103 protein-coding genes (2 of these 103 cut by a window edge) are annotated in these 115,343 nt (G+C 70.6%); 58 read left to right on the forward strand and 45 right to left on the reverse strand.

Features of this window, described 5'->3' with window-relative positions; translation table 11 throughout:
- Both IT355_00240 and IT355_00245 read left to right on the forward strand, forming a co-directional pair.
- Window positions 1-94, forward strand: the end of a protein-coding gene (locus IT355_00240; GenBank protein ID MCC7051659.1) for a cytochrome c-type biogenesis protein CcmH. Its footprint begins 524 nt before the window's first position; only the last 94 of its 618 coding nucleotides appear in the window; the start codon falls outside the window, past its left edge; the stop codon is at window positions 92-94.
- A gap of 7 nt (window positions 95-101) precedes the next feature.
- Window positions 102-653 carry a zinc ribbon domain-containing protein gene (locus IT355_00245; GenBank protein ID MCC7051660.1) on the forward strand — a complete coding sequence of 184 codons (552 nt, stop codon included), beginning with the start codon at window positions 102-104 and terminating at the stop codon, window positions 651-653.
- Window positions 654-863: 210 nt separating this feature from the next.
- On the opposite strand, the gene IT355_00250 is transcribed toward IT355_00245, so the two are convergent.
- From IT355_00250 to IT355_00275, 6 genes are all read right to left on the reverse strand, one after another.
- A complete protein-coding gene (locus IT355_00250) occupies window positions 864-1,349 on the reverse strand; it encodes a hypothetical protein (GenBank protein ID MCC7051661.1) in 486 nt (161 codons plus the stop codon).
- A 194-nt stretch (window positions 1,350-1,543) separates the two neighbouring features.
- Window positions 1,544-2,224, reverse strand: a complete 681-nt coding sequence (locus IT355_00255) for an ABC transporter ATP-binding protein (GenBank protein ID MCC7051662.1) — start codon at window positions 2,222-2,224, stop codon at window positions 1,544-1,546.
- Between the two features lie 10 nt (window positions 2,225-2,234).
- Window positions 2,235-3,452, reverse strand: a complete 1,218-nt coding sequence (locus tag IT355_00260) for an ABC transporter permease (GenBank protein MCC7051663.1) — start codon at window positions 3,450-3,452, stop codon at window positions 2,235-2,237.
- An 8-nt stretch (window positions 3,453-3,460) separates the two neighbouring features.
- Complete coding sequence (locus IT355_00265) at window positions 3,461-4,690, reverse strand: efflux RND transporter periplasmic adaptor subunit (GenBank protein ID MCC7051664.1); 1,230 nt, start codon at window positions 4,688-4,690, stop codon at window positions 3,461-3,463.
- A 138-nt stretch (window positions 4,691-4,828) separates the two neighbouring features.
- The gene (locus tag IT355_00270) at window positions 4,829-5,398 is read right to left on the reverse strand and encodes a DUF1269 domain-containing protein (GenBank protein ID MCC7051665.1); all 570 of its coding nucleotides are present in this window, start codon (window positions 5,396-5,398) and stop codon (window positions 4,829-4,831) included.
- Window positions 5,399-5,563: 165 nt separating this feature from the next.
- Complete coding sequence (locus IT355_00275) at window positions 5,564-8,506, reverse strand: sel1 repeat family protein (GenBank protein ID MCC7051666.1); 2,943 nt, start codon at window positions 8,504-8,506, stop codon at window positions 5,564-5,566.
- Between the two features lie 180 nt (window positions 8,507-8,686).
- On the opposite strand from IT355_00275, the gene IT355_00280 reads away from it, so the two are divergent.
- Window positions 8,687-10,594: a CocE/NonD family hydrolase gene (locus IT355_00280; GenBank protein MCC7051667.1), complete on the forward strand. Its 1,908-nt coding sequence runs from the start codon at window positions 8,687-8,689 to the stop codon at window positions 10,592-10,594.
- A 43-nt stretch (window positions 10,595-10,637) separates the two neighbouring features.
- Here IT355_00280 and IT355_00285 read toward each other — a convergent pair whose 3' ends face one another.
- On the reverse strand, window positions 10,638-11,189 hold the full coding sequence (locus IT355_00285; protein ID MCC7051668.1) for a DsrE family protein: 552 nt from the start codon (window positions 11,187-11,189) through the stop codon (window positions 10,638-10,640).
- A gap of 161 nt (window positions 11,190-11,350) precedes the next feature.
- On the opposite strand from IT355_00285, the gene IT355_00290 reads away from it, so the two are divergent.
- Together IT355_00290 and IT355_00295 are read left to right on the forward strand one after the other, a co-directional pair.
- On the forward strand, window positions 11,351-11,875 hold the full coding sequence (locus tag IT355_00290) for a MogA/MoaB family molybdenum cofactor biosynthesis protein (GenBank protein ID MCC7051669.1): 525 nt from the start codon (window positions 11,351-11,353) through the stop codon (window positions 11,873-11,875).
- A gap of 4 nt (window positions 11,876-11,879) precedes the next feature.
- Entirely contained in the window at window positions 11,880-13,685 is a 1,806-nt protein-coding gene (locus tag IT355_00295; GenBank protein MCC7051670.1) for a permease, read from the forward strand.
- Between the two features lie 140 nt (window positions 13,686-13,825).
- On the opposite strand, the gene IT355_00300 is transcribed toward IT355_00295, so the two are convergent.
- On the reverse strand, window positions 13,826-15,535 hold the full coding sequence (locus tag IT355_00300; GenBank protein MCC7051671.1) for a hypothetical protein: 1,710 nt from the start codon (window positions 15,533-15,535) through the stop codon (window positions 13,826-13,828).
- Window positions 15,528-16,286 carry an ABC transporter ATP-binding protein gene (locus tag IT355_00305; protein MCC7051672.1) on the reverse strand — a complete coding sequence of 253 codons (759 nt, stop codon included), beginning with the start codon at window positions 16,284-16,286 and terminating at the stop codon, window positions 15,528-15,530. Before IT355_00305 ends, IT355_00300 begins: the two co-directional genes overlap by 8 nt.
- A 211-nt stretch (window positions 16,287-16,497) precedes the next feature.
- Between IT355_00305 and uvrA the strand changes: the two genes are divergently transcribed.
- Entirely contained in the window at window positions 16,498-19,437 is a 2,940-nt protein-coding gene (gene uvrA, locus IT355_00310; GenBank protein ID MCC7051673.1) for an excinuclease ABC subunit UvrA, read from the forward strand.
- A 224-nt stretch (window positions 19,438-19,661) separates the two neighbouring features.
- On the opposite strand, the gene IT355_00315 is transcribed toward uvrA, so the two are convergent.
- Together IT355_00315 and IT355_00320 are read right to left on the reverse strand one after the other, a co-directional pair.
- Window positions 19,662-20,666: a MoxR family ATPase gene (locus tag IT355_00315; GenBank protein MCC7051674.1), complete on the reverse strand. Its 1,005-nt coding sequence runs from the start codon at window positions 20,664-20,666 to the stop codon at window positions 19,662-19,664.
- Between the two features lie 61 nt (window positions 20,667-20,727).
- On the reverse strand, window positions 20,728-21,264 hold the full coding sequence (locus tag IT355_00320) for a hypothetical protein (protein MCC7051675.1): 537 nt from the start codon (window positions 21,262-21,264) through the stop codon (window positions 20,728-20,730).
- 245 nt (window positions 21,265-21,509) lie between these two features.
- On the opposite strand from IT355_00320, the gene IT355_00325 reads away from it, so the two are divergent.
- The 9 genes from IT355_00325 (at window position 21,510) to IT355_00365 (ending at window position 28,600) form a co-directional block, all read left to right on the forward strand.
- Entirely contained in the window at window positions 21,510-21,740 is a 231-nt protein-coding gene (locus tag IT355_00325; GenBank protein MCC7051676.1) for an AtpZ/AtpI family protein, read from the forward strand.
- Window positions 21,737-22,087: a hypothetical protein gene (locus tag IT355_00330; GenBank protein ID MCC7051677.1), complete on the forward strand. Its 351-nt coding sequence runs from the start codon at window positions 21,737-21,739 to the stop codon at window positions 22,085-22,087. Before IT355_00325 ends, IT355_00330 begins: the two co-directional genes overlap by 4 nt.
- A 2-nt stretch (window positions 22,088-22,089) precedes the next feature.
- Window positions 22,090-23,010 carry a F0F1 ATP synthase subunit A gene (gene atpB, locus IT355_00335; protein ID MCC7051678.1) on the forward strand — a complete coding sequence of 307 codons (921 nt, stop codon included), beginning with the start codon at window positions 22,090-22,092 and terminating at the stop codon, window positions 23,008-23,010.
- A 167-nt stretch (window positions 23,011-23,177) separates the two neighbouring features.
- Window positions 23,178-23,459: an ATP synthase F0 subunit C gene (gene atpE, locus IT355_00340; protein ID MCC7051679.1), complete on the forward strand. Its 282-nt coding sequence runs from the start codon at window positions 23,178-23,180 to the stop codon at window positions 23,457-23,459.
- A 129-nt stretch (window positions 23,460-23,588) separates the two neighbouring features.
- Complete coding sequence (atpF, locus tag IT355_00345) at window positions 23,589-24,176, forward strand: F0F1 ATP synthase subunit B (protein ID MCC7051680.1); 588 nt, start codon at window positions 23,589-23,591, stop codon at window positions 24,174-24,176.
- Entirely contained in the window at window positions 24,176-24,721 is a 546-nt protein-coding gene (atpH, locus tag IT355_00350) for an ATP synthase F1 subunit delta (GenBank protein ID MCC7051681.1), read from the forward strand. The genes atpF and atpH overlap by 1 nt, the downstream gene beginning before the upstream one ends.
- Before the next feature lie 274 nt (window positions 24,722-24,995).
- Window positions 24,996-26,915 (forward strand): M1 family metallopeptidase, encoded by a 1,920-nt coding sequence (locus tag IT355_00355; protein MCC7051682.1) that lies wholly within the window; start codon window positions 24,996-24,998, stop codon window positions 26,913-26,915.
- 20 nt (window positions 26,916-26,935) lie between these two features.
- A complete protein-coding gene (locus IT355_00360) occupies window positions 26,936-27,307 on the forward strand; it encodes a cupin domain-containing protein (GenBank protein MCC7051683.1) in 372 nt (123 codons plus the stop codon).
- Between the two features lie 306 nt (window positions 27,308-27,613).
- Window positions 27,614-28,600, forward strand: a complete 987-nt coding sequence (locus IT355_00365; protein MCC7051684.1) for an NTP transferase domain-containing protein — start codon at window positions 27,614-27,616, stop codon at window positions 28,598-28,600.
- A 172-nt stretch (window positions 28,601-28,772) separates the two neighbouring features.
- Here the strand turns inward: IT355_00365 and IT355_00370 are convergent, their stop codons facing one another.
- Window positions 28,773-29,984, reverse strand: a complete 1,212-nt coding sequence (locus IT355_00370; GenBank protein MCC7051685.1) for a M20/M25/M40 family metallo-hydrolase — start codon at window positions 29,982-29,984, stop codon at window positions 28,773-28,775.
- A gap of 84 nt (window positions 29,985-30,068) precedes the next feature.
- Here IT355_00370 and IT355_00375 point away from each other — a divergent pair, with 84 nt between their 5' ends.
- Complete coding sequence (locus IT355_00375) at window positions 30,069-31,322, forward strand: hypothetical protein (GenBank protein ID MCC7051686.1); 1,254 nt, start codon at window positions 30,069-30,071, stop codon at window positions 31,320-31,322.
- Window positions 31,323-31,419: 97 nt separating this feature from the next.
- Here IT355_00375 and IT355_00380 read toward each other — a convergent pair whose 3' ends face one another.
- The 5 genes from IT355_00380 to IT355_00400 form a co-directional block, all read right to left on the reverse strand.
- Entirely contained in the window at window positions 31,420-31,920 is a 501-nt protein-coding gene (locus tag IT355_00380; protein ID MCC7051687.1) for a hypothetical protein, read from the reverse strand.
- Window positions 31,920-33,317: a hypothetical protein gene (locus tag IT355_00385; GenBank protein ID MCC7051688.1), complete on the reverse strand. Its 1,398-nt coding sequence runs from the start codon at window positions 33,315-33,317 to the stop codon at window positions 31,920-31,922. Before IT355_00385 ends, IT355_00380 begins: the two co-directional genes overlap by 1 nt.
- 19 nt (window positions 33,318-33,336) lie before the next feature.
- On the reverse strand, window positions 33,337-36,546 hold the full coding sequence (locus IT355_00390) for a SusC/RagA family TonB-linked outer membrane protein (protein MCC7051689.1): 3,210 nt from the start codon (window positions 36,544-36,546) through the stop codon (window positions 33,337-33,339).
- A gap of 340 nt (window positions 36,547-36,886) precedes the next feature.
- Window positions 36,887-37,072, reverse strand: a complete 186-nt coding sequence (locus IT355_00395; protein MCC7051690.1) for a YbdD/YjiX family protein — start codon at window positions 37,070-37,072, stop codon at window positions 36,887-36,889.
- Between the two features lie 5 nt (window positions 37,073-37,077).
- Window positions 37,078-39,144: a carbon starvation protein A gene (locus IT355_00400; GenBank protein ID MCC7051691.1), complete on the reverse strand. Its 2,067-nt coding sequence runs from the start codon at window positions 39,142-39,144 to the stop codon at window positions 37,078-37,080.
- Window positions 39,145-39,262: 118 nt separating this feature from the next.
- Here IT355_00400 and IT355_00405 point away from each other — a divergent pair, with 118 nt between their 5' ends.
- The 8 genes from IT355_00405 (at window position 39,263) to IT355_00440 (ending at window position 46,465) form a co-directional block, all read left to right on the forward strand.
- The gene (locus tag IT355_00405) at window positions 39,263-40,009 is read left to right on the forward strand and encodes a hypothetical protein (protein ID MCC7051692.1); all 747 of its coding nucleotides are present in this window, start codon (window positions 39,263-39,265) and stop codon (window positions 40,007-40,009) included.
- Between the two features lie 86 nt (window positions 40,010-40,095).
- On the forward strand, window positions 40,096-41,109 hold the full coding sequence (locus IT355_00410) for an NAD-dependent isocitrate dehydrogenase (protein ID MCC7051693.1): 1,014 nt from the start codon (window positions 40,096-40,098) through the stop codon (window positions 41,107-41,109).
- A 61-nt stretch (window positions 41,110-41,170) separates the two neighbouring features.
- Complete coding sequence (locus IT355_00415; GenBank protein MCC7051694.1) at window positions 41,171-41,992, forward strand: metallophosphoesterase; 822 nt, start codon at window positions 41,171-41,173, stop codon at window positions 41,990-41,992.
- Entirely contained in the window at window positions 41,989-42,798 is an 810-nt protein-coding gene (locus tag IT355_00420) for a SprT-like domain-containing protein (protein ID MCC7051695.1), read from the forward strand. The genes IT355_00415 and IT355_00420 overlap by 4 nt, the downstream gene beginning before the upstream one ends.
- Window positions 42,799-42,906: 108 nt before the next feature.
- Window positions 42,907-44,226, forward strand: coding sequence for an amidohydrolase (locus tag IT355_00425; GenBank protein ID MCC7051696.1), 1,320 nt, complete (start codon window positions 42,907-42,909; stop codon window positions 44,224-44,226).
- Window positions 44,227-44,400: 174 nt separating this feature from the next.
- Window positions 44,401-45,195, forward strand: a complete 795-nt coding sequence (locus IT355_00430) for an acyl-CoA dehydrogenase family protein (GenBank protein ID MCC7051697.1) — start codon at window positions 44,401-44,403, stop codon at window positions 45,193-45,195.
- Window positions 45,196-45,636 (forward strand): hypothetical protein, encoded by a 441-nt coding sequence (locus tag IT355_00435; GenBank protein MCC7051698.1) that lies wholly within the window; start codon window positions 45,196-45,198, stop codon window positions 45,634-45,636.
- 208 nt (window positions 45,637-45,844) lie between these two features.
- Window positions 45,845-46,465: a hypothetical protein gene (locus IT355_00440; GenBank protein MCC7051699.1), complete on the forward strand. Its 621-nt coding sequence runs from the start codon at window positions 45,845-45,847 to the stop codon at window positions 46,463-46,465.
- 19 nt (window positions 46,466-46,484) lie between these two features.
- On the opposite strand, the gene IT355_00445 is transcribed toward IT355_00440, so the two are convergent.
- On the reverse strand, window positions 46,485-47,267 hold the full coding sequence (locus tag IT355_00445) for an SDR family oxidoreductase (GenBank protein ID MCC7051700.1): 783 nt from the start codon (window positions 47,265-47,267) through the stop codon (window positions 46,485-46,487).
- A gap of 117 nt (window positions 47,268-47,384) precedes the next feature.
- Here IT355_00445 and IT355_00450 point away from each other — a divergent pair, with 117 nt between their 5' ends.
- The 4 genes from IT355_00450 to IT355_00465 all read left to right on the forward strand — a co-directional run bounded on the left by IT355_00450 (window position 47,385) and on the right by IT355_00465 (window position 52,110).
- Complete coding sequence (locus tag IT355_00450) at window positions 47,385-48,140, forward strand: electron transfer flavoprotein subunit beta/FixA family protein (GenBank protein ID MCC7051701.1); 756 nt, start codon at window positions 47,385-47,387, stop codon at window positions 48,138-48,140.
- 1 nt (window position 48,141) lies between these two features.
- Window positions 48,142-49,131, forward strand: coding sequence for an electron transfer flavoprotein subunit alpha/FixB family protein (locus tag IT355_00455; protein MCC7051702.1), 990 nt, complete (start codon window positions 48,142-48,144; stop codon window positions 49,129-49,131).
- Window positions 49,128-49,931 (forward strand): hypothetical protein, encoded by an 804-nt coding sequence (locus tag IT355_00460; GenBank protein MCC7051703.1) that lies wholly within the window; start codon window positions 49,128-49,130, stop codon window positions 49,929-49,931. Before IT355_00455 ends, IT355_00460 begins: the two co-directional genes overlap by 4 nt.
- A gap of 106 nt (window positions 49,932-50,037) precedes the next feature.
- The gene (locus tag IT355_00465; protein ID MCC7051704.1) at window positions 50,038-52,110 is read left to right on the forward strand and encodes a (Fe-S)-binding protein; all 2,073 of its coding nucleotides are present in this window, start codon (window positions 50,038-50,040) and stop codon (window positions 52,108-52,110) included.
- Between the two features lie 252 nt (window positions 52,111-52,362).
- Here IT355_00465 and IT355_00470 read toward each other — a convergent pair whose 3' ends face one another.
- The 7 genes from IT355_00470 to IT355_00500 are packed head-to-tail and all read right to left on the reverse strand — an operon-like array spanning window position 52,363 to window position 59,198.
- On the reverse strand, window positions 52,363-53,040 hold the full coding sequence (locus tag IT355_00470) for a methyltransferase domain-containing protein (GenBank protein ID MCC7051705.1): 678 nt from the start codon (window positions 53,038-53,040) through the stop codon (window positions 52,363-52,365).
- Entirely contained in the window at window positions 53,028-54,296 is a 1,269-nt protein-coding gene (locus IT355_00475) for a molybdopterin molybdotransferase MoeA (protein MCC7051706.1), read from the reverse strand. The genes IT355_00470 and IT355_00475 overlap by 13 nt, the downstream gene beginning before the upstream one ends.
- Window positions 54,293-55,849, reverse strand: coding sequence for a D-alanyl-D-alanine carboxypeptidase/D-alanyl-D-alanine-endopeptidase (dacB, locus tag IT355_00480; protein MCC7051707.1), 1,557 nt, complete (start codon window positions 55,847-55,849; stop codon window positions 54,293-54,295). Before dacB ends, IT355_00475 begins: the two co-directional genes overlap by 4 nt.
- Before the next feature lie 4 nt (window positions 55,850-55,853).
- Window positions 55,854-56,501, reverse strand: coding sequence for a molybdenum cofactor guanylyltransferase (locus tag IT355_00485; GenBank protein MCC7051708.1), 648 nt, complete (start codon window positions 56,499-56,501; stop codon window positions 55,854-55,856).
- Window positions 56,498-56,926 carry a 6-carboxytetrahydropterin synthase gene (locus IT355_00490; GenBank protein MCC7051709.1) on the reverse strand — a complete coding sequence of 143 codons (429 nt, stop codon included), beginning with the start codon at window positions 56,924-56,926 and terminating at the stop codon, window positions 56,498-56,500. The genes IT355_00485 and IT355_00490 overlap by 4 nt, the downstream gene beginning before the upstream one ends.
- On the reverse strand, window positions 56,923-57,633 hold the full coding sequence (locus IT355_00495; protein MCC7051710.1) for a hypothetical protein: 711 nt from the start codon (window positions 57,631-57,633) through the stop codon (window positions 56,923-56,925). The genes IT355_00490 and IT355_00495 overlap by 4 nt, the downstream gene beginning before the upstream one ends.
- Window positions 57,630-59,198 carry a 2,3-bisphosphoglycerate-independent phosphoglycerate mutase gene (locus IT355_00500; GenBank protein MCC7051711.1) on the reverse strand — a complete coding sequence of 523 codons (1,569 nt, stop codon included), beginning with the start codon at window positions 59,196-59,198 and terminating at the stop codon, window positions 57,630-57,632. The genes IT355_00495 and IT355_00500 overlap by 4 nt, the downstream gene beginning before the upstream one ends.
- Before the next feature lie 36 nt (window positions 59,199-59,234).
- On the opposite strand from IT355_00500, the gene IT355_00505 reads away from it, so the two are divergent.
- The 13 genes from IT355_00505 to IT355_00565 all read left to right on the forward strand — a co-directional run bounded on the left by IT355_00505 (window position 59,235) and on the right by IT355_00565 (window position 72,463).
- On the forward strand, window positions 59,235-59,915 hold the full coding sequence (locus IT355_00505; GenBank protein ID MCC7051712.1) for a hypothetical protein: 681 nt from the start codon (window positions 59,235-59,237) through the stop codon (window positions 59,913-59,915).
- The gene (locus tag IT355_00510) at window positions 59,912-60,553 is read left to right on the forward strand and encodes a hypothetical protein (GenBank protein MCC7051713.1); all 642 of its coding nucleotides are present in this window, start codon (window positions 59,912-59,914) and stop codon (window positions 60,551-60,553) included. Before IT355_00505 ends, IT355_00510 begins: the two co-directional genes overlap by 4 nt.
- A complete protein-coding gene (locus IT355_00515; protein ID MCC7051714.1) occupies window positions 60,553-61,407 on the forward strand; it encodes a L,D-transpeptidase in 855 nt (284 codons plus the stop codon). The genes IT355_00510 and IT355_00515 overlap by 1 nt, the downstream gene beginning before the upstream one ends.
- Entirely contained in the window at window positions 61,404-62,045 is a 642-nt protein-coding gene (locus tag IT355_00520) for a hypothetical protein (protein ID MCC7051715.1), read from the forward strand. Before IT355_00515 ends, IT355_00520 begins: the two co-directional genes overlap by 4 nt.
- Window positions 62,046-62,145: 100 nt before the next feature.
- The gene (locus tag IT355_00525) at window positions 62,146-63,042 is read left to right on the forward strand and encodes a hypothetical protein (GenBank protein MCC7051716.1); all 897 of its coding nucleotides are present in this window, start codon (window positions 62,146-62,148) and stop codon (window positions 63,040-63,042) included.
- On the forward strand, window positions 62,978-64,594 hold the full coding sequence (locus tag IT355_00530; GenBank protein MCC7051717.1) for a DUF882 domain-containing protein: 1,617 nt from the start codon (window positions 62,978-62,980) through the stop codon (window positions 64,592-64,594). Before IT355_00525 ends, IT355_00530 begins: the two co-directional genes overlap by 65 nt.
- Before the next feature lie 63 nt (window positions 64,595-64,657).
- Window positions 64,658-65,056 (forward strand): hypothetical protein, encoded by a 399-nt coding sequence (locus IT355_00535; protein ID MCC7051718.1) that lies wholly within the window; start codon window positions 64,658-64,660, stop codon window positions 65,054-65,056.
- Window positions 65,053-65,595: a DUF1232 domain-containing protein gene (locus IT355_00540; protein MCC7051719.1), complete on the forward strand. Its 543-nt coding sequence runs from the start codon at window positions 65,053-65,055 to the stop codon at window positions 65,593-65,595. The genes IT355_00535 and IT355_00540 overlap by 4 nt, the downstream gene beginning before the upstream one ends.
- A gap of 162 nt (window positions 65,596-65,757) precedes the next feature.
- The gene (gene guaB / locus IT355_00545; GenBank protein MCC7051720.1) at window positions 65,758-67,212 is read left to right on the forward strand and encodes an IMP dehydrogenase; all 1,455 of its coding nucleotides are present in this window, start codon (window positions 65,758-65,760) and stop codon (window positions 67,210-67,212) included.
- 122 nt (window positions 67,213-67,334) lie between these two features.
- Window positions 67,335-68,918, forward strand: coding sequence for an amino acid permease (locus IT355_00550; GenBank protein ID MCC7051721.1), 1,584 nt, complete (start codon window positions 67,335-67,337; stop codon window positions 68,916-68,918).
- Between the two features lie 71 nt (window positions 68,919-68,989).
- A complete protein-coding gene (locus tag IT355_00555; GenBank protein ID MCC7051722.1) occupies window positions 68,990-70,072 on the forward strand; it encodes a bifunctional oligoribonuclease/PAP phosphatase NrnA in 1,083 nt (360 codons plus the stop codon).
- A gap of 16 nt (window positions 70,073-70,088) precedes the next feature.
- Entirely contained in the window at window positions 70,089-71,831 is a 1,743-nt protein-coding gene (locus IT355_00560) for a hypothetical protein (GenBank protein ID MCC7051723.1), read from the forward strand.
- Window positions 71,828-72,463 carry a response regulator transcription factor gene (locus tag IT355_00565; GenBank protein MCC7051724.1) on the forward strand — a complete coding sequence of 212 codons (636 nt, stop codon included), beginning with the start codon at window positions 71,828-71,830 and terminating at the stop codon, window positions 72,461-72,463. Before IT355_00560 ends, IT355_00565 begins: the two co-directional genes overlap by 4 nt.
- A 27-nt stretch (window positions 72,464-72,490) precedes the next feature.
- On the opposite strand, the gene IT355_00570 is transcribed toward IT355_00565, so the two are convergent.
- Window positions 72,491-73,090, reverse strand: coding sequence for a hypothetical protein (locus tag IT355_00570; GenBank protein ID MCC7051725.1), 600 nt, complete (start codon window positions 73,088-73,090; stop codon window positions 72,491-72,493).
- A 313-nt stretch (window positions 73,091-73,403) separates the two neighbouring features.
- Here IT355_00570 and IT355_00575 point away from each other — a divergent pair, with 313 nt between their 5' ends.
- Together IT355_00575 and IT355_00580 are read left to right on the forward strand one after the other, a co-directional pair.
- Window positions 73,404-74,516, forward strand: coding sequence for an Mrp/NBP35 family ATP-binding protein (locus tag IT355_00575; protein ID MCC7051726.1), 1,113 nt, complete (start codon window positions 73,404-73,406; stop codon window positions 74,514-74,516).
- Window positions 74,517-74,524: 8 nt separating this feature from the next.
- Entirely contained in the window at window positions 74,525-75,859 is a 1,335-nt protein-coding gene (locus tag IT355_00580) for an MATE family efflux transporter (GenBank protein MCC7051727.1), read from the forward strand.
- Window positions 75,860-75,884: 25 nt separating this feature from the next.
- On the opposite strand, the gene IT355_00585 is transcribed toward IT355_00580, so the two are convergent.
- The 4 genes from IT355_00585 to IT355_00600 form a co-directional block, all read right to left on the reverse strand.
- A complete protein-coding gene (locus IT355_00585; GenBank protein ID MCC7051728.1) occupies window positions 75,885-76,748 on the reverse strand; it encodes a hypothetical protein in 864 nt (287 codons plus the stop codon).
- Window positions 76,745-77,902: a hypothetical protein gene (locus IT355_00590; protein ID MCC7051729.1), complete on the reverse strand. Its 1,158-nt coding sequence runs from the start codon at window positions 77,900-77,902 to the stop codon at window positions 76,745-76,747. Before IT355_00590 ends, IT355_00585 begins: the two co-directional genes overlap by 4 nt.
- Window positions 77,903-77,905: 3 nt before the next feature.
- Window positions 77,906-78,493: a hypothetical protein gene (locus IT355_00595; GenBank protein MCC7051730.1), complete on the reverse strand. Its 588-nt coding sequence runs from the start codon at window positions 78,491-78,493 to the stop codon at window positions 77,906-77,908.
- Between the two features lie 106 nt (window positions 78,494-78,599).
- Entirely contained in the window at window positions 78,600-79,199 is a 600-nt protein-coding gene (locus tag IT355_00600; GenBank protein ID MCC7051731.1) for a sigma-70 family RNA polymerase sigma factor, read from the reverse strand.
- Window positions 79,200-79,369: 170 nt separating this feature from the next.
- Here IT355_00600 and IT355_00605 point away from each other — a divergent pair, with 170 nt between their 5' ends.
- The 5 genes from IT355_00605 to IT355_00625 all read left to right on the forward strand — a co-directional run bounded on the left by IT355_00605 (window position 79,370) and on the right by IT355_00625 (window position 83,884).
- On the forward strand, window positions 79,370-80,119 hold the full coding sequence (locus IT355_00605) for a ubiquinone/menaquinone biosynthesis methyltransferase (protein MCC7051732.1): 750 nt from the start codon (window positions 79,370-79,372) through the stop codon (window positions 80,117-80,119).
- A 267-nt stretch (window positions 80,120-80,386) separates the two neighbouring features.
- Window positions 80,387-81,877: a menaquinone biosynthesis decarboxylase gene (locus IT355_00610; protein ID MCC7051733.1), complete on the forward strand. Its 1,491-nt coding sequence runs from the start codon at window positions 80,387-80,389 to the stop codon at window positions 81,875-81,877.
- Window positions 81,874-82,809, forward strand: coding sequence for a UbiA family prenyltransferase (locus IT355_00615; GenBank protein MCC7051734.1), 936 nt, complete (start codon window positions 81,874-81,876; stop codon window positions 82,807-82,809). Before IT355_00610 ends, IT355_00615 begins: the two co-directional genes overlap by 4 nt.
- Complete coding sequence (locus IT355_00620) at window positions 82,806-83,408, forward strand: UbiX family flavin prenyltransferase (GenBank protein MCC7051735.1); 603 nt, start codon at window positions 82,806-82,808, stop codon at window positions 83,406-83,408. Before IT355_00615 ends, IT355_00620 begins: the two co-directional genes overlap by 4 nt.
- Window positions 83,405-83,884, forward strand: a complete 480-nt coding sequence (locus IT355_00625; GenBank protein ID MCC7051736.1) for a metallophosphoesterase family protein — start codon at window positions 83,405-83,407, stop codon at window positions 83,882-83,884. The genes IT355_00620 and IT355_00625 overlap by 4 nt, the downstream gene beginning before the upstream one ends.
- A 278-nt stretch (window positions 83,885-84,162) precedes the next feature.
- Here the strand turns inward: IT355_00625 and IT355_00630 are convergent, their stop codons facing one another.
- The 7 genes from IT355_00630 to IT355_00660 form a co-directional block, all read right to left on the reverse strand.
- Window positions 84,163-85,536, reverse strand: a complete 1,374-nt coding sequence (locus IT355_00630; protein MCC7051737.1) for an MATE family efflux transporter — start codon at window positions 85,534-85,536, stop codon at window positions 84,163-84,165.
- A 307-nt stretch (window positions 85,537-85,843) separates the two neighbouring features.
- Window positions 85,844-87,265 (reverse strand): cardiolipin synthase, encoded by a 1,422-nt coding sequence (gene cls, locus IT355_00635; protein MCC7051738.1) that lies wholly within the window; start codon window positions 87,263-87,265, stop codon window positions 85,844-85,846.
- 10 nt (window positions 87,266-87,275) lie between these two features.
- Window positions 87,276-88,610, reverse strand: coding sequence for a GIY-YIG nuclease family protein (locus IT355_00640; GenBank protein ID MCC7051739.1), 1,335 nt, complete (start codon window positions 88,608-88,610; stop codon window positions 87,276-87,278).
- Window positions 88,607-89,440 (reverse strand): bifunctional DNA-formamidopyrimidine glycosylase/DNA-(apurinic or apyrimidinic site) lyase, encoded by an 834-nt coding sequence (gene mutM / locus IT355_00645; GenBank protein MCC7051740.1) that lies wholly within the window; start codon window positions 89,438-89,440, stop codon window positions 88,607-88,609. The genes IT355_00640 and mutM overlap by 4 nt, the downstream gene beginning before the upstream one ends.
- On the reverse strand, window positions 89,433-90,740 hold the full coding sequence (gene purD, locus IT355_00650) for a phosphoribosylamine--glycine ligase (protein ID MCC7051741.1): 1,308 nt from the start codon (window positions 90,738-90,740) through the stop codon (window positions 89,433-89,435). The genes mutM and purD overlap by 8 nt, the downstream gene beginning before the upstream one ends.
- A 116-nt stretch (window positions 90,741-90,856) precedes the next feature.
- Complete coding sequence (locus IT355_00655) at window positions 90,857-91,825, reverse strand: M48 family metallopeptidase (GenBank protein ID MCC7051742.1); 969 nt, start codon at window positions 91,823-91,825, stop codon at window positions 90,857-90,859.
- Between the two features lie 185 nt (window positions 91,826-92,010).
- Window positions 92,011-93,180, reverse strand: coding sequence for a PLP-dependent transferase (locus IT355_00660; protein MCC7051743.1), 1,170 nt, complete (start codon window positions 93,178-93,180; stop codon window positions 92,011-92,013).
- 74 nt (window positions 93,181-93,254) lie between these two features.
- On the opposite strand from IT355_00660, the gene IT355_00665 reads away from it, so the two are divergent.
- Window positions 93,255-94,358: a response regulator gene (locus IT355_00665; protein MCC7051744.1), complete on the forward strand. Its 1,104-nt coding sequence runs from the start codon at window positions 93,255-93,257 to the stop codon at window positions 94,356-94,358.
- 17 nt (window positions 94,359-94,375) lie between these two features.
- On the opposite strand, the gene IT355_00670 is transcribed toward IT355_00665, so the two are convergent.
- The gene (locus IT355_00670) at window positions 94,376-95,806 is read right to left on the reverse strand and encodes an AMP-binding protein (GenBank protein MCC7051745.1); all 1,431 of its coding nucleotides are present in this window, start codon (window positions 95,804-95,806) and stop codon (window positions 94,376-94,378) included.
- A gap of 206 nt (window positions 95,807-96,012) precedes the next feature.
- Between IT355_00670 and glmM the strand changes: the two genes are divergently transcribed.
- The 6 genes from glmM to IT355_00700 all read left to right on the forward strand — a co-directional run bounded on the left by glmM (window position 96,013) and on the right by IT355_00700 (window position 104,783).
- The gene (glmM, locus tag IT355_00675) at window positions 96,013-97,398 is read left to right on the forward strand and encodes a phosphoglucosamine mutase (GenBank protein ID MCC7051746.1); all 1,386 of its coding nucleotides are present in this window, start codon (window positions 96,013-96,015) and stop codon (window positions 97,396-97,398) included.
- 37 nt (window positions 97,399-97,435) lie between these two features.
- Entirely contained in the window at window positions 97,436-99,262 is a 1,827-nt protein-coding gene (gene glmS, locus IT355_00680) for a glutamine--fructose-6-phosphate transaminase (isomerizing) (GenBank protein ID MCC7051747.1), read from the forward strand.
- Between the two features lie 246 nt (window positions 99,263-99,508).
- Window positions 99,509-100,264 carry an ABC transporter ATP-binding protein gene (locus tag IT355_00685; GenBank protein ID MCC7051748.1) on the forward strand — a complete coding sequence of 252 codons (756 nt, stop codon included), beginning with the start codon at window positions 99,509-99,511 and terminating at the stop codon, window positions 100,262-100,264.
- Complete coding sequence (locus IT355_00690; protein MCC7051749.1) at window positions 100,240-102,636, forward strand: ABC transporter permease; 2,397 nt, start codon at window positions 100,240-100,242, stop codon at window positions 102,634-102,636. Before IT355_00685 ends, IT355_00690 begins: the two co-directional genes overlap by 25 nt.
- Window positions 102,633-104,510 carry a serine hydrolase gene (locus IT355_00695; GenBank protein MCC7051750.1) on the forward strand — a complete coding sequence of 626 codons (1,878 nt, stop codon included), beginning with the start codon at window positions 102,633-102,635 and terminating at the stop codon, window positions 104,508-104,510. The genes IT355_00690 and IT355_00695 overlap by 4 nt, the downstream gene beginning before the upstream one ends.
- Before the next feature lie 69 nt (window positions 104,511-104,579).
- Window positions 104,580-104,783, forward strand: coding sequence for a hypothetical protein (locus IT355_00700; protein MCC7051751.1), 204 nt, complete (start codon window positions 104,580-104,582; stop codon window positions 104,781-104,783).
- On the opposite strand, the gene IT355_00705 is transcribed toward IT355_00700, so the two are convergent.
- On the reverse strand, window positions 104,762-105,250 hold the full coding sequence (locus IT355_00705; protein ID MCC7051752.1) for a DoxX family protein: 489 nt from the start codon (window positions 105,248-105,250) through the stop codon (window positions 104,762-104,764). The genes IT355_00700 and IT355_00705 overlap by 22 nt on opposite strands.
- A 415-nt stretch (window positions 105,251-105,665) precedes the next feature.
- On the opposite strand from IT355_00705, the gene IT355_00710 reads away from it, so the two are divergent.
- On the forward strand, window positions 105,666-106,544 hold the full coding sequence (locus IT355_00710) for a hypothetical protein (protein MCC7051753.1): 879 nt from the start codon (window positions 105,666-105,668) through the stop codon (window positions 106,542-106,544).
- Between the two features lie 35 nt (window positions 106,545-106,579).
- On the opposite strand, the gene IT355_00715 is transcribed toward IT355_00710, so the two are convergent.
- From IT355_00715 to IT355_00725, 3 genes are all read right to left on the reverse strand, one after another.
- A complete protein-coding gene (locus IT355_00715) occupies window positions 106,580-108,193 on the reverse strand; it encodes a DUF1996 domain-containing protein (GenBank protein ID MCC7051754.1) in 1,614 nt (537 codons plus the stop codon).
- A 170-nt stretch (window positions 108,194-108,363) separates the two neighbouring features.
- Window positions 108,364-109,785, reverse strand: a complete 1,422-nt coding sequence (locus tag IT355_00720) for a M20/M25/M40 family metallo-hydrolase (GenBank protein MCC7051755.1) — start codon at window positions 109,783-109,785, stop codon at window positions 108,364-108,366.
- A complete protein-coding gene (locus tag IT355_00725; protein MCC7051756.1) occupies window positions 109,782-110,807 on the reverse strand; it encodes an ROK family protein in 1,026 nt (341 codons plus the stop codon). Before IT355_00725 ends, IT355_00720 begins: the two co-directional genes overlap by 4 nt.
- Window positions 110,808-110,935: 128 nt before the next feature.
- Between IT355_00725 and IT355_00730 the strand changes: the two genes are divergently transcribed.
- Together IT355_00730 and maf are read left to right on the forward strand one after the other, a co-directional pair.
- A complete protein-coding gene (locus IT355_00730) occupies window positions 110,936-111,373 on the forward strand; it encodes a D-tyrosyl-tRNA(Tyr) deacylase (GenBank protein MCC7051757.1) in 438 nt (145 codons plus the stop codon).
- Window positions 111,374-111,377: 4 nt separating this feature from the next.
- Window positions 111,378-111,965 (forward strand): septum formation inhibitor Maf, encoded by a 588-nt coding sequence (gene maf, locus IT355_00735; protein ID MCC7051758.1) that lies wholly within the window; start codon window positions 111,378-111,380, stop codon window positions 111,963-111,965.
- A 24-nt stretch (window positions 111,966-111,989) separates the two neighbouring features.
- On the opposite strand, the gene IT355_00740 is transcribed toward maf, so the two are convergent.
- The 3 genes in view from IT355_00740 to IT355_00750 are tightly spaced (each overlapping or abutting the next) and all read right to left on the reverse strand, a layout consistent with a single transcriptional unit that may run on beyond the window.
- Complete coding sequence (locus tag IT355_00740) at window positions 111,990-113,111, reverse strand: glycosyltransferase family 9 protein (protein MCC7051759.1); 1,122 nt, start codon at window positions 113,109-113,111, stop codon at window positions 111,990-111,992.
- Entirely contained in the window at window positions 113,104-114,147 is a 1,044-nt protein-coding gene (locus IT355_00745; protein ID MCC7051760.1) for a hypothetical protein, read from the reverse strand. Before IT355_00745 ends, IT355_00740 begins: the two co-directional genes overlap by 8 nt.
- Window positions 114,144-115,343, reverse strand: the 3' portion of a protein-coding gene (locus IT355_00750) for a chorismate-binding protein (protein MCC7051761.1). Its footprint extends 294 nt past the window's final position; 1,200 of the gene's 1,494 nt are visible here — the last part of the coding sequence; the start codon falls outside the window, past its right edge; the stop codon is at window positions 114,144-114,146. Before IT355_00750 ends, IT355_00745 begins: the two co-directional genes overlap by 4 nt.

Here is a 115,343-nt window from a genome sequence, read left to right on the forward strand (position 1 = left end):
GTCGGTGCTGCCGATCAGTGGCAGCGTCCCGGCCGCCACCGACGACGAGTTGCGCCGGCTGCAGGATGCCGTGCGCGGCAGCACCGACAGGTGACCGTGGAATGAACGCATTGCTCGGAAGTGACTCCGCCCCGTTCGTGATCGGCATCGCCCTCGCCCTCATGGCGCTGGCGGTGGTGCTCTGGCCCGTGTTCAGCGACGAGCTGCCGGTGGAGGTCCGCCCGGAGCACCGGCGCGCACCGAAGCTGGAGGTGGATGACGAGCCGGTGCCGGGGTCGGCGATCGAGGCGCTGCGCGAGATCGAGTTCGACCGCGCCACCGGCAAGTTGTCGGAGGACGACTACGACGGCATGAAGGCGCGCTACACCGTGCAGGCCCTGGTGGAACTGCGCGAGCAGGACGCCGCAGCGTCCCCCATGCCCGCAGCGGCCGGCGCACCGGAGTCGGCGGCTGCCGTCGCCGAGCGGCTGGTGCGCAAGTACCGTCCGGGTACGACCACCTGCCCGACGCACGGGCAGCGCCCCGAACCCGACGCGATGTTCTGCTCGGAGTGCGGCACCTTCCTGCCCGGCACCTGTGATCGCTGCGGGACGACGGTGACGGCTGCGGGCGCCCACTTCTGCACCGGCTGCGGGCACGTGCTGGCGGCGTAGTCGTGCCGGACTTCGCTGCGCATGCCCCGTCGCAGCGCGCGATCGACACCAACCCGGCCTGGTGACTGCTGCAGGACGCGGGGCTCGCCAGATGCGCGTCGCGCGTCAGCTGAACTCATCGCGTGGGGGCAGGCACGTGCCACCACACTGCAGCGACCCTGCCGCGGTGGCGAGTCCTTCCTCGACGACTGCGCCGGCAACGGCGCCGCGTCAGGTCCGGAGGAGGGCCAGCGCGGGGCCGGCCGGCTGGGCGACTGCCAGGTGCGCGAGCACCTCGGCGGCGTCGAAACCGCCGAGCAGGGCGAGCTGGGCGAGGGCCGGCACCGACGCGGCGCCGGTGCGCAGCATGATCGACGCGCGGTGATTCTCCACGGTGCGCTGGCTGATGCCGAGGACGGCCGCGATCCGCTTGCTGGGATGGCCGGCGATCACGAACGCCAGCACTTCGCGCTGCCGACCGGTGAGGGTGGCGAGATGCGCGCGGCTGGCGGCGCGCCGCGGATCGGGGGCGCCGGACACGCGTGCAGTGTCGAGCGCGTGCGCCACCGAGACCACGAACGCCTGGAGCGCATCCAGCGTGCTGTGCTGCTGCTCGAGCATGGCCAGGAGCAGCAGGTTGTGCGTGACGAGTGCCTCGTTGCAGGCCACGACCTGCTCGTGTGCGGTGCCGTGCGCACCGGTGGGGGTCGCACGCATGAACGCTGCCGGAGTGATGGAGTGCATTGGGCGTGCGGAGAGGGAAGTCGCGGGGCGGAGGGTCGACGTGGCCCGTGACGCACATGAGGGCGCTCGCGAGCGCGCAGCTGTGCACCGTTCGTTCACTGCAAGAATCGGGCGGCGCCGGCTCCGTGGCGCCGGGGTGGGTGCCAGTGGCGCTGCCGCCGTCCCGGTCATGCGACCGCTGCCGTGAGTCGTCCGTCGACCACTTCCACGATGCGGTCACAGCGCGCGGCCAGCGCCTCATTGTGTGTGACGATGAGGAATGTGGTCCGGCGCTCCTGGTTGACCGTGCGCATCAGTGCGAAGACGTTGTCGGCCGCACGGCTGTCGAGGTTGCCGGTGGGCTCGTCGGCGAGGATGAGCGTCGGGTCCATCGCCAGCGCGCGCGCGATCGCCACCCGCTGCTTCTGCCCGCCGGAGAGGTTGACCGACGGGTGGTCTGCCCATGCGGCGAGGCCCATCGTCTCCAGCAGCGTCGCCGCGTGCGCGCGCATGGCCGCGGTCGGGAACTCGTGCTTCAGCAGCATCGGCATCATCACGTTCTCGATCGCCGTGAAGGCCGAGAGCAGGTACGACTGCTGGAACACGAAGCCGATCTGCTCGTTGCGGAGCGTGGTCAGCGCGGCGTCGTCGAGGGTGCCCGTGTCGGCCCCGTGCAGCCACAGCCGCCCGCTGGTCGGCCGGTCGAGCAGGCCGATGATGTTGAGCAGCGTGCTCTTGCCCGATCCCGACGGCCCGATGAGCGCCACGAACTCACCCGCATGCAGCGTGAGGCTGATGTCGTGCAGCACCTCGATCGCGTTCGGCTTCCCGACGGCGTACGACTTGGTGACGTGGTCCAGGCGGAGCACGTCGGGGGCGTCAGGCACGGATGGCATCCACCGGATCGAGCCGCGCCGCGGAGATGGCCGGCAGCGCCGCAGCCAGGACCCCCGTCACCACCGCCAGTGCGATCGACCACCCGAAGAGTCCGGGCGTCACCGCGAGCGGGAACAGCTCGCTGCCATCACCGAGCCGCACCTGCGCGTGGAAGAACGCCAGCGCACCGACGCCCAGCACCGAGCCGACGACCGCCCCGGCACCGCCCAGCACGCCACCCTGCAGCAGGAAGACCCGCAGCATCTGGTGCTGCGTGGCCCCCATCGCCCGCAGGATCCCGATGTCCTGCGAGCGCTGGATCACCGACACGATCAGCACGCTCGCCACGCCGAAGGCCACCGACAGCGCCACGAAGCCGCGAATGGTGGTGAACGACATCTCCTGCGCACTGAGCGTGCTGAACATCTGCGCGTTGGTCGTGATCCAGCTCTCCGCCTTCACCCCTGTGCCGGCCGTCACCGCCGCCGCGATCGCCTCGGCCGCGTAGAGGTCGTGGACGCTGATCTCGATCGCGGTCACGCCCCCGTCGAGGTTGGCCAGCGATTGTGCGGTGCGCAGCGCCACGAAGGTCGAGCGCTCGTTCGCCCCCTTGTTGCCGAGGTCGAAGATGCCGCTGACGGTGAGCGTGCGCGTGAGCGCACTGGCGGCCACCACGTTCAGCTTGTCGCCGACGGAGACGCCCAGCTGGCGCGCCAGCTCACTGCCGATGAGGATGTCGCTGGCGGTGAGGTCCGGGACGCCGTGGATCACGTACGCCGGGATCTTCACGATCCGGAAGTACTCCGCCGCCTCGATGCCGGTGAGCGAGATGGAGCGACTGGCATCGCCGCGCACGGCGAGGGCGGCGGCCGAGACGGTCGGCGCGACGACGGCGATGTCGGCGCGGCGACGGAGCAGGGCGGTGATGCCCTGCCACTGGTCGATCGAGCGGAGGCGCTGCGTGGGACGCTGGATCATGCTGGCGAGGAGCACGCCGGCGGTTGCCTGCCGCAGCGGGCGCGCCTCCTCCTCGGGCGGGAGGATCTCGATGTGCGCCTGCGACATCAGCACGCGGGTGACGAAGTTGCCCTGCAGCGACGTGAGCATGGCGGACATGAACACGATCACGCCCACCCCGATGGCGACGCCGCTGACGATGGCGAGCGTCTGCATGCGTCCCTCGCGCAGGAACCGGATCGCGGTGACAGCCTCGAAGGGCACCCAGGTCCTCATGGCGTCGCGGCGCTCGTCGCCGGCGTGGCGAGGCGCAGACGGTCGCCGTCACTCACGGCCACCGCGGTGGCCGGCACCAGCACGTCCCCGGCCACCAGGCCGCCCAGGATCTCGGCGCGGCCACCGGTGATCATGCCGGTGGCGACGGCCTGGCGCCGCGCACGGCCGTCGCGCACCACCAGCACCCACGGCGCCGTGGTGCCGCCGTCGTGGATGTCGGCGGCCGCTGCCACCAGCACACCGGGATGGCGCGCGGTCTCGATGTCCACCGAAACCGTCATGTCCTGCCGCAGGTACGCTGGTGGTGTCGTGACGGCGAGTTGGACCTTCACCGAGGCACGCAGCAGGTCGACCCCCGGGTTGATGAAGGAGACGGTGGCCGCGAATCGCTCCGCCGGATAGGCGTCGGCCGACACCAAGGCCGCCTGGCCCACTGCCACCTGTGCCAGGTTCTTCTCGTCGACCTGCACCTCGATGCTCATCGCGCCGGAGGGTGACAAGGCCATCAGGGCCACCCCGACCTGCGCCACGTCGCCGACCTCGATGTTCCGCGCGATGAGCACGCCGGCGCGCGGTGCGAGGATGACCCGGTAGCCGACCCGGGTGCGTGCGGCCTCCAGGCTCGCGCGCGCCTGCGCGAGCTGCGTCGCGACGACGGTGAAGTTCCCGCCCCCGCGCTGGTTCGTGAACACCGTGAGTTCGGCCGCCCGCACGTCGGCCCGGGCGAGTGCGAGGTTCTTGCGCGCCGCGTCCATCGAGGACTGTGTGTCGAACCCCTCGGCCGCGAGGTTCCGGCCGACCTCCTGCTCGACGTTCAAGAGCGAGGCGCGCGCCTGCGCGAGCGCCTGCTGCGCCGCCGGGAGCGTCAGCTCACGCAACTGCCGGACCTGCGCCTCCGCCTGCCGCACCTGGCCATCCGCCTGCAGTGCCAATGCGCGGGTCTCGGTCGCATCGAGCACGATGAGCGTGTCGCCGGCGCGTACGGTCTGCCCCTCGCGCACGGGCACGCGCACCACCACGCCGCTGGCGAGTGTGCCGATCTCGGAGCGGAAGAGCGTGGCCACGTGACCACTGGCGACGAGCGTGCGCACCAGCGCCACCCGCACCACCGGGGACGGCACCACCACGGGACCGAGCAGCCACGGGCGCACCAGCACCACAGCCAGCACGCTCGCGCCGACCGCACCTGCCGCCCAGAGCCACCGCGACCGGTGTGACGCTGCCACTGCCACCGGTGGCCCCGGTCCTGGGGGTGGGGTCGTCGCTGGGTCCGGCGGGCGGCGTGGCGCGGGCGCCGGCGCCGGGCGTGGTGGAACTGGTGCTGGCGCTGGCTCTCGTGTGAGTGTCGGTGTCACCGTGCCGCGCTACGCCGCGACCGTCAGTTCCGGCCGGTACTGCTGGCTGCGCGGACCGAGTGTGTCGCGGATCGCCCCCAGTTCGTGCGCCGTGCCGTGTGCGATCACGACGAAGCGGCCCGCGGTGAGGTGTGCCTCGTACTCGATGATGCTGTCCTTCGGGATGCCGATGCTCACCAGTGCTGCGCCGATCACGCTCGCGCTGCCGAGCAGGACGGCGCCCTCGAGCGTGGCGATGATCCACGTGAGCAGCGGGCCCGCCACCAGCAGTGGTCCGACGCCGGGAATGACGAAGAAGGCGGAACCGAACAGCATGCCCCAGAGTCCGCCCCAGAATGCCCCGGACTTGCCCCATGCCTTCATCCGGCCGCCGGTGGAATAGTACCCCACCACCTCCTCCTCCGTCTGGTAGTCCTTCGCGACGATGGAGAGCTTCCGCATGTCGAATCCGGCCTTCTGCACGTCACGCACCGCCTTCTCGGCGGCCTCATGTGAGTCGTAGACGGCGACGACGGCCTCGATCACCCCGGTGTCCAGCTGCTTCAGCGGAGCGTGCGCCGCGACGGATGGTGCGTCCATGTGCATTCCTGTGGTCATGGGGGGCGGCGCGTGCGGCGGGCCGCTGCACCGGACCGGGGGTGCGGCGGACAGTGTCGCGCACGCCCGGACACCATGACGCTACGTCTTCGGTGCCCTGACGCGGAGGTTCGGAAACTACGTACGGACTGTCATCGCATCCCGGCGTCAGTGGCCTCCGGTCGCGCCGTCCACATCCGTGGCGAGGAAAGCAGCCGCCTGCGCGTCGCCGTCGGCCGCCGCCTGGCGCAGCAGTCGTTCCCCCCGCGCCCGGTCCTGCTTCACTCCCGTCCCATGCCAGTACAGGCGACCGAGCTCGCCGTTCGCCGCCGCGACGATGTCCGGTGCATCGCACCCGGTGGCGCGCTGCAGGTGATACACCGCCTGCTTCGTGGCACCGGCATCACCGCCGGCGAGCAGCACCCGCGCGATGTTGTACTCCGCGCTCAGGTCGCCGCCCTTCGCGGCGGCGGTGTAGTGCTTGGCCGCTGCCGCCAGGTCCACCGCCGTGCCGCGACCGAATTCATGGATGAGGCCGAGGTTGTAGCTGGCGGTCGTGTTCCCGAGCTTCACGGCCTGCAGGCTGAGTTGCCGCGCGCGCGCCTCGTCGATCGGGCCGCCGATGCCCTCGAGCAGCAGGAATCCCAGCAGCATGTGCGCATCGGCGCGGCCGCGCTCACGACCCGTTCCCCGGGTGATCGCGAGTTCCATCCACGCACGCGCCGCGGCATGATCGGTCTCGTCCTGCGAATTGGACGACAGGTCACGCGCGAGCTCCACCATCGCCGCCACGTCGCCCCGCGGATCCGGATCGGAGGGCAGAACGGGTGACGGCGGCCTCGCGCCGAGCAGGCGACGGAAGAGTCCCGGCGCCGGCGCCTCGAACACCGACTCCGGCTGGCCTGCCGCCAGCAGCATCCACCGCCGTGACAGCGCGGCATCCTGCGGAACACCGTCGCCGTCCCGGTACTGGCAGGCGATGGCGTACGCGGCGGTGAAGTCGCCCGCGCGGAATTGCGCGGTGCGCATGTCGAGGTCACTGTCGACACGCCCGTCGCGGTGCAGCCACACGTAGAAGTCCTCGGTGGACAGCGCCGCCTGCACCGGCGTTCCCTTCGACCATGCTGTCGAGATCGCACGCGCCACGAGCATCGCGTCCATGTACTCGGTGACATGATGGCGCTCGGCGATCCAGGCGTACCGCGGGTCGTGCAGGACGCTCCCGTCGGCGCGCAGCAGTCCCACGCGGAGTGGCTCGGTGTCACCGCGGCGGTCGCCCGGTGCGTGCATCACGGCGAGATACCCGGGCACCGCCTCCGTGCCGGAGCGGTGGAGGGTGATGGCGTAGAGGTGGTCGTACTCGCAGGGGATGATCTCCCGCTGCAGCGCCAGGCTCCACGCGCCGCAACGCCGGCCCGCCGGCGTGCCGCGCTGCACGAGCAGGGTACCACCGAAGGCCTGCGCGCTGGACTCGCTGTCCGTCGTGCCCGGGAAGCTCTCCACCGCATCGTACTGCGGCGGGATCAGTTCGCGCCCGCGACCATCCAGCAGTCCGAACCTTCCGTCCCGGCCGGCGATGACCTCGTCCAGATGGCCGGGAATCGGGGGCGACGATGGCTCGGTGCGGGGCGCGAGTGACGTCCACGTCGGTGGGATGCACTCGCGATCGTCACGGTCACGCACACCCGACAGCCCGTTGCGCTCCACGCGCACCAGCCACGGTTTCTCCTGCAGCAGTTCGATGCCGTCCCACTGTGCCGCAATGAGCACCGTCCCGTCGGCGCGCCACCAGCCGGTGCTGCCCGCGTCATCCTGTCGACCCTCGAACACCCCGGGCCAGACCAACCACTGGAGGTCGGCCTGCGGTGACGACACGACCTCGCCGCGGCGCACGTCCACCAGTTGCGCACGGTCGCCGTCACGCGCGATCGCGACGCCACTCTCCTGCAGTTCGTCGATCGAGTCGAAGGTCGGCAGCACGGTCCACGCGCCGTCGGCGCCGATCACACCCTGCCGGTCGCCGGACGCGGCGATCGCATGCGTGCCGGTGAACTGCCACACCTCCGTGAGCGGCGGCGAGACCGCGTCGGGTCGGGCGATCCACGACCCGTCATCCGCGAGCAGCCCGAGGGTCTCGCCGAGCTTCACGACGGCCACCTGCCGCGCGCCGGCACGCTCGAAGCTCCACGCGTCGTCGAGCTCGCAGTCGTGCAGCAGGACCGTGCCCGACGCATCGGCGCGCAGCAGCCCTGCGCGTCCGCCACGACGGACCCAGAACAGCGGCTGCTTGTTGTGGCCCGCAGTGTCGATCGCGTCCCATTCCGGCGGGATGAGCACGGTGCGCCGCGTTTCCTTCATGCGAAAGCCCACCACCTCGGCGGTCTTCACCACACCCGTCAGCCCGTTCTCGCGAACCCGTTCCAGCCCGCCGCCAAGATACGAGTCGCGCTCGCCGTCGTCGTCGTCATCATCGTCCTGGAAGTCCGCGAAGGGAATCGTCCGGGGCTCGTCCCGCATGGCGAAGTACGGATGGTCGATGCCCCCGAAGCCGAAGTTCCAGGCCCAGCTCGGCCAGTCGCCGAAGCCAGCGCCGAAGCTGTCGATCTCGAGCAGGTGATCGAGCGTCGGGAAGTCCTGCGCCTCGAGCGCCGCGGCCACGCCGGCGGCCAGGGCGTTGCAGGCGTCCCGCTCCCTGCTGATGAAGTCGTCGGGCTGGTCGCCGTCCAGCCAGCTCAACTCGTCGAGGTTGGCCGAGAACCAGGCCTCGTCGGGGGTCGGCGGGGCGAGGGCGGCGATCTGCGCTTCGCAGTGTGTCAGCAGCGCCTCGAAGTGGAGGTCGAGATACGGCTGCGAGCCGTGCAGCGGGTGGTTGCGGATGCCCTCGGCGAGGTGCCGGAGCCGGGCGATGCCCAGTGACGCGCGGCTGCCGAGGTTCCTGGTGCCTGCATCCCCGAAGACGCGCTGGTCCGTGTTCGGGGCCGTGGGCTCACCGTCGGCCAGCAGCAGGCGCCAGAGTGTCGGGAAGTTGTTATTGGCATCGGCGAACGGCTGGCCGTCACCGCCTTCGATCTGGTCGCGGGTGCCGAGGTAGAGAAAGGAGCGATTGCCCATGTGCCGCGCGTTCGGTGTGGAGGGAGCGGGCGGCGTCGCCGGCATGGCGTGCGGAGGTGCGCGTGGAACCCGTGACCCGCCGCCGCGCTGGCGGATGGCGTCGCGGTATCGTACGCTACTGAGAGCGCAATCGCATCCGGTTGCAAGAAGCGTCCCACCGTCCGTCAACCACCCGTCCAGATGAGCCTCCACCGTGTGATCGTGCGCCTGCTGGCCGTCAGCGCCGCGCTGTCGTCTTCACTCACGGCCCAGGTGCCCGGCCCTGATCCCACCCTCGCGGCGCGCATCCGCGAACGCTACGAGAAGCGCGAAGTGCGCATCACGGTCCGGGATGGCACGAAGCTGTTCACGTCGATCTACGTGCCGCGGGATACCAGCCGCCGGTATGCGATCCTGCTGTCGCGGACGCCGTATTCCGTGTCACCGTACGGCGCGGACTACAAGCCGGCGCTCGGGCCATCCGGCAACCCGAAGTGGGTGGACGACGGCTACATCTTCGTCTACCAGGACGTGCGGGGACGGCACTTCTCGGAGGGCAACTTCCGTGACATGACGCCGATCCTCGATCGCCACGACACCCCCGACCAGGTGGACGAGGGCACCGACACGTTCGACTCGATCGAATGGATGCTCAAGAACCTCCCCACCACCGGGAAGGTCGGGATCTACGGCACGTCGTATCCCGGCTTCTACGCCAGTGCGAGCTGCCTGTCGCGGCACCCGGCACTCGTCGCCTGCTCGCCGCAGGCGCCGATGACGGACATCTGGATGGGTGACGACAACTTCCATGGCGGCGGCTTCCTGCTGGCGCACAACTTCGGGTTCTACACGCGGTTCGGCCGCGGACCGCGCACCGAGCCGGGGTTCGACAAGGCTTATCCCTTCACGATGGGCACGCGTGACGCCTTCCAGTTCTACCTGAACCTCGGCCCGCTGGGACCGGGCACGCGACGCGTGCTCGACTCGGCCACCGCGCCCCTCTGGCAGTCCATCCTCACGCACCCCGCCTACGACGACTTCTGGAAGGCGCGCGACGTGCGCCCGCACCTGGTGAACGTGAAGGCCGCCGTGCTCACGGTGGGTGGCTTCTACGACACGGAGGACCTGCACGGACCGTGGTGGGTGTACGGCAGCATCGAGAAGCAGAGCCCCGGCACCAACAACCGGCTGGTGATGGGACCGTGGTCGCACGGGGGCTGGAGCCGCGGCGACGGCGATGTGCTCGGGACCCTGCGGTGGCAGTACAAGACCGGGCCGTTCTACCGCGACTCGGTGGAGTATCCCTTCTTCGCGCATCACCTCGCCGGTGCGGCGGATCCCCGGCTGCCCGATGTGCTGGTGTTCCGCACCGGTGCCGACCGGTGGGATCGTTACGATGCCTGGCCGGCGCCGGCCGCCGCGCCGGCGGCGCTGTACCTGCACCCCGGTGGCCGGCTGGCGTTCACTCCACCCGCCGCGACCGGCGGCTTCGACGCCTACGTGAGTGACCCGGCGAAGCCGGTGCCACTGGTGGAGCGGATCGAGTCGAACGGCATGCCGCGCGACTACATCACGGCCGACCAGCGGTTCGCCTCGCGTCGCACCGACGTGCTCACCTACCAGACCGAGGTGCTGACGGAGGGCGTGACACTCACCGGACCCGTGTCACCGCTGCTCCACGTGAGCACCTCAGGTACCGATGCCGACTTCATCGTGAAGCTGATCGACGTGTTCCCGGACACGTCCAGCAACTGGCCGGGTGACCAGAGCGGGTTCACGGTGGGTGGCTACCAGCAGCTGGTGCGCGGCGAACCCTTCCGCGCGCGCTACCGCCGTTCGTTCGAGCGGCCGCTGCCGATGGTGGCCAACCGTCCCGACTCGGTGCACTTCGAGATGCCGTCGATCCATCACACGTTCCGGGCCGGACACCGCATCATGGTGCAGGTGCAGAGCACCTGGTTCCCGCACATCGACCGCAACCCGCAGGTGTTCGTGCCGAACATCTTCGAGGCCAAGCCGGGTGACTTCCGGGCGGCGACGATGCGCGTGTACCACTCGGCGGCGAAGCCGACGCGACTCGAGCTCCGTCGACTGCCGGCAGGGCAGTAGGGGGCAGCGGGACGCTGGCGGCGTGGCGCGCGCCGCCAGCGCGTCAGAACGGGTTGAACGTGAACCCTTCGGCCGCGAGGCGGGCCTGCGCCATGGTGGCCGCGCGACTCACCAGCACGAACGGGGGGTAGCCCTCGCGCGGCAGCTTGCGGCCCACCATCGTCTGCCCGCAGATGATCAGGCGCACGCCCTGCGCGGACAGCAGGCGCAGGATCGGCAGGTTCGGGTTGTCGCGGCCCTTCAGGGCGCGGTACGCGTCGTTGTCGAGCATGTCCACGGCCGCCGGCCCGCGTGCCACGATGGCGAGCTGGATGTGATCCCGCGGGACGCCGTCGGCCACGAGGGTGTTGAGCACCCGCGCCGCAGCGAGGAAGCCCGGGGTGACGTGACCGGCCGAATCCGCGGACTCGGCGATCGCCCACGCGAATCGGTACGTCAGCGCGGCATCGCCGGCGAACGTGACGCCCGGCACCGGTCCGTAGGTCGTTCCCGGGTGCGTGATCACGGGCGCCGCACCGGGCGCCCCCTGGGCGTGGAGTGTGGCGGCGAGGCTGGCGGCAATCACCAGCAACGCCAGTCGGCGAGTGCGGGGCATGGTCGGCTCCGATGGATGTGTGTCGTACGGCCTGACGCGAACTTGCACCGCCGCCCGTCACCGTGCGATGGCGCGGGGGGCCGCCGAGCCCGTGTACAGCTGCCCGATCCCTTCCCGCGCTGGGAGTTCGAGACCGTGGCGGAGACCAGTAGCTTTCCGGGATGACGCTTCCCGCAGGCACCACCGAACACCGCGCCGCCGGCGCCACGCAGCGTCCGGCGCGGGTCGCGGTCACGGTGGTGAGCGATCGGCGCACGATCGACACCGACGAGTCCGGCCCGCTCGCCCGCCGTCTGCTGGAGCAGGCGGGCCACACGGTGGCAGCCTTCGCGCTGATTCCCAACGACGAGCAGGGCACGCGCACCCATGTCTCGGGGCTGGTCGGCCGCGACGACGTCGACGTGGTGCTGCTCTGCGGCGGCACGGGGCTGGGCACGAAGGACCGCACGATCGAGGCGATACGCCCGCTGCTGGAGAAGGAGCTGCCGGGATTCGGCGAGCTGTTCCGCCTCATCTCGTATCAGGAGCAGATCGGCACCGCGGCGATTCTGACCCGCGCGACGGCGGGCAGCGCGGACGGCACGCTGATCGTGTCATTGCCCGGCTCGACGGCGGCGGTGGAGCTCGCGCTGACGAAGGTGCTCCTGCCGGAACTGCAGCACCTGCTGCACGAACTGCGGCGCTGACGGCATGACCGCGATGCTCCTGCCTGCGGCGCTGCTCGCCCTCGCCGCCGGCCCGGTGTTGATGATGGCCGCCCGCACCCGCGAACGGATTCTGGGGCTGATGGATGGCTTCATGCTCGTCACCATCGGGGGCCTCGTGCTGCTCGAGGTGGTGCCGCACGCCCTGGCCGAACGGGACCTGCGGGCCGGGTTGTTCCTGCTGGCCGGCTTCGCGTTGCCGACGCTCGCGGAACGCCTGCTGCACTTCGGCATCCGGCAGACGCACGCGGTGGTGCTGGTGTTCGCGCTGGCCGGCCTGGTCGTGCATTCGATGCTCGACGGGAGCGCGCTGGCGCGATCCGCCGCCGGCGGCTCGCAGCTCGTCGGTATCGGGGTGCTGCTGCACCAGGTGCCCGTGAGCCTGATGATCTGGCAGCTGCTCAGCGACCGCGTGCGCGGCTGGTCGTGGGCGGTGCTCGCGCTGATGGCGATCTTCACCGTCGTCGGCTACGTGGGTGAACCGGCGATGCTTCGCCTGCTCCCGCCGCGGGCGGGGCTGTGGTTTGCCGCCGTCGTCGGCGGGTCGCTGCTGCACGTGATCGCGCATCCGGCCGGCGCACACGACCATGGTGCCCATGCGCACGATCACGATCACGATCACGACCACGCGCACGGCCACGGTCACGCCCATGGTGACGCGCCGCACGCGCCACCGGTGCCCGCGTGGTACAGCGGCGTAGGGGCGCTGCTCGGCCTCGCGCTGCTGTACCTGCTGCAGCAGTCACGCGGCGTCGGCGAGCGGGTCGCGGCGCTGACCCTGGCGGTGGACACCTTCACCGACCTCGCGCTCGAGAGTGCGCCGCCAATCCTGCTGGCCTTCCTGGTGGCGGGGCTCGTGTCGGCATACGCCTCACCCGCCAGCGTGGGCTGGATGGGGCGCGGCTCGCGGTTGCGGCAGGCGCTGTCGGGCATGGCGGTCGGCTTGCCGTTGCCGATCTGTTCGTGCGGTGTCGTCCCGCTCTATCAGAGCCTGGTCACGCGCGGCGCCTCCACCACCGCCGCCGTGGCGTTCCTCGTCGCCACCCCGGAACTGGGCATCGATGCGATCCTGCTGTCGGTGCCGTTGCTGGGCATGAAGTTCGCCGTCGTGCGCGTGGTCGCCGCCGCGCTGGTGGCGACGATCGTGGCGCTGGTCCTCGGCGCCATGACGGCGCAGTTGGCCACGAAGCGCGTGCTGCCACTCGCCGCCGAGGTGGCGCGCCCGCATCGTGACCGGCTCCGCGCGGCGCTGCAGACGGGATTGGGCGAGATGGTGGACCACACCGCACCGTGGATCCTGCTCGGCCTGGTCGTCGCCGCGCTGGCGGCCCCTGCGCTGCAGGGGTCGTGGGTGGCACGCATCGATCCGGTCGGCGGCGTGGTGATCTTCGCCCTGCTCGGCCTGCCGCTCTACATCTGCGCCTCCGCCAGCACGCCGCTGGTGGCGGTGCTGGTGGCGGCCGGGGTCTCGCCGGGGGCGGGGCTCGCGCTGCTGATCACCGGGCCGGCCACCAACGTCGCCACCCTCGGCATCCTGACCCGCATGCACGGTCGCCGCTTCGCGCTGGCGTTCGCGGTGACGATGTCCATCGCGGCCATCGCCGCGGGCCTCACCGCCAACGCCGTGATGCCGTCGCTGCCGCTGGCCGAGTCGGTGCGCGGCCACGCCGCCGAGGGCACGTCGCTGCAGCTGTTCTCGCTGGTGGTGCTGGCGCTCCTCTTCGCCGCCTCCGTGGTGCGCCGCGGGGCGCGGGCGTTCCTCTCGGAGCTGCGATTCGCCGAAGCGGGCTGATGGTGCGTGGGAGTGGTCGGGGCTCACGCACAGCTGCAGCGCGCCGCTGACGAATCGTTTTCGTGTGATCCTGACCCTGACCTTCCTGTCGGGCCACCGCACTGCGTGATCGGAGCCAGCGATACGAGCTGCCGACGCCGTCAGCCGTCCAGCGCCGTCACGCGCGTCTCGGCCTTGAGCAGCCAGAAGACCGTCAGCCCCGAACAGAGCACCAGCGCGAACACGGCGCCGCGCAGGAACCGGAACCAGTTCAGCGGCTCGTGATACGCCAGGCTGCGCGCGTACCAGTACATCGCGGGGGCCAGCGCCAGCGCCACGACCATCGTCAGCAGGCCGGCCGAGAGCAGGAAGAGGATGCCCTGCCACGACACCGTCTGGTTCACCGCCGTCTCGGCGTCGAAGCGCGGGTCGATGGCCCCGATGTAGAGCGCCAGCGCCGCCTGCGCGAACATGAGCGCCGCGACGGTCACCATCGACAGCAGCATGATCATCGGCGCGGTGCCGAGCAGCAGTGACGTGAGGCCCACGATGCCGACGGCCACCAGCGCCAGCGGGCCGGTCGCGGCCCAGTACTTCGCGAACAGGATGTCGCGGATCCGCACCGGCGCTGCCCGCAGCAGCCACCACATCGTCCCTTCGGCGGCGATCGTCGGCAGCACCAGGCGCGACGTCACCGCCGCGAGCACCATGCCCGCGAGGCCGACGTTCACCACCGGCAGGATGCTCGTCACCAATTGTGGCATCGCCCCCCCGCCGGTGGGCAGCACGCTCACGCCCACCACGTACACCAGCACCAGCGGGATCAGCAGCACGAACTGCGACCACTGTGCCGCATCGCGCCCGATCAGCCGCATCTCCTTCAGCAGCAGCTCGCGGCGGGCCGGAGAGAGGGGCGACAGCAGCAGGTGGAACGGTCGCGTGAGCAGCGACGGCGGATGGTCGCTGCGGCCGGCCGAGCGCACCGCCGAGATGCCGCGGGAGTAGAGCAGCCGGAAGCTGCCGTAGGCCACGCCGAGTGACGTGACCGCCAGCAGCCAGAGCCACGCCAGCGGCTCGGGATCCCAGAAGCCGTCCAGCCAGTTCTTGAGCACCCGGGCCGCCCACTCCGTCGGCAACCACGGCGACAGCGGCACGTCGAGCATCTTCACCACCTCGCCGATCGCCTTGGTGCCGAGCTGCGTGAGGTGCGCCGGCTCCATGCGCTGCATCACCCAGATCGCACCGACGCAGAGTCCGAGGCCGATGAGCCGGAAGGTGAACTGGGCGCGCTGCGGCGGCACCAGCGCCACCAGCAGGTACACCGCCACGCACCCCAGCGCCGTCGCCGTGATCCAGAGGGGCAGCCAGGCGGCGAAGGCCACCACCGGCCAGAGCACGCCGCCGCCGAACGCCAGGCCGTACCCCGCCAGCAGCGGCACCACCAGCAGCAGCGCGATCGCGCCACCCTCCGCCACCACCTGCACGAAGCGCGACGCGAAGAACACCCGCGGCGGGATCGGCGCGGCGGCCAGCATCTCCAGGTCGCGCGAGAGGAAGAACGCCGGCAGCGCCGTCACGATGCAGCTGAGCACCAGCACCGAGCCGATGCTGAGCAGCGAGAACGCCAGCACGCGGCCGGCGATGGCGGTGCCGATCGCATCCACGCCATTGAGGTAGTTGAGCACCAGCAGCACGATCGCCGTGCCGCCGGCCCAGGTCAGCAGCAGCGCGGTCAGGATCCCGATCGGCCCGATCGCGCCCTGCACCTGCCGCTGGCGCCAGAGCGGCTTGAGCAGTGCCCCGAGCGAGACGGCGTGGAACGACGGCAGCACCGGGGGGTCCGGCACCGGCACCGGCACGACGTCAGACACTCAGCACCTCGGCCACGTCGCGGGTGGCCGGTTCGCCGGTGAGGAGCAGGAAGATCTGTTCGAGCGGGGCATCCGGCATGCGCATCCAGGTGCGCAGCTCCGGCACCGTGCCGGACGCCACCAGCTTGCCGCGCTTCATGATGCCGATGCGGTCGCAGGTGCCCTCCACGGTCTCCAGCGTGTGGGTGGACATCAGCACCGAGTTGCCGCGGGCGGCGTAGGCGCGCAGCATGTCCTTCAGCACGCGGGCGCCGCGCGGATCGAGGCCGACCAGCGGCTCGTCCACCATCAGCACCTTCGGCCGGTGCAGCACCGCCGCCGAGAGCAGCAGCTTCTGCCGCATGCCGTGGCTGTACTGCTCCACCAGCTCGTGCTGCCAGGAGCTCAGCTCGAAGAGGTCGAGCAGTTCCCGCGCCCGTTCCTCGACGGCCTTCCACTGCAGCCCGTAGAGCGAGGCGGAGAAGCGCAGGAACTCGGTGCCGGTGAGCTTGTCGTAGACGTACGGCCGGTCGGGGACGAAGGCGAGGTGCCGCTTGGCGTCCACCGAGTGCGTCCGCATGTCGATCCCGGCCACGCGGACCAGGCCGGCGTCGGCCCGGAGGATTCCGGCCAGCATCTTGAGGGTCGTCGTCTTGCCGGCGCCGTTCGCACCGAGGAACCCGAAGACCTCACCGGCCTGCACGGTGAGGTCCAGGCCCTCGACCGCGGTGAAGTCGCCGTACCGCTTCGTGACGCCCTGCAGTTCGATCATGCGTCGCACTCGGGTAGATGGGTGGTGACCCGTTCCGGCCACCGGCTCCGGTGCCCCCGCCGCCGGAGCGAGGGACATCGCACAAGGACGGCCCAGCCGTCCCGGCGGTCACGGTCCCGCGCGACCGCGGGGGCTGCGCGACGGGCGTTCCCGGAACTGGATGACCGGGCGGGTTGAATGCGGTCCGCGGACCGGCGAGCTTCAGTGGCTTATGGCTGAAGATGCACTGATCATTCGCGGGGCCCGGGAGCACAACCTCCGGAACATCGACGTGACGATCCCCCGGAACAAGCTGACGGTCATCACTGGCCTGTCGGGTTCCGGGAAGTCGTCGCTCGCCTTCGACACGATCTACGCCGAGGGCCAGCGGCGCTACGTGGAGAGCCTCTCCGCCTACGCGCGGCAGTTCCTCGGGCTGATGGAGAAGCCCGACGTCGACTCGATCGAGGGGCTGAGCCCGGCCATCTCCATCGAGCAGAAGACGGCCGGCCACAACCCGCGCTCCACCGTGGGCACGGTCACGGAGGTGTACGACTACCTCCGGCTCCTCTGGGCCCGGGCCGGCGTGCCGCACTGCCCGAACTGCAGCCGGCCGGTGCAGCGGCAGAGTGCCGCGCAGATCACCGACGTGGTGCTCACCGGCACGTCCGGCACGAAGCTCGAGGTGCTCGCGCCGCTGGTGCGCGGGCGCAAGGGCGAGTTCCGCGAGCTGTTCGAGGCCGCCCGCAAGCAGGGCTTCGTGCGGGCCTGGGTGGACGGCGAGGTGATCGAGCTGGCCGATCCGCCGAAGCTCAACCGCCGCATGAACCATGACGTGAGCGTGATCGTCGACCGCCTGGTGCTCAAGGCCGACGATCGCGGTCGCCTCGCCGACTCGATCGAGACGGCGCTGAAGCTCGCCGACGGCATGGTCGAGGTGGTGTCGCTGGTGGGCGGCGTGCGCGAGAGCGCGATGTTCAGCGAGCGGTACGGCTGTCCGCACTGCGGCATCTCGCTGCCCGAAATGGAACCGCGCCACTTCTCGTTCAACTCGCCCTTCGGCGCCTGCCCCACTTGCAGCGGCCTTGGCGTGAAGCGCATGGTGAACGAGGAGCTGATCCTCGGCGACCCGTCGCTCACGCTGCTGGAAGGGGTGGTGCTGCCGTGGGGTGAGCCGGACGGGTACCTGCGCAAGGTGATCCTGCCCGGGCTGGCCGAGTCGCTGCAGTTCGAGCTGAAGACGCCGTGGGGCGAGCTGCCGCAGTACGTGCGCCATGCGCTGCTGCACGGGCTCGACGCGCTGACAGCCCCCGCCGAGGCGGTGAAGGCGGTGCGGAAGACGGTGGTGCGGAAGGCGGCCGCGAAGGCGGTGCCGAAGGCCGCCGTGAAGCCGGTGCTCAAGTGGGACGGCATCCTGGCCACGATCCAGCGACGCTTCGACGAGACCGACAGCGACGCGATCCGCGTGGAGCTGGAGGCGTTCATGCTGGCCACGCCCTGCCCGTCGTGCCACGGCACCCGCCTCAAGCCGGAGTCGCTGGCGGTCACCATCGAGCAGCGCAACCTGGGCGAGGTGGTGGCGATGTCGGTCGCCGAGTCGCTGGCGTTCTTCCGCGGCGTGCCGGTGCGCGGCCCGGGCCGCCCGCTCGGCCTGGATGCCGAGATCGCCGGCCCGATCCTCAAGGAGGTCACCGAACGGCTCGGCTTCCTGGTGGACGTGGGGCTGGACTACCTGACGATGAACCGCAGCGCGGAGAGCCTGAGCGGCGGCGAGGCGCAACGCATCCGGCTGGCGACGCCGATCGGCAGCAAGCTCTGTGGCGTGCTGTACATCCTGGACGAGCCGAGCATCGGGCTCCACTCGCGGGACAACGAGCGGCTGCTGCACACCCTCACGCAGCTGCGCGACCTGGGCAACACGGTGATCGTGGTGGAGCACGACGAGGAGACGATGCGCCTCGCCGACCACGTGCTGGACATGGGCCCCGGGGCGGGGAAGCACGGCGGGATGCTGATCGCCGAAGGTACGGTGGACGACATCCGGAAGACGAAGGGGTCGCTCACCGGCGACTACCTGTCCGGCCGGCGCAGCGTGCCGGTGCCGGCCTCGCGCCGCCCGGTGGATCCGGCGCGCGTGATCCACATCGCGAACGCGCGCGAGCACAACCTGCGCAACATCTCGGTGGACATCCCGCTCGGCGTGTTCGTGGCGGTGACGGGGGTGTCTGGCAGCGGCAAGTCCACGCTGGTGAGTGACATCCTGCAGCGCGCACTCTCGCGGCACTTCTTCCGTGCGCGCGTGATCCCGGGCATGCACGACCGCATCACCGGGCTGCAGCACCTCGACAAGCTGATCGACATCGACCAGAGCCCGATCGGCCGCACGCCGCGCAGCAACCCCGCGACGTACACAGGGCTGTTCACGCCGATCCGCGAGCTGTTCGCCGAGATGCCGGAGGCGAAGATCCGTGGCTACGGGCCGGGCCGCTTCAGCTTCAACGTGAAGGGCGGGCGCTGCGAGGCGTGCCAGGGCGACGGGCTGGTGAAGATCGAGATGCACTTCCTGCCCGACGTGTTCGTGCCCTGTGACGTGTGCAAGGGGAAGCGCTTCAACCGCGAGACGCTCGAGGTGCGCTTCCGCGGCATGAACATCGCCGACGTGCTGGACCTGACGGTCGAGGACGCGGTGACGGTGTTCGAGAACCAGCCGCGCATCGCGCAGAAACTGGTGACGCTGGCCGACGTGGGCCTGGGCTACGTGCACCTGGGCCAGAGCGCAACCACGCTGTCGGGCGGCGAGGCGCAGCGCGTGAAGCTCGCCACGGAGCTCAGCAAGCGCGACACCGGCCGCACCCTCTACATCCTCGACGAGCCCACCACGGGCCTGCACTTCGAGGACGTGCGGGTGCTGCTCGAGGTGCTGCACAAGCTGGTGGACAAGGGCAACACGGTGCTGGTGATCGAGCACAACCTCGACGTGATCAAGACCGCCGACTGGATCGTGGACCTCGGCCCCGACGGCGGCATCAACGGTGGCCAGCTCGTGGCCTCCGGCACCCCCGAAGCCGTCGCCGCCACCGCCGCCTCCTACACCGGCCAGTTTCTGGCGCCCATCCTTGCCGCGGCGCGCAAGCCGTCGCGTTCTGCGAAGTCCGGGCAAGGAACGGCATGACGCAAAGGCGCAAAGGGCGCTGAGGACGCAAAGGGGTCTGCGCCGACCTCAAACCTTTGCGCCCATCGCAACTGAAAATGCTGTAGGAACTGCGTGATCGTGCGCGCAGTTCCTACAGCACTCTTCGTTGCCGCAAAGGACGCAGAGGCCTGCCGTGTTCACCGACCCCTTTGCGTCCTCAGCGCCCTTTGCGCCTTTGCGTCATGCAGTTGCTCTTGAACGAGCTACTGAGTCTTCGCAAGCATCGGCGCCAGGATGCGCTCGAGTGACACACCCTCGGCTTCGCCCTGGAAGTTCAGCACCATGCGGTGACGCAGCACCGGGAGTGCCATGTCGCGCAGGTCGTCGAGGTCGGGGACGGCGCGGCCGGCGAGTGCGGCGCGGGCCTTGGCCCCGAGCACGAGGTATTGCGATGCGCGCGGACCGGCGCCCCAGCGGACGTACTTGTTGACGTCGGCCGAGGCCTCGTCGCTGCCGGGACGGGTGCCGCGCGCGAGGCGCACCGCGTGCTGGATCAGCGTCGGCGGGGCGGGGAGGCGACGGACGAGTTGCTGCATGGCGACGAGTTCCGCGGCGCCGAGCACGGCGCGCACGGGACCCTGCGCACCACCGGTGGTGGCGAGCACGATGCGCTCCTCCTCGTCCCGCGTCGGGTAGCCGATGCGCAGCTCCACCATGAAGCGGTCGAGCTGCGCTTCCGGCAGCGGATACGTGCCTTCCTGCTCGATCGGGTTCTGGGTCGCGAGCACGAAATACGGCTTCGGCAGCGGGTGCGTCTGGCCGGAGACCGTCACCTCGCGCTCCTGCATCGCCTGCAGCAGCGCGGCCTGCGTCTTGGGCGGGGCGCGGTTGATCTCGTCGGCGAGGACGATGTTGGCGAACACCGGGCCGGGCACGAACATGAAGTGCCGGCGCCCGGTCGCCTCGTCATCCTGCAGCAGCTCGGTGCCGGTGATGTCACTCGGCATCAGGTCGGGCGTGAACTGGATGCGGTTGAAGCTGAGGTCCAGTGCCTGCGCGACGGTCTGCACGAGCAGCGTCTTGGCGAGGCCCGGCACGCCGACGAGCAGCGCGTGGCCGCCGGCGAGCATGGTGGCCACGAGGTTCTCGACGATCGCCTCCTGGCCCACGATGCGCTGGCCGATCTGCGAGACGAGCGCGGTGCGCGCGACGCCGAGGCGCTCGAGGAGCGCGATGTCGTCGTGCGTTGCTGCCGGTTGTGCTGTCATTGCCTGCGGGTGACGCGCGGAGAAGGAAAGAACGACGGCGACAGCATCGCCGTCGCACGCGTCACGGAAGGGTGAAACTGACCTGCGTCGTCGCCGGGTGATTCTCGCTGCGGAAGCGGGCGATCGCCACAAAGGTGCCATGCGGCAGCGCCTCCTGCCACGTCGCGGCATAGTCGCGCGACTCATGCTCTTCCAGCAGATGTGTCCGCATCGGCTGCGTGAACAGCCGGCCATCGCTCCACGTCCACACGTCGCGGCCGCGGGCATCGCGCACGACGAAGTCCACTTCCTGCCCGTCGCTGAAGCGCAGCTCGTGCCGCTTCTCGCTGCCGTTGTTCGCGGTGAGCTCGAAGTTCACCGCGTCCGGACCGGGCGTCACGCGCAGGCTGAGCGTGATCGGCGCCCCGGCCGAGGCCCGCCGCGCCATCGCCTCGCCGCTGGGCGGGAGTGACGGCGCGTTCCGCTGTCCATCCACCCCCGCATAGGCCAGCACCTGACCCGAGGCACCCGTCCGCGTCAGCGGGGACGAGTGGTCGGAACAGGCGGCGCAGCTGAGGGCTGCGGCGACGATCGCGCCGAGGGCGCGGGGGCGGGGCATGCGAAAACGGCTCAGGAAACGGGAAGCGAACTGATATATGATGTCACTCTAACGCCGATCCATCCTCAACGTCAACACGATCAAGGTAGAGATTGGCAACGGGTAAGTGTTGGTCAATTCGTGAGTTAAGGCAAGCAAGCGGGGCCGTTGGGCCACCCCCAGCCGAGAGGCCATGCAAAGAGCGGTCCAGCCTGTCGGGATTTCGCTTGCGAAATTTTTCACAAGCCAATAGCCTTCCCCCCTGAATGACAGGCACAGCCGGCAAGAGCGGCCTCCGGTTGGCGGGGGCCGGCGTGCAGTTCGCCGCCACGCTGCTGGCGGGCCTGTTTGGCGGTCAATGGCTCGACCGGCGCGTCGGCTCTGCGCCGGTCTTCCTGTATCTCGGTGTCGCCGTCGGCGCCATCGTCGGCATGACGATGCTCTACCGGCAGCTCATGCAGCTCACCCGCGAGGAAGAGGAGGCACGCAAGTCATGATCCGCGCAGTGTTCCTCTACCTCGTCGTCGCCGCCCTCGTGACGGCCGCCGCGGGCTGGGTGCTTCTCCTCGTCTATCCCGGCACCGCCGGCCAGCAGGCGATCCTGACCAGTGCCGTCATCGCCCTTGCCGTCCAGCTGGTCGCCTTCATCGTGCTCCAGCTCTTCAAGGGGCGCAATGTCATCGCCGGCTGGGGCATCGGGGCCCTCCTGCGCTTCGCGGCCCTTGGCCTCTACGCCGCCTTCTCGCAGAAGGTCCTGGGCCTCGACATGAACACCGCCCTCGTCAGCCTGGCCTGCTTTCTCTTCCTCTCGATGCTGATCGAACCGCTGCTGGTCAACGTATGACGATGCGCCGACTCCTCCGCACCCTGGCCGCCGCTGCCGCCCTGCTGCTGTTCGCCCTCCCGGCGCAGGCGCAGGCCGCCGCCGCCGAGGTGGACATCATCACCCCGCACATCACCGACGCCCACGAGATCGAGATCCCGTGGCCGACGTGGCCCACGCTGCACAAGGTCGTGCACCTGCCGCGGTGGGAACCGTTCCACGTGGCCGGCATCGAGGTCGACATGTCGCCCACCAAGCACGTGGTGTGGATGCTGATCGCGGCGATGACCATCCTCGGGCTGCTGCTCTACGCCGCTGGCGCACAGGGCCGGCAGACGAAGGCGATCGGGCACTCGAAGGGCTTTGCCGGCGGCATCGAGGCGATGGTCCTCTACATCCGCAACGAAGTCATCATCCCGAACGTAGGCCACCACGGCAACGGGTTCGTGCCGTTCCTGCTCACGCTCTTCTTCTTCATCCTGGCCTGCAACCTCTGGGGCATCTTCCCCTGGGGCAGCACCGCCACCGGCAACATCGCCGTCACCGCGACGCTGGCGCTCTGCACGTTCTTCGTGGTGGAAGCGGCCGGCATGCGCGCGCAGGGCCTCGGCTACCTCGGCACGATCTTCTACTGGAACAAGGACCTGAACATCGTCCTGCGCGTGCTGCTGTTCCTGATCCTCTCGCCGATCGAGTTCATCGGCAAGCTGACCAAGCCCTTCGCACTGACCATCCGCCTGTTCGCGAACATGACGGCCGGCCACATCGTGGTCCTGGCACTCATCGGCATGATCTTCTCGTTCAAGAGCATTGCGTCCGGCGCGCCGTTCCTGATGGCGGTCGCGATCAACATGCTCGAGCTGTTCGTGGCGTTCCTGCAGGCCTTCATCTTCACGCTCCTCTCCAGCGTGTTCATCGGCCAGATCCGCGAGGCGCACCACTAGGACTGTCGTACGGCGCCGGTGGGCTCGCGTGCACCGGTGCCGGTTCGTAGCCGGTCGGATGACCGGCGAAGCCCGCTGAGCCCCGGCTCGCACGCGGGCCGTGATGTGGCCCCGGCCGCATGACCATGCGAGAACTTTCCCGACTTCCTTTCTCTGGGTTCACTGCAATGTCGATTCTTCCCCTCCTGCAGGATGCGGCCGTCGCCGCCGGTTCCAACGCCAAGGGCTACGCCGCCATCGGCGCCGGCCTGGCTGCTGGTCTCTCGATCATCGGCGCCGGCATCGGCATCGGCAACATCGGCGGTCGCGCCGTGGAAGGCATGGCCCGCCAGCCGGAAGCCGCGGGTCGCATCCAGACCGCCGCGCTGATCCTCGCCGCGCTCGTCGAGGGTGCCGCGTTGTTCGGCGCCGTGATCGGCTTCCAGCTCGCCGGCAAGATCACGTTCTGAGTGGGACAGGTGGTGCGGACCGGGGTCGCCGGTCCGCGCCACCGCACGACGCTGCACGTTCCCTGCAGGGCCACGGCGCCGGTTGGCGCCACGGCCCACGCAGGTTCCAACTCTATCGCTGCCTGACACATGCGCCGCATTCTCGCATCCCTGACCCTCTCGCTCCTCTCGGCCACCTCCCTGCTCGCGCAGGAGGAGCATGCTGCCGGCGGTGACGTGAACCTGCTCGACCCGAAGGCCGGCCTGATGGTCTGGACCCTGCTGATCTTCGTGTTCCTGCTGGTCGTGCTGTCGAAGTTCGCCTACAAGCCGCTGCTGGCCGCCGTCGAGGCGCGTGAGGCGGCGCTGGAGAAGGCGATCGGCGATGCGAAGCGCGATCGTGAGGAGGCCGCGAAGCTCCTCGCCGAGCAGCAGAAGGCGCTGGCCGAGGCGCGCACGGAGGTCCAGAAGGCGATGAACGACGGCCGCGCCGCCGCCGAGGCGCTGCGCAGCGAGATGCTCGAGAAGGTCAAGGCGGAAGGCGCCGACATGCTCGACCGCACCCGCCGCGAGATGCAGGCCGAGAAGGAGAAGGCGGTCGCCGAGCTGCGCCGCGAGGCCGTGGACCTGGCCATCACCGGCGCCAGCAAGGTGATCGGCCGCAACCTCGACAGCGCCACCGACCGCTCGCTCGTGGAGTCGTTTCTCGCCGGCATCGACGCCCCGAAGGGCCGCTGATGCGCGACACCACCATCGCCCGCAACTACGCCGAGGTCCTCGTCACCTTGGCGCAGCGCGCCGGTGACCTCGACGGCTGGGGCCGCATGATCGACGACGTCGGCCAGCTCGTCGAGAAGGACCTGCGCGTCCGCCGGTTCCTCGAGTCGCCCCGCGTGCCGGTGGCGGCGAAGAAGGAGATCCTCACCAAGGCGTTCCAGGACAAGCTGCCGCACCTGATGGTCCGGTTCCTCGAGGCGCTGCTGCAGAACCGCCGGCAGCTCCTGGTGCCGGTCATCGCCAGCGAGTACGCCAGCCTGGTGGACGAGTCGCTGGGACGCGTCCGCGCCGAGGTGACCCTCGCCCGCGAGCCGGAGCCTGGCGAAGTCGAGGCCATCGCGGCCTCGCTCAGCAAGACCCTCGGCCGCACGGCGGTGGCGCACGTGCGGGTGAACCCCGACATCATCGGTGGCGTGATCGTGCGCGTCGGTGACTTCGTGAAGGACGGCTCGGTGCGCCGGCGGCTGGGTGTGCTCAAATCCAAGCTCGTGCAGCAGGCCCGCTGACCCTCCAGTGGACTGGAACCGAAGTTCGGGATGCCGTCGGTCGCCGTGACAGCCCACCCCGCCGACGTTGGAAACCCTCGCAACAGCGCTGGTATTGCTGCGGTTTCCGCCCTGGCGGCTGGGCGCCACGATGCCCTGCATGCCATCCCAACGGCATTTCCGATCCACTAGAATCCGCATCGACGCGCGACGCCTGCCGGCACCGGGGGCCGGCGCCGCGGAGGGTCACCCCCCACCTCCCCACCCGTCGATGCCGTCGCGGCACTTCCGTCCCATGCCACTCCTCCGGCCCGCCACCCTTCTGGCCGCGGCAATGCTGGCGACAGCGGCCGCCAGCGCCCAGCGCATCGGCACCACGCCCGCCAGCGGTGACACCACCGGCTACTGGCAGCAGCGCGCGAACTACGACATCATCGCGCGCCTCGACGAGGCGAAGCAGGCCGTCGTCGCCACCGGCACGCTGAAGTACACGAACAACTCCGGTGACGTGCTCACCGAGCTGTACTTCCACCAGCACCTCAATGCGTTCCGGCCGTACTCCAAGTGGAGCGACCGCGACGACCGTGAAGGGCGCACGCGCTTCCAGAACCTGGAGGAGCCGGCGTTCGCCTACGAGCGCTTCACGGCGCGGCCCACCGTGGACGGCGTGTCTGTCACGGTGGACTACCCCGGCGCGCCGGACAGCACCGTCGCGCGCATCGCGCTCCCGACGCCGCTGCGGCCTGGCCAGACGGTGACGGTGGCCTTCGCCTGGGAGGCACGGCCCAGCACCACCTTCCGGCGGCAGGGGCGCCGCGGGCGCCATTACGACTTCGCCCAGTGGTACCCGAAGGTGGCCGTCTACGACCGCGGCGGCTGGCAGCCGAACGCGCTGGTGCCGGCGGGAGAGTTCTATGGCGAGTTCGGCGACTTCCGCGTCACGCTGGTGCTGGCGCAGGACCAGGTGGTCGGGGCCACCGGTGTGCCGGTGTCGGGTGATCCCGGGTGGGAACGCGCGCGCCGCGGTGGCCAGTCTTCCGTGAACCTGCAGCGCACCGCCTACGGCGTGGCGCCGACGACCGCCATCGTGCCCGAGGCGCCGCCGGCGATGAAGACGGTGGTGTTCGAGGCGCGGAACGTGCACCACTTCGCCTGGAGCACCGATCCCGACTTCCGCTACGAGGGCGCCAGCCATGTGCGCCCTGCGGCGGGCCGTGGCCGCGCGACGGATGCCCGCAGCCGTGACACCGTCGCCGTGCACGTGTTGTATCGTCCCGGCGCCGACAGCACGTGGGGCGGTGGCATCGTGGCCCAGCGCACCACCGATGCGCTCACCTGGCTCGAGCAGATGTACGGGCCGTACGCGTACCCGCAGGTCACGATCCTGCACCGCCTCGACAACAGCGGCACCGAGTTCCCGATGCTGGTGATGAACGGCAGCGCCTCGTACGAGCTGATCCTGCACGAGGTGGGGCACATCTACACGTATGGCATCCTCGCCAACAACGAGTGGCGCTCGGGATGGCTGGACGAGGGGCTCACCAGCTACCAGACGTCGTGGCGGCTGGGCGACACGCCGCAGGAGCGTGCCGCTGCGGCGCTCTCGCGCGACCCACGCTGGGTGGCCCCGCGACTGGACGGCGCGGCGTTGCAGCGGCGGGACCGCTTCATCCAGTCCGCCGAGCCGGTGAGCACCAATGCGGAGGTGTTCTCCTCGTTCAACGTGTACAACAACATGGTCTACGAGCGCGCGGAGCAGATGTACGGCGCGTTGCGCGACGTGGTGGGCGAGGATGGCTTCCGGCGCGTCTGGCCGGAGTACTACGGCCGGTGGGCGCTGCGGCACGTGGACCGCCTGGCGCTGCAGAAGAGCGTCGAGCGCGTGACCGGCACGTCGCTGGGCTGGTTCTTCGACCAGTGGCTGGACAGCGTGGGTGAGGTCCGGTACGAGTTGAAGGACGTGGCCACCACCCAGCGCCGCACCGAGTGGGTGACCACGGCCCGGCTGGTTCGTATAGGAGCATATCGGCATCCGATGCCGGTGGGGGTCCGCACGGCCACCGGCTGGACCTTCGTGCGCGGCGATGCCCTGAAGGACGACCAGCGGATCACGGTCACGACGCCGGAGCAGCCCGACCTCGTGCGCCTGGATCCGCTCGCGCTCACCGACGACGTGCGGGCCGGCAGCCAGCAGTGGCCGCCCCCGATTCCCTGACCCTGACCTCACGACTCATCATGAGTGGACCTTTCGACATCCGCACCGTCCCGAAGCCCTGGGGCCACGAGACGATCTGGGCGCTGACCGATCGTTATTGCGGGAAGATCCTGCACATCACGGCCGGCGAGGCGCTGAGCGTGCAGTACCACAACGTCAAGGATGAGACCGTCCACCTGCTCAGCGGCCACCTGCTGTACCGGGTCCAGATCGACGGCCAGCTCACCGACGTGCACCTGAAGCAGGGCGAGAGCTACCGCATCACGCCGGGCACCATCCACCAGATGGAGGCGGTGACCGACTGCGACGTGCTCGAGGTCTCGACCCCGGATCTCGACGACGTGGTCCGGCTCACGGACCGGTACGGCCGCGAAGGGACCAGCGCGGCGTAACCGGCCGGGGCATCCCCGGGGGGCGGCGTTGGACATCCTCGCCGTCGCGCTGGACCAGCGCCCCGTAACCAGCCGGGGCATCCCGGGGGGCGGCGTTGGACATCCTCGCCGTAGCGCTGCTACGGCTGCGGTGTCCGCCTTGCCCGCCGGGCGCCTCGGCCGGTTTCGGGGCACTTGTCACCTACAAGGAAGGTCCGCAGGCAGTTGTCGAGTAGGAACTGCGTGTGCAGAAGGTGATTTTTCCGCGTACCACCGGCGCGCTGCGCGCCATGAAGAAGCTGGCCACCCTCCAGTTCATAAAGACACATGAAGGTCATAATTCCGCTGGCCGGGAAGGGGACGCGGCTGCGTCCACACACGCACCGTGTGCCGAAGCCGATGCTCAAGGTCGCGGGACGCCCCGTCATGAGCTACGTGATGGATGACGTGATGAAGCTCGGTGGCGTGGAGCAGGTGGTCTACATCACCGGGCACCTCAAGGAGGCGGTCGAGGCCTACGCCCGCCGCAGCTACCCGGTGCCGAGCGTGTTCGTGGAGCAGGCGGTGCAGGACGGCACCGCCGGCGCCGTCAACCTCGCGCTGCCGTACGTCGACGCGCCGGTGCTGATCATCTTCGTGGACACGATCTTCGACACCGACCTGTCGATCATCAACACCACCGACGCCGACGGCATCATCTGGGTGAAGGAAGTCGAGGACTACCAGCGCTTCGGCGTGGTGGTGACCGATGCGGACGGCCACATGACGCGCATCGTCGAGAAGCCGAGCACGCCGATCTCGAAGCGCGCCAACATCGGCCTGTACTACATCCGCAACTGGCAGCTGCTGGCCGAGGGCATCGCACACACGCTGCAGCAGCCGGCGAACAAGGGCGAGTTCTACCTCACCGACGCGTTCCAGTACATGATCGAGCACGGCGCGAAGATCAGGGTCGTGGACGTCGAGGGCTGGTATGACGCGGGCAAGCTCGACACGCTGCTGGAGACGAACCAGGCGATGCTCGAGACGCGGCACCTCGCGCGCGTGCCCGAGGGCTTCGCCGGTGCGACCATCATCCCGCCGGTCTACATCGAGGATGGCGTCACCGCCGACAGCGCCACCATCGGGCCCAACGTCTCCATCGGCAAGGGCACGACCGTCACCGGCAGCACCATCCGGAACTCGGTGATCGGCGACGCCTGCATCATCACCAACAGCGCCCTGCACGACTCGATGCTCGGCGACACGGTGACGGTGCACGGATTCACCGGCGCGCTGTCACTCGGCGACAACTCCGAGCTCAGCGCGGACTAGGGTCGCGTAACCGAAGTCACGGAAGCAGTCGCCGGTCGGGGCATCCCGGCTGGCGTTGTGCTATCTGAACGTCGATTGCACGCCACTCGCAGCGCCGGCGCCGGCGCTGGCGTCGCTGTGGCCCGGGCATCGGGAACCCGCGTGCGACGTCCGAGACGTGCGTGACCCGGGATCAGCGCAGTCCAGCAGCCCCAGCGACGATCAACCACGCCCGCTGCAGCCCCCGGACACCGCCCTCGTCGTCGTACCACTCGGCCGGCGTGTGCGTGCCGCCGCCGCGGCCGCCGGCGCCGATGGCGATCGCGGGAATGCCCATCGCGATCGGGATGCTGGCGTCGGTGCTGCCGATCGAGAGGCGTGGCGTGACCCCGATCGCCGTCGTCGCCTGCCGCGCGATGCGCACCAGCGCCGACTCCTCACTCAGCGCCCCCGATGGCCGGCTGCCGAGGTGCTCGACGGTGGTGGTGAGCGGGGCGGTGTCGGTGAGGCGGCGGTTGTTCTCGCTGCGCTCCACCCGAGACACCGCCTGCCGCAGCGTGCGCTCGACGTCGGCCAGCACCTCGGCGCTGGTGCTGCGCAGGTCCAGGTCGAACCACGCCGCCAGCGGCACGCTGTTGATCCCCTCGCCGCCGCCGATGCGCGCCACCGTGAGCGTGGTGCGCGGGTCGCGCGGCAGGAGGATGGCCTGCAGGGCGCTCACCATCGCGGCGGCGGCGTGCACGGGATTCGCGACCCCGTAGTCGGCCCAGCTGTGCCCGCCCGGCCCCTGCACGGTCACGCGCAGCCGCGTGCTGCCGAGTGCGGCGTGCACGATGCGGTCGTCGCCGGCGCCATCGATCGCGATCACGGCGTGCGGCGCCGGTGAGGCCTCGCGCATCAGGGCGCGCATCCCGCGCAGGTCACCCAGGCCCTCTTCCCCCACCGTGCAGGCCAGCACCACCTCGTGCGGCGGCGAGAGCGCTGCGGCCTCCATCGCGGTGCCGATGGCCAGCAGCGCGGCGAGGCCGCGGCCGTTGTCTCCGATGCCAGGCCCCGAATAGCGCGTGCCCTGCACCTGCACCGCGGGGGCCGGCTCGTCGAAAACCGTGTCCAGGTGCGAGCAGCACCACACGGCAGCGCGCGAGCCGGCCGCCCCCGGGCGCCGCGCGATGACGTTGCCGGTGGCATCAACCCGCACGTCGCGCCAGCCGATCGCCGCGAAACGCTCCGCCATCCACGCCGCGCGCGCGCCCTCCGAACCGGTCGGCGCCGGCACGCGGGTCACGTCGCACTGCCAGGCCAGCACCTGCGCATTGATCGCCTCGAGGTGTGAACAGGCGGCCTGGAGCACCGGCGCGACGCTGCCACGCAGCGAGGTGGGGCGGGGGGCGAAACGGGACGGCATGGCGCAAGGAAGCGGGTCCGTGGGCAACTCGGCAAGCACGTGATGGCAAGCACGACAGGAGGTCGCGTTGTATGTTTGCGTTCTATGACTGTCCCGGGCGACTCGCCGTCCTCCCTCTACGACTGGAACACTCCCTCGCTGCGACGGAGTGTGATCGACGTGGCCGACTCCACTCTCAGCGACGGGCCGCAAAGCCCGTCGGTGGTGGATCCGGGCCAGCGGGAGAAGCGCCGCCTCCTGTCGCTGATGGCGGACCTCGGGCTGCGCACCGCGTCGCTCGGCACGCCCGGCTCGGGCCCGCGGCAGTATGCCGACACGCTGGACCTCGCGCGTGAGCTGATGCGGGCGCAGTGGCCCATCGATGCCTCGTGTGGCGCACGGGCCACCGTGAAGGACGTGGCCACGGGACTCGACGTGCGGGAGCGCAGCGGGCTGGATCTCGAGATCGCCATCGGGCTGCCGGTCTCGCCGATCCGGCTCGAGGCGGAGGGGATCAACGTCGAGCGGCTGCACGAGGTGGCCGAGACGTCGATCGGGTTCGCCGTCTGTGCCGGCGCACGAGCGGTGGCGGTGCTGGAGGATGCTTCGCGCACCCCGCCCGAGCTGCTGGCGGTGATCATCCGGCACGCCCTGTCGCTCGGCGTGAGCGCCATCCGCATCTGCGACAGTGTGGGGCACGCGACCCCCGAGGGCACCCGCACCCTGGTGCGATTCGCGATGGACCAGGTGCGGTCGCGCGGGGGACGGCAGGTGCGCGTGGAGTGGCACGGCCAGGATGACCGCGGCCTGGCGCTCGCGAACGCGCTCGCGGCCGTGGACGCCGGCGTGCATCGCGTGCTGGCGAGTGCGCTCGGGCTGGGCGAGCGGTGCGGGACGGTGTCGATGGAGCAGCTGCTGGTGAACCTGCGCCTGGCGGGCCGCTGGCCGCACACGCTCGGCTCACTGGCCGAGTACTGCGACTCGGCGGCGGTGTCGTTCGGCATGGCGATTCCCGCGTCGTCGCCGGTGGTGGGGCGTGATGCCTTCCGGACCGGCGCCGGCGCTCGCGCCACGGCGCTGGTGAAGGCGCTCCGGGCCGGTGACCGGGCGCTGGCCGACAACGTCGTCTCCGGCGTGCCGGCGAGCCTGATCGGTGCCGAGAACCGGATCGACGTGAGCCCGGTGTCGGGGCTGTCGAACGTGCGCTGGTGGCTGTCGCAGCACGGCTACGACGCCGGCGACCTGGTGCTGATGCGCGAGCTGCTGCTGGCGGTGAAGCAGACGCAGCGTGCCGCCACCGACGAGGAGTTGTGCGAGCTGGCCGATGGCCTGCTGGCGGCCCGCGCTGCGCGGACCTGAGCGCGGCGATCGATCGCGGTGGCCATACGCACGAAGGGCATCCTGACGACGGATGCCCTTCGTGGTTTTCCCGGGTGGTGCGGGTGAAACGCGGTTCCTACGGAGGCGTCGTGCCGCCGCCAGGAGGAGGGGCGTTCCCACCGCCGGCCGCGACGGATGCTGCACCGCCGATGCCCAGGGCGAGCGCGCCGAGCGCCGTCAGCACGGTGCGCTTCCGCGAGAAGGTGCGGACCTGCACCTCCTCGATCATGCCGCGCGGAATCGACGTGGTGGTGCCACTCGACTCGAATTGCTGCCTGGTGGTGGTGTACATCTTCGCCACCGAGACGACCAGCGAGTCGGGGGAGGACCGGAGCACGGCACCCTCGACCTCATTCACGTTCTGGCCCAGCGCGGACTGGAGCGCCACCGACCCTGCAGCGGTGAGGCGGACCGTGACCGGTGTCGCCTCGGGGAGTGCCGTGTTGGTGGTGGGCACGAAGGCATAGCAGGCCGTGGTGGCGAGTTGCCCCACGGCGAGCAGTGCCCCACAGGCCAGACGCCGGGCCGCGATGTTCCGCGGCCCGGCGCTGGAGGAGCGGTGAGGCTCCACGGTCATCACTTGCAGGCCGTGGGACGATCCTGTGCGGCCACGCCCGGGTTCGCATCCTTGAGCACCTGGTTCTGCGTGCGCTCGTCGAAGCTGATCGGGAAGAAGCAGGGCCGCTTGGTGGCTGCGTTGATCGGCAGCCAGCGATCGGCCGGCAGGTTGAAGCGGTAGTGATCATGCAGGCGACGGCCCTGCATGAAGAGCCCGACGCGGCGCTCGTGGATCAGGATCTCCTGCGCGGCCGGCGTGCCGGCCCATGCCGGCTTGCTGTCGATCGCACGGGCGAGGTTGATGTTCGTCGTGAAGTCCGGCGTGTTGCCGGCCGCCAGCGCCGCCTCGGCGAGGATGAGGTACATCTCGCGGGCCGAGGTGAGCGTGTAGCCGAGGAACTGCCCCGACGACTGGCGGCAGCACTCGTTGATCATCGTCGCCAGTGTGGCATCCGGCGCCCCGCCGACCGGATCGGTCAGCTTGATGCCCGCGATGCCGGCGTCGACGACCGTGGCGGTGCCGTTCACGTACGGCGCGCCGGCGCGCAGCTCGAGACGCTGGTTCATCTCGAAGCCGGTGTTGAAGTATCCACCGTTGTTCTGCGCGGTCGACGTGAGCTTGAAGCGGTACGAGCCCGCACCCATCGCGGTCAGCGCCGCCGCAGCGTCGGCGGAGGCGCCGGCGTCGTTGACGAGCGGGGCGGACGGGAACCCGCGCGGGGCGCGGAGCTTCGTCCAGACGGCCTTGCTGAACTTCGCCCGCGCCCGCATGCCGAGCGCCTGGCGCTGCAACTCGGCGTTCGAGAGCGTGGCGGCCAGCGTGGCCGCCTTGGTGAAGTACGCGACCGCCGAGTCCAGCGTGACCTGCATGTTCGCCTCACCGACCGACACCCCGGAATTCGTCCGGTCGGAGGCGATGATGAAGTCCTCGTAGTTCTCGCCGATCACCAGGTAGGCGGTCCCTGCGAAGATGTAGGCGCGTGCCAGGTCCTCGCGCTTCGGCAGTGCCGTGCCGAAGGCCTCGAGCTTCGCGACGGTGAAGTCACCCTGCCAGCGCGCCTGGCTGACGTACGGGTAGGTGCCGTTGCTGTACTCGTTGACCGGGTCGCCGATGTCACCACCGTCGAGCAGGTTCCAGTACTCGCGTGAGCCCGCCCACTGCAGTTCGTCGGAGGCGGCACCGGAGATGCCGACCAGGCCGTTGACCGCGTTCTGGAGCGCACCACCGAGGCCGTTCACCATCGAGGTGGCGGCCGCCGGATCGGCGAGCGCCTCCTCGGTGACCGCGTTGACGTTCGAGACGTCGGTGTTGAAGAGACCACATCCGGCCAGCGTGGCACTGGCGCCCAGGAGCAGGGCGCCGGCACGGAGCTGACGGGAGCGGTGCATCAGGTACTGCGCGATGCGTGTGTGCATGAGTCTGTCCGCTCTCCGATTAGAAGCCGAAGTTGACCGAGAAGGCAAAGCGACGATACACCGGCACGCCGAAGGCTTCGGTGCTCGTCAGGAAGTTCTGGTCGAGCGTCGAGGCGGAGCGGTCGATGGCGTTCACCTCCGGATCCACGCCCGGGTACTTGGTCCAGATGAGCAGGTTGCGGCCGGAGGCCGTGATGCTCATGGTGCGGGCACCGAGCTTCGAGGCGAGCGTCGGGCTCACGTCGTAGGTCATGGCCAGCTCGCGCAGGCGCAGGAAGGTGCCGTCCTGGCCCTGGTTCAGGCCCGGCTCCAGCAGGCGACGGTACTTCGTCACGTAGAGCTGGGCCGCTGCCAGGCGCTGTTCCGGCGTGGACGCCGGATTCAGCAGCGTGGAGTGGATCGCCGTGAACTCGGCCCGGTTGGAGCCGATCGACGGGTGCTGCGACAGGCGGAAGCCGTCGGTCAGGTTCTGGACCTGGAAGCCGGTGCGGTACTCGAACAGCGTCTGCACCTTCCAGTTCTTGCGGAAACGGTACGAGCCGCCGAGGGCGCCGGTCCAGTCGGGGAACACGTCACCGTTGCGCTGCTCGAACAGGATGCCCGTGCCCTGGTAGTCGGCCAGGAGCGGCTGCAGCGTGCTCTGGACACCCGAGTTGAGCAGGTCGCGCGGGGTGGCGAAGTAGGCGAGCAGTTCCGCCTGCGTCGCGGCGGTGCCGCGGCCGTTGAAGTTGATCGGGGCTTCGGTCGCCGGGTTGTAGCAGGCGATCGGCTTGTTGGCCGAGTTCGTGGCCGGGCCGCCCGCCGGGCAGGCGGTGGCCAGCAGCGGCTCATACAGCGAGCCGAGCGGATCGCCTTCCTTCAGGAAGCCACGGTAGCGGAAGTAACCGACCTTGATCGGCGGCGCACCGCCCAGGCTGGTGAGCGTCTGCTTCAGGTACGCCGCGTTCGCGAACAGCTCGAGTGCGCTGGTGGCGGTGCGGATCGGGAAGAAGCGGACGTTGAGTTCCAGGCCGTTGGCCGAGATCTCGCCGATGTTCGTCAGCTGCGTGTTGCGGAAGCCGCCGGACGTCGGGAACTGCCGGGAGACGAGGGCGTCGCGGACCTTGCGATCCCAGGCCGTGAACTCGAAGGCGAGGCGGTTGTCGAAGAAGCCGGCCTCGAAGCCACCCTCGATCTCGGTGGAGATCTCGGGCTTCAGGTCCTCGCTGCCGAGGTTCTGCGGTGCCAGGCCGGCGCCGAACTCCGACGTCAGCGGCTGGAACGTGGTGAACTTGTCGAAGGCGCCCGGCTGGCGGCCCGACTGGCCCCAGGCCGCGCGGAAGCGCAGGGTGGAGAGGCGGGTGCTGCTCCACGACTTGCGATCCGACGGCACGATGGAGAGCGAGGCCTTCGGGTAGAACACACCGGGCGAGTTCTCGCCGAACGCGCTCGAGAAGTCGTAGCGGCCGCCGACGGTGCCGAAGATCCAGTCGTTCCAGCCGATCTGGCTCTGGCCGAAATAGCCACCGTTGATGGTGGTCAGGAGCGACTCGCCGTTGGTGATGGCGGTGCCGCCGGCCCCGACGACCTCGATGCCCGGGCCCGGGAAGGCCTGGGAGTTGGCGCTGGTGGTCTTCTGGTTGGTGTTGAAGACCTGCACACCGCCGACGGTGGCGGTGCTCCAGCTGGAGCCGAAGTTGCGGTTGTACGCGACCTTGGCGTCGAGGGTGCCGACGCGGGTGTTGTCGTTGAACACGCTGCGGGCGCCGGTCACGGTCTGCGACGTGAACAGGTCCACGTTGTAGCCGAAGCGCGAGAACCCGATGTCACGGCCGGCCGTGTAGTCGTAGCCGAGCGTGGCGCTGTAGGTGAGGTTCGTGGTCTGGTTGTACGACATGTCCAGCGAGCCCACATAGCGCGACACGGCCGTCTCGTTGATCTGGCCCATCGACTCACGCACGGTCATGAACGCCTGGTTGCCGAACATGTTGCCGGGACCGGTGCAGGTGCCATCACCGACGTTGGCCGAGGCGTTGCAGTTCGCACGCTCCGGGCGGGCCATGTAGGCCAGCGAGTTCACGCCGTAGATGTTGTTGTTCGTTTCCGGCGACTTCTGCGCGATGTTGTAGTAGTTGTTGTTGAAGCGCATCCGGAAGTTCTTGAACGGCGTCAGCGTCAGGTTGGCCGACGTCTGGATGCGGCGGATCTCGTCCGACGCCACGCCGAGCTGCTTGCCGCCGAACGGGCCGTCCTCGCTGTACACGCGGCCGCTGGCGAAGTACGTCACGGCGTTGCCGCCGCCGGTGACGTTGGCGCCGACCGTCGTGCCCATGCCCGTCTCGGTGAGGTTGTCACGGAAGACGTTGGTGGAGATGGTCTCGAAGGGCCTGATGGTGCGGCCGTAGAACGCGGTCAGCGAGTCGGCCTGGCCCTGCGTCCGGGCGAAGCCGGTGTTGGCCGCCACGCGGTCCGGGAAGCGCATCGCCGACTGCTCGGCGTTGAACGACCAGCGCGGGGCGCCCTGCGAGCCGACCTTGGTGAAGATCTGGATCACGCCGTTGGACGCCTCGGTGCCGTAGAGCGTGGCCGCCGCGGCGCCCTTCAGGACCTCGACGCGCTCGATGGTGTTCGGGTCGATGTCGTCGAGACGGGTGGTGGCACCGCCACCGCCGCCGCCGCCGCTCGCCCCGTTGTTCATGCGGACGCCGTCGATGAAGATGATCGGCTCGTTCGACTGCGAGAGCGACGAGTTGCCGCGGATGCGGATCGAGGCGCCCTGGCCGGCGAGGCCGCCGCCGAGCACGCCCACCAGGCCCGGCTCTCGCGCCGTGAGCAGGTTGGAGATGTCGGCCACCGGCGCATTGGCCGGCGGGGCGATCACCGCCACGGTGTTGCCGAGGCGCTTGGTCTCGGTCTTCTGGCCAGACCCGGTCACGACGACCTGGTTGAGCTGGATCGCCGAGGTGCTGAGGGTGAAGTCCGCGCGGGCGGTCTGCCCTGCGGTGAGCGACACCGACTTGGACGCCGGGGTATAGCCGAGCGCACGCACCCGCACGAGCACTGTCCGTGACCCACCCGTCACGGGCACACCGACGATGCGGTAGGTGCCCTGCGCATTCGTGAGCGCGCCCAGACGCGTCTGGTCGATGAAGACCGAGACCGCCTCCAGGGCGCGCGTCGTTGCGCCGTCCGAGACCTTCCCTTCAATGATCGCTGTGGCGTTCTGCGCCTGTGCCGAGGTCGCCATCACGGCGAGTCCTCCGGCCAGACCAGCTGCCCACAACGCACGTCCTACCCACGCGACACGTCGCATCCTGACCTCCGCCTGCTGGGTGGGTAATGCCTGCGCGACACCGGCTTCGGTCCGCATGAACCTGAGGTTCTACGGTTGGTTTTACCTGACGCGGAAACATTTCGCAACTGCAGGGGTAAGCAACCGGCCGATCCCTTGAGTGCAGCAGCCGGGACGGCGCGGGGGCGTGGCCGCGGCAAGCGGGCCCGGCCGGGAATAATCCGCGGGAGTCGCATCGCGTGATCCCTGACATGCCACGCCACGATCCAGCGCGGCCGGCGTGTGGCCGGCGACGAACTCAGCAGCAGCGCGAGCCCGGCCGGCTGTACCTGGCCTCGAGTCGTGCCTTGGCGAACTCGGCCTGACACATGACGGGCTCGTCAGGATGCTGCGTGCGCATGTGCCGGACGTACCGATCGTAGTCCGGCACGCCGATCACGGTGCGCAGGACATGGATCCACTTCCGGACGATTGCGTGTGACATATGGATCAGTCTGCCGCAAACAACGTCGCCGACTGCGCGGGGACCTCGCTGCTCCCCGCCGGCACCCGCCCGCCCAGCACGCCGAGCCACATCCGCACCGACTCGAACACGATCACCAGCACCGAGACCAGGAAGAACGCCGCCACCGCCGCGTCGAGCCGGTCATTGAACACGATGCGCGGCAAAGCCTCCAGCGACTTCACCCCTGGGGGCAGCGTGCCCGCCGCGTGCAGGTCGGCGAACTTCGCCGCGTGCGACAGGAAGCCGATGCGCGGGTCGGGACTGAACAGCTTCTGCCATCCGGCGGTGAGCACCACCACCAGCAGCCACGCCAGTGGCAGCATGGTCACCCACGCATGCCGCGCCTTGCCCATGCGGATGATCACCGTGGTGCCGACGCAGAGCGCCACCGCCGCCAGCAACTGGTTCGCCATGCCGAACAGCGGCCAGAGGGAATTGATCCCGCCGAGCGGGTCGGTCACGCCCTGGTAGAGGAAATGTCCCCACATCGCGACGAACACCGCACTCGCGATCCACACCGCCGGCGTCCAGGTCACGTCACGGAACTTCGGCCACACCTGGCCCCCCAGGTCCTGCAGCATGAAGCGGCCCACGCGCGTGCCGGCATCGAGCGTGGTGAGGATGAAGAGCGCCTCGAACATGATCGCGAAGTGGTACCAGAGCGCCATGCCGCCGCCGCCGAGGGCGCGGTCGAAGAGGTGGGCCATCCCCACTGCCAGTGACGGCGCCCCGCCGGTGCGGCTCAGCAGCGAACTCTCGCCCACGCTCTTCGCCAGGGCATCCATCTCCCCCGGCTGCAGCACGAACCCCCACTGCTGCACCGCCAGGGCCGCACTCTCGGCGGTGGTCCCGAGCGCCGCCACCGGGGCATTGATCGCGAAGTAGACGCCCGGCGTGAGCACGCAGGCGGCGATGAGCGCCATGATCGCCACCAGCGATTCGGTGAGCATGGCGCCGTAGCCGACGAGCTTGGCATCCGGCTCGCGCGACAGCAGCTTCGGCGTCGTCCCGCTGGCGATCAGGGCGTGGAACCCGCTGATCGCCCCGCAGGCGATGGTGATGAAGACGAAGGGAAAGACCTTCCCGCTGAACACCGGGCCGGTGCCGTCCACGAACCGGGTCACCGCCGGCATCTGCAGCGGCGGCAGCACCAGCAGGATCCCCACCGCCAGGGCCACCACCACGCCGATCTTCACGAAGGCGCTCAGGTAGTCGCGCGGGGCCAGCAGCAACCACACCGGCAGCACGCTGGCGGCGAACCCGTATCCCATGATCAGCAGCGCCAGCGTGGGCCCGCTCAGCGTGAACATCGGGGCCAGCGCCGGATTCTCGGCCACCCACTGGCCGGCCCACAACGCACCCGCCAGCATCACCAGCCCGATCGCGCTCGCCTCCAGCACCTTGTCGGGGCGCACGTAGCGCAGGTACAGCCCCATGAACATCGCAATGGGAATGGTGAGGCTGATCGTCACCGTGCCCCACGGGCTGGACTTGAGGGCGTTCACCACCACCAGCGCCAGCACCGAGATCAGCACCACCATGATGCCGAGCACCGCGACCAGCGCCGTGATGCCGGCCACGGGGCCGATCTCGTCCTTCGCCATCTGGCCGAGCGAGCGCCCGTCACGCCGGACACTGGCGCAGAGAATGACGAAGTCCTGGACCGCGCCGCCGAGGACCACGCCGATGATGATCCAGAGGGCGCCGGGCAGGAACCCGAACTGCGCGGCGAGGGTGGGTCCGACCAGCGGGCCCGGGCCGGCGATGGCGGCGAAGTGATGCCCGAAGACGACCCATTTGTTCGTCGGCACGTAGTCGTGCCCGTCCGCCTTGCGCACCGCCGGCGTGGCGCGGTCGGGGTCGAGGGCGAAGATCGACGTGGCGATGAAGCGCGCGTAGAACCGGTAGCCGACGAGGTACGTGCAGATGGCGGCAGTGAGCAGCCAGGCGGCACTGATGGACTCTCCGCGCGAGAGCGCCACGCGGCCGAGCGCGAAGGCGCCGGCGGCGGCGATCAGGATCCAGAGCAGAATCGATCGGACGGAGCGCATGGGTCGGGAGGCGGGGAACCGGCGAGTGCGAGGCGCCGTGACGGTACCCGGCGGTGCAGCATCGGGGCAAGGCGTGCGGGCCGCGCGCGTGGCTCTCGCGCGCGACTATCTTGGGCGCATGTCCAAGTGCACAGACTTCCCGCGATGGCACGCCGCGGCGTGGCCGGCTGCCGCGCTGCTGGTCGCGGCCTGCGGTGGCACGCCGGCCCCCGCGCCCTCTCCGGCCCCGGCGCCGGCTGCCGCACCGTCCGCACCGGTGGCGGCCGAGCCTGCGCCGATGCCGACGCCGACGCCGACGCCGCCACCACCCGCAGCGGCACCGGTGTTCGGGGCGTTCGCGTCGCAGAAGGTCGTGGTCTTCCCGCTGCAGCGCTATGCGGTGAGTGATTCGGCCTGGATGCCGGCCTCCGGTGCCGTCGGGCGTGCCCGCGCCGCGGTCTTCGATTCCACGCTCACGGCGGCATTGCGCGACCGCGGCCTGGGGGCGTCCTGGTCGCTGCCGCCGAACACCTCGCGCGTGGCGCAGGGTGACGTGATGAACCGGACCGATCCCCGCGCGCTGCCCACGGTGGGCCTGGCACCGAGCCGCCGCCCCAACGATCTCGACCTGCGCGAGCCGCTGGCCACGCAGCTCCGCGCGATCGTGGCGCTGGTGCCCGACGGACGGATGGTGCTGGTGCCGCTCGAGGCGCGGGTGACCGGGGGCGCCGGCGCCCGGCAGGCGACGCTGCGCCTCGCCTTTCTCGACGCCCGTCAGTCGTCGGTGGTGTCGTTCCCCGACGTGACGGGACCGGCCGCGTCCGATGAACGGGCCGCGCTCCGCGCCGCCGTCGAGAAGTTCGCGGACATGGTCGTCGTCCCGTAGCCGCGGAGCCGACACTCTTCCCGGGTCCGCGCGGCCCCTCGCGCCGCCCGCCCGCGCCTTTCCTGACCACGTTCCCGACGTCTTCCATGTCCACCACAGTCACGCTCATCCCCGGCGACGGCATCGGCCCCGACATCACCGAGGCCACCATCCGGGTCCTGGCCGCCGCCGGTGCCGACCTGGTCTGGGACCGTCAGATGGCCGGCGCCTCGGCCGCGGCGCGCTACAACGACCCCATTCCCGAGGCCACGCTCGACTCGATCAAGAAGAACCACGTCGCGCTGAAGGGCCCGCTCGAGACGCCGGTGGGCGAGGGGTACCGCAGCGTGAACGTCGCGATGCGGAAGACGTTCGACCTGTATGCGAACGTCCGGCCGGCGCACGTGATCCTGCACGGCGGGCGCTTCGAGAAGGTGGACATCGTCATCATCCGCGAGAACCTCGAGGGGCTGTACTACGGGGCCGAGCACTACATCCGCATCGGTGACGACCCCAAGGCGGCGGCCGAGAGCGTCGCGCTGATCACGCGCTACGGCTCCGAGCGCGCGATCCGCTACGCGTTCGACTACGCGGTGAAGCACAAGCGGAAGAAGGTGACGCTCGTCCACAAGGCGAACATCCTGAAGTACACGCAGGGGCTGTTCCTGGACGTGGGGCGCGAGATCGCGAAGGAGTACGCCGGCCGCGTGCAGTTCGAGGACCGCATCATCGACGCCATGGCGATGCAACTGGTGCTGCGGCCCGAGAACTTCGACGTGATCGTGACCACGAACCTCTTCGGCGACATCCTCTCCGACCTCGTCTCGGGGCTGGTCGGTGGGCTGGGCCTGGCCCCGGGCGCGAACATCGGGCCCACGGCCGCGATCTTCGAGGCGGTGCACGGCACGGCACCGGACATCGCCGGCAAGGGCGTCGCGAATCCCGGCGCGCTCATCCTCGCGTCGTGCCTGATGCTGGACCACCTGGGGGACACGGTGCGTGCGGAGCGCATCCGCACCGCCCTGCACGCGGCGATCGACGCACGGGAATCCCTCACGCGCGACCTTGGCGGCAGCGGCACGACGCAGCAGTTTGCGGATGCGATCATCGCCCGGCTCTGAGTGATCGCGGTCCTGCGACGCATGGGGAAGCACGGCATTGGGACGGACTGAGGAGTCTCGCGTGACCCGGATCCTGCACGTCTCCGACCTGCACTTCGGCCGGCCCGCGGTGCCGCTGCAGATCGACGCCATCGAGGCGCTCATCCAGGATGAGCAGTTCGACGTGGTGGCGGTCAGCGGTGACGTGAGCCAGCGGTCGCGCTCCGGCGAGTTCCAGCGTGCGCAGGCCTTCCTGCGCGACGCCCGCAAGGTGAGCGAGACGATCGTGGTGCCCGGCAACCATGACGTGGCCTGGTGGAACGCCCCGCTCGGCCTCGGTGACACCGAGGCGCTCTACGCGGACTTCCGCCGCTACATCAGCCCGGAGATCGAGCCGGTGCTGGACGTGGCCGGTGCGCGGCTCTGCGGGCTGAACACCAGCCACGGCATCACGCGGCGCACCCTCACGTGGAACATGCGCGACCTGAGCGTGATGGGTGACGTGACCCGCACGCAGCTCGAACGCCTGCGCGGGCGGTTCGAGGCGGCGCCCGCCGATGCCGCGCGCGTGGTGGTGATGCACCACAACCCCGTGCGCGGCGAGTTGAGCCAGCGCCACGGACTGAAGCAAACGAAGAAGGTGCTCGGCGCCTTCGCCGAGATGGGGGTGGACCTCGTGCTCTGCGGCCACGATCACCAGGAAGCCGTGCACTTCGTCGAGCACACGAAGAAGGGCACGGTGATCTCGACCGCCGGCACCGTCAGCAGCCGGTCGCGGGGCGGGCGACCGTCGAGCGTGAACTGCATCGACATCAGCACCGACGAGATCCACATCGTGACCTGGATCTGGGAACCGGCGGCGCGCCGGTTCGGCCCGGGACCGGTGAAGGTGTTCCAGCGGTGATCCAGTGGCTGACGCGCCGGTTCTCGCGGGACCCGGGGCAGCTGGGGTTGTTCGAGGTGACGCAGCCGGTGGCAGGGCCGGGCGTGCGTCCCGTGCCGCCACGCGATGCGCCGACGTCCGTCCGCGCGCCCGATGCAGCCCCGGGGGCCCCGGGCAGCACCGCGCGCACCGTGGATCCGGTGGCGTTCCTGGCGCTGCTGCGCGCGCGCGGCATGCGCGGCGTGGAGCAGCTCGTGTTCACGCGCAACCGGCGCACGATGGTGAGCCTGGCAGGTGGTGTGATGCGCGTGCACGAGGGGTTCGCTGCCGCGCCGGCGCCGGTGCTCGATGCGATCGCGACCTTCGCCACCACCCGCAACCGCGCCCGCCGCAGTGCGGCGCGCGAGGTGATCGTGGCGTTCCCGGTGCCGATCCGGCCACCCACACGCCGGCCGGCGGCGGCCCACTACGCCGATGCACCGCTGGCGGCACGCCTCACCCACCTGCATCAGCAGCTCAACCGGCGGCACTTCGCAGGGGCGCTGGCACCGCTGGAGATCCAGGTGTCCCGCCGACTCGCACGCCGCCTCGGGCACTACACGCCGCGTGCGCAGACGGGCCTGCCGGCTGGCGAAATCGTGCTCTCGCAGCGGCACATCAAGCGCGACGGGTGGGTGGAGGCGGAGCACACGCTGCTGCACGAGATGGTGCACCAGTGGCAGGACGAGACCGGGCGGCCCGTGGATCACGGCACGGGGTTCAGGGTCAAGTGCCGCGAAGTCGGCATCGAACCGGCGGCCACGCGGTTGATCCGCCACTCGTCGTGATGCCAGCCCGGCGCGATTGACCGCGGCATCGCCAGGGCGCTGATTGCAGCTGCAGCAGCCGACAACAGCGATAAGGAGCGAGTGATGCGACGCATGGCCTGGGTGGGAATGGCCGCGTGCCTGGTGGCAACGGGCGCCGGGGCGCAGCGGGTGGTGAACACGGCCCCGCTGCGGGCCGAGATCGAGCGGCGGACGGCCGCGGTGACACCGAAGGTCGTGGCCTGGCGCCGCGACATCCACGAGCACCCGGAGCTCTCGGGCGAGGAGGTGCGCACGGCGGCGCTGGTGGCGGCGCACCTGCGTGCGCTCGGCATGCAGGTCACCACCGGCGTGGGCGGGCACGGCGTCGTCGGGGTGCTGCGCGGCGGGCGTCCCGGTCCGGTGGTCGGCCTGCGCGCGGACATGGACGCGTTGCCGGTGGCCGAGCAGGTGGACATCCCGTTCAAGTCACGCGTCACGAGCACCTACCGCGGGCAGACGGTTGGGGTGATGCACGCCTGCGGGCATGACAACCACGTGGCCATCCTGATGGGCGCCGCCGAGGTGCTGGCGGGCATGAAGGCGACGCTGCCCGGGACGGTGAAGTTCATCTTCCAGCCGGCCGAGGAAGGGAAGCCGAACGGCGAGGGCGGTGCGGCACCGATGATCGCGGCCGGCGCGCTCGAGAACCCGCACGTGGATGCGATGTTCGGGCTGCACGTCGGCCCCGGACCGCTCGGATCGCTGGGGTACCGGGTGGGGCCGATGCTCGCGGCGGCCAACTCGTGGTCGCTGGTCGTGCACGGGCGGCAGACGCACGGCGCGCTGCCGTGGGGTGGCGTGGACCCGATCGTGATCGGTTCGCAGATCGTGATGGGGCTGCAGACCGTCATCAGCCGGCAGACGGACATCACCGCGGTGCCCGCGATCGTGACGGTGGGCGCCATCAATGGCGGGGTGCGCAACAACATCATCCCGGACAGCGTGGTGATGGTCGGCACGATCCGCACCTTCGACCCGCGGCAGCGCACCGACATCTTCGCGCGGATGAAGCGGACGGCCGAGCAGATCGCGCTGTCGGCGGGGGCGACGGCGTCGTTCAGCGTGGACAGCGGCTATCCCGTGACCATCAACGACACCGCGCTCACCACCCGGATGGTGCCGACGCTCCGCTGGGCCGCCGGCGAGGCCGGCGCCGGCACGCGGCCGATGAGCACCGGGGCGGAGGACTTCTCGTATTTCCAGGAGAAGGTGCCGGGGCTGTTCGTGATGATGGGTGTGACGCCGAAGGACAAGGATCCGCGGACGGCGGCGCCGAACCACTCGCCGCTGTTCTTCGCCGACGAGGCCGCCCTGCCCACCGGGGTGAAGGCGATGGCTGGGCTGGCGGTGGACTGGCTGGCGGCGGGGAAGCCGACCGACGGGGCGACGGGGGCGGGGGGCCGCTGAGGCGTGCGCCGGGCCGGGCACGGTGCGCCGGCCCGGCTCGTTCGTCCCCGGCAGCGGGGCACGGGGTCGGGTGTCGCGTTCCGGCGCTGTGCCGGGTCCGTTAGCCTTATCAGCTCAGGACGCGCCGCTTGTGGCCGCGCCCCCCCGACGACCTTCCCTGGCGGAGACCGTGCCATGGCCGTGCATATGGATCCCGAAGCCTCGCTGCTGCCGTCAGGTCACCTGACGGCCCGCGACGGTGACCTGTTCAACATCGATGCCGCGCTGACCGAGGAGGAGCGTGCGATCCGCGACTCGGTCCGCCGCTTCGTGGACGAGAAGATCTTCCCCATCATCGGCGACTGCTACACCGAGGGCCGGTTCCCGAGGGAGCTGATCCCGGAGATGGCGGCGCTGGGGATGTTCGGCGCCAACCTGCCCGAGGAGTACGGCTGCGCGGGGCTCAGCAGCGTGGCGTACGGGCTGATCATGCAGGAGCTGGAGCGGGGCGACAGCGGCATCCGCAGCTTCGCCAGCGTGCAGGGGGCGCTGGTGATGTATCCCATCTTCGCGTTCGGCAGCGAGGCGCAGAAGCGCCAGTACCTGCCGAAGATGGCCACGGGCGAGATCATCGGCTGCTTCGGCCTGACCGAGCCCGATGCCGGCTCCAACCCGGGCGGGATGATCACGCGTGCGCGCCAGCAGGCCGACGGCAGCTGGGTCATCAACGGCGCCAAGATGTGGATCACCAACGGCTCGCAGGCCCACGTCTCGATCATCTGGGCCAAGACGGCCGACGGGGACGAGAACGGCAAGTCGATCCGCGGCTTCATCGTGCCGACGAACACGCCCGGCTTCACCGCGAAGGACCAGAAGGGGAAGCTCTCGCTGCGCGCCAGCGACACCAGTGAGCTGGTGCTGGTGGACGTGCACGTGCCGGCGGATGCGATGCTGCCCGAGGTCCAGGGACTGCGTGGTCCGCTGAGCTGACTGACGCATGCGCGCTACGGCATCTCGTGGGGCGCGATAGGTGCCGCGATGGCCTGCTACGAGGAGGCGCTCAGCTACTCGAAGGAGCGCATGATGTTCGACAAGCCGATCGGCGCCTTCCAGATCCAGCAGGTGCGCCTGGCCGACATGATCACGGAGATCATCAAGGGCCAGCTACTCTCGCTGCACCTGGGCCGGATGAAGGACCTCGGCACGTTCAACTCGCACCAGGTGTCGGTGGCGAAGCGCAACAACGTGAACATCGCCACCAACGTCGCGCGCGAGGCGCGGCGGCTGCTGGGCGCCAACGGCATCCTGGCGGAGTACCACAGCATGCGGCACATGGCGAACCTCGAGAGCGTGTACACGTACGAAGGCACGCACGACGTGCACTCGCTCATCATCGGCAACGCCGTCACGGGGCTCGCCGCCTTCAAGTGACGCGAGGCCGGTGACGGCGCGCGGTGCCGGTCTCGTCGGCACCGCGCGCCGTTCTGTTTTCACTGGTGCCATGCACGGCACCGGATGGCACAACCCCTGCACCATGCGGCACCCGCCGGCAGTCGCAGGGTATTCCCGCGCGGGACGTCCGCTGCTGCAGCGACGTCCCGCGTGCTGTCGTGCTCAGTTCGACCTTCCGGAGTCACCGATGGGTTCGCTCGTGCAGTTCGTCTGCTTCACCACCGCCCTGCCGCAGGACGAGTTCCTGCAGTCGTGGGAACCGTTCGCCTCGGCCTTCCTGGCGCGTGGCATCCACCGCATCGTGCTGTCGGAGAACGTCGCGCGGTCGGGTGAGCCGGGCTTCGACTACGTCTCGCGCAACCTGTGGGACGAGAGCCGCTTCGAGCGCGCGTTCCCGCACGGCGTGCGTGGCAGCGGCGGGCTGGGCGCGATCGGCGTGCTGCAGGCGGGGGCCTTCCGCCTGGTGGATCCCCCCACCTTCGACCTGCAGGCCGGCCCGCGCTCCGACAGCAAGCTGATGGTGTTCCTGATGACACGCGCCGGCCAGCGCGAGCGCACGCGCGCCGCGATCCGCGCCGCGCTGCAGGACCCTGCGATCACCGGCTGTGCGTTCTACCTGAAGGACGGGGATGCGCGCACCGACCGGTTCGATATGGTGGTGGAGGTGTTCGGCCGTGACGATGGTGCCTGCGAGGATGCCGTGGCACCGCTGCGTGCGGCAGTGGCGCCGTTCGTGACGGCGGCCGCGGTGATCGTCTCGACGTTCCACGAGGTGGCGGAGCTGGGCGTCGAGGCGCGCAAGGACTGAGCGGGCACACGGCGCCGCGTCAGTCCCGCCGGTACACCCGCCGCGTCGCCAGGGCCTTCACCCACGGCGGCAGGTGGCGCGCGAGGAACACTGCCACCTTGTAGTGCGCCCCAGGCACGCAGACCACCGGCCCGTCCCGTTCCAGCTGGCGCAGCGATGCCTCCACCACCTGCTCGGCGGTGAGCCACATCCACGCCGGCGCGCGCCCCTCCTGGTCGTCGGACATGCGCTGGTGGAACTCGGTGTGGGTGAAGCCGGGGCAGAGCGCCTGCACGCGGATCCCCGCCGGCCGGCACTCCAGCGCGAGCCCCTCGCTGAAGCTCCGCTGGTACGCCTTCGTCGCGCAGTAGTTCACGTTCCCGGTGCTGTTCACGAAGCTGGCGACGCTGGCCACCGTCACCACGGCCCCGCTGCCGGCCTGCGTCATGCGCAGGAGCGCCGCGCGGGTGATGCGGTTCACCGCGATCACGTGCAGGTGGAGCATCCGTTCCTGCTGCGCGAGCGGTGAGTCGGCAAGGAGCCCCCGGGTCCCGAAGCCGGCGTTGTTGACCAGCAGGTCCAGCCGGTCGGCCCCCTGGATCGCGGCCTCGGTGGCGGCGAGGCCGGCATCGGTGGCCAGGTCCGCCACCACCGGGCGCGCGGTCGCGCCCGTCGCCAGCAGCTCGGTGGCGAGCGTCTGCAGCCGGTCGCCGTCCCGCGCGACGAGCAGGAGGTCGTAGCCCCGGCGGGCGAGGGCGCGGGCATAGACCCTGCCGATACCTGAGGAGGCGCCGGTGACGAGGGCGAGGGGACGTGTGGGCATGCCTGTAAGATGATGTCCCGCCCGGGCCCCGTCGCCTGCAGACCGGGCCCCGGTTGGCTATTTTTCTGGTCTGCAACCTTTCCTCGTCTTTCCCCACAGTCTTCGGGAGTGCCAGCGGTGAAGATCGCCGTGTGCATCAAGCGCGTCGCCGACATGGGTGCGCGATTCCAGATCGGCGCCGACGGCGCCTCGGTGTCCGAAACGGGCATCAAGTACGACATGAGCGACTTCGACGAATGGGCCGTCGAGGCCGCCCTGCAGCTCAACGAGAAGCATGGCGGCGGCGAGGTCACCGTCATCTCGCTCGGTCCCGACGCGGCGCAGGAGACCATCCGCAAGGCGCTCGCGATGGGTGCCGACAAGGGCGTGCACCTGAAGGCCCCGGCGATCCCGTTCGACGGCTTCGCGATCGCCGAGGCGCTGGCGGCGGAGCTCCGGGATGGCGGCTACGACCTGATCCTCTTCGGCCGCATCGCGGTGGACAGCGCGGCGGGCGTGACCGGCACGATGGTGGCGGAACTCCTCGGGCTGCCGTGTGTGACCGCCGTCTCGAAGCTCGAGGTGACGGGCACCAGCGGCACCGGTGAGCGCCAGGTGGAAGGGGGCGTCGAGACGCTGTCGTTCCCGTTGCCGGCGCTGTGCACGATCGACCAGGGGCTGGTGACGCAGGCGCGCTACCCGAGCCTCAAGGGCATCATGGCGGCGAAGAAGAAGCCGCTCGAGAGCAAGCCGGCGCAGCTCGGCGCGATCTCGGTGAGCGTCTCGAAGATGGAACTGCCGCCCGAGCGGTCCGCCGGGCGCATCGTGGGTGAAGGTGCCGCTGCCGTGCCGGAGCTCATCCGGCTCCTCCAGACCGAAGCGAAGGTGCTCTGAGATGGCGAACAACATCCTCGTGGTCGCAGAGACCCGGAACGGTGACGTGCGGAAGGTCGCACTCGAAGTGGTGACGGCAGCGCGGGCGCTGGCGGATGGGCTGGGTGCCGAGGTGCACGCGATGGTGTTCGGTGCCGCCGGCATCGGCAGCGTCGCGGGGCGGCTTGGCGGCGCCGGCGCCGACGTGGTGCTGGTGGTGGAGCACGACGGGTTCGCGACCTACAACGCGGAGGCGGTGGCGGCGACGGTGGCCGCACAGGTCACCGCCGGCGGCTACCGCGCGGCGCTGTTCGGGGCCAGCGCGATGGGCCAGGATCTGGCGCCGCGCATCGGTGCCAAGCTGCGGGTGGGCGTGGCGGCCGACGTGGTGGCGGTGTCGGCCGACGGCGGCAGCATCACGGTCCGTCACCCGATGAACACGAACAAGGTGATCGCCACGATGGTGCTGTCGGCGACGCCGGCGCTGGTGAGCGTGCGGCCTGGCGCGGTGAGCGTGGGGGGCAGCGCGAAGGCCGGTGCGGTGCAGTCGCTGGCGCCGGCGATGGACCCGGCGGCCGGCCGCGTGAAGGTCACCGGCGTGACGCTCGGCGGCGGCGCGAAGCTCGACCTCGCGGAGGCCCCGGTGATCGTGAGTGGTGGTCGCGGCCTGAAGGCGGCCGAGCACTTCTCGCTGGTGGAGGACCTGGCGGCGGCGTTCGGGAACGCAGCCGTGGGGGCCACGCGCGCCGTGACCGACGATGGCTGGCGTCCGCACAGCGACCAGATCGGGCAGACGGGTCGCCAGGTGTCGCCGGACCTCTACGTCGCGGTGGGCATCAGCGGCGCGATCCAGCACATCGCCGGCATGCGCAACTCGAAGACGATCGTGGCCATCAACAAGGACAAGGATGCGCCGATCTTCAAGGTGGCCGACTACGGCATCGTGGGTGACGTGTTCGACGTCATGCCGGCGCTGACGGCGGCGGTGAAGGCCGCCCGCGCACAGCAGTGAAGTCGCGGGCACTGGGCGCGGTCGCCGCGACGATCGCGCTCAGCCTGCCCGTCGCCGCCCAGCGCGGCGACAGCACTGCGATCCTCCCCGAGATCCGGTCGGCGTCGTGGATTGCAGGCGCCCCCGGCGTGCTGCATCGCGCCTTCGTGGGTGACCTGCAGGTCGCGCTGGTGCTGCAGTCCGACGACGGCACCACCACGCCGCTGACCAAGGCCGACGTGACGCGCATGCGGCTGACCGAGGCGCGCGCGTTCGTGAACGCGATCCGCAACCTGCGCGCGAAGCTCACGCCGTACTCGGACGACATCCCCGATCCGTCCCCGGAACTCTCGGGCATGTATCCCACCGAAGGCGCGAGCATCGTCACCAGCCGCCTGCTGCTGCAGGATGACTGGCGTGCGATCGAGTCGCGACTCGGCGGGCCGATCGTCGCCGTGGCCCCGATGACGGGGTCACTGATCTTCGGTCGTGACACGATCGTGCCGCTGAGCCGCCGCAAGTCGGCACCGGCGGCGCAGTTCCTGGAACTCGCCGCCGGCGTGCTGATCCCGTACGGCAAGCGCGAGGATGCACTGGGCACCACGGTGCTGCGCTTCACGCCCACGGGCTGGCGTGTGGTGCCGCCCATGACCGAGGCCGAGCGCCGGGACCTCAATCGCCAGCCGGCCGAGGGGGCGGATGGTGCCGCCGACCAGACGGCCCGGACCAGCGTGACGCCACCCGCCGTCCTGCCGCCGTCGGCGGATCCGGTGCCGCCGCCCAGGCCATCGAAGCCGGTCACGAAACCCGCGAAGCCCTGACACACGCGCGGAACGCTGCCTCCGGACCGAGGGGGCGCGTATCTTCCGGCGATCCGGTCGGCGTGCCTGTGCGCCACCACACAGGATCCACTGAATCGGGCTTGCCATGTCAGGACAGAACGTCGCGTTCCTGATCGTCCTCGTGCTCGCGCTGGGCTTCTTCAGCTACAACATCCAGCGCCTGGTCAGCTACCTCCACCTCGGCCACGCCGAGGACCGGCTCGACCATCCGGGCACGCGATCGTGGAACCTGCTGACGATCGGCTTCGCGCAGACGAAGATCCTGCGTGAGCGCGGGGCGGGCCTCTCGCACGCCTCGGTGTTCTGGGGGTTCCTCGTCCTCTCGGCCGGCACGCTCGAGATGCTGCTGCATGGCGTGTGGCCGGGCTTCAGCCTCGACCGCATCCTGCCACGCCCGCTCTGGCAGCTGTTCATGCTGGCGCAGGAGGCGTTCGCGCTGCTGGTGCTGGTGGCGGTGTGCTGGCTGCTGTGGCGCCGCATCGTGGCCCCGCCGAAGCGGTTGCAGGGCAAGGAGATCCACAATGCCGAGGCGATCATCATCCTCTGCGTGATCGCGGGGCTGATGAAGTCGATGTACTGGACCGGCGCGTTCGAGTATGCCGCCGACGAGGCGCTCCGCGCGACGCAGTTCGGGTGGTTCCGGCCGATCTCCACCGCGCTGGGCGGCCTGCTCACGGGCTGGTCGGCGGGCGCGCTCAGCGTGGGCCACGCGGTCAGCTGGTGGCTGCACGCGCTGCTGATGCTCGGCTTCCTGAACTTCCTGCCGTATTCCAAGCACCTGCACGTGGTGAGCTCGCTGATCAACGTCTGGTTCAGCAACACCAGCGGGCCGGCGAAGATCGGCGTGATGCGCCCGATGGACCTCGAGGCGGAGGTGGAGCAGTTCGGCGCCAGCGACGTGGATCACCTGAGCTGGAAGAACCTGCTCGACGGCTACTCGTGCACGGAGTGCGGCCGGTGCACGGCGGCCTGCCCGGCGAACATCACCGGCAAGCCGCTCAGCCCGCGCAAGATCGTGGTGGACACGCGCCGGCGGCTGATGGAGAAGGCGCCGCTGCTGGTGGGGGAGCTGGACGTGCCGGGCAGCGCCGCGGCGCTGATGGCGGAGGAGGGGGCCGACACGCGCCTCGCGAACCAGCTCCTCGACAACTACATCACCGAGGACGAGCTCTGGGCCTGCACCAGCTGCCGCGCCTGCGTGACGGAGTGCCCGGTGAGCATCGACCAGCTCGACATCATCAACGAGCTGCGGCGAGGGCTGGTGCTGAACGAGGGGCGCTTCCCCGAGGAGGTACAGCCGACGTTCGAGTCGCTGGAGACGAACGCGTCCCCGTGGGCCTTCAGTCCGGCCGACCGTGCGCTGTGGGCGGAGGGGATGCACATCCCGACGATGGCCGAGGCGTTCGCCGAGGGGCGTCGCCCGGAGCTGCTGTTCTGGGTGGGGTGCATGGGCAGCTTCGACGACCGGGCGAAGAAGATCACGGTCGCCTTCGCGCGCATCCTGCAGGCGGCGAACGTGGACTTCGCGATCCTGGGCCAGGAGGAAACCTGCCACGGCGATCCTGCGCGCCGCCTGGGCAACGAGTACCTGTACCAGACGCTGGCCAAGGGCACCATCGAGACGCTGGACCGCTACGAAGTGAAGACGGTGGTGACGTTCTGTCCGCACTGCTTCCACCAGATCGGCAACGAGTTCCCGCAGCTCGGCGGCAACTACGAGGTGATCCACCACACCACGTACATCGAGCGGCTGCTGGACGCCGGCCAGGTGCCGCTGGACACGGAGCATGGCCAGCGCCTGAAGATGACGTACCACGACAGCTGCTACCTGGGCCGCTACAACGACGTGTACGACGCCCCGCGCAATGCGCTCAGGCGCGCGCTGCCGGTCATGACGCTGGTGGAACCGGCGCGCACCGAAAGCCGCGGCCTCTGCTGCGGCGCCGGCGGCGGCCGCATGTTCGTGGACGAGAAGGTCGGAAAGCGCATCAACGTCGAGCGCACCGAGGAACTCGTCGCGACGGGCGCGGACGTGATCGCGGTGGCGTGCCCGTTCTGCATGACCATGATGACCGATGGCGTCGCGAAGCTCGAATCATCCGCCGAGGTGCTGGACGTCTCCGAAGTCGTCGCGCGGCAGCTTTCTACACGCTCGTGAGATCCTGAACGGCGTGACGCAAAGGAGCCAAGGGCGCGAAGGACGCAAAGACAGCGGCCGTGCGCTTCAGGCGACGGTCGCTGCAGGCGAGGACGAACGTACTCGAGGGAAACTGCGGTGGCTGTTGCAGTTCCCATCAACCACTTGGACATTCGTGCGGGCCGAGCATCGCAGAGCGCGCAGGGCCGCCGTTCTTTGCGTCCTTCGCGCCCTTTGCGCCTTTGCGTCAAAGCTGTTCAAGATGCCCGAACATCACCGAGTGATGCGATACAAGGTGATCGTGTGAATGTGCGCGCCTGCCTCGATGGGCACCTTGGCCACGGTCTCGCAGCCGAGCGCGTGGGACGCACACCAGTCGGGGAGGGAGGCGGCGCCGACGCGGCCGGGGTCGGCGATCCAGCCTTCGCCCCTGGGGCCGAGTGACTGCGCCATCACGCGGGCGATGAGCGGCGCGTTGCGCTGCTCGTAGAGCACGTCGCTGGCGACGATCAGGTCGTAGCCGCGCAGGTCGGACGGCCAGGCGTTCCAGTCTGCACAGCGCACCGTGATGTCCACCTGCGCGTTGCGCCAGCAGTTGGCGCGGGCGAAGAGGGGACTGTCGGCGTAGTAGTCGGTGGCCGTGACCGTGAAGCCGGCGCGCACCGCCGCCGTGGCCACCGCGCCGCTGCCGCAGCCCAGCTCCAGCAGGGTTCGCCCCTCGCCGCGCAGGCCGCGGAGGAAACGCGCCAGCACCACCGCCGAGGGCCAGAGGTCGGCCCAGTAGGGCAGCCGGTCGTCGATCGCGAAGTCCTGCTCCGAGATCAGGTCGTCGGCGTTGGCGGGGTGCAGGATCTGCACGACCTCCTCGGCCGCGATCGTGACCGGCGACTCGATCGTGCGGAACCGCTCGCGCAGGTCGGTCTCGAGCTCGTTCACGGTCAATACGTCCACGGCACCGCCCGTTGCGGGAAGAATCCTGGCACGAGCAGCAGTGCGCGCACCGTGGCCCCGGCCGGAAGATACGACACATCGTGCGGCACGATCAGCAGCGCGGTCGCCGCGACCATCGAGGTCAGCATCCCCGACCCCTGCGGCCCGGTGAGGTGTGCCACGCCGTCCTCGTCCACCACCGCCCGCAGGAAGTGCGTGAGGCCGCCCGCGGTGGTCACCGGCGAGGCGAGTCGCACCGCCACCGCACTCCGCTCGGTCACCCCGTGGCGCCCCATGATGCGCAGCGCCGGCCGCACGAATACCTCGAACGTCACCAGCGCCGAGACCGGGTTGCCCGGCAGCCCGAACCAGGGCCGGCCGCCCAGCAGGCCGAAGCCGAAGGGCCCGCCGGGCCGCATCCGCACCCGCCAGAAGTCGAGCGTCGCGCCGAGCCGCTGCACCACGTCGCGCGTGTAGTCGAAGGCCCCGACGCTGATGCCGCCGCACGTCACCAGGGCATCGAACGGCGGCGCGCCCGTGATCCGCTCGGCGATGGCCGCCGGGTCGTCGCGGGCGATGCCAAGGTCCACCGGCTCGCCACCCGCCTCCTCGATCGCGGCCGCCAGCGCATAGCCGTTGGTGTCGATGATCCGCTGCCCTGCCAGCACCTCGTCGAAGCGGTCCACGTCCACCAGCTCGTTGCCCGACGTGAGGATCGCGATGCGGGGACGTCGTGCCACGCGCACCGCGCTGCGGCCCGCGGCAGCGGCGATGGCCACGTGTGGTGCCCGCAGCGTGTCTCCGGCCGAGAGCAGCGGCTGGCCCTGCATGAAGTCCTCGCCGCGCGGCCGGATGTTCGCACCGGCATCGCGGTCGCTGCGGATGGTGACCTGCAGCGCGCCGGCATCGGTGTCCTCCACCCGCACCACGCTGTCGATGCCGTCGGGCACCGGCGCACCGGTCATGATCCGCCACGCGGTGCCGCGCGGCACCGCGCCTGGCGCGCGGTCGCCGGCCGCGATCGTCCCCGCCACCGGTAGCGTGACCGGCGACTCCGCCGTCGCGCCGCGCACGTCGTCGGCGTGCACCGCATAGCCATCCATGGCACTGTTGCGCCACGCCGGGTGCGTGTGGCGTGCCTCGATCGTCTCCTGCAGCACGCGGCCGGCCGCCTCCCGCACCGGCACGGACTCCCACGCCACCGCGCAGTCCTCGGCCGTGCGCAGGATCCGCGCGACGGCCTCCTCCACCGGAAGGCGCGGCCCGCGCGCCGTCACGGGGCGCTGCGCCGCAGTGTCACCAGCCGCTCCAGCAGCAGGTCCTGGATCCGGTCGATCTCGCGATTGGGCACCGTGAAGTTGTTGGCGATGAGCGAGATGAGGAGGAGTTCGCCGTCGGCAGTGGTCACGTACCCCGACAGCGCACGGGCCTTGTCGATGGTGCCGGTCTTGGCCTGCACGCGCCCCTGCGCAACGCCGCGCATCCGGTTGCGCAGCGTGCCGTCCTGGCCCGCCACCGGCAGCGCATCGCGGTACACCGCGAACGTGCTGCTCCGCCGCATGGTATCGAGCACCTGCAGGATCGTGCGCGGCGTGACGTAGTCGTGACGCGAGAGCCCGCTGCCGTCACGCACCACCCGCCCGTCCGGACGGACGCCCCAGGCATCGAGCTGCCGCTCCACCACGCGTCGCGCGCTGTCCGGGGTGCCCGACCCGGTCACCTCGAGCCCCAGCGTGCGGTACAGCACCTCGGCGAGCTGGTTCTGCGAGAGTTTCTGCATGGCCGGCAGCACCGCGCTGAGCGGGAGTGACCGGAGCACCACCACGGTGTCGGGACCGACATCCTGGCGCCGCGCGGCGCCGCGCCCGCGCACCGTGATCCCGGCCCGGGTCAGCGCCTCGGTCACGGCCGCGACGTACGTCACGCGGTCGTCCGGCTGCGCCGCGGTGAACGCCAGGCTGTCGCCCGCGGCGATGCTGCCCCGCAACGCGATCCCCGGCACCGCCGCCGAGTCGCGCCACCACTCGACGTGCGGTGCGCCGCTGCCTGCCGCACGCACGGTGACGGTGGAACGCAGCACGGGTGTCGTGCGCGCCGGCGCCGTGACCACGCACGCCGCGCGCCCGGGCCGCGCACACCCGGTGACGTGCACCTCGGTGAAGCCCTCGTTGAACAGCAGCTCCGTCACGCCGGCGCCGTAGTCTTCGGCCAGGTCGTCCCAGTCCCAGCCGTAGCCGTGGGGGCTGCCCGGAAAGGCCTGCGTCGGCGAAGGACGCACACGGCCGGTGATGTGGCGCACACCGGCCGTGCGCAGTGCCGCGACCAGCGGGTCGAAGCCGCCCAGTGCGGCGCCGCGCAGCGCGGTCGAGATGCTCGGATCGCCGGTGCCGGTCACGACCAGGTCACCGCGCAGTTCGCCGCGCACGATCGGCCCCGTGCGCGTGAACGTGGTGCGCCACTGGTAGCCGGGGCCGAGCGTCGCGAGGGCGACGGCTGCCGTGAGCAGCTTCTGGTTCGACGCCGGCATCACCAGCCGGTCGGCGTGCACGCTGGCGAGCGTGTCACCACGCTGCGGCGCGACGACGAGGATCCCCCAGTGTGCATTGGCGAACTGCGGCAGCGCCACCAGCGAGTCGACGAACGGCTGCAGCAAGAACGGCGCGGACGGGGATGGCGGTGCGGCCGGTACCGGTGCGGCGGGTACCGGTGCGGCGACCGGCGACGGGATGGCCGCCGGCGCGGGCGCCGTCGCAGCCACGGGCACGCTGCGGCTGCTGCAGCCCGCCAGCAGCAGCACGGGTGCCGTGAGGAGGCAACGCAGTCGGGGCATCACGTCAGGGCGAAGTCCGGGGCAGCCAGGCCAGCGCGCGGCGCAGGTCGTCACGCGTGTTCACGTTGTGGAAGATGCGCTCCGCCTCGGCGTCGCGCAGGTGCTCCGCCACCGGCCAGCGCACGCCACGCACGGCGTGCAGGAGTGCGTGGCCGGCACGTTCGTTCGCCGCGAGCAGCGTGGCCGCGCTGGCGGCGCATGACGGCGCCCAGGCGGCGCAGAGCGGCTCGGCGGTGCCGTCGGGGTGCACGGGCACGCAGGCCGTGGCGCCGGCTTCCACCACCCGGGCCAGTGCCGCGAGGAGTGCGGTGGTCACGAACGGCAGGTCCCACGCGCAGACGATCACCGTCGCATCGCCGGCAGCCTGGAACGCAGCGGCGAGCGCGGCGAGCGCGCCACGCCCCGGCACCGCGTCCGGCACCGCGTCCGGCACCACCCGTAACGCGGGGAACCAGCCCACGGCGTCCGGATCGTTCGCCGCCACGATCACCTCGTCGCCGTTCCGGTCGCAGCAACCCTGCAGTGCGGCCAGGGCGCCGTCACACAGGCGGCCGTCGCCGAATGGCGCGAGGCCCTTTGGCGCGCCGCCGAACCGCGTGCCGGCACCGCCGGCGAGGAGGACACCGCACCGCCGGCGACGCCCGCTGGTCACGCCGGCTCGAAGGTCGCGCTGAGCGTGGAGTCCTCGGCCACCACCACGCGCGTCACCTGCACACCCTCCGGCAGTCGCGCCTGCACGCAGCCGGCGATGAAGCGCGCCAGTTCCTCCCCGGTCGGTACGAGCCCCTGCACCTCGTCGAACTCCGGGAGGTCGAGGTTGATGTTGCGGTGGTCGAAGCGCGCGCGGACCTCCTCCTGCAGCACCCGGTCGAGCAGGCCGAGGTCGACCAGCATGCCGGTGGAGGCATTCACCGCACCGGTCACGCTCACGTCGCAGGTGTAGCTGTGCCCGTGGTAGTTCGGGCGGGCGCAGAGGCCGAAGGCGGCCTCGTTGGTCGCCTCGTCCCACTGCGGTCGCCGGTAGCGGTGGGCGGCCGCGAACTGCACACGCCGCGTGAGCGTGGTGCGCCCGGTCATCGCCGCCCGATCTGCCGTGTGAGGCCGAGCGTGAGCAGGGTGTTGCGCGTCCAGCTGCTCTTCGCCGTGGTGATGCGCGGCACGCCGACGGTACTGTCGCGGAAGGTCTGCGGGTACGGCACGCTGTAGAAGTGGTTCGACAGGTCGGCCCGCAGCGTCCACCGCGACGTGAGCGGGGCGTACTTCACGCCGAATCCGAGCACGGGGCTGAAGCGGGTGCCGAACCGGAACTGCGACGAGTCGCTGACTTCGCGGTTGTCGGTCACGAGCCCGACACCGGCCGTCACGCTCGGGATCAGCGAGCGCCAGCTCCGGTTGCCGGTGAGCAGCAGCGTGAAGGCGGCATCCCACATCCACAGCGGCTGCGACACGTGCCCGCCGATGCGTTGTGCGGCCGGGAGGCCGGGTTGCAGGATGTCGCGGCCGGCCGACTGGCGCAGCACGGTGGAGGTGAAGGCGAGCGGGCTGGCGCCAAGGTTCACGTCGTAGCGGAGGCCGTACACCATGCCGCCACGCGGGGCGGCGCCGACCTTGTCCTTGCCGCCGAGCGACTGCCCGACGATGAGCGACACGTCCTGGCGCTTCTCGACGTCACGGAACGGGCTGTTCTCGGGCAGGTTGCCCACCTGTGCGCGCAGCGCCGGCGCGCAGGTGGCGAGGGCGACGAGGGCGCCGGCGACGAGGGTGCGACTGCGGCGAGCCGTCATGCCGGCACCGCGGCAGCGCGGAGGGAGCGCCCGGACATCTCGGGCGGCACGGCCAGGCCGAGCAGGTCGAGCACGGTGGGTCCGACATCACAGAGGGCACCACCCGCACGCAGCGGGACGGCACCGGCAGCATCGACGATGAGCAATGGAACGGGATTGGTGGTGTGTGCCGTGTGCGGGGCGCCCGTGAGCGGGTCCACCATCACGTCGGCGTTGCCGTGGTCGGCGGTGAAGATCACGATCGCATTGCCGGCGTCTGCCGCGACGAGGATGCGGCCGATGCACTCGTCCACGGCCTCCACCGCCGCGATCGCCGCGGGGAGCGAACCGGTGTGCCCGACCATGTCGCAGTTGGCGAAGTTGCAGAGCATGAAGTCGTAGGTCCGGTGCGCCAGCGCGTCGACGAGCCCGTCGCAGATGCCGCGCGCGCTCATCTCCGGCTGGAGGTCGTAGGTCGCGACCTTCGGACTCGGCACCATGCGGCGCTCCTCCCCGGCGAACGGCGTCTCGCGCCCGCCGTTGAAGAAGAACGTCACGTGCGGGTACTTCTCGGTCTCGGCGGTGCGGAGCTGCGACATGCCGGCGGCCGCGATCACCTCGCCCACCATGTTCGTGAGCTGGGCCGACGGGAACGCGACGGGGTACGTGAAGGTGGGGTCGTACTCCATCATCGTCGTGACCGAGAGTCGCGGCCGGCCGTCGATGGAGAAGCCGGTGAAGGCCGGCGATGTCAGCGCGTCGCAGAGCTGCCGCATGCGGTCGCTGCGGAAGTTGAAGCAGATCACCACGTCACCGTCGGCGAGACGGGGGGCGGCGGCACCGGAGGCATCGTGGAGCACGAAGGGTTCGATGAACTCGTCGGTGGTGCCGGCGGCATAGGCCGCCGCGAGCGCGGGGCCGACACCATCGGCGGTCACCGCGGTGCCGATCCCGGCCACCATGGCCTGGTACCACTTGCCGGTGCGCTCCCATCGGTGATCACGGTCCATGCCGAAGTACCGCCCGCCGAGCGTGGCGAGTACGGCGCGCCCCGGATACTTCGCGATCTCCGCCTGCGTGTCGGCCAGGAATCCCCGCCCCGAGGTGGGTGGCGTGTCTCGCCCGTCGAGCAGGCCGTGCACCGCCACGCGGCCCACCTGCTCCCGGCTGGCGAGGTCGAGCAGGGCGAAGAGGTGCTTGTCCAGCGCGTGCACCCCACCGTGACCAAGCAGCCCGATCAGGTGCAGGGTGACACCACGGGTGGCGGCGTCACGGCATGCGGCCACCAGGGCCGGGTTGTGGAAGAACGCCCCGGTCTCGATCGCGGCGCCGATGCGGACGAGGTCCTGCTCCACCACGCGGCCGGCGCCGAGGTTCATGTGGCCGACCTCGCTGTTCCCCATCTGCCCTTCCGGCAGTCCCACCCGGCGGCCGCTCGCTTCCAGCAGGGTGTGGGGCACCGATCCCATCAGCCGGTCCCAGTTCGGGGTGTCGGCGAGCGCGATGGCGTTGGCGGTGGTTTCGTCGCGGTACCCCCAGCCGTCGAGCACGACGAGGGCGACGGGGCGGGCGGAAGGCGAGGGCATGGATACTGGGTGGGGCGGGGTAGTAATGTCGTCACCATGACGTCTGCTGAATGTACCCCCCGCCGATGGGCGCTACCATCGACCGTCCGGCCACTCGTGGCTGGCTACACGCTGGCATGCCTGATGTTTCTTCCGGTGCGGGCGCAGGCACAGGTTCCGGCGCCGGTGGTCCGGCCGGCGGACTCGACGGCGGTGAAGTTCGTGAGCCCCGCGACCATTCCGCTCCGTCCCGCCACCCGCGCCGACATCCGCACGTCCCCGGACGGCGCGGTGATGGGGACCGTGGTGAATCCCGGCACGATCATCCCGCTGGCCCGGGAGCGCGGCTGGGTCCGGGTGCGGATGGAGGGGTGGGTGCGGGAGGCCGACCTCCTGCCCGTCGACTCGTCGCTCCGTACGGCCCTCAGCGCCGCCGACCTGCGCGCGGATCCGGAAGGGTCCCGCGGCAAGCTCGTGCGCTGGAAGGTGGAGGTGCTGGCGTTCCAGCGCGCCGACGCGCTCCGCCGCGAGCTGAGCGTGGGTGAGCCGTACCTGCTGGCGAGGGGTCCGGCGGGGGAGAACGCGATGCTCTACCTTGCCCTCCCCGCGGCCCTGGTGGAGGAGGCACGGAGCCTCGCCCCGCTCGCCGTCATCCAGGTCACGGCCCGCGTGCGGAGTGGCCGCTCCGCCCCCACGAACGTGCCGATCCTCGACGTCGAGTCGATCACCACGCCATGACGGACCTGCCCCGCACGCCCGCGACCCGCCCGGTGGCCGGCTTCGTCATCGCCGGCGTGCTGCTGCTGGGTGCCGGTGCCGCCGTGCCCGTGCTCCGGGCCCAGCGGGAGTCGCTGGCGGCCGAGGCGGCCGCGCTGCGCGCGGCGCAGGCAGGCGCCGTGCAGCTCCGCGACTCGCTGCAGGGGCTGACCGGCACGGCCCGCGCGACGCTCGCGCTGGAACGTGCCCGTGCCGGCGCCCGCGCGGAGCCGAAGCTCCATCTCGTGATCGCCGTGGACAGCGGCACGGTGGCCCTGGTGCGTGACGGCATCACACTGCGGTCCATGCCGGCACGCTTTCGCGGCGGCGCACCGGCCACCGGTTCCCAGACGATCGCCCGGATGATCGAGACGGCACCCGAGGTGGCGGCACCGACCGTGGATTCGCTCGGCAACCGGATCGCCGCGCCGCCGGCCGAGCGGAAGGTGCAGCGGGTGGCACTCTCCGATGGCACACACCTCGAGGGGGGCGATGCCGCCGCCGCGCTGCTCGGCGGCACCGAGCCTGGCTCCGGGCCGCGCACCATCATCATCTCGCGCCGCGACTTCAACGCGATCCGGCCGAACCTGGTGCGTGGGATGCCCGTGGTGCTGTTCTGATGCACGCCGTGTCCCGGTTCCTCACGCAGGGCGGATGGGCGGCGTGGTGCGTGAGTGCCCTCGCGCTCGGCGCCACCGGCGCCGCCGGCTTCGAGGGGGTGCGCACGGCGCAGGCGGCACAGGTGCGCAACGCCGCGCGCGACGATGGCGCGCGGGATGCCGCAGCGATCACCCGGATGCGCGCCGGCCTCACCGCGCTCGGGGACTCGGTGCGTGTGGCGCAGCGCAGCGGCCTGCCGTCCGATGGCCGGCCCGTCATCATCGTGAGCCTCACCGACAACCGGCTCTGGGTGCGCGACGCCGGCGTGGAGCTCTTCACCACGCGCGTGGCGAGCGGCAGCGGCCGCACGCTGATCGGGCAGGGGCGCAACCAGAAGTTCAAGTTCGACACGCCGCGCGGCATGCTCACGGTCAAGAGCAAGGAGACGGCACTGGCCTGGGTGCCACCGGACTGGCACTTCGTGGAACAGGCGGGCAAGCGGGGACTCGGCATCCTGCGCATGAAGCGCGGGCAGGTGATTCCGGTGTCGGATGGCGTGATCACCACGCGCGGCAGCGAGGTGGTCAAGCGGCATCGTGACGGGAGCGTCCGGGCGCTCACGGCCAGCGACGGGCGTGAGCTCGCCGCGGGCGGCCGCATCATCATCCCGCCGTTCGGCACCAACGCGCGCCGCTACAAGGAGATCCTCGGCACCCATCGCCTCAACCTCGGCGACGGCTACGCGCTGCACGGCACGAATGCCCCGAACACCATCGGGCGCAGCGTGAGCCACGGCTGCGTGCGACTGCGCAACGAGGACATCGAGACGCTGTACCGCATGATTCCCGTCGGCACCGCGGTGTACATCTATTGAGGTCGATCCACTGGTGCCGTGCCGTCGGGCTGGCTGCACTCGTCACCGCGGCGACCGCCTGCGTCTCGACCGGGCGTCGCAGCTGTGGTGACGTGAATGCCGGCATCGCCCTGCTGCATCTGCGCAGCGTGACCGATTCCGTGGCCGACGCCGTCGGGCGCGCCGGCGACTCGTCCGCTACCGTGCTGCGCTCGACGCTGCAGGATGCCGTGGACCGCACCGCCGCGCTCGATGCGTGCGGCAGGCTGTCGACGGCGGCGCTCCTCCGTGAGGCGGGGGCCATCGCACTCACCGCGTCGCGGGCCGGGACCGGATCGCTCGAGCAGGCCTACCGGTGGGCGCGCCGTGCGGTGGTGCTCGACGGGTCGGACCGCGGCTCGTGGCGCGTGCTCGCCGAGAGCTGGGATGAGCTGCAGGTCGCGGAGAACCGCCCCCAGTGGTTCGGCACCGTCATCGCCTGCGCGCCCGGCGCCACCGGCCGCTGCGAGCTGGCGCCGCTGGACAGCGCGCGGGTGAGCGAGGCGCAGCGGGTGGAACTCGGGTTGCGCACGGTGCAGCAGCAGCGTGAGCGCCTCGACGTGCTCAATCGCGAGCGCCGTGGCCCCGAACGGCGCCCGCCGTCACGCCGCGGGTCCTGATCGGGCGTTCAGGCTCCTGACCCCTCGCGCCACGGTTCAGGTCAGGACGTGACCCCGGCCGTCCGACACTCGTGTAGCAACTGCGACACGGGAGGCGCGGATGATGACACGGACATGGATGCTGGGAATCGCGGCGGCGGCACTCGTCGCCGGCCACGAGGCTGCCACGGCGCACGCGGCGGCACGGCCGGTGTTGCGCCTGCGCCGCCTGGTTCCACTGGTCGACGACTCCCTCCTCGGCCACAGCCGCAAGCTGCGCGCGCGATTCCTGCCCGCGCCCGCCGCCCGTGAGCTGACGGCGGCACTGGATGAGATCCGTGCCGATCTCGCGGCCGATGCGCCGCGTGATGGCGTCGCCTCGCTCCAGGTCCTGCCGATCGTCCCCTTCCACTCGAAGGTGGATGGGTGGATGGGGATGTACCGCATGGGCTTCTGGCCCGGCGAACAGGGCACCGTGCGTGGCGCGGCATACGGCAATCCGTCCGGCTTCATCGAGGTCACGCCGGCGAATCGCGACCTGCGCGTGTCGGAGCACTTCCGCCTGCGTGACTTCGTGACGAAGGACCAGGCCGCCGTGTGGCCGAAGTACCTCGTGCTCCGCGAACCGCTGCTGGACAAGCTGGAACTGGTGATCGACGAGCTCCAGTCGATGGGCTATCCCGCGCGTCGACTGCAGGTGATGAGCGGCTTCCGTCATCCGTTCTACAACGACCAGGGCGTGGGACGTGGCGGCCGGGCACGTGAGAGCAGGCACCAGTACGGCGACGCGTCCGACGTGTTCGTGGACGACGATGGCGACGGCCGGATGGACGACCTCGACGGAGATGGACGCATCACGGTACTCGATGCCGACCTGCTGGTCCTGGCGGTCGAACGCGTCGAAATGGCACATCCCGAGTTGACGGGCGGTATGGGGCGTTATCATGCAACACATGCGCACGGACCATTCGTCCACATCGACGTCCGCGGAAACCCGTCCCGATGGGGTGGGGCGTAAGCCCACGCAGATCGGCCTGATCGGGCTCACACACGCCGATCCGGTCCACGATGACAACCGCCCGCTGCAGGCCGCGCCACCGGGCAACGACCGGCGGCGCGTGGCGAAGCTGGCGGCGCTCGTGCTGGTGCCCTGTGCGATCGCGTTCGCGGTGCACCGCGGCAGCGAACCCGAGGGGCTCGAGATGGCCGAGGCACGGGCCTCGGGGTTCGGGCCGGCGCCGGTGAGCGGCGCCCCCGGCACCGCGCTGCCCGCGGGCCAGGGCCTCCCGCGCCGCGCCTTCGCCGCCGGCAGTTTCGGGCACAGCAACGCGGTCCGGATCCGGACCTCTCTGCCCGGCGAACTGATCGCGATGCCACTGTCGTTCGCCGGCGAGACCGACGGCGTCCAGAGCCAGTGGATCTCGTTCGACGGCAAGCCGAACGACGGGGTGGTGCCGTGGCGGCAGGATGGCGCCGTGCGCACACCAACGCGGCCGGGGGCGTACTGGCTCGTGCTCTCGCGTGGTGGCGCGAGTGACACGGTGGCCGACCTCGCGCTCTTCGTCGAGGTGCCGATGCCGAACAAGATGGCCACCGGCATCAACGGCTATCACCTGGGGCGCTGGCCGAAGGCGGCGGAGAACATCGTGCCGCCCGGCTTCATCGAGGTGAACCAGCGCATCGCCGACTTCCCGCTGTCGCCCCACCTGAAGATGAGCGACTTCGTGGTGCACGACGCGCAGGAAGGGTTCCCGAAGTACCTGCACGTGCGCGGCCGGCTGCTGGACAAGCTCGAGCTGACGATCGCGGAGATCGCGCAGATGCGCGGGCGTCCGGTCTCGGCGCTCACGCTGCACGTGGCCAGCGGGTTCCGCAGCCCGGCGCACAACGGCGGCCTCTCGGGCAGCGCGCAGGACAGTCGTCACATGTATGGTGACGCCGCCGACATCGCCATCGACGCCAACAGCGATGGCGCGCTGAGCGAGATCGATGCCCGCCTGGTGGCCGCTGCCGCCGAGGCGGTCGAGCGGAAGTATCCGGACCTGGTCGGCGGCATCGGGCTCTACATCACGCCGGATGGTGGTGGGTGGCCGTACGTGCACATCGACACCCGCGGGGTGCGCGCGCGGTGGCGCGGCGGCGCGCGGCGCGGAGCGCCGGTCGACTCGCTCCCGGCCGACGCCACCTTCGACTCGGTGCCGGTGGTCGTGCCGCCGGTGGCTGCGGTGCCCGCGCGCACCGATTCCGCAGGCCGGCCCGCCGGAGGCCTGCCCGCCGGGACGCCGCCGGCGCAGCGTGTGCCGGCCTCGACAGATCCGAAGGGAGTCGCGCCACCGTCCGGAGCCGCGACCCAGCCGACCCCCGTCGCAGCGGCGACACCGGCCGCGACACCGGCGTCGACACCAGCGGCACCCGCTGCGCGTAGGAAGGGGGCCAGCCCGACCGGTGCGGTGCGCAGCGGCAGCGCCGCCGCTCGCAACGGCCGCCGGAAGCCCTCGGCGTCGCCGCGACCGGCAGCCGACGACCCGTTCTCCAGCGCCGCGCGACGGTTCCGGGCCACGCGGCCCTGAACGGCGGCGCGCGGACGGGGTAGCATTCGTCGCACTGCCACGTACCTCCCGCCACCTGTCGTCATGCCGCTGAGTCCCTACCTGCGCGATCGCCTGCTCGCCCGCTTCGAGACCATGTCCGACGAGCGCGCCTTCCAGGTGCTCGACTACGTCGAGTTCCTCGAGTCGAAGTACAGCCGGATCGAGGCACCGACCGGCGCCGCCGGCCTGCTCGCCAAGCTTCAGGAGACCGTCGAGGACGGGCTGCGCGCCGGCAAGGTGTCCGCCACCAGCGTGGCCGACACTCTCGGCTTCATGCAGAAGGCCGTTGGCGTGCTGAGCGGTGTGGCGGCGGCCGGGCAGAGCGTCGCGACCGACCTCGCCGGCGCCGCCAGCCGGGCGGCCCGCGCCGCCAGTGGTGAGACGCCGCCGACGCCGCCCACGTCGCCCGCTTCCGGCGCCGGCGAGGGGCCGGCCCGATGACGCCATCGGGGCGGGGGCGCGACGTGCGCGGCGTCGGCTCGGCTGGCGATCGGCGCCTTGGCATTCCGGACGTGGGCCGCGGCGCACCGCCGGAGTCCGACGCCGGCCGGGCTGCCGGCTGGACGCCGCCGGCGAAGGACCGCCCGGAGGGTGGCCCGCGCACCGGCGCACGCCGGACGGTGACGTCGGCAATCCGTGAGATCCCGCACTACCTGCGGCTGCTGTGGGGGCTGGCGCGTGATTCCCGGGTGGCGGCGGTGGACAAGCTCCTGGTCGTGGCGGCGGCGCTGTACATCGTCAGCCCCATCGACGTGATCCCCGACTTCATCCCGTTCCTGGGGCAGGTGGACGATCTCTACCTGCTGATCCTGGCGCTGCAGCGGATGGTGAGCCGCGCGGGTCGCGGGGTGTTGCGTGATCACTGGACCGGGCATCCCGACGCGCTCGGCGCGCTGAACCTGTCGGCGACGCTGGCCGCGGCGGCCTTCTTCCTGCCGCCGAGCATCCGGCGCCGGGTGCGGCGCGCGCTGCGGGGCTGAGGCGACGGGGCAGCGGCGGGCCCGGGTGCGGCGGCTCCGATACCGGAGTCGGCGGTGCATCCACTAGTTTTCGAGATGGCAACCACGTCTCGCAGCTCCAGCCCGAGTCCCGTCCGCGGCAGCATCGCGCCCGACGGACAGTCCACGGCCCCGGTGGGCCGGATGCGCGTCCGCGAGGACGACGCCCTCACCTTCGACGATGTGCTGCTGGTGCCGGCGCACTCGCTGGTCCACCCGAAGGAAGTCGTCACGCAGAGCCGGTTCACCACCGGCATCACGCTGAACGTGCCGCTCATCGCCGCGGCGATGGACACGGTCACCGAGAGCGAGATGGCGATCGCGATGGCGCGGGCGGGCGGCATCGGGGTGGTGCACAAGAACATGTCGATCGACCGGCAGAGTGCCGAGATCGACCGCGTGAAGCGCAGCGAGAGCGGCATCATCCGCAACCCGATCACGCTCACGCCGGAGGCGTCGCTGCGCGAGGCGGTGAAGCTGATGCAGCGCTTCCGGATCAGCGGCGTGCCGATCGTGGACAACGAGGGCCGGCTGGTGGGGATCCTGACCAACCGCGACCTGCAGTTCGAGCGTGCGCTGGACCGGCCGGTGGGCGATGCGATGACGCGCGAGCGGCTGGTGACGGCGGCGCCCGGCACGACGCTGGACGAGGCGGAGCGGATCATGGGCGAGCGCCGCGTCGAGAAGCTGCCGGTGGTGGATGCCGACGGCCTGCTGCGCGGGTTGATCACGGTGAAGGACATCCACAAGCGCCGCCAGTTCCCGAATGCGAACAAGGATGCCGAGGGCAGCCTGCGGGTGGCGGCGGCAATCGGCGCAGGTGGCGACTATCTCGAGCGGGCCCGCGCGCTGATCGATGCCGGCGCCGACGTGCTCTGCATCGACACCGCGCATGGGCACAGCGATGCGGTGCTGCAGGCCACCTCGCGGGTGCGCAACGCCTTCCCCGGCACGCAGCTGGTGGTGGGCAACATCGCCACCCGCGAGGGGGCGGCGGCGCTGGTGGAGCGCGGCGTGAATGCGGTGAAGGTGGGGGTCGGCCCGGGGTCGATCTGCACCACGCGCGTGGTGACGGGCGTGGGCGTGCCGCAGCTCACCGCCATCTTCGACGCGATCGAGGGGGCGGGTGACGTGCCCGTGATCGCCGACGGCGGCATCAAGTACTCGGGGGACATCGTGAAGGCGCTGGCGGCGGGTGCGTCGAGCGTGATGATGGGCTCCATGCTGGCCGGCACCGAGGAGAGCCCGGGGGAGACGATCCTGCTGGAGGGGCGCCGCTTCAAGACCATCCGCGGGATGGGATCGCTCTCGGCGATGCAGGACGGCAGTGCCGACCGGTACTTCCAGGACGGCGAGATGAGCGCCCGGAAGCTGGTGCCGGAGGGGATCGAGGGCCGGGTGCCGTACAAGGGCCCGGTGGCGGACGTGCTGTTCCAGATGGTGGGCGGGCTGCGCAGCGGCATGGGCTACGTGGGGTGCGCGAGCATCGACGCCCTGCGGACGGAGAGCCAGTTCGTCCGGATCACGTCGGCCGGTCTCCGCGAGAGCCACCCGCACGACGTGACCATCACCCGCGAGTCCCCGAACTACACCAAGTGAAGCGTTGATGAGGGTTCACCGGCGCGATTGACATACCGGTTACTCGCGTGTGACCTTGCGGCGTCTTTGTGCCCCCCGCCCCCCGGCGGGGGGCATCCCTCACACCCTGACGTGCAGGCCTCATGGGACTCTGGTCCAAGAAGAGCATCACCGCGCTCCAGGCCGAAGCAGGCAATGAAGCCGATGGCCTCAAGCGCACGCTGGGGGCCCTGAACCTCACGCTGCTCGGCATCGGGGCGATCATCGGCGCCGGCATCTTCGTGCTGACGGGCAATGCGGCGGCGAACTATGCCGGCCCGGCCGTCACCATCTCGTTCGTGCTGGCCGGCCTGGGCTGCCTGTTCGCGGGCCTCTGCTACGCCGAGTTCGCGAGCATGATCCCGATCGCCGGCTCGGCGTACACGTACAGCTACGCCACGATGGGTGAGGGGGTCGCCTGGTTCATCGGCTGGAACCTGATCCTCGAGTACCTGTTCGCGGCATCGACCGTGGCGGTGGGCTGGTCGGGCTACTTCAGCGCCTTCCTGTCCGAGCTCGGCCTGCACATCCCGGCCTCCCTGGCGGCGGCGCCGCTGACGGTGCAGGGCAGCCACAACGTCGTGCGTGCCTTCACCTGTGTCGACCCGGTGACGGGGTCCACGGTGATCGACCCCGCGACGAAGGTCGCCCAGGTGTTCGCCGATCGCGCCGCCTGCGTGTCCGGCGGGTACAACGCCATCGACGGCCTGATCAACCTGCCGGCCGTGCTGCTCATCGTGGCCATCACGCTGCTGCTGGTGCGCGGCGTGCAGGAGTCGGCGTCGTTCAACAACCTGATGGTGATGATCAAGACCACCATCGTGGTGCTGGTCATCGGCTTCGGCTTCTTCTACGTGAAGAAGGAGAACTGGACGCCGTTCATCCCCGACAACACCGGTGAGTGGGGCAAGTTCGGCTGGTCGGGCGTGCTGCGCGGCGCCTCGGCGGTGTTCTTCGCCTACATCGGCTTCGATGCCGTGAGCACCGCGGCGCAGGAGGCCAAGAACCCGCAGCGTGACCTGCCCATCGGCATGATCGCCTCGCTGCTGATCTGCACCGTGCTCTACATCCTGATGGCACTGGTCATGACCGGGCTGGCCCCGTACACGGCCCTCAGCGTGCCGCACCCGGTGTCGGTGGCCATCAGCGCCGTGCCGTCGCTCCGCTGGCTCGAGTACCTCGTGAACATCGGCGCCATCGCCGGCCTCTCGAGCGTGGTGCTCGTGATGCTCATGGGCCAGCCGCGCATCTTCTTCACGATGTCGCGCGACGGCCTGCTGCCGCCGCTGTTCGGCCGCGTGCACCCGAAGTACCGCACCCCCGCCACCTCGACGGTGATCGTCGGCGTGGTGGCGATGCTGATCGCCGCCTTCTTCCCGGTCGGCCTGCTCGGCGACCTGGTCTCGGGCGGCACCCTGGCCGCCTTCGCGACGGTCTGCATCGGCGTGCTGGTCCTGCGGAAGCGCTCGCCGGAGCTCCCGCGCCCGTTCAAGACGCCGCTGGTGCCGCTGGTGCCGCTGCTCGGTGCCGGCGCCACCCTCGGCATGATGGCCACGCTGCCGGGCCTCACCTGGGCGCTCCTCACGGCGTGGACCACCGTCGGCGTGACCGTGTACCTCGTCTACGGCCGCAAGAACTCGACGCTGGGCAAGGCGGAAGATCGCGCCGCCATGGCAAGAGGCGACTGACCGCCCGGATTCCCACGCTGTCCCAGATCGGCGCCCGGGCTTCCGGGCGCCGCTCTCTTTTCACTCACGACATGCCGCACACCCACGACCTCCTCGCTGTCCCCGCTGATCGCGTCACTGCGATCCGCGAGCTTGCCGCCGGCCTGCACGAGGGCATGACGATCGCGCTCTCCACGCACGTCAATGCCGATGGGGACGGCTGCGGGTCGGAGGCGGCGCTCTCGCGCCTGCTGGCGCTGCGCGGCATCGCCACCCGCATCGTGAACCCCACGCCGTGGCCGACGATGTACCGGTTCCTGCTGGGCGGGCCGGTGCAGGACTGCTCGCCCCTTGGCGCGGCCGCGCTCCGCGACCCCGCCATCACCGGCCTCGGCGTGCTGGACATCAGCGACCTGCGCCGGCTCGGCAACCTCGCCGAGGCCGTGCGCGAGATGACGGTGCCGAAGTTCTGCATCGATCACCACATCCCCGGCGACGAACCGCCAGCGCCGGTGCTCGTGGCCGACACCCGCGCCTCGGCCACCGGGGAGCTGGTCTACGACGTGGCACAGGTGCTCGGGCTGCCGATCGACATGGAGACCGCCACCGCGCTCTACATCGCCATCCTCACCGACACCGGCGGGTTCCGCTTCAGCAACACCACCCCGCGGGTGCACGCGATCGCCGCCGAGCTGCTGGCCCGCGGCGTCGACCCGGAGCTGATGTATCGCCGCGTGTATGCCTCGCAGAGCCCGGGCCGCGTGCGGCTGCTGGCCGAGGCGCTGCAGTCGCTCGGGGTGGAGGAGAACATCGGGCTGAGCTGGCTCTCGCTCCCGGTGGGCGCCAAGGAGCGCTACCACGTGAGCAGCGAGGAGATGGACGGGATCGTCGAGCATCCCCGCTCCATCGCCGGCACGCGGCTGGCGATCTTCTTCCGCGACCTCGGGCATGGCCGCGTGAAGATCTCGTTCCGCAGCTCGGGGAACGTGGACGTGAACGCGCTCGCGAAGCAGTTCGACGGGGGCGGTCATGCCAAGGCGAGCGGGGCGCTGGTGCTCGGGTCGCTGAAGGAGGTCGAGGCGCGCGTGCTGCAGGCCGCGCGCGCCGTCCTGGCCGACACGCCGCACGACTTCACGCCCCCCGTGCCGCACGCCAGCGGCGCGGTGACGGAATAGCCCGCCGGCCCTGCCGATGACGGAGTTCGCCGCCGCGCTGCTGCTTGCCCTCATCGCGCTCGGCGGCGCGGGCTACTGCTCGTGGCTGTACTCGCGCTTCCGCAAGCCGTACTACGCCTGGTGGTGCGCGAGCTGGCTGCTGTACGCGGTGCGCGTGGGCGTGATCATCGGCTTCCTGCGCACGGAGCAGAGCGGGTGGCTGTTCTGGCACCAGGTGCTCACCGGCTGGACCGCGCTCGGCTTCCTGGCTGCCGGCCTGAGTTTCTCGCGCGGCCTCAAGGTCACGCCCTGGCTCGGGGTGCTCGCCCTGTTCCCGGTGGTCTGGAGCTACGTCGCGATCTTCGTGCTGGACAGCTTCACGCTGGCCGTGGTGCCGGCCATCGCGTTCCTCAGTGCGGCCACGCTGACGACCGGCGTGAGCTTCGCGCGACATGCGCGACGCACGGGATCCCCGGGGGCCTGGACTCTGGCGGTGGCCTTCACGCTCTGGGCGGTGCACCACCTCGACTACCCGATGCTGCGCGCGCGGGGGGCGTGGGTACCGTGGGGCTACTACCTGGACATCCTCTTCATCCTGGCGGTGGTGGCCGGGATCGGCCTGCTGGTGATCGACGACCTGCGACGCGGCCTGGAGGCGCTGTCACGGCTCTCGGCCGACGTGCAGGCCAGCGCCCGCGGTGATGCGGTGGTGGCCGCGCTGCTGGAGCGGCCGCTCCGGCTGCGCGGGGTGAGCGGCACGGCACTGTTCGAGGTGGCCACCGCGGCGGTGCTCGACGGCGCCGGTCGCGCGCAGGCGTGGCGTGGTGCGGCGCTGCCCGAGGCGGTGGGGCGCGTGGTGCAGCAGGCGGTGCGTGACGGCCGGAGCGTGAGCGCCGCGATCCTCCCGCGCCGTGGCACCGAGCGGTTCATCGCCGCGCTGCCGATCTACAACGACACCGGCGTGACCCACGTGCTGGTGCTCACCGGCGACGTGCGTGACCCGTTCAGCGCCCTCGACGAGGACTTCCTCCGCGCACTCGGCCAGCAGGTGGGATCGGCGCTGCAGCAGGCCGAGCTCACCTCGCAGCTCGAGGAACGCACCGGCGAGCTGGCGCGCTTGTCGACACGCCTGGTGGAGCAGCACGAGGGGGAACGGAAACGGCTGGCGCGGGAGCTCCACGACGAGACGGGACAGCTCTTCAGTGCGATGCGCATGGAAGTGGATGCGCTGCGCACCGTGCCGGCGGCGGAGGTGACGGCGCAGCGCCTGGATGCGCTGGTGACCGCCGGGTTGACCAGCCTGCGGCGCGTGACCGCTGCGCTCCGACCCTCGCTGCTGGACGATCTCGGCCTGCTCAGCGCCGTGCGGTCGCTGGTGGCGCAGGTCTCGCGGGAGGGGCAGGTGTTGGCCTCACTGCAGGCGCCGGCGGCGATGGTGCCGTTGCCGCGTGCCCACGAGCTGGTGCTGTTCCGTGCGGCGCAGGAGGGCATCACCAACGTGCTCCGCCACGCCGGTGCCAGCCGGCTGGAGGTGACGGTGGCGGTGGACGGGGACCTGGTGCGCCTGACGGTGGATGACGACGGCGTCGGGCCGCCATCGCGGGCACAACTCACGGAACGCGAGCGGGGAGGGCATGTGGGACTGGTGGGCATGCGCGAGCGGCTGGTGGCGCTGGGGGGACGGGTGCACCTCGAACCCTCGCCGCTGGCGGGCACGCGATTGGCGGTGGAACTGCCGCACGCGGCGGTGGGCGACGCGGCGCAGCCGGTGCCGGCGTGAACGCGCCGCCGCTGCGGGTGCTGGTGGTGGACGACCACCCGATCGTGCGGGAGGGGGTGCGTCGCATCCTGGAGGCCGCGCCCGACATGCAGGTGGTGGGTGAGGCGAGTGACGGGGCCAGCGCGCTGGCGCTCGCGGCCCGGCTGCAGCCCGATGCCGCGGTGGTGGACGTGGGGCTGCCCGACATGTCGGGCCTGGCGCTGGTGCGGCTGCTCAAGGCGCAGCGCGCGGAGCTCACGGTGGTGATGCTCAGCATGTACGACGATGCCGAGTATGCGCGCGAGAGTCGCGTGGCGGGTGCGGCCGCCTATGTCGTGAAGGACAGTGCGGCGACGATGCTCGCGACGGAGCTGCGGCTGGCGGCCGGCGCGCGGGTGGGGCCGGCGGACGTGGAGCCGGCGAGCCCGACGCCGTGGGAGCGCATTGCGCAGCTCACGCCGCGCGAGTGCGACGTGCTGCGCGGCATCGCGTCGGGGCAGACCAACAAGGCGATCGCGGCGGGGCTCGGGATCAGCCCGCGCACGGTCGAGACGCATCGCGAACGGCTGATGCGGAAGCTGGGTGTGGGCACGGTCGCGGGGCTGACGGCGCTGGCCCTCGAGACCGGCATGCTGACGACGCCGGACCGGTAGTCTCCCGGTCCGGCGTCGCGCACCGACTCACATGTCGATCGTGAGCCCGGTGGTGCCTTCCTTCGCGGCCTTCGCATCGGCGGTGTCGATCGCGCGCAGCGGCGTCCGTGCCGGCTCGCGGGTGCCGACCATCAGCATCTCGTCGCGGGCGCCGGCGCCGGTGCGGGTGGTGCCCTGGCTCTTCAGCACCTTGCCCATCGTGATGCTCACCCAGACGAAGAGCGTGGCGAGCAGCGTGCCGATGAGTGCGGCGCGGAGCGCCACCTTCATGAAGTTGCCCTTCACGTTCTGCGGCAGTGCGGCGCGGATCTGGACCGAGTCGAGCGCGAAGGCGAGCAGCAGCGCCGCGGTCACGAGGCCGACGATCATGCAGAGCCAGCGCAGCGCGCCGATCATCTTGCGGTCGTTGTTCATGAACGCCGCGAAGTACACCACCATCAGCGGCACCACGGTGGCCAGGAGGGCGTCCATGAACAGCCCCGCCGCACCGACCCGCCAGTTGAGCTCACTGACCTTGATCGGCCAGACCTGGATCGTGAGTTGCGCGAAGTAGTTGATAATCAGCGCCACAGCCGCGAAGTACATCACGCTGCCGAGCATGCGGAGCTGAGTGGTCGAAAGGTTCATGCAGGCCTCGAGATGGTGCCGGGCGCCAGACCCCAGCGGCGGGGAAAGACGGATATCGGCGGGCGGGAGTAGAATCGCGTACGCGGAGGGGTGGCGCAAGCGAGAGCCGATTTCCGGACGCCGACGCCCGCCGTCAAGCGCCCGACCTGCAACGGGTTGGCCCTGCGGCGGACTGCCGGATCCATGGGCAGGACGATGCCGCCGCGAACCTGCAACACTGGCCGTCGCGGCTAGATTCCGCCCATTCGGCAGGGCCGGCGCGGGACGCCTGGCCGCCCTCGCCCGCACTTCCCGCCCTTTCCCGGCTCGCCCCGTGTCGTTGACGCAGCAGATCACCACCGCCCTCGCCCGCGTCCGGAACGCGCGCCTCGACGCCGACGTGATGTCGGCCGAGATGGTTCAGGACATCGCCACCACCGTGGATGGCAAGGTCCAGCTCACCCTCCTGCTGGACAGCCGGGACGACGCCGCGCTGGTCCGCGACGTCCGGGAGGCGGTGGCCGGGGTGGCCGGCGTGACCGACGTGAAAATCAACGTGCGGGACCCCCGCCAGCAGGCCCCGACCCCGGCCCGGCCCGGCCGCCCGCTGCCGATGGCGCCGGAGGCCGCGCCGGCGCCCGCAGCACGGGTCGCGGCACCGACCCCGGTCACCCTGCCGAACCTGGGGCGGATCATCGCCGTCAGCTCCGGCAAGGGTGGGGTGGGCAAGAGCACGGTCAGCGTGAACCTCGCCATCGCGCTGGCGAAGCTCGGCCACCGGGTCGGACTGATGGACGCCGACATCTACGGCCCGAACATCCCGCGCATGATGGGCGTGGACCAGCAGCCCGAGGTGAACAAGCAGGCGAAGATCATCCCCCTCGAGGCCTGGGGCGTGAAGCTGATCTCCCTGGGGTTCCTGATCGAGAAGGACCAGCCGGCGATCTGGCGCGGCCCGATCGTGATGAAGCTGATCGGGCAGTTCCTGAAGGACGTGGACTGGGGGCAGCTCGACTACTTCATCGTGGACATGCCCCCGGGCACCGGTGACGCGCAGCTCTCGCTGGTCCAGACCACGCTGGTGAACGCCGCACTGATCGTGACCACGCCGCAGCTGGTCTCCACCGGCGATGCCCTGCGCGGCGTGAAGATGTTCGAGCGGGTGGCGGTGCCGGTGCTGGGCATCGTGGAGAACATGAGCTGGTTCGAGAACCCGGAGACGGGCAAGCCGATCGCGATGTTCGGCAGCGGCGGGGGCCAGCTCCTGGCCACCGAAGTGGGGCTCGACCTGCTGGCGCAGGTGCCGATCGACCCGCGGATCGCCGAGGGGGGTGACTCGGGCCGTCCGCTGGTGGCGGTGGAGCCCGATGCGCCGGCGTCCCGCGTGCTCTCGGCACTGGCGCAGCGCGTGGTGGACGGCATGGACGCGCTCTCGACCCGGAGTTGACCTCCGCGGTGCCGCGCACCGGCGACGTGACGCTCACGAGCGGTGCGCTGCTGCCGGTGGTGATCCGCGTGGGGGTGCCGGCGGTGGCCAGTGCGCTCCTGCTCACCGCCTTCGTCTCCCTCGACTCGGCCTGGGTGGGCCACTTCGTCGGTGGGGCAGGGCTCGCAGCGGTGAGCACCTCGATCTTCTGGATCTGGATGCTCGTCTCGATCGCCGAGATGGTCAGCGTGGGACTGACCGCCGTCGCGGCGCGCCGCCACGGGGAGCAGCGTGACGCCGAAGCCGCGCGGGCCGTGGGCGATGCGCTGGTCTTCGCGCTCGGTCTGGGCCTCGTGGCCGCGCTGCTGGGCCTCTGGATGCTGCCGCGCCTGTTCGCGCTGATGGAGACACCGCCGGAGGTCACGGCGCTCGGCATGCGGTACCTCGGCACCTACCTCGCGGGTTCACCGCTGATCTTCGGCTATTTCGTGGTGGATGCCGCGTTCCGCGCCGCCGGCAACACCAAGCTGCCGTTCGTGATGCTGCTCGGTGCCACGCTGGTCGCCGGCGTGCTCGACCCGCTGCTCATCACCGGGTGGGGCCCGTTCCCGGAACTCGGCATTCGCGGCGCGGCGCTGGCCACGGTCTCGGTGCGTGGCTCGCTGTGCGTGGTGGGGGTGGCGCTGCTCCGGCACCGCGGGCTGGTGTCCTTCGGCGTGCCGGTGTGGCGGCGGATCGGCACGATCGTGCGCGTGGGCCTGCCGACGGCCGCCACCGGCGTGGTGTTCTCGCTGATCTACGTGGTGATGACGCGCACGACGCAGCAGTTCGGCACACCGGCGCTGGCGGCGCTGGGGCTCGGCCATCGCATCGAGAGCTGGATGTTCAGGGTGGGGGTGGGATTCGGTGCAGCGGCGGCGGCGATCGTGGGGCAGAACCTCGGCGCACGCCAGCCCGACCGCGCCGCGCGCGCCGGCTGGCTCACGCTGGCGATGACGGGAGTGCCGGGGGTGATCGCGTGCGTGGCGCTGCTGCTGTTTCCGGCGGCGCTCGCCGGGCTCTTCTCCACCGATGCGGCGGTGGTGGCCGAGGCCACGCGCTACCTGCGCACGGCGGCGTTCGCGCAGCTCGTCGTCAGCGGCGAGACGGTGCTGGAAGGCGCCCTCGGTGGCGCCGGCTGGACGCTGCCACCCATGGTCACGTCCACCGCGATCACGCTGGCACGGGTACCGCTGGCGGCGTGGGCGGCGGCACGCTGGGGCACGACGGGGATCTGGTGGGTGATCTCGCTCACGGCCATCGCGCGGGCGCTGGCCATGATGGGGTTGTGGGCGTCCGGCGGGTGGCGGCGCTCGCGCGTCTGAGTGGAGGTCGCGCCGCGCGGCCGCATCACCGCTGGATGAGCGTCACCCGGCCGAGCAGGGACTTCACCAGGATGCGCACCTTCACGCCGGCGGTGTCGAAGCCGCTGCTGCGCCAGGTGTCGCCACGGCGCGTGAACGCGCCGTCCACGCTCTCGCGCGCGAACATGCCGCTGGAGGTGAGCTCGATGCCGATGGTGGGCGGGGCGGTGATGCTGATGCCCCCGATGGCGCTGCTCACCTGCACCTGCAGGTCGCGCTGCCAGCGGCCGCTGAGGTCCAGCGCCAGGTCGCCGACGTCCCCGTGGATGCGCAGCTCACTGGCGCCGGCGTTGCCAAGCCCGATGAGCTTCAGCCCGCCCGCACCGACGTCGGCGTCGAACACCGACATCGGTTCCGGGTTCGGTGCGTCGAAGCGCACGGTGGCCTCGGTGGCCCCGGTGTTGAGGGCGAAGCGCCGGAGTGGCAGGCCGGTGAGGTCGAGCATGGCGTCGGCCGTGGCGGCATCGATCGTCAGCTGCAGCGGCGCCTGCCGCGTGAGCTGCACCCGCCAGTCCTGCGCGACATCGTCGGGCTGGTCGCCATCGGTGCGCGCCGCACGCGTGGCGCCGCGGCGGCCGGCCGTGAGGTGGAGTGTGCGCTGGGCGGGATTCCAGGCGCTGGTGGGGGCCGTGTACGCATCGCCGAAGCGCGTGATGCTGCGGTAGAGGTACGGCGCATCCGACGCGCCCACGCTGAGCGTGCCGGTGCCGAGTTCGAGGCGCACGTTCACCGGTGCCGAGTCGCGCAGGAGCCGGGACGATTCCAGCGTGCGTACATGCTGCGCCTGCAGGCCGCTGGCCGCGGCAACGGCGAGTGCGGCGTGCAGCAGTGCGACGGTGCGGCGGGTCATCGCGCGCTCCCGGCGCCGGTGCCGCTGGTGGGGCGCTTCACGGCGACGACGCCGGTGAGCGGCGTGGGCGTGAGCCACTCGGCCTGCGGCGGCTCGATGGGGAGCGGCGTGCCGCTGGGCGCGGGACGCCGGATGCCCCAGGGGTCGGTGTGGGCCCGCGTGCCGGCGCGGGTGCGGAGTGCCGCCCCCAGTCCCGCCGTGACCGCCACCCAGGTGAGTCCGAGGGCGAAGGTGCGCACCCACGCCGACGCGATCGGTGACGCAGCCAGTGATGCGGCGGCGAGCCAGGGGAGGGAAAGCAGCAACATGCCGGTGACGAGCGCCTGCAGGCGTGCCGCGCGATCCGAGAGCCCCGGTCGGCGGCGCGCGATGCCCGTGCCGACCATCTGCACCGCACTCAGCCCCCCCAGCACCAGCAGGCCGAGCACCGCGATCACGTACGCGACGATCGCGAAGGGAATGAGCAGGATGCCAAGCAGGGTGAGGCCGAGCAGCAGGCAGATCACCAGCAGCACCGGCAGCAGTGCGAGCTGCGCCAGCCCGCCCACCATGACATTGCGCGCAAAGCCGGCCTGCAGCGTGGTCGTGATGCGCTGCATGGCGTCGCCGGCGTTCGTGAGCACGCCCACCGCGAGCAGGATCAGGATGCCGAACCAGGCGGCGGTCTGCTTCAGGCTCGAGAGGGTGCCGCCCACGGCTGACTGCGTCACGAGCACCTCCGCCGGCTGGACGCTGTCCAGCGTGCGCAACTCGCCGTCCACGCGTCCGAGCGCGGCGATGGCGGCGCCATGTTCGGCGGCGATGACGTCGCCGAGCACGTGGCCCGAGGTGTCGATGAGCACGGCGCCGTTGAGCGCGATGGCACTGCCGGTGACGGTGCCGGTGACGCGCAGGGTGCCGTCGAGCACCACGAGGTTGCCGCGGATGGTGTCGGCACGGCCGACGACGACGTCGCCGGTGCGATGGGTGGCGTCGAGTGCGGCGCAGCCGACGATGGGGTCGCGGGCGGCGCGGGTGAGGAGCGCGCGTGCCTGGCCGGTGAGCGACGCGGTGTCACGCGCGACACAGGGCGCGGTGGCCGCCTGGGCCTGGGCCGCCGCCGGCACCAGCATGAGGGCGGCGGTGAGGGTGAGGCCGCGGAGATGAGGGGTCACGGGCTACGCCTCCAGACGCCGGGCCCGCGCAGCAACGGCGCGGAGCCCGAGGAAGCCAAGACCGGCGCCGGTGAGCAGCGTCGCCCCGGCCACGCCGAGGAGCGGCAGGCCGCTCCCGAACGTGGCACCGAGCGGGCCCACCAGTGCCTGAGCCGTCGCCGTCAGCGACTCGAAGAGGCCCACCCGGGCCCGCTCCGTCACCAGGCTCCCCACGAAGATCGTGGTGTCCCGGTGTGCCCAGCCCCACGCCGCCGCGCCCGTGACCAGCGTCGCGGCGCTGGTGAAGGCGGTGCCGGCGGCGATACGCGCCACCGGACTCGACGGCACCCAGCCAGCCACGCTGGTCCGGATGGCCACATGCCAGGGCTCGAAGACGTGCACCTCGTGCATGACCCGGTCGGCGAAGCCGAGGGAGGGGGTCATCTCGGGGAGCGTCTCCAGTCCCAGGACGAACGCGCGAAGCGCAGCGAGCTCATCGCGGCACTGCGCACAATCGCGCAGGTGGGCGGAGAGCTGCTGCACCCCGAACCCTGTCTCCCCATCGAGGAGCAGGTCGAGTTCGTCCGGCAGGAGGTGGCGAGTGAGTGTCATTGGATTCCCTCCAGCGCCTACGGGCGGTGTGCGCGGGTGGTTTCAGGACGGGCGGGCGGGAGCCGGCGCGGGGCCGGGTGGGACGGCTGGGGCAGACGGCTGGCGGTCATCGGATGTCCTCGAGGGCCTCGCGCAGCTCGTGGCGGGCGCGATGGATGTAGGTCTTGACGGTGCCGAGGGGCAGGTCGAGGAGCTGGGCGATCTCCTCGTAGGACCGGCCGTCGACGTGCCGGAGCAGGATGCAGCTCCGGTAGAGCGGCCTGAGGCTCGAGATCGCGACCTCGATGGCGGCGCCGAGCTCCTTGTTGGCCAGCTCGTCGAGGGCGTTCTCGCTGCGGTCGCCGATCTCGAAGCTGGTGGCCTCGATCTCGGCCTGGGTGGCGGCCCCGGCGGCGCCGTCGATGCTGACGGTGTCCAGGCGGCGGCGGCGGAGCGAGTCGATCGCGAGGTTGTTGGCGATCTTGAACAGCCAGCTCGAGAATTTGAACTCCGGGGAGTACTTCTCGATGTTGTTCAGGACCTTGATGAAGGTCTCCTGCGCGAGGTCCTCGGCCGCCTCGCGGTCGCGCACCATGCGGTAGACGAGCGAGAAGACCGGGCGCTCGTAGCGACGGATCAGCTCCCGGTAGGCCTCGTCGCGGCCTTCCTGGGCCAGTGCGACCAGATCTGCGTCAGGGAGGTTGGAAGCGTCGAGGAGACGGGTCATGCGTCGGGGAGGCACTTGCGGGCGGCAGCCGATGTGCGGCGTCCGCAGTGCAGAGGCCGAAGCTAGTGGCAAGGCGCCGAAGTTCGGAGAGCACCGCGCCGGACGGGGCGCCCCCCGCGGCCGCGGCTGCCTTGTGGCACCCGCCGGTGTTCGACGAGCTTTGTATCCTGATGACCACGACCCTCGACGCCGACCGCCGGCGCGCGGCTGCGGCCGCCGCAGGTGGCGCCGAGAAGCGCGACTACGTGCAGCAGATCTTCTCGGAGATCGCGCCCCGCTACGACCTGCTGAACCATGTCCTGTCCATGAACGTGGACAAGGGCTGGCGCCGGCGGGCGCTCGAGGCGCTGGCGTGGACGGCCGCACCCGCCGGTCGCTATCTCGACCTCTGCGCCGGCACCCTGGACGTGGGGGCCCAACTGGTGCGGCAGGCGGGGTTCGCCGGCTACGTGATGGCGGCCGACTTCGCCGAGCCGATGCTGCGCATGGGGGCGGGGAAGGCGCCGCGCACCGCCCTCGGCCCGGTGGCCGCCGATGCGCTCCAGCTCCCGGTGGCCGACGGGGTGTTCGACGGGGCGATCGTGGCCTTCGGCATCCGCAACGTCGCGTCACTGGACGCGGGGCTGCGTGAGGTGCGCCGCGCGCTACGCCCCGGGGCGAAGTTCGTGATCCTCGAGTTCAGCACCCCGCGCAACGCGCTGGTGCGCGCAGGCTACCAGTTCTACTTCCACAGCGTGCTCCCCGCGATCGGCCGGCTCGTCAGCGGGCACAGGACGGCCTACACCTACCTCCCGAAGAGTGTCGCGCACTTCCCGGTCGAGGAGGAGCTGGCGTCGCGCATGACCGCCGCGGGGTTCCGCAACGTCACCTGGACGCCGCTCTCCTTCGGCATCGCGGCGATTCACTCGGGCGTCGCATGATGTTCGCGAGAGTCTTTCACAGCATGACGCAAAGGCGCAAGGGACGCAAAGGACGCAAAGGGGCACTAGACCAATGCGAACGTCGACCTGGATGGAAGGTGGAATCTGAGGGGAACTGCGGTGGCTGTTGCAGTTCCCAGAGCAATCCGATGCATCGTGTGACGCAGAAGCAGACGAAGGGCGGCATGGCGCGGCCGTTCTTTGCGTCCTTCGCGCCCTTTGCGTCTTTGCGTCATGCAGTTCAAACGATTTGTGAGATACACTGACGTGGCAATCGACTCGTTGCAGGACTTCATCGCAGAGATCGACCGGATCGGCGAGCTGGTTCGGATCTCGACGCCGGTGAAGGCGAAGCTGGAGCTGTGCGAGATCGCCGACCGCACCAGCAAGCTGCCGGGTGGCGGGCCGGCGCTGCTGTTCGAGCACGTGATCCTCGACACCGGTGCGCGGTCGCAGTTCCCGGTGGCGATCAACCTGTTCGGCTCGATGACGCGCATGGCGCTGGCGCTCGGGGTGACGGACCTCGACGAGCATGGCGCGCGCATCACGGCGCTGATGAACCTGAAGGTGCCCGATGGCTTCATGGGGAAGCTCGGGCTGCTGCCGCGGCTGCTGGAGGTGTCGAAATTCCCGCCGCGGGTGAAGGGTGGGTCGCCGGCGTGCCAGGAGGTGGTGTGGCGCGGCGACGAGGTCGATCTCGACAGGATTCCGGTCATCACCTGCTGGCCCGAGGATGGCGGGCCGTTCATCACGCTGTCGGCGGTGGTGAGCAAGGATCCGGCGCGCGGCATCCGCAACGTGGGCATGTACCGCGTGCAGAAGCTCGACAGGCGATCGGTCGCGATGCACTGGCAGCGGCACAAGACCGGTGCCGAGCACTTCCGCGAGATGGCCGAGCGTGGCGAGACGATGCCGGTGTGCATCGTGGTCGGCGCCGATCCGGCGAGTGTCTACAGCGCCAGCGCGCCGCTGCCGCCGGCGGTGGACGAGTTCATCTTCGCGGGCTTCCTGCGCCGCGAGCCGGTGACGCTGACGAAGGCGGTGACATGTGACCTGGAGGTGCCGGCCAACGCCGAGCTGGTGATCGAGGGCTACATCGACCCGCGCGAGGAACTGGTGGTGGAGGGGCCGTTCGGCGACCACACGGGCTTCTACTCCGAAGCAGACCTCTATCCGCGCGTCCACGTCACCGCGGTGACGATGCGGAAGAACATGGTCTACGGCACCACCATCGTGGGCAAGCCGCCGATGGAGGACTTCTACCTCGGCCACGCCACCGAACGCATCTTCCTGCCGCTGCTCAAGCTCACCACGCCGGAGATCGTCGACTACCACATGCCGGCCGAGGGAGTGTTCCACAACCTCGTGTTCGTGAGCATTGACAAGAAGTATCCCGGGCACGCCTACAAGGTCATGAACGCGCTCTGGGGCGCGGGACTGATGTCGCTGGCGAAGGTGCTGGTGGTGGTGGACAAGGAGGTCGACGTGCGCAACGTCTCCGAGACCTGGTGGGCGACGCTCAACAACATCGATCCCGAGCGCGACGTCCGCTTCACGATGGGACCGGTGGACGTGCTCGACCACTCGAGTCGCGCCTTCAGCTACGGGAGCAAGATGGGCATCGACGCGACACGGAAGCTCCCCGAGGAGGGGTTCACGCGGCAGTGGCCGCGCGTGATCGAGATGGATGCCGAAACGCGCCGCCGCGTGGATGCGGTCTTCCCGTCGCTCGGCATCGCCGAGGCGTGGAAGCGATGAACGCGCCGCGCGAGGGGCAGACGTTCGCCGGGGCGTCACCGGTCGCGAAGTGGGCCAGCTTCGTCAAGCTGCCGCACACGGTGTTCGCGCTGCCCTTCGCGCTGACGGGGGTCGTGCTGGCCAGCCGCGTCGTGACGCCGACGGTGGGGCAGGTGGGCTGGGTGGTGCTCGCGTTCACGGCAGCGCGGTTCGCGGCGATGGCGTTCAACCGCATCGTGGACCGCGACGTGGATGCCATCAACCCGCGGACGAAGGCGCGCGAGATCCCGAGTGGCGCGCTGCCGCTGGGGCAGGCGAAGCTGAGTGTCGTGCTGGCGGGCGTGCTGTTCATCGCCGCGAGCTGGATGCTCAACCCCCTCTGCGGGATGCTGTCGCCGGTGGCGCTGGCCTGGGTGCTGTTCTACAGCTACTGCAAGCGGTTCACGCGCTGGAGCCACCTCGTGCTCGGCCTCGGGCTCGGCATCGCCCCGGTCGGCGGCTACCTCGCCGTCACCGGCACGTGGGCGTCGCCGGCGTGGATGCTGCCGGTGCTGGCGTGTGCGGTGATGACGTGGTCGGGCGGGTTCGACATCCTGTACGCGCTGCAGGACGTGGCCTTCGACCGCGCCAACCGCCTGTTCTCGCTGCCGGCCGCGCTGGGGGCGCCTCGTGCCCTCACCGTGGCGCGGGTGCTGCACACCGGTACCGTGCTGCTGCTGGCCCTGGTGGGGTGGGCGACCGGCGGGGGCGTGCTGTACGCGGCCGGCGTGGCGGTGGTGGCGATCCTGCTCCTGTACGAGCACTCGCTGGTGAAGCCGGACGACCTCTCCAACCTGAACGCGGCGTTCTTCACCATGAATGGCGTGATCAGCATCTCGTTCTTCGTGTTCGTGCTGCTGGAGCGGCTGCTGCAGCTGCCCAGCCTGGCCACCCTCCTGGCGCGCGCGGCATGAGCGCGCGGCTGCCGATCGTGATGGCGATCACCGGTGCCTCGGGCGCGCCGTATGCGGTGCGCCTGCTGCAGGTGCTGGCGTCGGCGGGCCAGCCGGTCTGGGTGATCGTGTCGTCACACGGGTGGCGCCTGCTGCATTCCGAGTCCGGCATCAGTGACCTGCACGGGCTGCGCGAGCACGTGGGTGGCGACGCCTGGGATGCCAGCGTGACGGTGTTCGATGACAACGACCGCGGTGCCACGCCGGCCAGCGGATCGGCCCGCATGCAGGGCATGGTGATCGTGCCGTGCAGCATGGGCACGATCGCGGCCGTGGCCGCCGGCACCAGCCGCTCGCTGGTGGAGCGTGCCGCCGACGTGATGCTCAAGGAGCGGCGCCCGCTGCTGGTGGTGCCGCGCGAGACGCCGCTCTCGCGCATCCACCTGGAGAACATGCTGCGCATCACCGACGCCGGTGCGGTGGTGATGCCCGCCGCGCCCGGCTTCTACCATCAGCCGGAACGCATCGCCGAGCTGGTGGACTTCATCGTGCAGCGCATCCTCGACCACCTGCGGGTGGACATCGACATCGCACCGCGCTGGGGCGACCCCACGACGTGACCACCGGCACCCACGTGATCGGCCTGGTGTCGGACACGCACGGCATGGTGCGCGCCTCGCTGTTCACCGCGCTCGCCGGCGTGGACCGCATCCTGCACGCCGGCGACGTGGGCCCCGACGGCGTGCTGGCGGAGCTGGAGACCATCGCGCCGGTGCAGGCCGTGTACGGCAACACCGACCGCCCCGGCAACCCGCGACACTCGGCCGAGCTGGTGCTCGACATCGGCGGCGTGAGCGTCCACGTGAGCCACGGGCACGAACTCGGCAGCCCCACGCCCGAAAAGCTGCTCGCCGCCTATCCGCAGCAGGTGCTCGTCTACGGCCACACGCACCGGCAGCTGATCGTGGAATCGGGCGGGCGCCTGGTCGTGAACCCCGGCGCCGCCGGTGCCCGCCGCTTCGACCTGCTGCCGTCCGTTGCCGTGCTCACGATACAAGCGGGCGTGCCCTCCGTCGAGATCGTCGCGCTGGACTGAGATCGTTGGAACTGCACCGACGCAAGGGCGCAAGGCGGCCTTCAGCCGGCGCAAAACAGCACAGAAACTCTGCTTCACGCCTTGGCGTCGGTGTCGCGCCGAGATCATGCGCTGATGTAACTGCTCTGGCAGTTGCAGTTCGCCAAGCACCTACGATGCAACGCTCGTCGCAGGCAGCCGTGATGCGAGCCGACGACTGGCGGTCTTGCGGCGGCCGAAGGCCGCACTGCGTCCTTGCGTCCTGCTGTTTCTGAGCGAAACGGCACTGAACCGTCGCGTTATGCCGCGAGCGGTGGCGCGTCGCCGGGAGACAGGGCAGGCCCGAAGCGGCGATCGAGTTCCCGGCGGAGGAGCCAGACGCTGAAGAACATCTGGAGCGTGACGGTCACCACGCCCAGCCACCAGACGACCGTGGGCGAGAAGTTCGGCTGGCGCGAGAGCCAGAGCGCCGGGAGCACGAAGGTCACGAGGCGCGTGGCGCCGCTGATGAGTGACGGGATCGTGTTGCCGAGCGCCTGGAACATCCCGGAGCAGGTGAAGATCAGTCCCTGCGCGATGAAGTTGAAGCTGGCGATGTGCAGGAACGTCGCGCCCATCGCGATCACCGGCGCTTCCCTGGTGAACAGGGCCAGCACCCGGTCGGCCTGCCACTGGGCGAGGATCGTCGCGACCAGCATCACCGCGCTGCCGAGCAGCGCCGACTTGTGGAACGTCTCTCGCACGCGCTCGGGGTGGTGTGCGCCGACGTTCTGGCCTGCCACCGGTGAGGCGGCGAAGGCGACGGCCATGGCGGGGAGGAAGATCGACTGCATCACGCGCGCCCCCAGGCCGTACCCCGCCTGTGCGGTGGCCCCGAACTGGCGGATCATGAAGTACATGAGCCCCGTCAGCACGAACAGCAGCAGGAACTCCGCCCCCGCCGGCAGGCCGATGCGGAGGATGCGCAGGATGGTCTCGCGCCGCGGCGCGATCTGCGCCATGGCGAGCGTGGCGAAGCGATCACCGCGCAGGAAGTAGATCCACCCCGCCACCACGCCGGCGGCGATGCTGATGGCCGACGAGAGGCCCGCGCCAAGGGTGCCCAGCGGATGCCCCGTGCCCCAGCCGGCGATGAGCACCGGCGCCAGCAGCGCGTTCAGGATCACGGTGCCGATCTGGATCACCATGCCCGGCTTGGCGACACCGGTGCCACGCAGCGCCGAGCCGAGGGTGAGCATCGCGAACTGCAGCGCGAGCGCCGGGATGAAGGCGAGCAGGTAGCGGCGGCCCTGTTCCACCGTCGCGGCGTCGGCCGCCATCGCCTGCATGTACGGGCGCATGAGTGCAAAGCCGAGGACCAGCGTGACCACGCCGCCGATGCCGGACAGGAACAGGCTCTGGTTGAACACGAGCGTGGCATCGTCGCGGTCCTTCCGTCCGCTGGCCTGCGCGATCAGCGCCACCGTCCCCACGCCCAGCACCTGCGTGGCCGCCATCACGATGTACTGCAGCGTCCCCGCCGCGCTCACGCCAGCCAGCGCCGCATCGCCCAGCCCCGCCACGAAGTACAGGTCGATCAGCAGATAGGCCGTCTGGAACAGCATCCCGAACATCATCGGGATCGCCATCCTGATGATGTGCCGGAGGATGGGGCCCTGCGTCAGGTCGTTCATCATCGCTCCGGCGTCGGGACGTCGCAATCTATCCTTCGCTGGCACGCCGCTCCAGACCGTCCAGTGACGTGAGCGGGCGGGAACGGCATGACGCAAAGGCGCAAAGGGCGCGAGGGACGCAAAGGAGTTCGCTCGCAGGGCAACGGTCTTGTGCGTGACAAGAGAAGGAATTGAGGGGAACAGCGATGGCAGTTGCAGTTCTCCAAGCCGTCCCGATGCCCCGAGCTATGCCGACGTCCGCCGTACGCACCGACCTCTTTGCGTCCTTCACGCCCTTTGCGCCTTTGCGTCAAAGCTGTTCACGATCTCAGAGCATCGGCGAAAACAGCCGCGCGAGCCCTTCGAAGAGCCGTCGCGGCAGTGTCTCGCGCCTGAGCGTTGCGGGCGTGACCTCGGTGGACTGGCGCAGGTCGGCCTGAAACATCGCCGCGAGACGCGAGACGGCTGCCTCGCCGTAGCAGATCGCGACCACCTCGAAGTTCAGCCGCAGGCTGCGGTTGTCGAGGTTGGCCGAGCCGACGATCGCGGCGTCGCCGTCCACCACCATCGTCTTGGCGTGCAGTGCCGGCGGGCCGTAGGCGAAGATGCGCACGCCGGCACCGAGCAGTTCCGGGAAGTAGCTGCGCGCCGCGGCGTCCACCAGCTTCTGGTCGCTCTTCGCCGGCACCAGCACCCGCACGTCCACACCGCGCAGCGCGGCCCCGGTCAGCGCAGACTGCATCGACTCGTCGGGCACGAAGTACGGGGTCGAGATCCAGACGCGCTGCCGGGCGGTGGTGATCGCGGCGAAGTAGACGGCATGGATGCTCTGCGGGTGTGCATCCGGCCCCGACGCACAGACCTGCACGAGGTGGTCACCGTCGCCGGTCAGCGGTGGCAGGTACTCGGCACCGTCGATCGCGATGTCGGTGGCGTACTGCCAGTCCTCGAGGAAGGCGAGTGCCAGCGGCGCGACGGCGTCGCCCTCCAGCCGCAGGTGGGTGTCACGCCAGGCCTCGGCGCCCGTCACCGTCGCATCGTGGCAGTCATCGATGTTCATGCCGCCGGTGAAGCCGAGCCGCCCGTCGCAGACGACGATCTTGCGGTGCGTCCGGAAGTTGACGAAGCCGGGACGCATGCGGGGCCCGAACCGCGCGACCTCGATGCCCGCGTCGCGCATCGGCTGCAGGTAGTCCCCGAGTCGCGACGTGCCGAGTCCGTCGAGCAGCAGGCGCACCTGCACGCCGGCCGCCGCCCGCTCGATGAGGGCCGCGCGCAGGCGTCTCGCCACCACCCCGTCGGTGAGGATATAGTACTCGAGGTGCACGTGGTGCCGCGCCGACGCGATCGCGTCCATCATCGCGTCGTACGTGGTGGCACCGTCGTCGAAGATCGTGACGTCCACGCAGGGCAGCGGCGGCGCCTGCTCGGTGCCGGCCGCAATCGCCGCCAGCCGTGCCCCGGTGATGCCGAGCGTGTCGACCGCGCGGGCGCGGTCCGGGCGTGTGCCATGGGCGCGTTCCCGCGGCGCGGCGCGGGCGATCCCGCGCCGCCGCCGCTTGCGATCGAGCCGGCGGGGCCCGAGGAAGTAGTAGACCAGGAAGCCCAGGATCGGCAGCCACGCCATGCCCACGATCCACGCCAGCGTCGCCAGCGGGGGGCGCCGCTCGAGCAGGATGTACATCGACATCCCGATCACCCACACCACCTCGAGCGCGATGGCCCAGTTCGGCAACTCGACGAAGTTCATGCCGTGTGGCTCATGCGCCAAACTGCGCCATCGCCATCGCCGGGGGCAGGGTGCGCGCGAACTCGTCCGCATTCCGCTGGAACCAGCCCGAGAGCAGCAGCAGCTCGTCGATCTCGTGCGTGGGCACCTGGCGCGTGGGGCGCTCCGCGCCGTGGAACACGCGCCGGCACCATTCCGCGAACTCCAGCTGCTCGCGCCGGGTGACGGGCAGCTTCAGGTCGGCGCGCACCGTGCCGCGCTTCACCAGGTAGATGCGCGTCTCGTTGCCATGCCCCGTGACCGGATACGCGAACGTGAGCGTCTCGACGGCAAAGCGCAGCTTCTCGAGCTGGATGCGGAGGATCTCGAGGCGATGCAGCTTGTCGCGGGCCTGCGCCGCCCGCTCGAACTCGAGCGCATCGCTGTGCCGCTGCATGCGCGACGCCAGCGCCAGCAGCGGCCCGTCGCTGGAGCCATCGAGGAAGGCGCGCGCGAGGTCGAGCTGTGTCGCGTACTCGCGTTCCGTGACGGCGCCGACACAGGGGCCGACGCACTTCCCGATCTCGTGCCGGATGCACCCCGGGGTGCGCGGCGTGGCGATCACCGGCAGCTCCGCCTGGTCGCGGAAGTGCATCGGCACGTCGCTGGCGCAGTCGCGCAGGCCCAGCACGTCACTCAGCTCGCGCAGCGCCTCACCCACGCGGCCGGCGCTCAGGTACGGGCCGAAGTAGATGCCCCGCTCGTCGCCCGACGCGTCGCGCGTGACGGTGAACTTCGGCGCCTTGCCGGTGGTGAGCTTCACGAAGCAGTAGTGCCGCGCGTCGCGCTTCATCATCCAGTTGTAGCGCGGCCGGAGCTGCTTGATCAGCCGCAGCTCGCGCAGCAGCGACGCGAACTCGCTCGGCTGGTACTCCCACTCGATGCGCGCGGCACGCCACAGGATGCGGGCGCCCTTGTCGTGCGGCCATTCGGCGCGGAAGTAGCTCAGCAGCCGGGTGCGCAGCTGCTTCGACTTGCCCACGTACAGCACCTCGCCCTCGGCGCCGATGAAGCGGTAGGTGCCGGGACGGTCCTGCGTGCCGGCCTTCACCAGCTCGCGCAGCGCGTCGAGGTCGGTGACAGGCTTGCGCTTCCCCTTCCGCTTGCGCGTGGTGGCGGCGCCATCGGTGGTGTCGTCGAGCAGGAGGTCGACGCTCACGCCCATGTCGGCGGGCGGGAGGCTGGAGCCGGCGGCGGCCTTCGCGGCCTCGAGCTCGGCCAGCGTCACCGCCCGTTCCACGCTCAGCCGCTCGTCACTCCGGCCGCGCGCCGGTGCCACGCCGAAGAGCGCGAACAGGTCTCGCTGCCCGGCGATGGTCCCCTTCACGACTGGCACCGCCAGCAGAACACGGTGGTGCGGCCGTCGATGGCCGCGCTGTCCACCAGCAGCGTGCCGCAGCGGCGGCAGGGCAGGCTCCCGCGCCCGTAGGCCTGCAGGTGGGGCACGAACCCGCCGCGCCCGCCGGTGGCGTCCACGTAGTCGCGGAAGCTGGTGCCGCGCACCGCGATCGACGCCTCGAGCACCTCGCGCAGCGACGACAGCAGCGCGGCCCCCTCGCGATCGGTGAGCGAGGCGGCGGCACGCGACGGGTCGATCCCCGCCATCCAGCACGCCTCGTTCGCGTAGATGTTGCCGACCCCCGCCAGCACCCGCTGATCCATGAGCACCTTCTTGACGGCCTGGCGTGAGTTCCGAAGAGAAGCCGAAAATCGCCCGGCCGTCAGCGCCGGGTCAAGCGGCTCCGGGCCGAGCGGCCGGAGATGGGCGGCCAGTGCGTCCGGGGTGAAGAGCGACACCGTGCCCAGCCGACGGATGTCGCGGTAGTGGAGCCGGCGGCCGTCGGCGAGGCTCAGCGAGAGGGTGATGTACTCCCGGTCGCGGTCGCTGATGTCGGTGGGGACCGTCTCCACCAGCAGCGCGCCGGTGAAACGCGGCTGGACGACGATGGCGTCGCCGCTGGCGAGGTCGAGGATCACCAGCTTGGCCCGCCGGCGGGCGCCGGTGATCGTGGTGCCGGTGAGGCGTGCCCCGAACCCGGCGGCATCGACCCCGCGCAGCACGTCGGCCTTCCGCACCGCGACGCCGGTGATGCGCGCCCCCGTCACCATCGCGTGCAGGTCGCGCGCGATGGTCTCCGTCTCGGGGAGCTCAGGCACCGCGGGCGAGCGCGCGCCAGCCGATGTCGCGGCGGAAGAAGGCGCCGGTGAACTGCACGCCGGCGGCGAGCGCGCCGGAGCGCTGCTGCGCGCCGGCCAGCGTGGTGCCGGTGGCGGTGGCCGCGAGCACGCGACCGCCGCTGGTGACCAGTGTGCCGTCGCGGAGCGTGGTGCCGGCGTGGAAGAGCCAGGTGCCATCGCCCGCGACGGGGAGCGTGATGGCATCGCCGGATCGCGGCGTGCCCGGATAGCCGGCTGCGGCGAGCACCGTGGTGACCACCGCGCGCGCCGGCGCGAACACCGGCACCGGGTGGATCCGCTCACCGCGCGCCACCTGGAGCATCACGTCGATCATCCGGGCATCGTCGGCCAGGGCGGTCAGCACCGCCTGCGTCTCGGGATCGCCGAATCGGCAGTTGAACTCCACCACGCGCGGGCCGGTGGGCGTCAGCATCACGCCGCAGTAGAGCAGGCCGCGGAACGGCGTGCCGCGCTCGCGCATCGCGCGCAGCGTCGGCGTCACGATCGCGTCGAGCACGCGGCGGATGCCGTCCGGCAGGGTGCCGTCACGCCAGGTGTACGCGGCGTCCCCGGCATCGGCGGGACAGTACGCCCCCATGCCACCCGTGTTCGGCCCGGTGTCACCCTCCCCCACGCGCTTGTGATCCTGCGCGGCCGGCAACGGCACCGCCGTCTCGCCGTCGGTGATCACGAACAGCGAGAGTTCCTCGCCGGTCATGAACTCCTCCACCAGCACCTCGGCACCGGCGTCACCGAAGGCGTTGTCCTCGAGCATCGAACCGATGGCGGCGTCTGCCTCGGCGAGCGTCATCGCCACCACCACGCCCTTGCCGGCGGCGAGGCCGCTGGCCTTGATCACCACCGGTGCGCCGAACTGGCGTGCGGCCGCCTTCGCCGAGTCGACGCTGGTGTGCATCGAGGCGCGCGCGGTGGGCACGCCGGCATCTGCCATGATGGCCTTCGCGAAGACCTTCGAGGTCTCGAGCTGTGCCGCCTCACGCGTGGGCCCGAACACGGCGATGCCGTGCGCGACCAGCGCATCGGCGAGTCCGGCCGCCAGCGGCGCCTCGGGGCCGACGATCACGGCATCGACGCGTTCCTGCCAGGCGAGCGTCACCAGGCCCGTGACGTCGGCGGCCGCGGTGGGCACGCAGCGGGCGAGTGCGGCGATCCCGGGGTTGCCCGGTGCGGCCAGCAGGGTGGCGTCGGGATGTTCGTGCCGGATGCGCCAGGCGAGGGCATGTTCGCGGCCTCCGCCGCCGACGAGCAGGAGTTTCATGCGGCCAATCTACCCGGACCCCGCGTGGCGCGGCCGGTGCGGGCGACCGGTACACGAACGCCGGCCCGTCCCGTGGCGGGGACGGACCGGCGTGGCCTGCACCGCGCCGGCAGCCGTCAGCCGCCGGCCTTCCGGCGGAACGCGTCGGCCGCGCGGGCGAAGGAATCTCCGACCTTGCCGAAGGTTTCCCGCGCCTGCTGGCCGTAGTAGTCGGCGGCACCGCGCACGTCATCGGCGTACGTCTGCTGCGGGCCGGCACCGTCACGCCGCGGGTACTCACCACCCACGATCCGTGCATAGGTGCCACTCGCCACCCAGCGCTGCAGCTCGGCCGCACGCACGGTGTTGAACGGGTGCTCGCGGAGGGCCGTGTTGATCGCCTTGAGCAGCGCGTCCCAGGCGCTCCCCTCGCTTTCGTACTCCGCGGCCTGGCGCAGGAACGCGTCGAGGTCGCCCTCACCGGGCGTGATCGAGCCGCCGGCCAGCCGGAAGAAGGTGCGCATGGCCACCGTGGTGTCCTGCACCCCCAGCAGCGCGGCGCGGTCGCAGCTCAGCTCCGCCTTGCGGCTCCACTCCAGCAGCGCGAGCTGGAACGGCATCAGCGCCAGGCCGGCCAGGAACGGGAGTGCGCTGAAGCCGATGGTGCTCACGATCACCGCCAGCGTGCGGTAGGTCATGTGCCCGCTCGCGATGTGGCCCACCTCGTGGGCGATCACGAAGCGCACCTCGTCGTCGCTTAGCGCCGCGATGGTGCCGGTGTTGATCACGATGAATGGCCGCTCGAAGCCGATCGCGCCGGCGTTGACGAGCGGGGTCTGGGTGACGTAGAGGTCCGGGACGCTGGTGACGTCGAGCACCGCGCAGACCTCGCGCAGCATGTGGTAGAGCTTCGGGTGCTGCGTGGGGCCGGTGCGGACCGCGTTGGCCAGGAAGAGGTGGCGCAGGCCGCGCTCACCGAAGAAGCCGGCCACCTTCCGCACGACCTCGTCGAAGCCGGGGAGCTGGCGCAGCGTGTTGAGTGCCGCACGGTCGGCGGGATGCTCCCACGCGGTGGAGGCGATCTGGGGCAGGGGCGTCACGGACATGGCGATCCTCGTCGCTCGGGGAAGACGGTCGGCAGGAGACTCGTGCATGCGAATCGGACAGTGAAGCCGGGCCCCGGTCCCTCCGACACTCAGTCGGGCAAGGAACGGTCCGGCGCCACCCCGTGCCGCAGGGTAGGGACCCTACGGCGGGAGGCGCTGCCCGGTGTCAGCCGCGACGAGGCGGCCTACAGCCCATGGAGCGCCTGCTCCAGGTCACCCAGCAGGTCGTCGGCATCCTCCACGCCGCACGACAGGCGAACCAGCCCTTCCGTGATACCCAACCTCGCGCGCCGTTCCGGCTCCACCGACGCATGCGTCATGCTGGCCGGATGACTGACCAGACTCTCGACCCCACCGAGCGACTCGGCCAGGCTGAAGAGGCGCACGCGGTCCAGCATGGTCTTGACCCGCTCCCGCGTCCCGAGCTCGATCGAGATCATCCCGCCGAAGCCCGACATCTGTCGCGCCGCGAGCGCATGCTGTGGGTGCGATTCCAGTCCCGCGTAGAGCACCCGCTCGTGGCCCAGCCGCCCCGCCAGCCAGGCGGCGATGCGCCGGCCATTCGCGTCATGCGCCTGCATGCGGATCGCGAGCGTCTTGGTGCCGCGCAGGCAGAGCCAGGCGTCGAACGGCCCGGGCACCGCACCGGCCGCATTGAGGATGAACTGGAGCCGCGTCGCCAGCTCCTCGTCGGACGTGACGGCGATGCCGCCGATCATGTCGCTGTGCCCGTTGAGGTACTTGGTGCTGGAGTGCCAGACGACATCCGCGCCCAGTTCCAGCGGACGCTGGAAGATCGGTGTCGCGAAGGTGTTGTCCACGATGGTGAGCGCGCCCGCCCGCTTCGCGATGGCCGCGGCGGCCGCGAGGTCCGTCAGCCGCATCAGGGGATTCGTCGGCGTTTCCAGCATCAGCGCGCGGGTGGCCGGCGTGACGGCGTCGGCGATGCGCGCCGGATCACGCGTGTCGACATAGCTGAATGTGAGGCCAAACTGCTGCAGCAGCTTGTCGAACAGCCGGTACGTGCCGCCATACACGTTCTCGCCGACGACGATGTGGTCGCCCGACCTGAACAGCATCATCAGGCTGGTGAGGCACCCCATCCCGCTGCCGAAGGCAAAGCCGTGCGTCGCCCCTTCCAGCGCCGCGACGTTGCGCTCGAGCGCCTCACGGGTCGGGTTCTTGCCCCGGGCGTACTCGTAGCCGCGATGCACGCCGAACTCTTCATGCACGTACGTGCTGGTCAGGTAGAGGGGCGTCATGATCGCACCACAGGTGGGATCGGGACGCTGGCCGGCATGGATCGCGCGCGTGGACGGACCGTCGCGCAGGTCGGTGTCGAGGATGCGGGTCATCGGGATCGGAATGGGGTTGGGGCGAATCGTAACCCCGCGTCTGGCCCCTCGCACGGCGGCCCGCAGGACGCCGCGTGACCGGCGTCCTGGCCCTCGACCTGGCCTCCACCGCCGGCCTCGATCCGTTCGCCACCGCCACCGTGCCCCGCTGCCTGGTGGTGGATGACGAGCCGCGCCTCCGCCAGATCCTCGTGCGCGTGATGCGCGCCGACGGCTTCATCGTCGACGAGGCCAGCAATGGCGAGGAGGCGGTGCGCCGCATGGAGGAGTGCCCCTCCACCCTCATCCTCACCGACATCGAGATGCCGAAGATGGACGGCTTCTCACTGCTGCGTGAGCTGCGCCAGCGCTGGCCCGACGCCGCCGTCATGATGATCAGCGGCAACGGCGACGTGCAGACGGCCGTGAGCTGCCTCTCCGTCGGCGCCCTCGATTACCTCACCAAGCCCTTCCACCTGGAGGAGGTGCGCGCGCGCATCACCTCCGTGCTCGAACGGCGGCGCCTGGTGCTGGAGAACCGTGAGTACCAGACGCGGCTGGAGCAGAAGGTCCAGGCCCAGGCCCGCCGCATCGAGCAGCAGTTCCTGGGCGGCGTGCAGGCCCTCGCCGAGGCGCTCGAAGCCAAGGACCCGTACACCCATGGCCACAGCGTGCGCGTGAGCCAGTACGCCACCGCCATCGCCCGCCGGCTCGACCTGCCCCCCGCCGTGGTGCGCGCCGTCACCCTCGGCGGCCGCCTGCATGACATCGGCAAGATCGGCGTCCGCGAGGAGATCCTCACCAAGCCCGCCCGCCTCACACCGGAGGAGTACGCGCACGTCATGACGCACCCGATCGTGGGGTGGCGCATCCTCTCGGCCATGGTCGTGGACCAGCCGGAGCTGCTGAACATCGTGCGCTGGCACCACGAGCGCATGGACGGCGCCGGCCTCCCCGACGGGCTCACCGGCACCGAGATCCCGCTCGAGGCGCGCATCGTGTCGGTCGCCGACAGCTTCGATGCGATGACCAGTGGCCGCCGCTACCGCGACGACGGGGGCAAGGTGCTGCCCGATGCCCTCATGGAGCTGCGCCGCTGCGCCGGATCGCAGTTCGATGCGGATTGCGTCGGCGCCTTCATCGACGCCATCGACTCGGGCGAGATCGCGCTGCTGCCGCGCACCGACCTGCCGCAGTAGCGCCGCGACAGGCGCGGCTACGCCACGATCGTGATCCGCGTCGGCTGCTTGTACGACGCGAGGTGCGACTCGCACCAGTGGCGCACGGCCTCCGCCGTCACCGCCCCGTGCACGGTGACGTCGATCTCGTTCTCGCGGGTCGATTCCGGCGTGGCGGTGACCTCGACGCGCGTCACCCCAGGCAGCGCCCCGATCACGCCTTCCAGCTCGGTCGGGAAGATGTTGAACCCGTTGCGGGTGAACATCCGCTTGATCACGCCCTCGAAGGTGACGACGCCCTCGGCATCCATGCTGCCCAGGTCCCCGGTCTGCAGCCAGCCGTCGGTGCGTTGCAGGCCCTCCTCACCGCCGGAGACGTAGCCGGGCCCGACCAGCGGGCCGCGCACGCAGATCTCCCCGCTGCTGCCGACCGGCAGCTCGGCGGCGCTGACCGGCGCCCGCACGCTCACCTCAGCCCCCGGGTAAGGGATGCCGAGGGTGCCGATGCGGTTGGGGCGGTCCACGCGGTTGAACAGGCAGACCGGTCCGGCCTCGGTCAGCCCGTAGCCCTGGCGCAGTGGCGAACCGGTGGCCGTCTCCCACTTCCGCTGCACCCACACCGGCAGCGGGGCGCCGCCGCAGATGCAGAGACGGAGGGCGGGGACGTCGATGGTCCCGCCGCGACGCTCGATCGCCGAGAGCATCGCGATGAACACCGCAGGCACCCCCACCAGCATGGTGATCGACTGGTCGACCAGCAGCTCCACCGCCTTCAGGGGATTGAAGCGCGGCATCGTCGTCACGCGCGCGCCGGCCAGGAGTGGCGCGGTGAGGGTGACGGTCATGCCGAAGAGGTGGCTCCACGGCAGGAGCGCCAGCACGTGGTCCGCCAAACCGAGCTCGGCGGCATCGACCGTGGCGATGGCGTTGGCGAGGAGGTTCCGGTGCGTGAGGATCGCGCCCAGCGGCCGGCCGGCCATGGCCGAGGTGTAGACGACGGCAGCCTCCTCGTCGCTGCCCTCGGTTTCGGTGTCGCCTTCGAGCGACAGCCCGATGTGTGCCCCCAGGTCCACCACCGAGGCGTGGCCGTCGAGGATCACGGTCGCATGGCGCGGCGCGTCGTCGAGCAGCACCACCGGCAGGGTGTCGGGGAGACGGTCGGCGAACGGGGCGATGGTGAACACGGCGCCGACATCGGCGTCATGGCACTGGGCGGCGAGCTCGGCCCTGGAGCAGAGCGGGTTGAGCAGCACCGCACCCCGCCCCTCACTGGCGGCGAGGCCCACCAGGAACTGCGGCGAGGTGGGGAGGAGCAGGGCTGCGCGACGGCCGTACAGCCGCCTGGCGAGCGGGGCGCTGCGTTGCAGCAGCGTCAGTCCCGCCCCGACCAGCTGGGCCGCCGGATGCCCATCGATCGTCCCGCCGTGAGCGCCTGCGGCAAGGGGAAGCAGCGCTAATGGATTGCTCATGGTTCCGGATTGGGCGAAATTTCGCGGCAGGCTGCAGGTCGGGCGCGGAACGTAGCAGTCCATCGTGACGCGTCACAGCACACGGGCGTCCTTGCACGCATCCTCCCGGCCCGGGAGGGGCCTTGTCGCAGGCGTCCGGTATTGCAGCCGGTGGCACCGGGGACGACGGTCCCCGCCACTCGATCCACCCACCCAGAACGTGTTCAATGTCATCATTTGAAGGGTTGATGGTCTCGGTGTCTGGCATCCGCGGCCGCGTCGGAGCGGGGCTGACCCCGGAAGTGGTCGCCACCTACGCTGCCGGCTTCGGAGCCTGGGCGACCGGCAGGACGCCGGGCCGCCCCATCGTGGTCGGCCGTGACAGCCGCGTCTCGGGTCCGATGTTCCATCGCGTGGTGCTGTCCGCGCTGGAGTCGGTGGGGTGCCAGGTGATCGACATCGGCGTGGTGCCCACTCCAACGGTCCAGCTCGCCGTGGAGCACCATCATGCCGCCGGCGGCCTCGCGATCACCGCCAGCCACAACCCGGTGGAATGGAATGCGCTCAAGTTCATCGGACCCTCGGGGCTGTTCCTCGACCAGGCCGACAGCCTGAGCTTCCGCGCCGCAACCGACGCCGGCTTCGCCCGGGCAACCTGGGACAGGCTTGGCGCCACCACCCTGGACACCGGGGCCGTACAGCGGCACCTCGACCTGATCCTGGCGCTGGACTACCTCGACGTGCCGGCGTTGCGGGCCCGGAAGCTGAAGGTCGCGCTCGATTGCGTCCGCGGTGCCGGCTACCCGATCATGAGTGCGCTGCTGCACGCCCTCGGGTGCGAGGTGACGGCCATCCACACCGAGGCCGACGGTCGCTTCCCGCACGCCCCCGAGCCGATCGCCGAGAACCTCGGCGACCTCTCGGCGTTGGTCCGGCAGAGCGGAGCCGACATCGGCCTGGCGGTGGACCCGGATGTCGACCGCCTCGCCATCGTTGATGAGCTCGGTTCGCCGATCGGGGAGGACTACACGCTGGCCTTCGCCACCGCCCTCGTGCTCCGCAAGCGGCCGGGTGTGGTCGTGACGAATCTCTCGACCTCTCGTGTGGTCGAGGACGCCGCGATCGCCGCCGGCCAGCGCTGCGTGCTCTCGCCGGTGGGCGAGGCCAATGTCGCGGCCTGCATGAAGGCGGAACGGGCGGCCATCGGCGGGGAAGGGAACGGCGGCGTGATCCTGCCGGACCTCCATCTCGGCCGGGATGCCCCGGCCGGCGCCGCGCTGGTGCTGCAATTGCTGTGTAGTTCCGGCATGACGCCGTCGCAACTCAAGGCGGCGTCCCCGCGCTACGAGATCGTGAAGGACAAGCTGGACCGTCCGGATGCACCGCTGGGCGAGGTGTACGCCGCCCTGCGGGCCGCCTTCCCGGACGCGACGGTGGATGTGCAGGATGGGCTGCGGCTGTCGTGGCCGGACCGGTGGGTGCACGTGCGCCCGTCCGGCACGGAGCCGATCGTGCGGGTGATCGCCGAGGCGCCCACGCGGGCGGAGGCGGAAGCCCTGGTGTCGCAGTCGCGGGAACCGCTGGATGAACTCGTGCGCGCTCCTGCGCGCTGAGCGCCGGACTCAATAGTCACCTCGAAGGGCAACCAACATGTGTGGAATCGTCGGATACGTCGGGACCAGGGAATCGACCCCGCTGCTGCTGGAAGGGCTGCGTCGCCTCGAGTACCGCGGCTATGACTCGGCGGGTGTCGCGACCATGAACGGCAGTGGCGTGGAGATGCGCCGTGCCGCCGGCAAGATCGCGAAGCTCGAGAAGGCCATCCTCGACGAGCCGACGCACGGCTCGGTCGGCATCGCGCACACGCGCTGGGCCACCCACGGCCCGCCGACCGAGAAGAACGCCCATCCCCACATGGACGAGGACAAGACGATCGCCGTGGTCCACAACGGCATCATCGAGAACTCCTCCTCGCTCAAGCGCTCGCTCGAGGCCCGGGGCCACGTCTTCTCCTCCGACACCGACACCGAGGTGCTGTCACACCTGATCGAGGAGCTCTTCGACGGGAGCCTGGAGGATGCGGTGGTGCAGGCGCTCAAGCGCGTCGAGGGCACCTACGGCATCGCCGTGATCTCCAGCCGTGACAAGGACAAGATCGTGGCCGCCCGCAAGGGCAGCCCGCTGCTGATCGGCGTGGGCAAGGACGAGTGGTTCGTGGCCAGCGACGTCTCGGCCATCCTCTCGCACACCCGCGACGTGGTGTACCTCGAGGACGGCGACGTGGCGGTGCTCACCCGCACCGGGTTCCGCGTCATCGACCACTCGCAGAGCACCGTCACGAAGGTGATCAGCAAGATCGACTGGGACATCGACCAGATCGAGCGCGGCGGATACGCGCACTTCATGCTGAAGGAGATCTTCGAGCAGCCGGTGACGATCGAGAACACCATGCGCGGCCGCATGCTGCAGGAGGAGGGGACGGCCAAGCTGGGCGGCCTGAACCTGACCGACGAGCAGCTGCTGAAGATCGACAACATCGTCATCACGGCCTGCGGCACCTCGTGGCACTCGGCGCTGATCGGCGAGCAGCTCCTCGAGGAGTTCGCCCGCATCCCGGTGGAGGTCGAGTACGCCTCGGAATTCCGCTACAAGAACCCGATCATCACCGACCGCACGCTCTGCGTGGTGATCTCGCAGTCGGGTGAGACGGCCGACACGCTGGCGGCGCTGCGCGAGGCGAAGGCCCGCGGCGCCAAGACGCTCGGCCTGGTGAACGTGGTGGGCTCGACGATCGCCCGCGAGGCCGACGGCGGCATCTACCTGCACGCCGGCCCCGAGATCGGCGTCGCGAGCACGAAGGCGTTCACCAGCCAGGTGATCGCGCTCACGCTGCTGGCGCTCAAGCTCGGCCGCCTGCGCACCATGAGCATCCTGCAGGGCCGCCAGGTCATCGCCGCGCTGTCGGCACTGCCGGGCCAGATCAAGGAGATCCTCGAGCGCGCCAGCGACGTGGAGGCGGTGGCCGAGGAGTTCAAGCGGGCGCAGAACTTCCTGTACCTGGGCCGCGGCTACAACTTCCCGAGTGCGCTGGAAGGCGCGCTGAAGCTCAAGGAAATCAGCTACATCCACGCCGAGGGCTACCCCGCGGCCGAGATGAAGCACGGGCCGATCGCGCTCATCGACGAGATGATGCCGGTGGTGTTCATCGCCCCGCACGACGCCGTGTTCGACAAGGTCGTGAGCAACGTGCAGGAGGTGAAGGCACGCAAGGGCACCGTGGTCGCCATCACCACCCGCGAGGAGGAGTCGCTCGAGGGGCTGCTGGACTACGAGTTCCGCGTGCCGGAGACGATGGACATGCTGACGCCGATCCTGGCGTCGGTGCCGCTCCAGCTGCTCGCCTACTACATCGCGGTCAAGCGAGGCTGCAACGTCGACCAGCCGCGCAACCTGGCCAAGTCGGTGACGGTGGAGTAACGCACCGCTCCTGGTTCCTCACGAACGCACGCCCCGGTCACCGGGACGTGCGTTCGTGCGTTGCGGGCATCGGGACGGCGGCAGGCGCTGCCACGGCCGGCGCCGCCCGCGGCGCGAACACACCCGTTCACCACCGGGTACGCGCGCTTCGTCTCACCGCGATTGCCGCGCCCGCCACCGCGGCGTACCCTCGGTGCACGGGAACGGCACGCCGGCGAACGCCCCCCTCACCACAGCCCCGATCTCATGCCGGAGCCCCTCGTCCGGACGCGACACCTCTCGAAGCGCCACGTCACCGACGCCGCACCGGTGTTCGCACTGCGCGACGTCGACCTCGAGGTCCAGCCCGGTGAGCTGCTCGTGCTCATGGGCAGCTCCGGTTCAGGCAAGTCGACACTGCTCTACCTGATCTCGGGACTCGAACAGGCCAGCGCAGGCGAGATCCACTTCGCCGGCCAGCGCATCGACCAGATGGACGAGACCGCACTCTCGGTGCTCCGCCGCGAGGGAATCGGCTTCGTGTTCCAGGCCATCAACCTGATTCCGCATCTCACGCTGTTCGAGAACGTCGTGCTGCCCGGATACCTGGTGAACGGTGACCGCGACGCGGTGGATCGGCGAGCCACGGCGCTCTTCGACATGCTCGGCATCGGGGCGCTCGTGCAGCGCCTGCCGGCGCAGGTGTCCGGCGGCGAGCAGCAGCGTGCCGCGATCGCCCGGGCAATGATCAACGGGCCGCGCGCCCTGCTCGCGGATGAACCGACCGGCGCCCTCAACTCCGCAGCCGGCCGCGCGGTGCTCGACGGGTTCCGCGAGATCAACGCCCGTGGCCAGACGATCGTGATGGCCACGCACGACGTCAAGTCCGCCTGCATCGCCGATCGCGTGCTGTTCCTGCGCGACGGGCAGGTGCACGGCGAGTTCCAGTTCGCCGACCGGGGCGCGGCGATCGAGGATCGCGAGTCGCTGCTGGTGGCGTGGCTCGGCGCGCAGGGCTGGTGACCGGCATGCGCAGCCTGGCGCTGGTCGCGGCCGCGAACCTGCGGCGCCGCCGGGGGCAGGGTGTGCTGATCGGCACCATCCTGACACTCGCGGCGCTGATGCTCTGCACCGGCATCGGGCTGCTGCGGGAGATCCACACCCCGGTGCGGGCCATGCTCGATGCCCAGCGGGCGTCGCAGGTCACGATGTACCTCGACGCGCGCATTCACGAGCCGGACTCGGTGCGGGCGTGGTGGCGCGCACAGCCCGGCGTGCGCGCCGTCAGCGAGGCGATGGCGACCATGGACCTCTCCGAGAGCGCGTTCTTCCGCGGGCGTCAGCTGAGCCGGTTCCTGCAACTCGTCGAGCGGCCGGTGCACCGGTCGGACCAGGACTCGATCCGGATCATCGAGGGGCGCGCGGCCGCCGGCCCGGGGCCGGGCGAGATCTGGCTGCCGACCGGGCTTGCCGAGGAGATCGGCGCGCACGCGGGCGATACCCTGCAGCTCCCCGCCACCGACGGTCTCGTGCCCCTCGTCGTCGGCGCCGTCGTGGTCGATCCGCTCGCGAGCAGCGCGTTCGCGAATCCGGCGCGCGTCTGGGTGGGGGCCGGCGAACTGCCGATGCACTTCGCCAGCCCGCTGCTCACGCGCGTGATCGTCGCGGTCCGCCTGTCGCGTGGCGCCGACGTCGACGCGGCGTGGGACCGGTACATGCGCGCGCTCGGCGGCACCTACAGCGGCGGCCTGATGTCGGAGCGCGATGTGGTGTCGTCGTACACGGCGCCATACGAGTTGCTTGGCGCGGTGGTGGTCGCCTTCTCGGCGCTCGGCTTCCTGGTGGCGCTGCTGGCCGTGCAGGGGACGATCACCAGCGCCGTGATGACCGACTACCGGATCATCGGCATCCTGCGTGCCCAGGGGTTCCGGCCCGTCGACGTGGCGCGCGCCTACCTGCTGCAGTACCTGGTCCTCGCGCTGGTGGCGATTCCCATCGGCGTCCTGGCGGGCGTGGTGCTCGTGCGCCAGGCGGTGGCAATGCTCACCCGCACCGTGGCAACGCCGGTGCCGTTCGCCCCGGTGCTGGGGATGGCGATCGTGCTCGCGGTGGTGCTCCTCGCGATCGTGACGCTCGTGGTGGCGCGCGCCACGCGTGTTGCGGCGCGCGTGCGGCCGGTGGACGCCATCCGCTTCGGCGCGTCGGCAGGGCAGGCGGCGCCGTCGCCCGGGGTGCCGCTGCACCGGCTGCGCTGGGCCTCGGTGCCGCTGATCGTCGCCATCCGGAGCCTCGGGCAGCAGAAGCGGCGCGCGGCGGTGCTCGCGCTCGCCGTCGTGTTCGCCACGCTGGCCTCCGCGCTGGCGATCAACCTCGACTACACCTTCGGACGCATGACGCTGCATCTCGCGGCGTTCGGCTTCGATGCCGCCGACGTGCGCGTGACGCGTGCCGGCCGGCGCTTCGGCATGCGCCACGAGGCGATGATGGAGGTGCTGACGACGCGGGCCGGCGTGAAGGCCGTGGCGACCTGGAACTTCATGGACGGGAACTTCCCCGCCGGAACGCGCGGTGCGACACGCAACGTGAACGGACTGGTCATCGACGGTGACATGGCGGGCCTGGGCTACACCAACGTGCGCGGCCGCAATCCGGCCGGCGCGAGTGAGATGTCGATCGGCATCCGCACAGCGGAGGAGATGGGGCTCGACGTCGGCAGCACCCTCACGGTGCAGATGCTCGGTGCGCCGCTCACGCTGCGGGTGGTGGGGGTGTTCCAGTCGATGAACAACACCGGCCACGGCTTCCGTGTCCGCGCGGACGCGGTCCGGCGGGCCGACCCGCTCTGGACACCGAGTGAGTACGCGCTGGCGCTGGTCGCGGGCACCGACGTGGACCGCTTCATCGCGGCCCTCGAGCGCGAGTACGGCGAGGCCGTCGACGCGAAGCGCGGTGACTTCTTCATCCGGGACCAGCTGGCGCAGATCATGACGGGATTGCGCATGACGAACGGGTTCCTCGCGCTCGTGTTCCTCATCGCCGCAGCGGTGTTCATCGTGAACACGACGCTGCTCACGATCGCGGAGCACCGACGGGTCTTCGGGATCCTCAAGACCACCGGCATGACCCCCGGGCAGCTGCGATCCTCGATCATGGCCGCGGTGGGTGTGCAGGCGGTGGCGGGCGTCCTGGCCGCGCTGGTGCTCTGGTTCCTGCTGGCGCGCACCGTGCTGTCCGGCGTGTTCGGGACGGTGGGGCTGGTGACGTTCCCGCTCGAAAACTGGGCCCTCGGCATGGCCGTGATGGCGCCGGTGATCGTGTGCTGCTGCCTTGCCAGCGCCTGGTGGCCATCGCGACAGGTGCTCGCGATCGACCCGCGCACGCTGATCGTCGAATGAGGCCGACCCTCACGCTGCTGGCGGCCGCCCAGCTGCTGCTCTCGATGCCGATGTCGGCGCAGCCGCTGCCGCGTGGCGTCCGCGACTCGCTCGATCGCTTCCTCGTGCGCCATCTCCGCGAGATCCCCGTGCCCGGGTTCTCCGTCGTCGTGGTCAGGGGCGGCACCGTCGCCTACAGCAGGGGATTCGGGGTCGAGGTCGCCGGCGGCACGCGCCCGATGACCACACGGTCGCCGGTCGCGATCGGATCGCAGACCAAGTCCATCACCGCGATCGCGATGATGCGACTCGTCGAGCGCGGACTGGTCCGGCTCGATGCGCCGGTCGTCCGGTACCTGCCGTGGTTCCGGACCGCGGATCGCCGCGGCGGCGAGATCACGGTGCGCATGCTGCTGCACAACACGTCGGGGATTCCGAGCGCCGACAAGTGGCTGTACAGCCAGGACTCGGACGAAGGGGCGATGGAGCGCGAGGTGCGCGGCCTGTCGTCGGTGATACTCACGCGGACACCGGGAACATCGTTCGAGTACGCGAACGAGAACTGGAGCGTCGCCGGTGCGATCATCGAGGCCGTCTCGGGCATGCGCTATAGCGCCTTCCTCGAACAGGAGTTCTTCCACCCGCTCGGCATGACCCGGTCCAGCACCTCGCGGGCGCGGTTCGCGGACATCGGTGCGCTGTGGGGCCATCATGCGGAGCCCGACGGTGTCAGCCCCGCCGGCCCGCGGTTCATCTCCGGCGCCCTCGCGGCCGGAAGCGAGCTTCGCATGTCGGCGGACGACATGGGGAAGTACCTCGGGATGCTGCTCCGGAAAGGTGCCACGGGCGGCACGCGCTACCTGCGCGAGGAATCGGTGGCGCAACTCTTCGTGCCGGGGAGCATCACCACCGTCACCATGCCGGAGATGGGGGTGCGCGGGGGAAAGTCCGGCTATGGGATGGGGTGGGTGGTCGTGAGCGCGGACGGGCGCACGGTGATCAACCACGGCGGCAGCACCGTCGTGATGAGCTCATGGACGATCATCGACACCCTCACGAAGACCGCCGCAAGCGTGCTGTATGGCGGCCCGACGCTCGATGCGTATCGCTATCCCGGTCAGCTCTGGCTCGTGAACAACCTCCTCCACATCACGAACGGCGAGCCCCTCAGCACGCTCGGACGGCCCACCGAGGCCGATCCGACGCGCAACGCCTACGAGCTGCCGGGTGCACTGCGCGATCGCTACCTCGGCACCTACCTCTCGCCGGACGGCTTTCGCGCCGAAGTCGTGGGTGCGCCGCGGGGCGATCGCCTGCAGTTCCGCATGGATGCCGGCGCCTCTCGCTACCGCGCCGATCTCGACTTCGTGAGTCCGTCGAGTGCGGTGCTGCGCAACATCGCCGGTGCCGCGCCGATCACCTTCACGATCACACCCGCTGGTGTGGTCACCGGCCTCGCCGGCAGTGTGCCCGGGGGCGTGTTCCGCAGGCGCAGCGCCGCCGACGTTGCGCGCGTGCAGGAGCGGGAATCGCCGGGCGGCCGCGTCCGCATCCAGGTGCCGCGTGACTGGACGGTGTCGTTCGACGGGAACGCGTTCACTGCGGTGCGCACAGCCGACCCCACGACACGCCTCAGCGGTGTGCTCGCGCCCAGCCGGGGCGGCATGCCCGTCGCCCTCCGCCTGTCGACACGGTCGGAATCGATCGGACGCCACGAGTGGACGCGCCGGACCTGGATGGAGCGCACACCTGCGGGCGCGCGTCAGCGGACGCAGCTCGAGACGCAGGTGGGCACCGACTGGTTCCGCCTCGACGCCGACGTGGCGCCGGGGCGGCTGACGGCTGCGCTGCGCGATGTCATCGTGCCGCTGCTGTCGACGATCGAACTCCGCTAGGCGTCTGGCACGTGTCCCCAGGCCGTTGACACCCCGCACGAACGCCGGCCGATCTCCCGGCGTCGGTGGATGATGTGGCGGGGCGACTCCACCGTGTGGTGGCTGCCCGAAGCCGTCACGGTGCTCATCGCGGACGACGAGTCACCGTTCGCGGGGGAGTGCGTGCGGACACGGCCCACCGGCCGCCGGCTCACCGGCCGCCGGCTCACCGGCCGCCGGCTCACCAGCGGACGCACCTGTCGCGCCGCCATTCAGTCGGCACTGGGCCACTGAGTGCGTGACGCCGCTCCGGGCGGCGTGTCGGCGGCCGCCAGCACGAGCAGTGCCAGGATGAGCGCGACGCTGTACTCGCTGCCGCCGCTGCCATGCTCCCCGACGAACCAGCCGAGGTGCCGGTGGATGATCACGATGCCGGCCAGCAGCAGCAGCGTGAAGCCGGCCGCCATCACACGCGTGCGGATCCCGAGCAGCAGCAGCGTGCCGCCGATCAGTTCGAAGGCCGTCACGAGCCAGACCAGCAGCACGCCGAGCGGAAGGCCCGTGCGCTCGAGATAGGCGCCGAAGCTGGCCACCGAGCCATCGCGAAGGACGCGCACGACCGCATGCGCGAGAAAGAGGCCGGCGGTACCGATGCGCAGCAGGCGGATCGCGTGCGGGAGTGCGATGAAGGGGAACGGCGTGGACAGCGCTCCGGTGCGCCGGAGTGACGAAACGTGCCGGTCGTGCTCGGGCAGTGACATGAGCGGGCCCTCTGCAGGTGGGTGCGGTCGCGGGAGTGTTCCCCGCACGTTCCTCCACAATGCCGCGCGCACGCCGTCGGCGACATGTCGCTCATGGCACGAAATCCGCCGTTCGTCACGCGGGGCGCGAGTGAGGCCGTGATGGTACCCAGTTCCGCTCACGCGTCGGGGCGAGCTGGCGCAGGCGCGGCCGCCGTTCGTGCCGCCCGCGAGTCTGGCGTCCGCCGTGGCGCGCTGCCTGGCTCGTCATCGCGGATCTGCCGTTGGTCACCGCGAGTCCACGGCAGGTACCAGTCGCCGTGCGCAGGCCGGCCCGGTCACGTTCCGTGTGCGGTGTGACGCGAGGTGCGTCGCCGCCGATGCGTCGCGGTGCTGACGCGACAGCACGGAACCAACTGTCTCTCCCGATCCTGCCATGCGATCATCCACTTCCGTGACACACTGCAGCCGGCTCGGCCGGCCTGCGTGGACCTCCGCACTGCTCGTGCTGCTGGTGGGCGCCGCTCCGGCGGCGGCCCAGACCTGTGAGGCGACCTTCGCGAAGAGCGGGAACCCGATCACCGGCCTGCGCTACACGGCCATCCAGAGCGTGCCGGACCTGTCCACGCCGGACGCCGTGAACCAGTTGCGCGGGATCGTGCTCGCCCGCGGCTACGATGTGCTGGCGGCCGAGCCGGCAGCCGGCAACATGCTGCTCGAGGTGCCGCAGACCGCCGATCGGCGGTCGTTCCAGATCGTGGCGCAGGCGACGACCGAGGGGCAGCTGACCACGATGCAGCTGCGCGTCACGTTGCGCGGGGGGGTCTTCGCGAAGCAGGAGGCCGTGCGTGGCGAGGTGTGCGCCGTGCTGGCCGAGCTCAAGGGCGGCAGCGCCGGCGTCGCCGCTGCCGCGCGCGGGCGGACGGCCACGGCGGCGGCCGGCCCGCCCACCGCGCTGACGGCGCAGACACTGGCGGACCGGGTGTCGAAGGAGGCGGAACGGAACGTGAGCGAGATTCCCCTGCGCTACGCTGGTCGTTCGTTCACGCTGAGCGGGACGGTCGCGAGCGTCACGCGCGATGGCGAGTCGTACCGGGTGCGGTTCGCCATCCTCTCGTGGGAAGAGAAGGCCGTCAGGCTCCCCGGCTACCCGCAGTTCAAGACCGAGATCATGTGCGTGCTGGCACCCGGGCAGTCGGTGTATGCGCTCACGCTGCGCCCGAAGTCCTCTGTCCGACTGACCGGTACGTTCGCCGAGTACCGCGAGGTGCTGCCGTCGGCGATGTGGCTGTCGGACTGCCGGCCGGCGCAGTAGCCGCGCGGACGCCGACGGCATGACCGGTGCTGGCGCTAGTACAGCTCGCGGCCGTCGCCGAGGAGGCCGACGAGGCAGTCGCGACCGGGCTGGAGGCAGTTGGTGACGATCAGCCGGAAGAACTCCGGCGTCCACCCGTTCATCCAGTCGGCGTGCGCGGAATAGCCGCCGCGGGTCGCGGCGGGATACATGTCCGACGTCAGCCGCCAGTAGGCCGGGGTCATGCCGGTGGTGACCGGCCAGCGGAAAATCTCGGTGATGATCGGCAGCATCACCGGGTGCGACGGCGGGCAGGTCGAGCGCGCCGGCGGGTTGCGGTAGTCCGGGTACGCCATGTGGCCCTTGTGGTCGGGCGAGTCGAGGCGCACCCCGTCCCAGCACTGCGGGAAGTTGATGCTGAGCGTCACCATGTCGCCGACGGGACAGTCCGGAATCGCCCCGGTCACCGGCCGCGACGTCTTCAGGCAGCCCCACGTGGCCACGTCGAGCGCGTTGATCACCTGCGTCTTCCCCACGTTGCCGCGGTCGCCGGCGATCATCTGCAGGCCGGCCGGGATCTCGCGGATCGTGGCGGGATCGACATTGTAGCCGGTCTTGTAGTAGATGGTCGCGACATCGGGCGGGATCACCCGGCTGGTGCGCACGTCGAACACCGCCGGCACCCAGTAGCCGGTGCGGTTCACCGTCCCACCCTGGCAGGTACCCGCGCCGCTGGTGGTGAGGCTCGGCGACGTGGATCCGGGCGTGATGTCGGCGTTGCCGAAGAACATGTGCAGGTGCGACAGGTTCGCCCCGCCGGGATACACGATCGGGTCGAAGAAGTCCATCTTCGCGAGCGTGCAGGTCATGCGGAAACTGCCCTCGCCCTGCGGCGCCGAGGGCGCGACGCTGCCGGCTCGCACCAGCGGGCCCGGCACGCCGGCATCCCCGAGTGGCACCTGCAGCACCGCGGCATCGAGGCCGGCCATGCCGGGCATGGCGTTCGGCATCTCGACGGTCTGCTCCTCGCCGATGCGGCACTCCGTGTAGGCGGCCGGCGGCGCACCGCTGAACCCGCGGGCGTAGCCGCTCGCGGCGCACGGGACGCTGCCGTAGAACGCCTGCGTGTGCGTCACGCCGCTGGCCGCCACCAGCATCACGTCGCGGCGGCCGATGAACTCGCAGACCGCGCCGGTGGTGGAGCAGAAGGTGAACTGCTGCACGGGGGCCGGCTGCACCGCCAGCGTGCGCGTGGTGGTGAGCGGCGTGCCGCCGATCGTCGCGCGGACCGTGGCGGCCGTGCCGACGCCGGTGCCGGTGTACACGGCCCGGTAGCTCGAGTCGAAGGTGAAGAACGTCACGTCACCCACCCGGCCGGTGCTGGTGCCTCCGCTGACGGCGATCTCCACCGTCAGGCCGGGTCCGATCCGCGCGCCGGCGGCATCCCGCGGCACGACGCTGATCGTGGTCGTGCGGCCGAGGGGCACGCTCGCGGTCGCCACGCTGATGGTCGTCGTGCTGGTCGAGACCTCCCCGGGCGAGCCGCCCGGGCCGGGGGGCAGCGCTGCGTCGGACCTGCACGCGAACAGGGCCAGCGAAAGCGTCGCGCCGAGGACAACGCGGATCCTGTGCGTGGCGAGCCCGGCGTCGGGCACGGAACGAAGGGACATCTCGGAACGGTCCGCGGGCGAGGGGGGCCACGGGGGCGCGGACGCAGCCCCCGGAACCAGACCGCCGCTGCATGCGTCGCGTCACGACGCCGGGGTCTGCCCCCTCCAGTGCAAGCCCTGCGCCGTCTCCGCCCCGCCTGGCGCCGGGCCGTCGGCGGGGGCCGTTGCGCTCAGGGCAGAGGAGCCGGTGCCGCCGCCATGCGCTGCACGAGCTGCTCCCAGAAGGCCACCGAGACGTGGAACGCCTCGACGCCGATCCGCTCGTCGCGACCGTGGGCCCGCGACGGCTCACCCTGCTCGGAGGCCAGTCCCGAGACGCCGTAGGTCGGGATGCCGGCGTTCCGCGTGAAGAGGCCGTCGGTGGCCCCGGTGCTCATTTCGGGCACGACCGGTGCGCCGCCGAAGAATGCGGCCGACAGCGCCCGCATCGTGCCCATCACGTCAGGGCGCAGCGCCGACGGCGGGGATGGCACGACCTCGCGGGTGCGACTGACCTTCACCTTCGGCCCCACCACGCGCTGCAGCACGGCCATCACCGAGTCCACCGGCTCATCGGGCAGCATGCGGCAGTTCACGAGTGCGGTGGCACGCTGCGGCAGCGCGTTGTCCGCGTGGCCACCCGACAGGCGCGTGGCCACACACGTGGTCCGCAGCACGGAATTGAACCACGGGTTGCCTGCGGACAGTGCGGCCACGCTGGCAGAGTCGGTCGCACCCGCCGCCACACGGCGCATCAGCGCCGCCAGCTCGGGCGCCTGTGACGCCGCCGATTCACGGAAGTAGCCTGCCGAGATCTCCGTCAGTCGCGCCGGAAAGCTGAAGGCGCCCAGGCGCGAAAGGCCGGCGGCGAGTTCGTAGATCGCGTTGTCGGCGCGGGGCACCGAGCTGTGCCCGCCCGGGTTCGTCGACTCGAGGTGGAAGTCCGCATACACCTTCTCGGCGGCCTGCATCCCCACACCGACGGCCTTCCCCTGTTCGGTGGCGACACCGCCGGCATCGGTGTTCAGCGCCAGCTCCGCCTCGCGCAGCGGTGCATGGTGCTCCAGCAGCCACCGGATCGAGCGACCATCCGTTTCCTCGTCGGCACTGAGCACGGCGATGATGTCACGGTCGGGCACCCAGCCCGCGCGCTTCCAGCGCACGAAGGTCGCGACGATCGCGGCCAGGCCGGCCTTGTTGTCGTCCACGCCGCGGCCGTAGTACCAGCCGTCGGTCTCGCCGAAGGTGAACGGCGGCCGCGACCAGTCGCTCGCCAGCGCCGGCACCACGTCCATGTGCGCCATGACCAGGATCGGCTTCCGCCCCGACGCGCGGCCGCGGTACCGCACCACCAGCGAAGTGAGCTCGGCGCTTGGCCCCATGAGCTGCACGTCGGCCGCCGCGAAGCCGGCCGCGCGCAGGCGTCGTGCGACCAACCCGGCCAGCCGCGGCACCCCCGCCGTGTTGCTCGACGAATTCACGTTCACGAGTTCCGCGAGGATCGCACGTTCCTCGGCGCGATGGCGGGCAGCGGGCGTGGCGGACTGCGCGCAGAGCAGCGCCGTCGAGCACGCGAGCAGGGCGAGCGTGCGGGACGCGGCGGTGAGTGTCATGAGGATCGTCGCTTGGGTGACCCGGGGACCTTCCGCCGGGTGGCCTGCTTCACTGCCGTGGCCGGTGCCTGCTTCGCCGGTGCCTTCTTTTCAGCGCCTCTCTTCGTGGGCGCCTTCCTCACCGTCTTCCTCACTGCTTTCTTCGCCGCTGTCTTCGCCGCTGTCTTCGCCGCTTTCTTCGCTGCTTTCCTTGCCGCTTTCTTCGCCACTTTCTTCACCGCCTTCCTCGGTGACTGCGTCGATGCCGGCCGGGTGCGTGGCGACTTCGCGCGCCGCGCCGCCGCGGACTGCGCGGGTCCGGCCACACTCGCCGGCGCGCCGGCAATGGCGGCCGTGCCGGCATCGGTGAATTCCACCGGCGTCGATTCGGCGGTGCGCTCCCAGAGTCGCACGCCACCCTGGATGGCGTTCTCGTTCGAGCCGCGGGTGGCGGCATCGGGCAGGTGCACGAGCTTGCGTGCATTGCCGCCGCCCAGCACGATGCCATCGCAGAGCAGTGCGGCGCGGAACAGGTCGCAGATCTTGTGGACGTGCCGCTCCCACTTCTCGTCGCCGAGGCGCGCCAGGCCGGCATCACCGATGTACTCCTCGTAGCTCTTGCCCTTGCGGTACGGCAGGTGTGCCAGCTCCAGCGGCTCCACGTGCCAGTCCTCGACGATCGCATTCCCGAGTCCGGTGCCCAGCCCCAGGAAGAGCATGCGGCCGCCGGCGTAGCTGCCGAGTGCCTGCATGGCGGCGTCGTTGATGATCCGCACCGGCTTGCCGAAGGCCTTCTGGAAGTCGAAGGTGATCCAGCCACCGGCGATGTTGATCGGCTCGCGGTACGGGCGGTTGTCCTTCACCGGGCCGGGATAGCCGAGGGAGATGGCCTCGAAATCCCAGTCCTTCGTGAGCTGCAGGACCCCGCGCACCATGTCGGCCGCGGTCATGGTGGGGCCGGACGGGATGCGATGGGTGACGCGGTCCCACGATCCGGCAACCTTGATGTGGGTACCGCCGACATCGATGACGAGGATTCTCACAGCGGAAGTCTCCGGGCAGCGCAGCGACATCACCGTGCGACGAGCCGGGCTCACCACCTGCAGCGATGTGGGGGTTCTGGATGCGGGAGTCTGGTGCCTCGGGCGCGGCACGTCAACTTTGCAGGCAGATGCGAGTCCTCCTCCAGCGAGTCAGCCGCGCCGAAGTCCGGGTGGACGATCGGGTCACGGGTCGGATCGGGCGCGGCTACCTGCTGCTGCTCGGGCTGACCCATGCCGACGACGAGGGGCGGCTGGCCTGGATGGCCGAGAAGGTGGCTGGCCTGCGGCTCTTCGCCGATGCCGAGGGGAAGATGAACCTCGCGCTGGGCGACGTGGGGGGGGCCGTGCTCGTGGTGAGCCAGTTCACGCTGTACGGCGACGCCACCCGGGGCCGCCGGCCCAGCTTCATCGAGGCGGCACGGCCCGAGGTCGCCATCCCGCTCTACGAACGCTTCATCACGCTGCTCCGCGCGCAGGGCCTGACGGTGGAAACCGGCGAGTTCGGCGCAATGATGGACGTGGACCTCGTCAACGACGGTCCCGTCACCCTCTGGCTCGAACGCTGACCTCATGCGCGTGATCCTCGCCTCCCAGTCGCCGCGGCGGCGGGAACTGCTCTCGCTGGTCGGCATCGACCACGCCGTGCAGCCGGCCGACATCGACGAGACGCCGTGGCCCGACGAGGCGCCGGTGCCGCACACCGAGCGCCTGGCCCGCGCCAAGGCGGCGGTCGTCGCTGCCGGTGCCCCGGATGCCCTCGTCATCGCCGCCGACACCATCGTCGTCGTCGATGGCGCGATCCTCGGCAAGCCGGCCGACATCGCGGAGGCGCGGGCCATGCTGCACCGCCTCAGCGGGCGCACGCACGAGGTGTGCACCGCGATGGCCGTCGCACACGGCGGCCGCGTGGAGTCGGAGGTGGTGCGTGTGAGCGTGCGGTTCCGGCCGCTCGACGACGACACGATCGTGCGCTACGTGAACACCGGCGAACCGATGGACAAGGCCGGCGCCTACGGCATCCAGGGCTACGGCGCCACCATCGTCGAGCATATCGAGGGCGACTACTTCGCCGTCATGGGCCTCTCGCTGGTGACCGTGGTGACACTCGCCGCGCGGATGGGCGTGCACTATCGCTTCGGGCCGCTGCAGGCCGGTTGAGCGGCCACGGCCCCGCGCGACCGGTCAGCCGGTGAGTGCGTCGCCCGCACCGGCGCTGCGCTCACCGTACTGTCCGGCATACGCCACCTTCCAGCGCTGCACCCGCGACAGCACGTCCTCGACGGTGATCCGCGGCAGGCGATCGAGGCGGTTCTCCATGCTGATCGGGTAATCCTCGCCCGGTTCGCCGTAGGCGTCGATCATCAGGTCGTGGAACTTCCGGTAGGGCCCGACGCGCTTCGGGTTCGAGTAGCCGATGAGGCTCACCACGGGGCGGTCCAGCGCGACGGTGATGTGAAGCGGACCCGTGTCCGGGCTCAGCACCAGGGCGGCGCCATCGATGAGCTGCACGAGCCCGCGCAGGCCGCTGCCGAGCGCACTCACCACCGGCACGCGTGCGGCCTGCATGATGGTGCGCTCGGCCGCCAGCTCGCGGTCGGACCGGCCACCCACGAGCACCGGTTGCAGCCCGAAGTCGCTGTGCAGCACGTTGCACACCTCGGCCCATCGTGCCGGGAGCCAGTCCTTCTGTGTCTTGCTGGTGGCCACCACGATCGGCGCGATCGGCCGGTCGAACACGCGCAGCCGCTCGCGCTGCTGTCCCCGCTCGTGCGGCCAGGGCCCCAGGTTCCACACCGGCGCACCATGCGGCACGCCCAGCGCGTCGAGGAACTCGAGGTACTGGTCCTGCACGTGCTGCATCGGGTGCGGCGGCACCTGCGCGTTGGTGAACACCCAGTTCATGTCACGTGCCCGCGCCATGTCGAAGCCGAGCTTCACCGGCGCCTTCACCATGCGCGTGATCATGCCCGCCTTGAGGTACACCTGCAGCGCCAGTGCCACGTCGAATCGCCGGGTGGACAGCTGGCGCCGGATGTCGTTGAAGGCGCGCAGCCCGTTGCCACGCTCGAACAGCAGGATGTCGCTGATGTCGGGATGGCCGCGCACGAGCGTCGCCGGGCCGGGCTGCAGGATCCACGTGACACGCGCATCGGGCCGGTGGCGCCGGAGTGCCGTGAGCACGGGCAGGACATGCACCGCATCACCCACGGCACTCATCATCACGATGCAGATCCGGTCCAGCGACGCACGCACGGTGGCGGGCCGCGCGGCGGGGGCGACGGTGGTCGCCGCGCCGTCAGCCACCGAGGCGCTCGATGAGCCTGGCGAAGCCGGGACCGGGCGTCTTCTCCTGCCACTTGCGCGCCGAGCGCACCAGGCGCGCCACGTTCATCCACTCGGCCTTCTTCTCGGCGAACCTCAGCGTGTCCACGTCGAGCACGTAGGCCAGCTGCCGTCCCGATGGCATGGCCACCGCCGGTGCCACCGACGGCTCCGGCGTGACGGCCGTGGACTCGGTCACCTCGCCGTCCGGGGGCGGCGGCGGCGCATCGGCGTCGCCGGGCGCGCCGTCGGCACGCTCGCCCGCGTCCTCCCGCACCGCCTCCAGCGCTGCCGGAGTCGATCGCTGCGGTATCACATCCGCGGGAGGCGCATCGCCGGGCCCGTCGTCCGCGTCCGTCTCCGCCGCGTCGTCATCGGTCGCGATCAGGATGTTCTTGACGTTCAGGTCGGGGTGATACGCCCACGTGCGCGCCAGCTTCCGCAGCAGCACGATGGTGGTGTCGATCGCGCGCTCGTGCTCCGCCGGCGCGTCTTCCACCGAGAGGATCGTGGCCAGGTCTTTGGCGTTGGTGATCTCGCGCGTCACCACGTCGGCCCGCCAGAGCTGGCCGTACATCACCGGATAGAGCACGAAGCCGAGCACACGCGGGGTGGGGATGCCCACATGCCGCAGCGTCCAGCTGATGCGCAGCTCGTCGGCGGCGCGCGGGTCTCGGAAGACATCGGACGTCACCGAGGCCAGCAGCCCGCCGTGATGGCTGTGGCGCACCACCACGCTCACCTCCTCGTTCCCCGGCAGCGGCACGCTGTACGCCGTCTGGCGTCCCATCAACGCGCGGCGCTCGGGGTGCGCTGCCGCCCACTCGTACACACTCGCGTGGCCGAGCAGCATCAGCTCGAAGTACTCCATCGTGCTGCCGTGCGCGACCACCGTGGCATCGCGCACCAGCTTCATGGTGTACCCCGAGGGATACATGCCGTCGGGAATCAGGCCCCCGGGAGAGGCGATGGGCGAGCCGGCGAAGGGCGAGACGGCATCGTGCAGGCTCGACGTCATGCGCGCACCCGGCCGATCGCGGTGAGCAGCGCGCGGGACTTGTTCTCCGTCTCCAGCCACTCGTGCGCCGGCACCGAGTCGTAGACGATGCCCGCGCCGACCTGCACGCTGGCCTCGCCACCGGCGATCACGCAGGTGCGGATGGTGATGGCCAGGTCCATGCGCCGGTCGCCGGCGGCGAGGTAACCCACGGCGCCGGCATACGGGCCGCGGCGCTCGGGCTCGAGCTCGTCGATGATCTGCATCGCCCGCACCTTCGGCGCGCCCGTCATCGTGCCGGCCGGGAAGGTCGCACGCACGACGTCGAGGGCCGACATGCCGGCCCCCACCTCACCCGTCACCTCGCTCACGAGGTGCAGCACATGCGAGTATCGCTCCACGGTCATGAACTCCGTCACGCGCACCGTCCCGAAGCGCGCCAGTCGTCCCACGTCGTTACGTCCCAGGTCCACCAGCATCACGTGCTCCGCCCGCTCCTTCTCGTCCGACGCCAGCTCCGCCGCCAGCCGTGCGTCATCCGCCGCCGTCGTGCCGCGGCGGCGCGTGCCGGCGATCGGGCGGACGGTGACCGTGCCGCCCGCCAGCCGCACCAGCACCTCCGGCGAACTCCCCACCAGCTCCATGCCGTCGAGCACCAGGTGGTACATGTACGGCGAGGGGTTGAGCGCCCGCAGGGCCCGGTAGAGCGTGAGCCCGTCGAAGTCGTGCGGCACGGTGATCCGCCGCGCCAGCAGGCACTGGAAACAGTCGCCGGCCACGATGTACTCGCGGATCCGCTCCACCGCCGCGCTGAACGCCTCGCGCGTGAAATTACTGCGCCCCTCGGAAATTGGCGCGGTCTCATCCAGCACCAGCGGCGGGAGCGTCGCCGGCCCCTGCAGCCGTGCGATGGTGTCCTGCACCTCGCCCACGGCCGCCTCCCAGGCGGTCCGGAGCGAGGCGTCGTCCACCGAGTCCACCGGCACCGAGGTCACCACCCGCGCCTGCGACTTGAGGTTGTCCATGACCACCACCGTGCGGGTGGTGATCCAGAGTGCATCCGGGGTGTCGGTGCCACGCGGCGAGCGCACCGGCAGGTGCTCGATGTGGCGCACCATGTCGTAGGCGAAGAACCCCACGGCGCCCGCCCAGAAGTCGCCCAGCTCCGGCACCACCACCGGCTCGTAGCGTGAGACCTCCGCGCGCAGCGACTCGAA

Source organism: Gemmatimonadaceae bacterium (assembly GCA_020851035.1).
Lineage (GTDB): Bacteria > Gemmatimonadota > Gemmatimonadetes > Gemmatimonadales > Gemmatimonadaceae > JACMLX01.

Bases quoted from the DNA above. Each gene is read 5' to 3' on its own strand.
- IT355_00245 (MCC7051660.1), top strand. From the start codon at position 102: ATGAACGCATTGCTCGGAAGTGACTCCGCCCCGTTCGTGATCGGCATC.
- IT355_00250 (MCC7051661.1), bottom strand. From the start codon at position 1,349: ATGCGTGCGACCCCCACCGGTGCGCACGGCACCGCACACGAGCAGGTC.
- IT355_00270 (MCC7051665.1), bottom strand. From the start codon at position 5,398: ATGGACGCACCATCCGTCGCGGCGCACGCTCCGCTGAAGCAGCTGGAC.
- IT355_00275 (MCC7051666.1), bottom strand. From the start codon at position 8,506: ATGGGCAATCGCTCCTTTCTCTACCTCGGCACCCGCGACCAGATCGAA.
- IT355_00280 (MCC7051667.1), top strand. From the start codon at position 8,687: ATGAGCCTCCACCGTGTGATCGTGCGCCTGCTGGCCGTCAGCGCCGCG.
- IT355_00285 (MCC7051668.1), bottom strand. From the start codon at position 11,189: ATGCCCCGCACTCGCCGACTGGCGTTGCTGGTGATTGCCGCCAGCCTC.
- IT355_00290 (MCC7051669.1), top strand. From the start codon at position 11,351: ATGACGCTTCCCGCAGGCACCACCGAACACCGCGCCGCCGGCGCCACG.
- IT355_00295 (MCC7051670.1), top strand. From the start codon at position 11,880: ATGACCGCGATGCTCCTGCCTGCGGCGCTGCTCGCCCTCGCCGCCGGC.
- IT355_00305 (MCC7051672.1), bottom strand. From the start codon at position 16,286: ATGATCGAACTGCAGGGCGTCACGAAGCGGTACGGCGACTTCACCGCG.
- uvrA (MCC7051673.1), top strand. From the start codon at position 16,498: ATGGCTGAAGATGCACTGATCATTCGCGGGGCCCGGGAGCACAACCTC.
- IT355_00315 (MCC7051674.1), bottom strand. From the start codon at position 20,666: ATGACAGCACAACCGGCAGCAACGCACGACGACATCGCGCTCCTCGAG.
- IT355_00320 (MCC7051675.1), bottom strand. From the start codon at position 21,264: ATGCCCCGCCCCCGCGCCCTCGGCGCGATCGTCGCCGCAGCCCTCAGC.
- IT355_00325 (MCC7051676.1), top strand. From the start codon at position 21,510: ATGACAGGCACAGCCGGCAAGAGCGGCCTCCGGTTGGCGGGGGCCGGC.
- IT355_00330 (MCC7051677.1), top strand. From the start codon at position 21,737: ATGATCCGCGCAGTGTTCCTCTACCTCGTCGTCGCCGCCCTCGTGACG.
- atpB (MCC7051678.1), top strand. From the start codon at position 22,090: ATGCGCCGACTCCTCCGCACCCTGGCCGCCGCTGCCGCCCTGCTGCTG.
- atpE (MCC7051679.1), top strand. From the start codon at position 23,178: ATGTCGATTCTTCCCCTCCTGCAGGATGCGGCCGTCGCCGCCGGTTCC.
- atpF (MCC7051680.1), top strand. From the start codon at position 23,589: ATGCGCCGCATTCTCGCATCCCTGACCCTCTCGCTCCTCTCGGCCACC.
- atpH (MCC7051681.1), top strand. From the start codon at position 24,176: ATGCGCGACACCACCATCGCCCGCAACTACGCCGAGGTCCTCGTCACC.
- IT355_00355 (MCC7051682.1), top strand. From the start codon at position 24,996: ATGCCACTCCTCCGGCCCGCCACCCTTCTGGCCGCGGCAATGCTGGCG.
- IT355_00360 (MCC7051683.1), top strand. From the start codon at position 26,936: ATGAGTGGACCTTTCGACATCCGCACCGTCCCGAAGCCCTGGGGCCAC.
- IT355_00365 (MCC7051684.1), top strand. From the start codon at position 27,614: ATGAAGGTCATAATTCCGCTGGCCGGGAAGGGGACGCGGCTGCGTCCA.
- IT355_00370 (MCC7051685.1), bottom strand. From the start codon at position 29,984: ATGCCGTCCCGTTTCGCCCCCCGCCCCACCTCGCTGCGTGGCAGCGTC.
- IT355_00375 (MCC7051686.1), top strand. From the start codon at position 30,069: ATGACTGTCCCGGGCGACTCGCCGTCCTCCCTCTACGACTGGAACACT.
- IT355_00380 (MCC7051687.1), bottom strand. From the start codon at position 31,920: ATGACCGTGGAGCCTCACCGCTCCTCCAGCGCCGGGCCGCGGAACATC.
- IT355_00385 (MCC7051688.1), bottom strand. From the start codon at position 33,317: ATGCACACACGCATCGCGCAGTACCTGATGCACCGCTCCCGTCAGCTC.
- IT355_00395 (MCC7051690.1), bottom strand. From the start codon at position 37,072: ATGTCACACGCAATCGTCCGGAAGTGGATCCATGTCCTGCGCACCGTG.
- IT355_00400 (MCC7051691.1), bottom strand. From the start codon at position 39,144: ATGCGCTCCGTCCGATCGATTCTGCTCTGGATCCTGATCGCCGCCGCC.
- IT355_00405 (MCC7051692.1), top strand. From the start codon at position 39,263: ATGTCCAAGTGCACAGACTTCCCGCGATGGCACGCCGCGGCGTGGCCG.
- IT355_00410 (MCC7051693.1), top strand. From the start codon at position 40,096: ATGTCCACCACAGTCACGCTCATCCCCGGCGACGGCATCGGCCCCGAC.
- IT355_00425 (MCC7051696.1), top strand. From the start codon at position 42,907: ATGGCCGCGTGCCTGGTGGCAACGGGCGCCGGGGCGCAGCGGGTGGTG.
- IT355_00430 (MCC7051697.1), top strand. From the start codon at position 44,401: ATGGCCGTGCATATGGATCCCGAAGCCTCGCTGCTGCCGTCAGGTCAC.
- IT355_00440 (MCC7051699.1), top strand. From the start codon at position 45,845: ATGGGTTCGCTCGTGCAGTTCGTCTGCTTCACCACCGCCCTGCCGCAG.
- IT355_00445 (MCC7051700.1), bottom strand. From the start codon at position 47,267: ATGCCCACACGTCCCCTCGCCCTCGTCACCGGCGCCTCCTCAGGTATC.
- IT355_00455 (MCC7051702.1), top strand. From the start codon at position 48,142: ATGGCGAACAACATCCTCGTGGTCGCAGAGACCCGGAACGGTGACGTG.
- IT355_00465 (MCC7051704.1), top strand. From the start codon at position 50,038: ATGTCAGGACAGAACGTCGCGTTCCTGATCGTCCTCGTGCTCGCGCTG.
- dacB (MCC7051707.1), bottom strand. From the start codon at position 55,849: ATGCCCCGACTGCGTTGCCTCCTCACGGCACCCGTGCTGCTGCTGGCG.
- IT355_00490 (MCC7051709.1), bottom strand. From the start codon at position 56,926: ATGACCGGGCGCACCACGCTCACGCGGCGTGTGCAGTTCGCGGCCGCC.
- IT355_00495 (MCC7051710.1), bottom strand. From the start codon at position 57,633: ATGACGGCTCGCCGCAGTCGCACCCTCGTCGCCGGCGCCCTCGTCGCC.
- IT355_00500 (MCC7051711.1), bottom strand. From the start codon at position 59,198: ATGCCCTCGCCTTCCGCCCGCCCCGTCGCCCTCGTCGTGCTCGACGGC.
- IT355_00505 (MCC7051712.1), top strand. From the start codon at position 59,235: ATGACGTCTGCTGAATGTACCCCCCGCCGATGGGCGCTACCATCGACC.
- IT355_00510 (MCC7051713.1), top strand. From the start codon at position 59,912: ATGACGGACCTGCCCCGCACGCCCGCGACCCGCCCGGTGGCCGGCTTC.
- IT355_00515 (MCC7051714.1), top strand. From the start codon at position 60,553: ATGCACGCCGTGTCCCGGTTCCTCACGCAGGGCGGATGGGCGGCGTGG.
- IT355_00525 (MCC7051716.1), top strand. From the start codon at position 62,146: ATGATGACACGGACATGGATGCTGGGAATCGCGGCGGCGGCACTCGTC.
- IT355_00530 (MCC7051717.1), top strand. From the start codon at position 62,978: ATGCGCACGGACCATTCGTCCACATCGACGTCCGCGGAAACCCGTCCC.
- IT355_00535 (MCC7051718.1), top strand. From the start codon at position 64,658: ATGCCGCTGAGTCCCTACCTGCGCGATCGCCTGCTCGCCCGCTTCGAG.
- IT355_00540 (MCC7051719.1), top strand. From the start codon at position 65,053: ATGACGCCATCGGGGCGGGGGCGCGACGTGCGCGGCGTCGGCTCGGCT.
- guaB (MCC7051720.1), top strand. From the start codon at position 65,758: ATGCGCGTCCGCGAGGACGACGCCCTCACCTTCGACGATGTGCTGCTG.
- IT355_00550 (MCC7051721.1), top strand. From the start codon at position 67,335: ATGGGACTCTGGTCCAAGAAGAGCATCACCGCGCTCCAGGCCGAAGCA.
- IT355_00555 (MCC7051722.1), top strand. From the start codon at position 68,990: ATGCCGCACACCCACGACCTCCTCGCTGTCCCCGCTGATCGCGTCACT.
- IT355_00560 (MCC7051723.1), top strand. From the start codon at position 70,089: ATGACGGAGTTCGCCGCCGCGCTGCTGCTTGCCCTCATCGCGCTCGGC.
- IT355_00570 (MCC7051725.1), bottom strand. From the start codon at position 73,090: ATGAACCTTTCGACCACTCAGCTCCGCATGCTCGGCAGCGTGATGTAC.
- IT355_00585 (MCC7051728.1), bottom strand. From the start codon at position 76,748: ATGACCCGCCGCACCGTCGCACTGCTGCACGCCGCACTCGCCGTTGCC.
- IT355_00595 (MCC7051730.1), bottom strand. From the start codon at position 78,493: ATGACACTCACTCGCCACCTCCTGCCGGACGAACTCGACCTGCTCCTC.
- IT355_00600 (MCC7051731.1), bottom strand. From the start codon at position 79,199: ATGACCCGTCTCCTCGACGCTTCCAACCTCCCTGACGCAGATCTGGTC.
- IT355_00605 (MCC7051732.1), top strand. From the start codon at position 79,370: ATGACCACGACCCTCGACGCCGACCGCCGGCGCGCGGCTGCGGCCGCC.
- IT355_00615 (MCC7051734.1), top strand. From the start codon at position 81,874: ATGAACGCGCCGCGCGAGGGGCAGACGTTCGCCGGGGCGTCACCGGTC.
- IT355_00620 (MCC7051735.1), top strand. From the start codon at position 82,806: ATGAGCGCGCGGCTGCCGATCGTGATGGCGATCACCGGTGCCTCGGGC.
- IT355_00630 (MCC7051737.1), bottom strand. From the start codon at position 85,536: ATGAACGACCTGACGCAGGGCCCCATCCTCCGGCACATCATCAGGATG.
- cls (MCC7051738.1), bottom strand. From the start codon at position 87,265: ATGAACTTCGTCGAGTTGCCGAACTGGGCCATCGCGCTCGAGGTGGTG.
- purD (MCC7051741.1), bottom strand. From the start codon at position 90,740: ATGAAACTCCTGCTCGTCGGCGGCGGAGGCCGCGAACATGCCCTCGCC.
- IT355_00655 (MCC7051742.1), bottom strand. From the start codon at position 91,825: ATGTCCGTGACGCCCCTGCCCCAGATCGCCTCCACCGCGTGGGAGCAT.
- IT355_00660 (MCC7051743.1), bottom strand. From the start codon at position 93,180: ATGACCCGCATCCTCGACACCGACCTGCGCGACGGTCCGTCCACGCGC.
- IT355_00670 (MCC7051745.1), bottom strand. From the start codon at position 95,806: ATGAGCAATCCATTAGCGCTGCTTCCCCTTGCCGCAGGCGCTCACGGC.
- glmM (MCC7051746.1), top strand. From the start codon at position 96,013: ATGTCATCATTTGAAGGGTTGATGGTCTCGGTGTCTGGCATCCGCGGC.
- glmS (MCC7051747.1), top strand. From the start codon at position 97,436: ATGTGTGGAATCGTCGGATACGTCGGGACCAGGGAATCGACCCCGCTG.
- IT355_00685 (MCC7051748.1), top strand. From the start codon at position 99,509: ATGCCGGAGCCCCTCGTCCGGACGCGACACCTCTCGAAGCGCCACGTC.
- IT355_00695 (MCC7051750.1), top strand. From the start codon at position 102,633: ATGAGGCCGACCCTCACGCTGCTGGCGGCCGCCCAGCTGCTGCTCTCG.
- IT355_00700 (MCC7051751.1), top strand. From the start codon at position 104,580: ATGATGTGGCGGGGCGACTCCACCGTGTGGTGGCTGCCCGAAGCCGTC.
- IT355_00705 (MCC7051752.1), bottom strand. From the start codon at position 105,250: ATGTCACTGCCCGAGCACGACCGGCACGTTTCGTCACTCCGGCGCACC.
- IT355_00710 (MCC7051753.1), top strand. From the start codon at position 105,666: ATGCGATCATCCACTTCCGTGACACACTGCAGCCGGCTCGGCCGGCCT.
- IT355_00715 (MCC7051754.1), bottom strand. From the start codon at position 108,193: ATGTCCCTTCGTTCCGTGCCCGACGCCGGGCTCGCCACGCACAGGATC.
- IT355_00720 (MCC7051755.1), bottom strand. From the start codon at position 109,785: ATGACACTCACCGCCGCGTCCCGCACGCTCGCCCTGCTCGCGTGCTCG.
- IT355_00730 (MCC7051757.1), top strand. From the start codon at position 110,936: ATGCGAGTCCTCCTCCAGCGAGTCAGCCGCGCCGAAGTCCGGGTGGAC.
- maf (MCC7051758.1), top strand. From the start codon at position 111,378: ATGCGCGTGATCCTCGCCTCCCAGTCGCCGCGGCGGCGGGAACTGCTC.
- IT355_00745 (MCC7051760.1), bottom strand. From the start codon at position 114,147: ATGACGTCGAGCCTGCACGATGCCGTCTCGCCCTTCGCCGGCTCGCCC.